Raw genomic sequence first — 115343 nt, forward strand, 5'->3', positions numbered from 1 at the left:
GGCCCATTCCCGGCGGCAATATAGAAATCCCAACCCATAGAGGCCCATCAACCCCTTGTAAGATGATACCACCAAACCGTCGACGCCAAGCAGATTGACATCGGTATGGAGGATGCCAACTGATTGGGAGGCGTCGGCCAAAAGAAAGGCGCCAAGACGCTTGCAAGCCTCCGCTATCGGCTCGATCACAGTCTTAAAGCCTGGCACCATTGTGACAGTCGATACTGTAACGATACGGGTGCGCGAGTCGATTTGATGGATAATAGCGTCGCAAGGGATTGCGCCGTTATTTGTTTCTACAATCCGCAACTCAACTCCGTGCTTGTCCCTGAGTTGCAGCCAAGGGAGGATATTGTTTGCGTGCTCCAACTGGCGGCACAGGACAAGATTGTCTCCCGGCCTCCAAGCAATCGCGTTTCCAATTATGTTAATGCCTTCCGATGCATTCTTCGTAACAGCGATTTCGTCCTTTTCGGCCCCAATAAATTGAGCAAATCTGGAGCGTGTTCGCTCGACAAGCTGCATCATTCCCTCTTCGTCATTCAAGCCGTTTAGTCGATTATCAAGGTGCTGGTCCATGGACGTGCGGGTGGTTCTGGATATGAGCCCCTGATTTGCAACATCCATGTAAATGGCCCTTTGGGTGGCTGGAAATTCCTGCCGGAGGACGTCCAAAGGAAGAAAATGGCTTATCATGCTCGTCATAAGATCCGTGTTACGTGGTAAAGAGCGCAAAACCTACTCGGGACGCCCATTTCTGCAGTTGTGGCAACGACAGTGCCTTAATTGAGAAGCGGTAGAGCTACCTTTCATACCATTCGGCCGAATTTATAAGACAAGAGGTTCACCACCGAGAGGCAAATGCTTTTCGTTGACCGGATCATTTTATGGCTTGATCCTTGTGGAACTCAGGCTAATATCGTGAGAGATAAGCAGTTTTTCTGCGCAAATCTCTCCTTTTTTGCAGTGATCGTGAAATGGACCTGGATCGAGTTGATCGCAAGCTTCTCAACGCAGTGCAGCGCGACAATCGCCTGACGACGGCTGAATTGGGCGAACTTGCGGGCCTTTCTGCGACCGCTTGTCAGCGGCGACTGAAGCGACTGCGTGATGAAGGTGTGATCGAGGCTGACGTTGCCATAGTCTCGCCACAAGCCGTAGGTCGCCCCATGCTCATGCTGGCGTCGATCAGTCTCGAGCGTGAGCGGGTAGATATCATTGATCGGTTTAAGCAGGCGGTTCGGCGCACGCCTGAGATCATGAGTGCGTACTATGTGACGGGTGAAGCCGATTTCGTTCTCTTGATCTCTGTGCAGGACATGGCCGAGTATGAGGCATTTACCCGCCGATTTTTTCATGAGTCTGATATCAAAGCAGTCAAGACAATGGTCGTAATGGATCGAATCAAGGCGTCATTGGCTCTGCCTATTGAAGAATAATGACAGTATGCGCCCGCATTCAGTTGCGCTGGCACCTTGCGGTCTCAAGCGCATCAACCTGATAACTAATCGCGATTCGTCGGGTGGTAATACGATCTAGGGCGGCGGTGAAGTGCGTCTTATCTTTTCGACGTACTGGATCAGATTGATCGCAAAGCTTGGCTGCCGGTGGCAGCATCGTGACTTCGCTTTCGGTCGCTTCACTTGTGGCTTCAATGAACTTGCGCCGGGATGAGTGCAGGGGCGTTGCCCCTGCGGCCGGATGTCTCCGCTGCCGATCAGCGCTGGCACCGCCTGCTTGAGAACTGCATCAGCGTGACGTTGTTGCCGGGGTCCACCACCACGTATTCGCGGCTGTGAGACGTGCCATATCGATCCTCCTTTGACCACTGTCGGTGCGCCGGGAAGCGGATGCGGCATTGCGCCAGGACTCCACCTCACCTTGCGTTGCACGGCCACTTAATCGGAGAACCTGCTTGGGGTTCCCGACATTGCACCTCAAGCGAGAGTCGACTGGCGGGCCGATCGCACTGCACGTTGGGCCCAGATCAGAACAAGACATGCAACGTGGGCACGAAGCGCAGATGCCGGGACAGCCCGACGAAATCATTGTGTGGACGCGGCGCCTTTGGACATGCCCCCGTTCGGCGAGGGTCGAGTATCCCCAGGGGTTGGCATCAGTCGTGCCCGAACGAACAGCCGGGTGACCGCTGGCGAGTCGGGAATCTTCCACTTCGTCAATAGTCTGGGTTGCGCGCGAAACGGCAGAAAAACGCAGCTTTCCTGCTCGAAACAGGCATGATTTATGCAAAGCGCATCCTGGTCGGCCCTACATCTAAAACAGCGCTGACAGCTTCGGCTTTGTTGTGCGGATGGGATCGACACGAGATTGTCACTCGGCTGAAAGCCGTCGAGGCTAGCCGATCGACCTGCTCGCGCTCAAGGGGCTCTCGATCCAAAATCGCTTGGAGGTATGGCAATGGATGTGACAACGCAACTCATTAGACATGTTCTCAACTCCAATCTGGAGACGATACCTGAGAAAGCGATCGAACGTGCGAAGCTCTCAATCCTTGACACTATCGCGTGCGCGATCGGCGGATCGAATGATCCTATCGCCCGCTTCTCTCGCGACTTGGGTGCGTTGTCGGGCGGCAAGCCAGAATGTACGGTTTGGGTTTCGGGAGAGAAGCTCCCCGCCAGCTTGGCGGCGCTGGTCAATGCGACGACGGCCAGAGCCCTTGATTTTGATGAGACATATGAGATCTGTATCAACGGCTGCCACGCAAGCGCGTATGATGTGCCGCCGGCGCTGGCACTGGCCGAACGTGACCTTTCGATTACCGGAAGCGAATTGCTCTGCGCAGTCGCGACCGCTATCGATTTGCACATGCGTCTTGCGCGCAGCGTCACAACCAACGCAATAGACACAGGACGCGACAATATGGTCGCGGTCTGGGGCGCCACCGCGGTTAGTACAAAGTTGCTGCGGCTCGACGAAGAGAAAACGCGCAATGCGTTCGGTATCGCTTACGCCCACGCTGCTGGCGAATTTCAGATGTATGAAGAAGGCGCCCACACTGTAGCGCTGCAGCAGGGATTGCGCGCTCGCTCGGGCCTTGAGGCTGCCCTTTCAGCTATGGTGGGCTTCAATGGCCCACGGGAGCCCTTCTTTGGCAAGTATGGGTTCTACAAGGCCTTCGAACCAGACTACGAGCTAGAGATGCTTATGGATGGCCTCGGTTCCGATTATTTGAACGCTTCCATTAGCTTTAAGCCTTGGCCCTCCTGCAGGGCTACGCATCACGGGATCCATGGACTGCTGCAATTGCGTGAGAGACACAACTTCACGGGTGAGGATATTGTCTCAATCGAACTCGGGTTGAATCAGCGCGCTAGGAGCGTTGTCGCCCAGCCGCACGACCGAAAGTGGAACCCAAAGGATCCTGTCGTAGCGCGATTCAGTCTGCCTTACGCCGTCTCTGTGGCGGCGCAGCGTGGCAGCGTCGCGATTACCGATTTTCGCAAGGAAACGCTTATGGATCCCGCTGTACGGGAGATCATGGCGGCCACGAAGGTCGAAATTGATCCTGAAATCGATCGCACACACGGGCGCGATGGGAATTCGCCGACAACAGTTAAGGTGAATTTAAAGTCTGGAGCACAATATTCCATTCGTATCGACGAGCCGTTCGGGCATCCGGAAAACCCGGCCTTGCTCGCCGACGGCATGCGGAAATTAGAGGCATGTGCCGAAATGTCGATGTTGCCGTTCTCTGAAAAACAGCTCGGGTTGATAAGCGAGTTCGTAAACGAACTTGATAAGCGGGCTTCGTTGGCGCCGCTATTTAAGCTGCTAGTCGGCGGCAACTAGGCCTCCGCGCTCCCGACACCCAAATAGTTTCTGCTCAGCGGTGCCCACCCGGCCCATCTATATGCCATCATAGAGGGACAGGGCGTCTCAACGATGTCCAGATACGGCCGCGGCTCCGATTGGGTGACCGGAATTGGTAAAACAATGAGAATGATCGAATGATCCGACCGGTCCGACCATGCTACAAGCACCGTGTAGACCTTCTCGCCGACAGCGGGGGGCCCGACAGCGGCAATGAGCTGATGTGAGCCACTTGGAAACCGTTGATGTGAGATCAGGCTTGATGCAAAATAGCATTGCTTGGTCGTTGAAAGGTTCAAGATCCCAGCCGTCGAGGATCAGCAACTGCACGCCGGCCGAGCGTGCGTAGCGGCCGTTGGCACTGGCGAAGTCGAGAGTGGCGAACAGGCGCGGGACACGCCGGTACAGCACTGAGCGGCCACTCACGATGGGCCGCAGATGGCCGGATTGTCGTGGCCGTCGACCCGGTCGCCAACGATCAGCTTGAGGAACAGGGCTAGATCCAGGCCGCGCTCGCTGTGATAATCGACATCCCCGCGGATGCTGCGTGCTGGCGCAGCTTTGAGAACGCAGGCGCAATCATAGCCTAGCCATCCGGCGTGCGACAATTATTGAGCCTCGGCATTGGCGGCAAGTTCATCGAACGCCTTTGCCATGCCGGCCAGGCCCCTGGTGTTCAAGCGACCAAGGAGGATGGGATGTGCAAGGATGTCGTTTTTTCTTCTTCAGTGTAACAGCGAGCGTCTTCAGTGGTAATAGCGAGAACCGGATCTCTGAAGAGCCCGAGCTGATGCGCCTGCTGGAAGCAGGCGCCAGGCAGTTTCCTGTCGCCGGTCGGACGCATGGCTCTGGCAGTCAGCAGTACGAGCCTGGAAACAAGATCGGGACGCACGATCGTGACCCGCGCGGCGACGCTTCTGAATTGCCAACCAGCGTGATTTGTTTCCAATCCCAGCGTTTCGAGGAAGCTAGTTGTTTAGTCACGTCACCCACGCCGCCGAGGCGGTTAATATAGTTCCGATCAGCGGGATAGTCAGTGCCACACAACGTGGAGCTGATCAACCGCGATCACCCGAAATCGTCGGACAGCCCGTCCATCCGTCGAACAAATGAACTCTTTCCCTCCGCGCCGAAGCCGGCACCATGTAGAAATACAATTGGCTCACCGGCTCCGCTCGTAATGCGAGGTGCCGAGCGGCGTCAGGTGGGCTGAATTGCGCGCAGCCGATCGCTCACTTTCTGAGTGTACCAGCGTCACGGTGTCACTTTCTGCGGCCACCTTCTATCAGCACAGGCGACTAGCGTTTTCTTGGTGCTTACGCGTACAAGCACGATTGCCGGTAGGAGTAGAAGATTCCTCTCTTTACAATGTTCTTCGAACATGCAACTCGAAAGCCCTCGTTTACCAAGGCGCGGAATACGTGTGGCCCCAGCAGGTTAAGGCAGACCTCATCATTGAAGGCAGGATGAGGCGTTCCTCTACGCTGATCAAAAAGCATAGCCCGGACACGGCAGAGTGATGAGCCGTCGAAAGTATCGCCAGTCCCCCGATGGCCAGCTGCGATGACCTTTCAGAAATGCTTCGGTTCCCTCGCCGGCCGGCTGGGCAGACGACGAATCGGCCACCGTGGCGCTTCGATGACCCGGAAGGTGCCAGAAGGGAAGATAGGTGTTATTGAGCCGCAACGTCCTTCCGGTCTGGGCCGCGGCGGGGTGCGGTCTGCGTTAAGCCGCAGCGATGGAGATCGACACCGACAAGATCGATGATGCGGTCCTGGCACTGCTTTGGCTGACCCTGCACAATGAACGGTGCGCCTGGAAGGGCTTTGACTAGGACGTGACGGATCGACTTCACCGGAAGGGACTGATCGCCGACCCGGTCAACAAGGCAAAATCCTTGGTGTTGACGAACGAGGGTCTTCGGCGCTCGGAGGAACTGTTTCGCGCGCTGTTTACGCGGCCGACGCCATGAGCGCCCGAGCGGGCCGCCAGTTCCAAGGCAGGCCCTCGAGCCGTGTGATCGGCGTGTCGGCGATGCGGGAGAGGACGTCGGCAAGCCAGGCCTGGGGGTCAATATCGTTGAGCTTGGCGGTGTTGATCAGCGTCGCCATGAAGGCAGCCCGATCGGCACCTCGATCGGAGCCCGCGAACAACCAAGCTTTTCTGCCGAGAGCAAACCACGCAGCGCGCGTTCGGCCGCGTTGTTAGTGAGGCAAATCCGGCCATCGCCGAGGAAGGTCGTGAACCCTTCCCAGCGCTTCAGCATATAGTCGATTGGCTCGGCGACCGGAGAGCTGCGCGACAGTTTTGCCCGCTCTGCCCGCATCCAGGCCTCAAGTTCGGTGGCGAGAAGACGGCTTTCCTGCCGGCGTCGTTGCAGACGTTCGTCGGGGACGAGTCCGTTGATGTCGCGCTCGATATCGAACAGGGCGTCGACGCGTTTGACCGCCTCAAGCGCGATCGGCGAGATCGGCGCGGCGTTCTTGCCACGCTTGGCATTCGTTGCGATGTCGGCAAGCACGAAGAACTTGCGGCGCGCATGCGCCCAGCACAGCGCCTGGGTCAGCGGACCGGGATCACGGTCCACCTTGAAGAGCGGATTGTAGCCGCCATAGGCATCGGCCTGCAGAATGCCGGTGAAGCTCCGCAAATGACGCTCGGGATGTTCCTGCCGCCGATCGCGCGAGGCATAGTAGAGGGCCGCCGGCGGCGATGTTCCGCCGAACGGCCGGTCATCCCTGACGTAGGTCCAGATGCGACCGGTATCGGTCTTGCCGCGGGCCAGGATCGGCACGGTCGTGTCATCGGCATGTAGGCGGTCAGCACAAGCACATGGGCCTCGATCAGCGTATGCACCGGCTTGAGCGCCGCGGCACAAGCTCCGACCTGATCGGCCAGTGTGGAAAGGCTGAGGTCGATGCCCTCGGGCATAGCGCTCGCTCTGCCGGTTCAGCGGCTGGTGCTGGGCGAACTTCTCGAACAGGATCATCGCCAAAAGGTTCGGCCCGGCAAAGCCGCGCGGCGTCACATGGAAGGGCGCCGGCGGCTGCGAGATCTTCTCGCATTCGCGGCAAGAGAACTTCTCGCGCACGGTCTGGATCACCTTCCACTGGCGCGGGATCACCTCCAGCGTCTCGGTAACGTCCTCGCCAAGCTTGGCCAGCTTGCCCGAACCGCAACACGGGCAGTTCGCCGGCGCGGCTATGACCACGCGCTCACGGGGCAGATGTTCGGGGAAAGGCTTGCGCGACGGTCGCTTGCGCTCGAACGCCCTGACCGTCGAGGAGCGTGCCGTCAGTTCCGCCGCCAATTCGTCCTGGCTGGCGTCGGCTTCCAGTTCCTCAAGCTGCAACTCCATCTGTTCGAGAAGCCGCGCCTTGCGCTCCGAGCGGCGGCCATGGATCTCGCGCTTCAGCTTCTCGATCTCCAGCCTGAGTCGGGCGATCAGCGCATCCGAGTGCGAGTTCACGGCTTGCGCGCGGGCGGCGACTGCTTGCGCCTCCCGGCAGGCTGCACGCTCGGCGAGCGCGTGCGCACTGGCAAGATCACCAGGAAGCTGATCGGCTGCATCGGTCATGGCGCGATGGAATCATATTCGCTCCCGCCATGCCAGCGGTTTTGCTCATCCCGCCGAGCTTGGACGCCAGGTTTTTTGCGGCATTCGCCAGTCGATGCCTTCGAGCCGATAGCCAAGCTGAGCGGGCGTGATCACCACCGTACCGTCGGCCGCCGAGGGCCAGATGAAGCGGCCGCGCTCGAGCTTCTTCGTAAACAGGCATGCACCCTGGCCGTCGTGCCAGGTCACCTTGATCAGCCCTCCCTGCCGCCCGCGGAAACAGAACAAATGACCGCTGTGCGGATCGCGCTTCAATGTCTCCTGCACCATCAGCGACAGGCCGGGGAAGCCCTTGCGCATATCCGTATAGCCAGTGGCGAGCCACACCTTCACACCGCTCGGGATCGAGATCATCGCCGCTCCAGCACATCCAGGATCCGGCCGAGCGCCTCGCTATCGATATCACTCTCGACCCGCAGGCGGCGGGCGCCGCCAAGCTCGATCGTCACCATGCTGCTCTTCTTGCGCGGTCGGGAGATCGGCGGTGGCTGCGCAGGCGCAGGTGGCGCTGGCAGTGCCTCGACGACCTCCACGGGAACGAGCTGCGGCACGAACGGCGCGGAGATCTGGCAGAGCTCCTTGCGCCACCGGAAAAGCTGGCTCACATGGATGCCAGCCGATCGCGCAATCTCGGAAACACTGGCCCCAAGCTCAAACGTCGCGGCGACCAGCCGCTCCTTCTCCTCGCGAGACCAGCGCCGGCGCCGCTCGACCGACGTGATCACTTCGATCTGATGCTTCGTCACAGGGCTACTCCTAGTGCTTGCACTAGGACTTGCAGCCTTCAGCCTACCTCAGCAAGGCGGCCGTCACCGTGGGGATACGCCGCAACTCCCCTGTCGTCGAGTGAACGAATGTTCTATTACGATCGCTTTTTGGGCGCCACGTCCGTTCGTGCGGGAATTTGAAGGGCTTCTGATTGTCCTTGTTCGCCAAGGGTCTGAAATGGTGAGATCGACCAACTAATTAAGTCGATGGCACGATCAAGTATCGCCTCCGTCTGAGCAAGGCTGGGTGAAGCTGCAACGACATGCCCGATGCGGTCTCGGTAATCGCCTTTCCTGACGATCGGCGTCATTGGCTTAACATAGAATTTGACCTCGGCGACACCTGATACGGCAGCCGCCCGACCGCCTCCATCGATCCAATCGAGGTTGCCATCGCGATCAGGAAGTAGGTAGCGCGCGGCCGCAGTGTGCGAACGCCTTCTGTGCAAATTTGATTCGTCGCCCGTGACAAGCGTAATGTGCTCGGTGATGAGATCGACACCGTAAGCCAGCTGAGCCAGTTGAGATGCGGGGGCGCCGCCAAGCCGCGGATTGATTTCAATGACGACTGGGCCGCGCTTTGTCCAGCGGAATTCAATGTTCGTCGGGCCCCAGCTCAAACCGAGAGCTTGCAAACAGCTCAACGAAATACCGGAGATACGCTGATACTCGTCGTCTGTTATCGGGGCCGGATAAGTAAACTCACGAAAGACGAAATGCGGTGGGGGACCGAACTCAGCGGCGGCAATCTCGAATACCTCATTTCCCATTATGTCAGCGTAATAAAACCGGCCTTTTGCGAATTCTTCGACAAGTATAATCGGCGAAGACCGCCATATATGCTTCCCGCCCAATAGGTAGCTCGTATGTTCGGCTAACTCATCAACGCTGCGGCACAATCGGACACCTATACTGCCGCTGCCCGTGGCAGGTTTGAGAATAACCGGTAGGCCGATTTCCGCGGCAGCGCTCTCTACGTCCGGCGCATTTGCCGCCACGCGATAAGCAGGTATTGGCACGCCGGCCTCCGCAAGGAGCTGACGTTGGACGGATTTGTCACAGCATCGCTCAATCGATGCGGGGTTAGGGCCCGGTAGACCGAAGTGCTGACAGAGCTTGCCAACCATAGCATAAGCCAACTCGTCGTCGCCCGAAAAGCCCGTAATGCCAGCAATCTGATAGGTTGCACCCAGCCGGGAACATTCGTGGATGAGCGCATCGAGATTATCTGTATCGACACGGATTGCCTCAGCACTTTTCGTCGCAAGATAGTCGTACCGAGCTGGATCAGCCGACAGGGCAATCGGATGAAGGCCAAGGCGCTGGGCCGCTTGAACATACAGCAGACCGTTACCCTTATGGCCTTCAACCAGGATGAGCGCTCTTCTTTTCATTGGCGTTGATCTCCGTTGCGTGCTGTGCGGCATATAAGCGTAAAAGGCATCAGCTTCTTATCTGTGCCTGACCCAGGCCTTGGCGAACGTACCATTGTCAGCGATTTGCGGTCGCAAAGATTCGGTAAAGTTTAGTTGAGGGATTTGTTGCAAACGCCTTGATTACCGGCCGTGTGGCATGGAGCCCAGCGACCGGGGTGCGATCTTCAATAGACGCCAGTTTGACCAGTCAATGATCCTGCTTTGCTTGCGCTGGTACCTAGGAATGCGTTTTTCGATGAAGCCGGCCACCGAGTCCGATCATTCCGATTTCATTCCGCCCGGGCGTTCCGATTGAAGTCGGCCATTTCTCGGACTGATCCTGGGTCTGGTTGATGTTTGGATCGGGTTCTGTTTGAGCTCAAGCGTGCGGTGTTTCAGGGGCTATTGGCGAGCGCTGTTTTCGCATGCTCTCTCCGGTCAGATCGATGCGATAGGCGTTGTGAACGAGGCGATCCAGGATGGCATCGGCCGTCCTCGCGGCACGCCTAGTGACCAAGCGAGTAGGCCGGCCAGCTCTTGCCTGTGCCGGGCGGACTGGGTTCATAATGCCCGTTATCAGGGTGACGAAGGAAAGAAGATCGTCCGTTACGCTTTCATCCGCCATCCGCGTGCGGGCGAAGACATTTTCGTAACTGGTCGTCAGCGTTATTGCGGAGAGCTGCTTATGTTGGGCGGCAACCGGATTGCAGCTGGCGCTGATTCCGATCTGGATGACGCAAGAGACCGCCCTAACGATGGCGGTCCGCGAGGCGTCTCGGCTTGCGCTTTCATGCCTGCGCGACCTATGCCGTGAGATCGATGCGTGTGTAGGCTTTCCAAGGCGAGTCACGCCGGTCGGGAGACCATAATGCAGCGCAGCCAATTTCGGACCAACCAGCCAGACCTGTTCTCCGCAGAGACCGCCTCCCGTTGTTCCGGGCGAAGTGCCGGAAAGCGCTCTTCCGTTGATCGAAGCCTTTTTGAGCGAAGCCGCGGCGTGAGCCAGAGGGGCCCGGGGGGCAAATCATGAAGATCACCGCTGAACATCTTGCGCGCGGCGCTTATGCCTATGTTCGGCAGCCCACGGCCGATCAGCTTGCGAGCAATCCCGAGAGCCGGCCGACGCCAGTACGGCCTTGCAGAGCGTGCGCGGACCCTTAGCTGGAAAGACGCCATCTCGAAGGGGAGCAGACACCGGAGCGGCTCGGCTACCGCTCGGGTTGCGGTCATGCCTTCTCGGCCTCGGCGATCTCGGCCATCAACAAACGCCAGCGTTGAAGCCGTGAAGCGCATCGATGCCCTGTTCGATATCGAGCGCGAGATCAACGGCCTGTTGCCAGGCCAACGCCTCGCCGTGCGCAAAGAGCGGAGCGCGCCGCTGGTCACCGAGCTCGAGCGCTGGATGTCGAGACGCGCGACAAGCTCTCGCGCGGACACGATCTGACCAAGGCCTTCAACTACATGCTGCGCCGCTGGTCATCCTTCACCCGGTTCCTCGACGATGGGCGGATCTGCCTATCCAACAATGCAGCCGAGCGAGCCCTGCGCGGCATGAAAGTCCTGGCTGTTTTGCGGTTCCGATCGCGGCCGACAGCGCGCTGCCGTTCTCTACAGCCTGATCGCCAGCGCCAAGTTGAATGACGTCGACCCTCACGCCTGGCTCGCCGATATCCTGGCGCGCATCGCAGCCCACCCAGCACAGCGGATCGACGAGCTCCTCCCTTGGAACTGGCGCCGCGAGGGCCTCGACGCTGCGGCCGCCCAGCGCAATGGCTACCGCGACCGGGACTGGGAGACGCGGGCCGGGACGGTCGAGCTGCGCAAGCTCAGGAAGGGAAGCTACTTCCCGGGTTTCCTCGAACCGCGCCGCATGGCAGAGAAGGCGCTGACCGCCGTCATCCAGGAAGCTTATGTGCAAGGCATCTCGACCCGGTCGGTTGACGACCTGGTCAAGGCCATGGGCATGAGCGGCATCTCCCAGAGCCAGGTCTCGCGGCTGTGCGAGGAGATCGACGGCAAGGTGAAGGCCTTCCTCAAGCGGCCGATCGAGGGCGATTGGCCATACCTGTGTGATCGACGCATTTACCTGAAGGTCCGCCGCGGTGGGCGGATCGTCTCGGTCGCCGTCATCATCGCTGTCGGCGTCAACGCGGACGGCCGGCGCGAGGTGCTGGGCATGGAGGTCGGCACGTCTGAGGCCGAGCCGATCTGGACGGAATTCCTGCGCAAGCTGACACGTCGCGGCCTGCGCGGCGTCAAGCTCGTCGTCTCTGACGCGCACGAAGGCCTCAAGAGCGCCGTCACCAAGGTGCTGTCGGCGACATGGCAGAGGTGCCGCGTGGGGCTGTTGAGGAAGCTGGCTTTTCCACACCCGGTGCGAGGCAAGGACGCCTTGCCGTCAAACTGCGGAATGCCTTCTCAGGGTTCCTCGACGGACGCCAGAGGGCGCATCAGCAGCACCAATCCCAGAAAATGGGCAAACAAAGCGGCCGCCAGCCGCTTGAGGTTTACCGCCGCCGCGGTGAGGTAGGCTTGGATCGTCATATTGGCGAGACCCCGCCGAACCGCTCGGGCAAGACCGTGCCAGTTCTTCGCCTCGCCATGGTAGCCTTCCGAGCGTCACCGGTGACGCTGATAGAGCTGTTTGTCCTCTTCCGACCATCGCTCACGACGCCTGCGCGCCCTCAGCAACGCCGGATAATTATCGCCTACAACGACCGCCTTGTTGACGCGCCCTTTGGACAAGCAAATGGAGGCAAGGTCGCAGCCGGCGCAGTCGCTGGCGCGTGAATAGAAGAAGCGTTACCCGCCGGGGGGCCGCAACGTTTTTCCGCGCAGGCACTTCAGGATGTCGTGCTTGGCATCGTAGCGGAAACGGCGCATCGGGACGGGGCTGCGGATTGGCTCCGCCTTGGCCGGTGTCAAGGCATCGATCGCGCGACACTCGAAAGCCCCGTACACTTTTGCGTAGGCATAGCCGGCATCTGCCATGACTGTGCTGATGGAGAGCCCTGTGGCCTCCATGGTGGCATCGATCCGATCGACGATCATTTGCCCTTCGTTGAGCTCGCCGGTGGTCACGGCGAAATCAAGGACCACACCGCGCAGATCATCAACGATGGCATGTTGTTTGTAGGCGGGCTCCAGCCTGCGATTGCGGGGCTTTTGTCGCCATGTTGGCATCCGGATCAGTGACACAGATCTTCTTGAACTTCCCGGTTTTGCGGCTCTTTCTGAGTGCCGCCTGCGCATCCTCGTTCGCCACGTTGCGCTGGCTTTATGACCGGCGCGATCTCGCCGAGGCCAAGGCTGATCTTGCCGCATGGCTTGCCAAATGGTCGGGCCGCTACCCAGGACTGACGACGTGAGTGGAGCAGACCCTCGAGTGCACGCTGACCTTCTTTCGTCTACTACGCCAGCACCACAAGCACCTCAAGAGCACCAACATGCTCGAACGGCTCAACGAGGAAATTCGCCGGCGCACCTATGTCGTGCGCATCTTGCCAACACCGAAAGCTGCCTGCGACTCGTCAGGGCTCTTGCCATCGAGACCAACGAAAACTGGATGGAGGCCAACCGCTACATCAACATAGACGACCTACGCGAGCACAAGAAGGCTCGCTCTACGCCAAGCCGCATGACCGGCTCCATGGCCGCCCCTTTTTGCAGAACTTGACGCACACAACCAACTCCCGAAGCCTTGGTTTCCACGGCGATTGCCCATCCCCTGGCACTCCGATTCACCGCGATAACGGCCAGTGAATCAGGCTTCGCCTGGCAACGAAACCGGAAACTGAAATCGCAAGGAAACAGCCCACAAACACGTCGTTTCCGGCAAATTCGATACTGGAAATCAGCTGGTTTCTACGTACATGAATCACTTGCGATTCTTCACGACGATTTTCGGCGGACGAGGTTTCTCGGCTGGGCGGTGCCCAGGTCGAATGCATAGAACACACCCTCACTCAACGTCGGGACGGAAAGAGCGGGAGACGCTCTTTACGCTACATTTGAGGCTTCGACGGCTTCGGCCGTACAAACTGCCTCAGCTATTGAGCGTAGAGGAGACGCGGTTGACGACAGAGGCTATTCTGGCTAGCTCAGCTGAGTGGGTGATCCGAACCGACGTCCGCGACCGCAGCCAAATCGCAGCACTCGATACGCCGCGAACACCATACGTGCCTACCCTGCAAGCTGGTGCTGCGGCTGGGAAAAATACTCCTCGCGGGTCATTTCGTAATATCGGCAGAGTTCCCCGCTATGCCAGCGGTCGTCGATATAGCGCAGCCCCAGCTTCGTGGCTGCCCGATGCGCCCGTGCATTGCCGCACCCAATGATGCCGACAACCTTTTCCTTGGTACAGTTTCGTAGGGCGTGCGTGATGGCGAAGCGTGCGGCCTCCGGACCCAAACCTCGTCCTATTCCGTGTTGCGCCAGTAAATAGGCGAGTTCGAGATTATTGGTGTCCTGGTAGTTGCGCAGGTCACAGCGACCGATGAAAATCGGACCATCATCGGCCTTTTCGTACACCATCCAGGCTCCGAAGCCGTTGGTGCGCCACTGGGCCAAAAAAAAATTGAGCCACTTGCGCACATCCTCAATAGTTTGCGGCACATTCCTGAAGTTTGCCTCCTGAACCACCGGATCGTTATGCAGCTTGAACAATTCGGGCTCGTGTTCGGGCCGCATGGAGGTGAGGATCAAACGTTCGGTCTGATATGTGATCATCGGTATTCTCCAATCTGAGCGACTGATGTGGTGCCAGAGACGAAGCTCCTGCGTGCTGGAGTTCTCGAAACAGCCGAGAATTTGTTGGCATCAAGGCAAGCTCCCTTGATTGGCGAGATGCACAGTCTCGCCCCAGGCGACTTGGGGCGATGAACCCGATATGCTGCCTTGTGACATCGCCACTACCCACAATGAACGCACCGCTTCACGCGGGTTGCGTCCACGATTGATAGAACGGGATTCGCGAGCTCCACATTAGCAGGCGCACAGATGTGCGCACCTACCAAGGTTGCGAGGGTTCTGTCGCAAAATCTGAGACGACTTGTGAATAGCCATCTTGGCCTGCCTGCCAGGCGGGGGGATTCGAATTGCTCCGCGATCGACGGGTCAGGGAGTAGGCGTACCTCGGGTCGACGTCCCATCAGGTGGCGTAGCTTGGCCGTTCGACCATGGCTCAGTGATGGCGGCGCGGACAGCGGCGTGGTCACGAACGATGCCGTTGGCGAAAGATGCGACGAGACTTCTCCTGGCGGCCTCGATCCACGGCTCGAGATCATCGGCAAGCTTCTTGCGGATCATGGAATGGAAACCGACGACTAGGTTGCGTGCTTCCACCAGCATGGGCACGCCCGCCTCGACAGCGGCTATCATCACAGTGTCGGCTTTACTCAGATGATCACGTGCAGTGGTCATCAACCGTGCGATCGTTCTGGCTGAGGGCACCTTGTGGAGTTGCTGATCGGATGCCTGCTAGGCGTGTCTTCGTCGCCGTGCCCATTCGCTGACGACGCCCAGGCGTCCCCGAAAGCCCTTTGTCTTCAGCCGCCGCCAAAGCTCGCTCGCATTGTCGCAGCCCGAGACCCAATGCCCGTCCAGAAAGGGGAGCCAGGCCTCGAGTGAACTCTGCCGAACGCGGAAGATATCGGTCCGCTGGCCGCGGATTCACGGCGGGAACTCGAGGGGGACGACGGTAGGCCCACGGGACTACCAGGAAGTCGAACTCCGTCGAGACTTTCTTTGTTCTACGTCCGAGCTCCTCGAAGAGAGGGCGTGGAGGTTACGTGCTGCTGCAGTTTACAGAGCTCGGCTGCCAGGTCTTTCCCCTTCGACGATGTCCAGAACAATATTCGCGGCCGCGGGTGACCGGAAATGGTATAACAGTGAGAATGATCCGACCGGTCCGGCCCTGCTTCAAGCACCTTGTAGACCTTATCGCCGACAGCAGGGCCGGACAGCGGAAATGAGGTGATGTGAGCCACTTCGCGACCGTTGATGAGATCAAAATAGCATAGCCAGCACAGCGCGCTTGTCGGACGCCCGGCCGTTGAAGAGCCTGGAGGACGAAAACCGGAGGTTCAAGAAGTCTGCTGGCGGTATCGGCGCTCGACGCCGCGACGCTGAAGGTCGCCGGATCTCATCGAGCGCGCGCCCAGCCTGAAGGTGGAGCCCGTGTCGGGTCCCGGCCAGTACGTCATCTGCATCACGCACTGCAATACTCGCTCCTTCGACACAACGATTAGGATCGCGTTGCCGGGATGGGCCCCAAGGCTGTCATCCCCTGCAATGGACCCGCAGGACGCTGATCCCTTACGACTTCGAAGCGAACAAAGCGCGCACCTATTCGAACGATACTTCAAGAAACTCAAACACTTGAGACACAAAGCCACACCCTGCGGCTCAACCTCCCGCCCACAATCGTCGCTTATTTGCGCAGGAAGCAAAAATGCGCACATTTCCTGCGTACGCAGACGATAATTCGCGCAAAGCGGCCCACTCTCGCTGGTACGTTTGCCAAAACTGAGGCCGGATAATCGGCGCCAGGGAACAGAAATAGTAAGTGAGGAGCATCCAATGTCGCAGGAACTCGACTATCTCAGCCGCCGCGTTGCTGCAGGCCGGCTGAGCCGACGTGAATTTCTTGGCCGTGCGACGGCGCTGGGGGTGAGCGCCACCTTCGCCAACTCGCTTCTTGCCGGCGCTGCAAAGGCGCAGGCGCCACGAACGGGAGGCATCCTGAAAGCCGGCATCCGGGGTGGTGCAGCGACCGATAGCCTCGACCCGGCGTCCTTCGTCAGTTCGGTCCCCATCGTCTTGGGCAAGTGTTGGGGTGAGTTGCTGTTGGAAATGACACCCGACGGCAGCATCGATTACCGCATTGCCGAGGAAATAGGCTCGTCGAAGGACGCCAAAACCTGGACGATGAAGATCCGCAACGGCATCCAGTTTCACAACGGCAAGGAGGTCACTTCTCAGGACGTCGTCGCCACCCTGGAGCGCCATTCGGACAAGAAGTCGAAATCCGGCGCACTTGGCCTCCTGAAAGGTATTGAATCGCTCAAGGCTGATGGCCGCGACGTCGTGATCACGCTCAATGAGTCCAACGTCGATCTGCCCTACTTGCTAACTGACTACCATCTGATCATCCAGCCCAACGGCGGCAAGGATGATCCTGCCGCCGGCATCGGCGCCGGCCCCTATAAGGTGACAGTCAACGAGCCCGGCGTGCGGCACGGAGGCGAAAAGTTCAAAGACTACTGGCAGCCCGGCGAGATAGGTTTCGCCGACCAAGTCGAAATTATCGTCATCAATGACGCCACGGCGCGTATTGCTGCCCTGCAAAGCAACCATGTTCACATCATCAACAGCCTCGAGCCGAAGGTCATCGACCTGCTCAAACGTATCCCCGGGGTGACAATCCAGAACGTTTCTGGACGCGGCTACCTTTACTTCAACATGTTCTGCGATACCCCGCCATTTGACAACAACGATCTCAGAATGGCATTGAAACTCGCAACGAACCGCGAGGAAATGCTGGATAAAATCCTTCGCGGCTACGGCGCAATAGGTAACGACTTCCCGATCAATGCCGCCTACCAGCTCTTCCCCGAGGACATCGAGCAGCGCGTCTTTGATCCAGACAAGGCCAAGTTCCACTATCAGAAGTCGGGCCATAGCGGGCCGGTCCTACTCAGGACCTCCGAGGATGCCTTCCCCGGAGCTGTCGACGCCGCCCAGCTCTTCCAGCAGAGCTGTGCCAAGGCCGGCATCACCATCGAGGTGAAACGCGAGCCGAGCGACGGATATTGGTCTGAGGTCTGGCTAAAGCAGCCCTTCTCGACCGGCGGCTGGAACGGTCGCTCGACGCAGGACCAGATATACTCAACCGCCTATTTGTCGACCGCGGCATGGAATGACACGCACTTCTTCAACGAGAATTTCGACAAACTTCTGATCGAGGCGCGCGCCGAATTCGACCAGGACAAGCGCAAGAACCTCTATCGTGAGATGGCCATCATCGTTCGGGACCAGGGCGGGACGATCGCGCCGCTGTTCAGCCAAAACATCGACGCGACAGGACCGGGTGTGAATGGGTTCGTGAAGAGCCCTATGCGGGATCTGGGTAATGCCTCCGCATTGGTGCAATGCTGGCTGGAAGCGTGAACGGAGTGCTTATGAACTCACCCGTTCTGAGTTGGTTGCCCAGCGCGTCGCGCTGGGCGTTCTGCTAGCCGTGATCCGAACGTTGAACTCCAAGTTCTGGACAATAGCAGGCCATCTCATGTGCATGCGCATGCATTGGCTTTAGACGCTGTTCGATAGCTGTGAAGGCGCGCCAGCGCTTTCTTCACCTGATCGATTAGGAGGCGTCCCTGCACGTTATCGCGCCCGACCCAATGACCCAGACTCAGTTCGATGGTTGGAAACGGATTGCTCTCGTCCAACGACGAAACACGGGATGGTTCAAGAAGGGCGGCGACCGGAAAGCCTTCAGTCGCTGGCTAATCGCTTGTTGATGGCCAGCTACCTTATCCTAAACGCGCCTGAAGCCGGTTCACCTTCGGCCTCATCCATAGGTTGGGTCACCGGGGCCAAGGAATCGCTGTCTGGCTCATCCAGCATCCCTTGACGATGCAGTGAGAACGGAAATTCGAAAGGATCCACAAATGACACCTGCGGCCAATTATACTGAAGCTGACGTGGCGCGCGACATCGGCTACGTGACTATGCAAGACGGAATGCGCGTCGCGTACATCTCTTACTGCCCCAAGTCAGGCCGCCATCCGACCGTTTTCCTCTATTCTCCCTATGACGCGAGCGCAACTCGTTTCGAAGTTGCGAAGCCGTTTCTAGATGCCGGCTATGCCTTCGTCGGGGCCAACTTCCCTGCGACTGGTTCTTCGGAAGGTATCCTGGAAACATGGTTCGACCGGAAAGAGGGACTCTATGGTGCGGAAGTTGTCGAATGGATTGCTAAACAGCCTTGGAGTAGTGGCAATGTTGGGATGGTTGGCAATTCATCTGCGGCCTCGGTTCAAATGTGGGTCGCGGCAGAACAGCCGCCTCATTTGAGGGCCATCGTAGCGTCCGGCATGTTCGACGCCTATGAGTGGATTTACCAAGGCGGAATGCTACAACTTTACAGCCTAAAATGGGCTTTTACCAGTCAGTTCATCAGTCAGGCCAGCGGAGTGAGTGACCGGATAAAAGCGGGAGATACGGAGTGTTCTGCGATTTGTGGGAGCGACCGGCAGGTCGTCAAAAATTCATTCTACAACGAAATACGAAGACATCCACTAAATGATGAGTGGTGGGATTCGATCTATTTGGCGCGCAAAGAGGTGGCCGGCAAGATCCGAGTACCCACTATGCTTATTGGCGCTTGGCAGGATCGCTATGCCGTAAGGGAAAGCGCTCGCGTAATGACTCAATTAATGCCGAGCGTACAGCACAAGAAGCTTGTCCTGATCGACGGCGATCACGGAGGGACCGGAGCACTTGGGCCACGAGCTCCTCTGCTTGTCGACAATGAGCGGATGAAGTTCCTCGACCGTTGGGTGAAGGGCGCTAAGAATGGAATTGAAAATGAACCTCCAGTAACTGTTTACTGGGAAGCCTGGGAGCCCGAAGGAGATCCCAAGAAGCAGGTTGCGGGTTGGGTTACACACCACAAGGCTTGGCCAGAACCGACCGTCGAGCGTCGCTCCTACTATCTCACGGCCGACGCCAAGATATCGCCTGACAAACCCGGTGCCACCCCTTACGAGGGCGCTCGCGCGTACCTCTACCCGACGGGAGCAGAACTCTATGGAAACAATGAGCAATTCGCGGCTAAGCCATATCAGCAGGGCGTGTTGAACTACAGGACGGACGCGGCCGCCTCGGATATGACGCTACTTGGAAGCCCGCAAGTGACCTTCTACCTCAGCATTGACGATGGGGATGACACAGACCTAGAACTAACATTGAAGGACGTCGGCCCTGACGGCAACGTACTCTTCCTCCAATCGGGCCAACTGCGCGCGTCCCTTCGCGCTATCGATGAACAGCGGACCTCTTCGGACGAAATCGTTCATCTATTCCGTGAACGCGAAAAACTCATGCCGGGTAGAATATATGAGATAAAAATGTCGATCTCGCCGATTGGTCACGTAGTCCGAGAAGGGCATAGCCTTGAGCTAACCATCGGCGCTCCCAACCCTATCATCAAACAATCCATCGGCAGCTTTCCAATTGGTGCCGCATCTATTAACAGGGTCCATCACTCGGAGAAGTATCCCTCAAGCATCGTCTTGCCCATAATACCCGGGGCGAAGGCCCAAGCGCCTGCGCCCGAACGTGGCATACAGCGAGCTAAACCTTGCCGAAAAGAAACTGAATTTGAGCCCGGCGGGCTGCCGACTCGTTGAGCTTAGTGCAGCGGCTGCCAGAAAACTCTCACTTTGGTAACTACATTTCCTGCGAAACCGATAGGGAACGTAAATCGAATCGTGTTCGGCACGGGAGCAGGTGACCCTTGATCTCCAGAAAGCGCAGGTCTGGCCTACGACGTCGTTAGCATCTGACCGGACGACCTTGGGGTTGCTCTACTTACCCGCACTGGCGATCAACGGGGCGAGGCCGGCGAGGCTTGAGGCCTGCTAGCTAATTAGTAAAGCGCCAGAAGAACGATGCCGCCGATGCCGAGACGACTGTGATTGGGGCCTAGCGGCCGGAGATGCGATTCGTCGAGCCGAAATCGGAAGAACAGCAGGCCTGCGGATTCCGACGTGAAGCCGGCCGCCATTCCGATTTGAAGCCGGCCAGTCATTCCGATTTCATTCCGGCCACCATTCCAATCAAAAGTCGGCCAGTTTTCGGCACTGAACATTACCTCCTGGGTCAGCAACTTTGACATCAAATGCCCCGCGATGAACGGGGAGATTTTGATGCCGGCAAAGAGAAGGCTGACCATGAGACAGTTACGACAAATGCTGCGGCTTGCCGGAAGCGGGATGAGCTCCCGCGAGATTGCCGTCGTATTGGGAATAGCGCGCAGTACGGTGCAGGATAATCTGCAGCGCGCGGCCGCGGTTGGATTGAGCTGGCCCTTGCCGGGCGAACTGACCGACGATGCGCTCGAGAACAAACTCTTCACTCGCAACGGCGTCAAACAGGGCACGAGAAGACGCACAGAACCAAACTGGGCCGATCTTGCGGTCGAGCTCAAGAAGCCCGGTGTGACCTTGCTCATCCTGTGGGAGGAGTATCGTGGGTCGCATCCCGACGGTTACGGCTACAGTCGCTTTTGTGAACTTCTACGGGGACTTAAGCAGCGACTGTCACCGACGATGCGCCAGGAACACGCCGCCGGCGACAAGGAGGTCCACTATTCCGGCAAGAAGATCCCGATCGTTGATCGAGACACCGGCGAGATTCGTGAGGCGGAGATCTTTGTGGCGGTCTTGGGAGCGTTCAGCTTCACATATGCCGAAGCAACCTGGACCCACACACTGCCTGATTGGATTGGTTCACACGTCAGGATGTTTCGTTTCTTTGATGGCGTTCCCCGCCTGATCGTCCCCGATTTTGTCCCCGGGAACAAAATCGCAGTTTTGCGTCCAATGCCGTTATGTGGCGAACGGAGTCAAATCCCGCATTTGCGAACATTATCGTTGCACTAGTGGCAACATAATGGAGCGCTCATGACATGGTGATCTCGTTGTTTCCTTAGGAGATTATCATGCTAGAGAAGTACTACATCCGCCCTTCTACTATCGATCGCATTCACGAGTCCTGGATCGCCTCCACCGTCGAACAATACGTCGGCTGGATGGCAGAACGCCGCTATACGGATCGCAGCGTGTCTCGCCGGATTCCCATTGTGGTGAGTTTCGGCGAGTTCGCAAAAGCTCAGGGAGCCCGCGAAGTTAAGAACCTACCTGATCACGTCGAGCCATTCGTGCAAGCGTGGATTGGTGAGCATGCTAGACGACGCTCGGGCCGGCGACGCAAGCAGATCGCCAATGAAGTACGCAATCCCATCCGCCAGATGCTGAAGCTGGCGGTCTCCGGCTACATTGGTCGGGGTCGTCCTCATAAGCCGGATAACCCGTTCGAACGTCAGGCGCCGGGGTTGTTGAAGTACCTGCCGAAGAGAAGGGGCTTCGTCAGAGATCGATATACCAGTACCAATTTAGTTTGCGTCAGTTCGCAACCTATCTTGAGCGCATCGGCATCGACGACCTCGCAAAGCTGTCGCCAATCGTGCTCAGCGGGTTCATTGCCGAATACGCCCCGCCACGAGTTTCTTGGTCGACGGTGCGCAATGCATGCGGGGTGCTACGGGTCTTTCTGCGCTACCTCCATCGTGAGGGGGGTCTGGCCAAGGATCTCAGTTCGCTTGTCGAGTTTCCGCAGTCGTACCGGCACGCTGGTGTTCCGCGATCGATCAGTTGGGAACAGGTCGAGCAAGTGCTGGCAGGTATCGACAGACGGTCCACCTCCGGCAAGCGCGACTACGCAATGATGATGCTGCTCGCAACCTATGGACTGCGGGCTGCGGAGGTCGCCACGCTCACGCTTGATGACATTGACTGGCGCAACGAACGGCTCAAGATTCGGGATCGCAAAGCAGGCAATACCACCACTTATCCGCTCTCGGCGGCGGTGGGGGCTGCGATCATCGAATACCTCAAAAACGGGCGACCTGCCACGACATGCCGTGAGGTATTTATGCGCTGCTGTGCTCCACACGCCCCGATAGGCTCCGCGGCGGTCGTCTGTCGCGCCGCCCATTTCATCCGCAAAGCCGGCATTAGCGTGCCACGCGCCGGCTCCCATGTCCTACGTCACAGCTGTGTGCAGCGACTGCTAAACGCCAATTTTCCGCTGAAGCACATCGGCGACTACGTTGGCCACCGCAGCGCCTCCTCCACCCAGATGTACGGGAAGATCGCTGTCGAACAGCTGCGCGAGGTTGCACTCGGCATGGGGAGGACGTGCTGTGAGCCACGATGGACGTTTCCAGAGTTTTCTCCGCCACGAGATTGAGCAATTCCTCGCCCACAAGCGCTCGTTGCGACGGCGCTATGATGTCGAAGAGAAGACGCTCGCGCTGTTCGATGCCTACTTGTCGAAGAACAACATTGGTAGCCTTGCCGAGATAACCCCGGCACTGGTGGATGAGTTTCTCCTCTCGCGTCCAAGGTTGCGCCCGAGAAGCTATAACCACCTGCGCTGTACGGTAGGGCGACTGTTCTCATATCTCGTCGATCACGAGAAGCTCGCCCAGACACCGTTGAGATCCCCGCCACGGCGCGGAAGATATCAGCGCACGCCATTTATCTTCGACACAGACGCAGCCGCTCGGTTGCTCGCTCTTGCCAAGGCGCTTCCGAGCCATGGCGGTACGATCGAGCGTGGCAACACATATTTCGTACTGTTCGCTGTCCTTTACGGACTGGGATTGCGTGTCGGCGAGGCCTGCCGGCTATGCCTCAAAGACGTCGATCTGGAACGGCGGCTGCTCGTTATCCGGGAGACGAAGTTCTACAAGAGCCGCCTCGTCCCATTTGGGCCGAAGCTCGGAGCACTCCTGGGCCAGCATCTGCATCAACGCCAGACTACGGCCCTCTCAACCAATACTCCGGACGATCAGCCGCTGTTTTGCTTGCGCGGAGGTCGCCCAATCAATCCTGAGACCATCAGCCAGACCTTTCACGCTATGGTCCCGAGCCTAAATCTGCGGATACCACCCGGCATTTCGCCTCCACGCCTGCACGATCTGAGACACTCGTTTGCCATTGGCACACTCACGCGTTGGTAGGCTCGGCCTCGATCCTCAGACGAAGCTTCTTGCGCTCTCGACTTTCATGGGGCACGGCGACATCAGTTCCACTGCGGTGTATCTGACGCCGACCCCGGAGCTTCTCGAACACGCCAACCGACGCTTCAGTGCCTTTGCCGCGGCAACGCTCGCGGAGGATCGGTCATGACCCTCTCCTCGGTACACTGGTCCAGTCATTTTTTGCTGATCATCTCCCGGTTCAAAAGGGGCTGCGGCTCGGTTCGCCGCAGTTATCGTGACACGATCCGCCTGTTCCTTTGCTTCGTGTCCGAGCAGCGTGGCCGCAGAATTACTGCACTGGCCCTTGATGACCTGACGTTCGAACGGAGTCTGGCATTCCTTAAGCACCTGGAACAAGAACGCGGCAACTCGGTACGTACTCGCAATCAACGTCGCGCTGCACTGAACACCTTCTTTGCCTACCTCGCTGTGCGTGCACCCGAGATGCTGGCGGTTTGTCAGCAAGTCGCGGCAATTCCCGTCAAGCGCACATCACTGCCTGATACACACTTCCTGGAGCGGGAGGAGGTAGCGGCCTTGTTTCGTTCGCTGCCTCGGCAAGGGCATCTCGCGCTGCGCGACCACACACTATTGCTCTTCCTTTACAACACGGGCGCCAGGGTACAGGAAGTTGCGGATCTTCGTATCGAGCACCTCGAACTCAAGCCGCCGGCCAAAGTCCACTTGCACGGCAAAGGTGACAAGTTGCGAACGTGCCCGCTTTGGGATGAGACATTGAAGCATATCCAGGCACTCCTGGCCCAGCGCCGCGCAGCGCCAGGCGAGCCAGTCTTTTGCGCTCCGAAGGCTCGTCCTCTAACGAGGTTCGGGATCTATAAGATTGTCCGACGACACGGCGCATCCTTCGATACACACGGGCCGAAATCCAGACGTGTCAGCCCACATCTATTCCGGCACACCGCTGCCTGCCACCTACTGGAATCCGGTGTCGAAGTTAATGTCATACGCAGTTGGCTCGGGCACGTGAGTCTCGACACGACAAACCGTTATGCCGAGCTGACGCTAGGCGCCAAAGCCGAGGCGCTACGCGCCTGCGAAGTGAGTGGTTCAGGTATTTCAACGGTACCCCGACCACGTGTTCCCTGGAAGGACGACAAAACCCTCCTCGACTGGCTCAACTCGCTGTAGCGCATTATGTGTCCTCTCGCCCGCGGCCCACCTTCGAAATACCGGCTCAAACCGTTGCCAGCCACATAACGGCATTGGACACAAAACCCCGACAAGCTGAAGTCGGGCGTCAGCCGCGCCAGCTTCTACGATCCCGAGATCAATCGCAGCTACGGCATGATGGCATCCCATTATGGCGTCGAGCATGCGAAAACAGCGCTCGCCAAGAGCGTCTGAAACAGCGCAAGCTTGACCGGAAACGAAACCCAATCCAAACATCAACGAGACCCAGGATCAGTCCGAAAAATGGCTGGCTTCAAATCGGAACACCCGCCGGAATGAAATCGGAATGACTGGCCGGCTTCAAATCGGAATCGATGGCCGGCTTCATCGGAATACGCAGCAGGCCAGGGCAGTGTTGTTTCGAGCTCGCCAGCGCCTCGTCCATCAGCGTACCGATCTAGTGAATGCATTGCGTGCGATTCTCTACGAATACGGCCACGTCGTCGCGCAAGGCATCCACCACCTCACTCGCATTAAGGACATCGTCGAGGAACCATAGAGCAATCTGCCGGAACTGATCCGCAACGGATGCCAGGACCTTATCGACCAGATTGCATGAAGACGGAGCGGATCGAGGCCGAGAGCGTGCAGCTCAGGAAGCTGGCGACAGAGACCGAAACTGTGCGGCGGCTGCAGACCATGCCGGGAGTTGGCCCCCTGACCGCGCTGGGGACGGTTGAAGCATTCGCACCCGACATGGTCAGCTTCAAACGCGGCCGGGACTTCGCGGCTTGGCTGGGCCTTGTCACACGGCAGCATTCCTCGGGAGGATGCGTAAGCCTTGGCATACAAGCGGAGGGACCGAGCGTCTGCTCAATAGTCAAGTCGCCAACCGCCGAGGAGGAGGACCGTCGCCGCGTCGTGCGCGAACGCAAGGTGTTGATCGATGAGCGAATGCTCGATGTCAATTGCCTCAAGGGGTTGCTTTTCAGCCAAGGGACCTCCGATTAGGAGCCGTTGCTCGCCATTCGGCGAAAGGGGCTTGAGGATTTAAGGACCGACGCGACGACGGCCGGGCACTACCTGTCCATCTGAAAACTCAGATCTGCCGCGAACTCGATAGGCTGGAGTTACCGCTCGAACAGATCAAGGCGGTAGAATCGAGCGAGATGCGCCTTTGACCAAGGAGAGGTCGCCGCTTATGCGGGCCCGCGCCAACGACCAGCATCGTTGCCTATGTGCGCAGAGCCCGGGAAAACGCCGATTTCCTGCATTGATGGGAGAAATATTCCGCAACACGGCCCAATGAGGTGGATACTGTCATCAAAACAAAGGCCGCATGGTCGGCACTAGGGAACAAAGGCAGACGAGCAGCTCATGTCGCAAGAACTTGACTATCTCGGCCGCCGCTTAGTTGCGGCCCGGTTGAGCCGACGCGAATTTCTCGGCAGTGCGACGGCGCTCGGCGTTGGCGCCACCTCGGCGCAATGCTGGCTCGAAGCGTGAACGGAGTGCTTGTGGGCTCGCCGGTTCTGAGGCTGATTGTCCAGCGCATAGCGCAGGGCATTCTCCTCCTCTTCGCCGTCTCGGTGCTGATCTTCGCGGGAACCCAAATCCTTCCAGGCGACGTGGCGCAGTCCATCCTCGGTCAGTCGGCCACGCCCGAGGCGGTCGCCAATCTGCGCCGGGAACTCGGCCTCAACGATCCCGCCATCGTGCGTTACTTCCAGTGGCTCGGCGGGGCTTTGACCGGCGATCTCGGCACCGCGCTCACCACGCGACAGGAGATCACCGCGACGCTGATGCCACGGATGTGGAACACGCTGTTCCTCGCCTTCTGGGCTGCCGTGGTGTCGGTTCCCCTCGCCATCATCCTCGGGCTGCTGGCGGTGCGCCACCGAAATGGCCCTATCGATAAGGCCATTTCGGGTTTCGCGCTGGCTTCAACATCGCTGCCTGAATTCTTCATCGGCTATCTGCTTATCTTATTCCTTGCCGTGAAGCTGCAGTGGTTCCCGTCGATCTCGACCGTCTATGACGGCATGCCCTTCCTGGAGAAGCTGAAGGCGATCGTGCTGCCGGCAACGGCTCTAGTGTTTGTCGTACTCGCTCACATGATGCGCATGACGCGTGCCGCCATCCTGAACGTGATGCAATCAGCCTACATCGAGACGGCTGAGCTTAAGGGCCTTTCCGCCTTCGACATCATCCGCAAGCACGCCCTCCCGAACGCGGTCGCGCCCATCATCAACGTCGTCATGCTCAACCTTGCCTACCTCGTGGTCGGCGTGGTCGTGGTCGAGGTGATCTTCGTCTATCCGGGCATGGGGCAATATCTGGTCGACCATGTCGTCAAGCGCGATGTGCCGGTGGTGCAGGCGGTCGGCCTGGTTTTCGCCGCAGTCTATATCGGCCTGAACATCGTCGCCGATATCGCCTCCATTCTCGCAAATCCACGTTTGGGGCATCCGAAATGACCGCGGTCGCGCTTAGATCTGTCCGCACAATCCCCTTCGGGGCTTTGGTCGGCCTAATCCTGACCGGGCTGTTAGTGATCTCCGCGCTTTTTGCGCCATGGATCTCCCCGTACGGCAATAGCCAGATCGTGGGCGATGTATGGGGGCCGGTGTCGTCGACGCACTGGCTGGGCACCGACAATCTCGGGAGAGACCTGCTCTCGCGCATGATCTATGGAGCCCGTATCACCATCTTCATCGCCGCCATGGCCACCGCCTTGTCCTTCTCGCTCGGCGCCATCCTCGGCTTCACGGCGGCGGTCGTCGGCGGTATGGTCGACATGCTGATGTCGCGGTTTGTCGATCTCTTGATGTCGATACCGACGCTGATCTTCGGTCTGGTTGTGCTGTCAGTGCTGCCCTCGAACAACGTGACGCTCATCCTCGTAATGGGGGTTCTAAGCTCGACGCGCGTTTACCGCCTCTCACGCGCGGTTGCGGTTGACATCAACGCGATGGACTTCGTCGAAGCGGCCAAGTTGCGCGGTGAGAGTCTCGGCTGGATTATCTTCTGCGAGATCCTGCCCAACGCACTGTCGCCGCTGGTGGCGGAACTCGGCCTGCGTTTCATCTTTTCGGTGCTGTTCCTCTCGGCGCTCTCGTTCCTCGGGCTCGGTGTGCAACCGCCGGAGGCCGATTGGGGCGGCATGGTGAAGGAGAATAAGGACGGCATTGTCTTCGGGATACCTGCCGCCCTCATCCCGGCCGCTGCGATCGCGACGCTGTCTATCTCCGTTAACCTGGTAGCCGACTGGGGGCTTACCCGCACCGCCAGTCTCAAGGGAGGACGGGAATGATGGTTAAGGTTCGGACAAAACCGCGGCGCGACGAGGACAACATTCTGCTCGACATCAGGAACCTCAAGGTCGAGGCGACGCTTTATTCGCCGGGCGAGAAGCCGCGCGACGTCACCATCGTGGACGGAGTGTCGCTGCTGTTGAAGCGCGGCAAGGTGCTTGGACTGATCGGTGAATCCGGCGCCGGAAAGTCGACCATCGGCCTTTCCTCAATGGGCTATGGCCGCGGCGGAGTCCGTATCACCGGCGGCGAGGTATTCCTGAACGGCCGCGATATCCTCAAGGGCGGCGTCCGGGATTTACGCAGGGTGCGCGGCAGCGAGGTCTGCTATGTCGCGCAGTCGGCTGCTGCCGCTTTCAACCCTGCGCACCGGCTCATGGACCAAGTGGTGGAAGCAGCGCTTCTGCATGGCGTTGGGACTAAGGCCGAGGCGGAGAAGCGCGCGCTGGCGCTGTTCACGAAACTCCGCTTGCCCGACCCCAAAAGCATCGGCCGCCGCTATCCACACCAGGTCTCTGGCGGCCAATTGCAGCGCGTCATGACTGCGATGGCCCTGTGCTCCCAACCCGACCTGATCGTATTCGACGAGCCGACCACGGCACTCGACGTGACGACGCAGATCGACGTGCTGGCAGCCATCAAGGATGCTATCCGCGACACTGGCGTCGCGGCGCTCTACATCACCCACGATCTCGCGGTTGTCGCCCAGGTCTCCGACGAAATTATGGTGCTGCGGGACGGTAAGACTGTGGAGCACGGCGAAACACGGCAGATCATCGAGGCGCCTCGCATGGACTACACCAAAGCGTTGGTTTCGGTGCGCTCGATCGAGCATGAGGAGAAGGGACCTACGCCGAAGCCGCTGCTCTCTGTCGAGCACGTCACGGCTGCCTACGGCGGCGGTGCCGTGAAGGTTTTGCAGGGCGTCTCGGTTGACGTCCATCCTGGCCAGACGCTGGCCGTCGTCGGGGAGTCGGGGTCCGGAAAATCCACCTTGGCCCGCGTCGTCACGGGGCTGCTGCCGCCGATCGCCGGCAGCATCACCTTCGCCGGCCGCACACTCACGCCCAGGCTTGCCGACCGCTCCAAGGACGATCTGCGTGAATTGCAGATGATCTATCAGATGGCGGACGTCGCGATGAATCCGCGCCAGAAGGTCGGAACCATCATCGGACGGCCGCTCGAATTCTATTTCGGTATGCGCGGACGTGAGCGCGAGGTCCGCGTCAGCGAATTGCTCGACGAGATCGAAATGGGCAAGGGCTTCATCGACCGGTATCCCGCTGAGCTTTCGGGCGGGCAAAAGCAGCGGGTCTGCATCGCCCGCGCCCTAGCGGCAAAGCCGAAGCTAATCATCTGCGACGAAGTAACGAGCGCTCTCGACCCGCTGGTGGCCGACGGCATCCTGAAGCTGTTGCTTCGTCTGCAGAAGATTGAGGACGTGGCTTACCTGTTCATCACGCACGACCTCGCGATCGTGAAGGCGATCGCGGATTCCATCGCGGTCATGTATCGCGGCCAGGTCGTCCGCTACGGCTCGAAGACGCAGGTGCTAACGCCACCGTTCGACGCGTATACCGACCTCCTGCTATCTTCCGTACCTGAAATGGAGGTCGGGTGGCTGGAGCATGCGATTAACGACCGCCGAATGGAGAGCGCGGGGAACTGAGTTAAACGCGCCGCTCCTAGGGAAATGGGCAACGATAGTGTCATGCCTGCCGCCGGCCCCATTGCTTCTCCAGATTCCGAGATTAGTCGGACAGTTTTGAAGCAGACATAGTACCTGTGGGTAAGCAACCTTGGCATGCATTTCCGATTGATTGCGTGTTTCAGAAATTCGCGGACACCCATCCCGCTATTTATTTGTCTCAGTCGAGGGGTGCACTCCACTGCTGTCCGCGATTTAGCGGAACGACTGTCCGTTTTTGCGAAATGCGCAGATTGATCATCAAGGAGATGGGATGCCGAAAAGACGAAGGCCATAAGACAATTACGACAACTGCTTCGGATTAACGCGGACGGATTGAGCGTTCGCGACCTTTGCCACGATGCTGGGCATTGCGGTAGCACGGTGCAGGACAATATCAGCTCGCGAACTGCCGTCGGACTTTCCTGGCCGTTGCCGGCAGACCTGGCGGATGATGTTCTCGAACATCCGCTCTTTTCCCGCCAAGGAGTCAAACAAGGACTACGCCGACGCACACTGGATTGGAGGGCACTCGAGATCGAGCTGACGAAGCCGGGCGTGACACTGTTCGATCCTGTCTGAGATATCGCACTGTCCATTCCAACGGCTACGGCTACAGGCGCTCAAGGCGTGGGCCGCGTAAACAGGGCGCGAAACAGTTCCTCGGAGTGCCGAGGGCCCTCATCCGTTAGCACCAAGGATTTTGCCTTGTTGACCGGGTCGGCGATCAGCCCCTTCGGTGCAGTCGATCCGTCACGTCCCAGTCAAAGCCCGTCCAGGCGCACCGTTCATTGTGCAGCGTCAGCCACGGCAGCGTCAGGACCGCATCACTTGTTGGTGTCGATCTCCATCGCAGCAGTTTAGCACAGCTGCCTGTCGCGACGCGGACCGGATGGACACCAAGAGCCGGCGATGGCGGCGGGTTCACATCCTACCAGACTGGCTTCATTGCGTTATAGGCGAGAGTAACGCCGGTTTCCTGCGGTCATTGACGGAATTCGCTTAAAGGCGACTCCATTTAAGTTGTTACTATCGAGAAACAGAGGCTGCACTACAGCCTAAGGGAAACACCTAAGGAAGGAGGACCAAATGTCGCAGGAACTTGACTATCTCAGCCGCCGCGTCGCTGCGGGCCGGCTGAACCGACGTGAATTTCTAGGCCGCGCGACGGCGCTCGGCGTCTCGGTCACGTTCGCGAATTCGCTCCTCGCTAGCGCCGCGCGCGCGCAAGGGCCGGTCCGCGGCGGGATCATCAAGGGCGGTCTCGCGGGCGGTGAGGCGACCCAAAGCCTAGATCCGGCGACCTTCATGACGTTGCCGTCCAGCTTCGGCAAATGCTGGGGCGAGTATCTGGTGCAGCTGGCGCCCGACGGCGGACTGGAACACCGCCTCGCCGAGGAAATCGGCTCGTCCAAGGACGCCAAGGTCTGGACCTTCAAAATCCGTCAGGACGTGGAATTCCACAACGGCAAGACCTTGACGGCGGAAGACGTTGTGGCGACGTTGGATCGCCATTTCAATAAGGAATCGAAGTCCGGCGCGCTGGGTATCTTAGCCAACATCGAGGGGCTCAAGGCCGATGACCGTGATGTCGTCATCACCTTAAAGCAGCCAGACGCCGAGCTGCCCTACCTGATGACGGACTATCATCTCGTCATCCAGCCGAACGGTGGCAAGGACAGTCCGGCCGAAGGCATTAGCGCAGGGCCCTACAAGGTGACCGTGAATGAGCCGGGCGTCCGCTATGGCGGCGAGCGCTTTGCCAATTTCTGGCAGTCCGACAAGATGGGCTTCGCGGACCAGATCGAGATACTCGCCATCAACGATGCCACCGCCCGCGTTTCCGCGCTGCAAGGCGGCCAGGTGCATATGATCAATAAGATCGTGCCCAAGGTCGTCGATCTTATCAAGCGCGTGCCCAACCTGAAGGTGGAGGTCCTGTCGGGTCCCGAGCACTACTGTTACGTTATGTTCTGCGACACAGCGCCCTTCGACAATAAAGATCTCAGGATGGCGCTCAAGCTCGCAGTGGATCGTCAGGAAATGGTCGACAAGATCCTGCGCGGCTACGGCACGGTCGGCAACGACTTCCCGATCAATGTCACATATCGGCTTTACCCTGAAGACATTGAGCAGCGCGCCTTCGATCCCGAAAAGGCAGCCTTTCACTATAAAAAGTCGGGTCACAGCGGGCCGATCCTGCTCAGGACTTCCGAAGTGGCCTTTCCCGGCGCCGTCGATGCCGCGCAGCTCTATCAGCAGAGCTGCGCAAAGGCCGGCATCACCCTCGAGGTCAAGCGCGAGCCGAGCGATGGCTACTGGTCGGACGTCTGGCTAAAGCAGCCCTTTTGCAACACCTACTGGTCTGGGCGCGCTACGCAGAGCCAAATGTACTCAACCGTCTATTTGTCGACGGCTTCCTGGAACGACTCACATTTTTTTAACGACAGGTTCGACAAGCTTCTCATCGAGGCGCGCGCCGAACTCGACGAGGAGAAGCGCAAGAACCTCTATCGTGAAATGGCCATCATCGTCCGAGACGAGGGAGGGACGATCGTGCCGATGTTCAACCAGTACATCGACGCGATCTCCGACAAGGTTGGCGGCTATGTCGGAGGGGTCGGCCCACTAATGGACGGTAACGCGTTCGCGAAATGCTGGATCGAGGCCTGAACGGAGCGTATGGGCACGCTCGTTTTGGGCTGGTTGCCCAGTGCCTCGCGATTGAAGCGGCGATATAATTGCAGACTCCGACAATACCGAGCGAAGATACCCCGCCAGCAATCGTCGCCTTTGTGCATATAAGATAGAGAAACGCGGAGTTCCTGTGGACTGGGGAGTTTTGTAAAAAGTGACCTGAGACCCTTGTTCCCTCCAGTTCAACGGAGAGAGCAATGCTCTGATGCTCCGATACCATTTTCTGGACCGCCGGAAGGTAGAGTTTCCCGGCTTTCTCACGATGGCGGGCTGGCGGCGCCATCGGGATTGAGCAACGAGATCGGGACCTTGTGTCCGATTGCGCCATGTGGACGCACCTCGTTGTACAACACGACGACAGAACGCCCACGGGATCGCGGAGCACGAGCTTTTTTACCCGTGGCATCCTTGGGCCGGGAGCCTGGCCCATATTCATGAGGTGGTCAGAAGGCTGGTAGAGAGGTTTTCCGTTGCAGCCTCCCTGGTCGGGGATCCGATCGATGGCTGGAGATTCCAGCCTGGATGTTTGATCGGGCGGCTAGTGCCGCCTGGCAGGTTGGCGCCGCTCCCCATGTCGATATTGCTGCGCTACGCGCGTTGGCGGCGCTGCTGCAGGATGTAACACCCGCTTCGGGCACCCCATCGCAAATGCGAGATTCGAGCGCAGCATTGGGCTCTCACGACGCGAATCGGGGAGATGTCCATGCCGCGCCAGCTCACCACGTATCAGTTGGATCTGTTCACCAATCCGCACGATGTCGAGACGCCGCGGACGCCGCTATGGCAGACGCAGCCCGCCGAGACGCGCCGGACGCTGACGAAGCTGATGATCCGCCTGATCCTCGACCACGCCGACGGCGACCTCGCTCGGGAACGGCAGGAGGCGCGCCATGATGTCTGAGAAGATCAGGCCGCACCATCTGGAGCGCAAGGCGATCCTGTATGTTCGGCAATCCTCGGCCCATCAGGTCCTCCACAATCGTGAGAGCAGCGCCCTGCAGTATGCGATGCGCGATCGCCTGACGGCGCTTGGCTGGTCTCGCATCGAGACGGTCGACGAAGACCTCGGTCGCTCGGCGGCCGGCGGCGTCACACGTGCCTGATTCGACCGAATGGTAGCCGAAGTCTGCCTCGGCAAGGTCGGTGCGGTCGCGGCGCGGGAAGTATCGCGCTTCGCCCGCAACAGCCGTGACTGGCAGCAGCTCATCAAGATGTGCCGCGTCGTCGATACCGTGCTGGTCGATCAGGAGACGGTCTATGCGCCGCGTCAGGGTAATGACCGGCTGCTGCTGGGACCGAAGGGCAGCCTCAACGAGTACGAACTCGATCTTCTGCGTCAGCGTTCCCTGTCGGCACGCTACGAGAAGGCCCGGCGCGGCGAGCTCATTGTCACGGCCCCGGTCGGCTTCGTGAAGGTCGGCGACAGGCTTGAGAAGGATCCCGATCGCCGTGTCCAGGACGCCATCATTCTCGTCTTCGACAAGGCGCCCGAACTCGGCAGCGCCCGGCAGGCCCTGCTCTGGTTCCTCGAGCATGGGCTGGATTTGCCAGCCAAGCGCTACAACGGTGACGTGGTCTGGCGTCGGCCAAATTATGCGACCATCCACCGGATGATCGAGAACCCGATCTACGGCGGCGCCTACGCCTATGGTAAGAGTCGTGTCGCGACAGGATATGATGCAGCGGGAGTGATCCGACCCAGGAGCCGCCGCTGTCATCGGGCGATGAATATTCCCTGATTGTGGGCATCGAAAATTCCCTAGTTGGCGCTGCTGCCGCCAGTTCCGGGACGCGTCCCGGAACTGGCGGCTTTCGCTCCGGCGTTGATAGTCCGTCCCGATTTGATCGGAATCGGAGCGGCGCTGGTGGTCCAACTTGGAGAACTTCTGATGATATTGGATCTACACCGTCAGGGCCTGTCCGTGACCGCAATCGCCCGGCGAACGGGCCGCGATCCCAAGACGGTCCGCAAATACATCGAGCGCGGGCTCGAACTTCCCGCCTATGGCCCGCGACAGGCGGGGCGGCCAAACAAGATCATGCCCTTTGTCGACTATCTGCGCGAACGGGTCTCGGCCTTTCCCGATCTGAGCGCCGTGCGCCTGACGCGCGAGATTCGTGAGCGCGGCTATGACGGCGCCTACACCGCCGTGAAGCGCTTCGTGGCCGCAATCCGACCGCAGGAGCAGGTGCGTCCCTTCGAGGTGCGGTTCGAGACTCCGGCCGGATATCAAGCACAGATTGACTTCGCGCGCTTCGTCACCGAGTTCACCGACGCGCCGGGCGTGACGCGCATCGTCTGGCTGTTCTCGCTCGTGCTTGGCCACTCGCGCTACATCTTCGCCCGCTACGTCATCCACCAGGACCTGCAAACGCTGCTGCGCTGTCATATGCAGGCGTTCGACGCCATTGGAGGAGTACCGATCGAGATCCTCTACGACAGGATGAAGACGGCGGTCACCGGCGAAGATAACGAAGGCCACATCATCTACAATCGCTCGCTGCTGGCGCTGGCCAAGCACTTTGGCTTCCAGCCCAGAGCCTGCCGGCCGTATCGCGCCAAAACCAAGGGCAAAGTCGAGCGACCATTCCGCTATATCCGCGAGGACTTCTTCCTGGCCCGCAGCTTCCGCAATCTCGACGACCTGAATGAGCAATTGCAAGATTGGCTCGACACCGTCGCCAATGCTCGCCTGCACGGCACCACGCAACGCATCGTTAGCGAAGCCTTCGCGGCACGTCGCGTCAGCCATGATGGTCTCGTCTCGATCGGCGGCAACTACTATAGCGTTCCCGATCGCACCCGGCGCCTTGTCGAGGTTCACCAGCTTGCCGACTGCATCCGCATCCTGGACGAAGGCAGGCTGGTCGCCAGCCATCCTGTGCTCGAGGGGCGCCGCCAATATCGGATCGATCCTGCTCATCGTCAGGGGTTAGCTCGCCACGCCGCGAGGAAGACCGCCCCGGATATCATCGTCGGCCGCCTCGGCGATCATGTCGCCCGGCGCTCGCTCGACTTCTATCAGGCCGTCGCCGAGCGACTGGCCGTCGCGGGGAGCCGGTCATGACCATGCACGCATCCACGATCGACAGCATCAGGAAGAGCCTGGTCGGGCTGCGCATGCCACGGGCGCTCGAAGCGCTTGACGCGACCCTGCGGCGCATCGAGCAGGGCGAGATCGACGGCATCCAGGCTTCGACGAACTTCTGGTGGAAGAACTAACTCTGCGCGAAAGTCGGCGCATCAAGGCTGCTCTGATGATGGCGCGCCTGACCACCATCAAGACGCTCGCCGGCTTCGACTTTGCTTTCCAACCATCGCTCGATCGGAACCGCATCATGGCGCTGGCCGAACTGAAGTTCATCGAGCGGGCGGAGGTAGTCCATCTTCTCGGCCCGCCCGGCACCGGCAAGAGCCATCTGGCGACCGCGCTCGCCGTCGAAGCCGTCAAGGCCGCAAAGAGCGTCTACTTCTCCACGCTCGCCGACATTATCGCCTCGCTGGCCAAGGCCGAGCGCGAGGGGCAGTTGCGCGAGCGTATCCGCTATCTATGCCGCGCATCCCTGCTGGTCGTCGACGAAATCGGCTATCTCCCGGTCGTGCCCGGCGGCGGCAATCTCTTCTTCCAGCTCGTCAATGCCCGTTACGAGAAGGGTGCCATGATACTCACCTCCAATCGCGGCTTTGCAGAATGGGGCGAAGTTTTTGGTGATCCTGTTGTGGCAACAGCATTGCTCGACAGACTTCTTCACCATGCCGTCGTCGTGCAGATCGAAGGATCGAGCTACCGATTGCGCCAGCACGCTGATCTTGTTCCCGAGCATGTTCGCTCCAAAGCGCTCATCAATCCGCTGCCACCGCCGAAAAAGCGTGGCCGCCCAGCAGGACTGAAATCGACCGATCAAGAGGCCGGCTGATCACCGAAACCTTCACCCGCCAGATAGGGAAAATTGGATGCCCACTTTTGCGGAAACTTCGGTGCCCATTGACAGCCGCAAGGCGCGAGCCGAGTGGCTGGCTCTACCCGGATGTCCATGAGGGTTATGTCAGTTGGGAACGAGCGGAGGCGATCCGCAAAATGGTGAGCGACAACGTGCCCACGGGCCGGCATCACGGAGCGCCCAAGCATGGCGACGCTCTGCTCGCCGGCCTTGTCCGCTGCCGGCGCTGTGGACGCAAGCTGACGGTCCGGTACACCGGAACCAAGCACAACATTCCGCGCTATTCGTGTTGGCGGGGCTTGCTCGACAACGGCGAGCCGCGCTGCATCGCATTCGGAGGATTGCGCGTCGACGACGCCATCGAGGAAGCTCTTCTGCGGGTTGTCGAGCCGGGAGCGATTAGCGCGGCCGTCGAGGCCGCAGCACAAGCGGCCAGTCGCCGCGATCAGGTTCGTGATGCGCTGGTGTGCGATCTCGAGGCGGCACGCTACAGCGATGATCGGGCATTCCGGCAGTACGACGCCATCGATCCGCAGAACCGGCTGGTCGCGGCGGAACTGGAGTTGCGATGGAACCGGGCGCTCACGCGTGTCGGCGAGATAGAGGGCAGGATTGCCGCGCATGATGGCTCGACATTGGAAACCATCACTTCTGTCGCCAATACACGTCGCCGCGCTCGCCGCCGATCTCAAGGCGGTCTGGTCGGCGCCGACGACCGACGCGAGGCTCAAGAAGCGCATCGTGCGCACCGTCATCCACGAGGTGGTCGCCGATATCGATGAAGAAGCGTCAGAGATCGTTCTCCTGATCCATTGGATTGGCGGCGTCCACACCGAACTGCGCCTGCCGAGGCGGCGGCGCGGACAGCGCAACAGCACTTCGGCCGACATCCTGGCCGCCGTCCGGCAACTGGTTCTCATCGCCAATGATGACCTGATTGCCGGCATCCTCAACCGGAACGGCCTGGTGACCGGCCACGGCAATCGCTGGACACGGGAGCGGGTCACTGCGCTCAGGTCGCATCACAAGATTCCGGTATTCCGGCCGGCGCCAGACGGGAATGAGCCATGGCTTAATCTGAACAAGGCGGCGCGTTTGCTCGGCATTGCACCGAAGACGCTCAGGCTCGCCGCCGAAGCAGGCGAGATCGAAGGTGTTCATCCCCTGCCGGATGGCCCGTGGATCTTCAGCCGATCAACGCTCGGCGAACCGGTGGCTCAGAGCATTGTTTGGCGTGCGAGGCAGAACCCACAATACCCCACAGGATCGCACCCTGATCAACAAAACCTATTCGCTTCAACAACATAGACAGATGGGTATGAAACAGGATTGTAGTATCTGCGCCAATCCTCCAACTTTTTGGCCGCGTCGGCAAGCGTCAGGAACCAGTGGGCATTCAGGCACTCCGCCCTGAAGCGGCCGTTGAAAGCTTCGATGTAGGCGTTGTCGGTTGGCTTTCCCAGGCGCGAGAAGTCGAGCGCAACGCCCTTGGTGTAGGCCCACAGATCGAGGTCGCGGGACACGAACTCCGTGCCCTGATCGACCCTGATCGTCTTCGGATAGCCGATCCGAGGACAGACTTGTTCCAGCGTCCTGACCACGTCCTCTGCTCGGTAACTGAAGCGCGGGTCGAGCACTGGCACGTAGCGCGAGAACGTATCGACGACCGCCAGCACGCGGATCTTCTTTCCGGTCGCGAGTTGGTCGTGAACGAAGTCCATCGCCCACACGTCGTTGGGCTCGACGGCCGGCTGGCGATCGTCTCGTAGCTTCGCCTTCACGCGCCTTTTCGGTGTCTTGTTCCGCAGTTGAAGCCCTAAATCCCTGTAAATCCGATAGGTCCGCTTCATGTTGATGTCCCAGCCCTCGCGCGTGAGCATCACGTGCACGCGCCGGTAGCATAACGAACCCGCGTTGCACAGATGTCCTTGATCCGAGCTTCGATGCCGGCTTGATCACGGCGACGGGACTTGTAGTGATAGGTCGATGTGTCGAACTCCAGAACCCGACAGGCGCGCCGGATCGACACGTTCCACTCAGTACAGGTATCCGCCACCAGCTCGCGTTTGCGACCAAGCCTCACAGTTTTCGGCGAATGACGTCCTGCAGCATCTCCTTGTCCAAGGAGAGATCGGCCACCAGCTTCCTGAGCTTGCCATTCTCATCCTCAAGCTGCTTCAGTCGCTTCATCTCCGTCGGCAGCAGCCCGTCATATTTCTTTTTCCAGTTGAAGTAGGTCGCCTGGCTGATCCCCAAGCGGCGGCAGATCTCCGCCACCGGAATGCCGTCCGCTCCCTGCTTCAGAATGAACGCCTTCTGGGCGTCCGAAAACTTCGATGCCTTCATAGCTGTCCGCTCCTCTCCCAACTGGGAAATTACAGCGGAAAACTCCAATTCTGAACGATCCAGTTTTCAGCGATCAGAGCAGTATCGGAGCATGATCGGGACGGACTCTACCAAAAACTAGAGGAGCTTCGGGTCTCAGGTCAGGAGGAAGCGAGTGACCCGTGGAACGGTCCAGGAAAATGCACAGGAGCATCTTGACCAAAACGACCCCAATCAGAGAGGACTCTTAGATACCACTCCCGTCTCGGTGATGGCCGGGGAGTGCCCGATCGCGACGGGCAGATACGGTGGACGCGACAGGATGCCCGTCACAGTTCTTAGCTTTCCAATTCATCTCGGATGGCGCGGAACGCCGCGAATGAATCAAACGGAAGGGGTTTGGGAGCCTGGTATACTTGGTTAGGCCACTGTGCGCGTTTCACCGGTAATTGGCCAGGCTGGTGTGAGAGTTTCACCGCCGCGAAGTCCGCCTCCGGGTCGATATAGATCAGCTGGCCACCATACCCCCATGCAACATAGGCGCCTCTCTCTTGGTCTTCGATCCAGAACGTATTGTGATAAGCACCGTTTGGGAACTCTGACCTCGCATCTACGTAAGAGCTCGCATCATTTCCGAACGACTCGAATAGGACAGGCTTAGGGCGTCGAGTAGCCTCGATCCATTCAGATGGGACGATCTGCGTCCCGTTGAGTCTGCCGCGGCGCAGATGCAGCAGCGCGAAGCGCGCAAAGTCACGAAGTGTGGCCTGGAATCCGCCGGACGACATGGAAAAGCGGGATTTGTCTACGATTTGGCAGGCGTCTTCCTCCGCCCCCATCGGCCCCCATAATTCGCTGCTGTACAGCTCCGGGAGAAACTTGCCGGTTACGCGCTGCATGATGAGCCCCAGCACGTCGATGTTGGGGTCAAAATACGCGAAGCGGGCGCCGTGCGGCGCCTCCTGCTCCGTTATCCGCAGAATGGCTTGCCACACGTCAGCTGGAGCCTCAGGGTGTGCCTCTGGGGGGCCGAAATATCCCGATGCTACGATGTAGTTGAAGTAATCGGTATCTGGCACGTACCACGGGCCCTTGAGCGTCGCGCCCGCAGTCATGTCCAGCAGGTGCTGCACCGTGGCGCCGCGATAGGCCGTCGCCTTAAGTTCCGGCAAATACCGTGTTACCAGATTCTCAGGGTCGACAAGCCCCCGGTGGACAAGGATCCCGAACACCGTCCCCGTGATGGATTTCGAACCCGATCTAGCGATGTGCTTTAAATGCGGTTCCATGCCATTCATGTATGTTTCGAACACGATCTCGCCGCGATGCAGAACCAGAAACCCGTCAGTATAGTCCCTCTCGAGATATTCACGGATTGTGGCGCGCCGGCCGTCTCTAGACGCAATTTCGATGTCACCGATATCCCTGAGCCGCTGTGGAAGCAGCAGGACCGGTCCTGGCCCCCGCCAAACCCTGGCGGTTCGCGTATATTCGCTTACGTGCGAAAATGTCCAGCTGCTATAAGGCCAGAAGGACCATTCATCCGGCGGGATCATAGGCGCACCTAGCATGGGATCGATCTGCCATGACTCGGGGTCGGGCTGCGATGACTTGCCGGCAACGCGGCGGCTGAGATAGTCGGGTTCAGGCGACATCGAAATGCTCCCCCCTTTAGGAGTGGCCCTACGGCCCGCGAATAAATGGACTATCTCGTATATAGCATGGTCGATGGACCGCTTCGCGCGCACTAACTCTCGTCAACGCAGCAAATCGGCGTTTTCTTGCCGCCTGCGCAGTTTGACACGCCTTGCAGGGTGCGTATTCCGACGAAGCCGGCCATCGATTCCGATTTGAAGCCGGCCATTTTTCGGACTGATTCTGGGTCTCGTTGATGTTTGGATTGGGTTTCGTTTCCGGTCAAGCTTGCGCTGTTTCAGACGCTCTTGGCGAGCGCTGTTTTCGCATGCTTTCACCGGTGAGATCGATGTGCGGTTGCCACCACGGGATCGCCAAACACGCTGCCCCATTCGCCCACCGGCGGTTGGAGGTGATCAGGATCGATCCTCGCTCATAACGCCGCGACACTAGTCGGAAGAACAGATGCGCGGCATTGGCTTCGAACGGGAGATAGCCGAGCTCGTCGATGATCAACAGTTCGGCCGCGACAGGGTGGTCAGCTGCTTTTCGAGTGAACCGTCGTCATGGGCCTTGGCCAGCATCGCCACGAGCGTGGCCGCCGTGACGAACTGGACGCTATGGTTCTGCCGGATCGCCTCGCGCCCGAGAGCCACCGCCAGATATGTCTTGCCCGTACCCGGAGGTCCAAGGAACAGGACCCTGTCGCCATGGGCAATCCAGCGGCAGGTCGCCAACTCCCGGGTTTGGCGCTGATCCAGCGACGGCTGCGCGTCGAAGTCGAAGCCATCGAGTTCGCGCACAAACGGGAACTGCGCGATCTTGCCTGCCATGGAGATGCGCCGCTCGTCGCGCCGCGCGATCTCGCAGGTCACCAGGAAGGCCAAAGCCTCGCGCAAGGTCATTTGCGAACGCTCGGCTTCGTCCAGCAGGGTATCGAGCTGATCCCGGATCGCGGTCAGCTTCAGCCGGTCGAGCTGAGCCACCAGCATCTCGTGATCGACCGCCGTCATCACCACCTGCCTCCCACCAGTGCCTCATATTCGGCCAGTGGCTGCAACAGAGCGGAAGGCGCAACGATATCCGCCGGCGCCGATCGTACCGGCGCAGCAGCGCCGACCACGCCGGCAAGATGGGCGCGCTCGACAATCCGTTGACGACGTCCGCGGCACAAGGCATGATCCGCCACCATCTCGCCCGCATGACGCACGATAACGCGACCGCCCAGCACCACGACTTGGACGCTCTCTCCGATCAGCCGCCAGGGGACTGAGTAACTGTTCGTGTCCAGGTCGATTGCCCAGTCTGCCTGGACCTTGCGCACGAGATCCCGCAGCTGCCCAAAAGGCGCCCGTCCGCCCAGAGGGCGAAGCGCGATGGCTTCTTCGGCAAAGCGCTCCGCAGGAGCCACGCCGGTCGTGCCATGCACACGCTGATCGGCAATCTCGCGCGTCCACCGGTCTAGATGCGCCTCGAACGCCGCCCAGTTCTCGAACCGGCGGCCGGCAATCGCATTGCGCTTGACGTAGCCGACCCCGCGTTCGTCCTTCCCCTTCGTACGCGCCCGGTAGGGCGCACAAGCCCGTGGCGTAAATCCCCAGTAGCGGGCAAAGGCGTGCAGCCGCACATTGAACCGCACCTCCCGCGTCGCCGCATCGTGATGTTCGACCAGCGCCTTCGGATTACCGGACTTTTGTGTCCCGAGCGGTTATGTGCCCCGGCGGGCGTAAGTTTCTGCGATTAAACGACCTGATTGTCTCGCCATCCGCCATGCCAAATCTCCAGCTCCTGCCGAATACCTTCTGGCAGAAACCTCAATGTTCACAAACAAGCGAAATCAATGGGGTGTCGGCGGCGCATACGCAGCACTTCGTCCTGCTCATCAGATCGCACTCCAGGAGATGGTGGAAGCGGTGCGGACTGACAAAGAGCGCGTGGGGCGACTGGAGACCGCCATCGCCGAATTCGTACCGAACTGGACACTCGCTTCGGTCGTGCGCGCTCTGCAGGCGGAAGTGGGAATGCCGGTCGGTTTGAGAGCCCTCGCCAGTTGATGGGTTACCTAGGCTTTGTTCCCGGCGAGCGGTCGACCGGGGAGACAGTAAAGAGGCACTAAAGCCGGCAATGGACGCGTCCGAGCATTACTGGTCGAATGTGCCTGGACGTACCGATATCCGCCTCGGATCGGCAAGAGGAAGCTATATCGCTTACAAGAGGTATCATCATCCGTTCGCGAGATCGCTTGGAAGGCGCAGACCCGCCTGACGGCCCGCTATCGAATGTTGAGCGCCCGAGGAAAGAAGTCGACAGTCGTGTGCACGGCGGTCGCGCGGGAACTCGCCGGCTTCATGTGGGCGGTCGCCAAAGAGGCGCGGCAAACCCGTCATAACAGCGACGGGACCAGCAACTCGCGCATTGGCGGAGGCGGGACAACGGCAGGGGAATGTCCGTTCACCGCTTTGTGGCCGGCAGGGCCGACGCCCGCAGTAAGACCGGAACAGCCCCGGACGCATAATCGGGAATGCGGTAGCCAATCCGCGTCAGAGCTTGATCACCGACGTCCTTCAGTTCCGCCTACACCAATGCGCGACCCATCCAATACGTCGTTCTGCGGAACGAGAGATTCGGCGCGTCTACAGCGTTGACAGCGGACATCAGGGCGGGAAGCTGAGGCCGTTCAGCGCTGGTAGTTCGATGGCATGAGGCGTCGATATCGCTGTTTGGCCAGCCATTTGGCGATGCGCTCGAGGATCTGGGTGAGCTACGCGTGCGGATCGACCTGTTTCATCTCGGCGGTCTTGCCGACCGCCGAACTATGCCGAGTGGGCGGGGTTCTGCGAGCCGTTTTTCGTGACGTAGCGGTAGCAGGATCGGCATAGCGTAGGCCCTCTCCGTCGCAAGTGCGCGAAGGGGAGGATACATGAACGCAAGTGACTCGAACGCAGCACACTGTATCGGAAGCTGATACACGGGCCGTATGGCGAATTTACACGCGTTTACGCGGGCAGATTGTCGGAGGAAGGCTCGGTCGGCAATCCGCACTTGCCAAGCTGATGCCACACGAACGCGCAAGGCCGAACGATTTCGACCAAACGACCGGCTTCTGGAATTCCTGAACGCCCTTGAGCGAGAGAACTATGCCGAGTGTCGACGACGGGTTCTCGAAATGCCGGGCGCCGAAGACGGCGCTTTATTCGGACGATCCCGTTAGAGTGAGGGCAGGATACCAACGCCCGCTGTCTTCCGACAGCGAACGATCTGAATTCTAGATCGTGCCCATCTACACACGGGATTTGACGCTTCATTTTCGCAGGAATAGCAGGATGGATGTAGACCCTTCTGGGTGGATTAGGCCATCCTACTGTTATGCCATGAGAGGTGCCACATGCCCATTGTCAATCGCGTGGCGGATATGCATCCGGATATTGTTGGGTGGCGGCGAGATCTCCATCAACATCCCGAGCTCCTTTACGATGTCCAGCGGACCGCGGCTTTTGTTGCTGACCGCCTCCGTGAGTTCGGCTGCGATCAGGTTGTAGAAGGAATAGGGCGGACGGGCGTTGTTGGCGTGGTCAAAGGTCAATTGACAAGCGGCTTGGACACTCCGCCGTCCATTGGACTGAGGGCAGATATGGATGCCTTGCCCATTCCGGAAGCGACCGGCCTCCCATATGCCTCCACGGTACCGGGAAAGATGCACGCTTGCGGTCACGACGGGCATACAGCGATGTTGCTGGGTGCGGCCCGCTACCTCGCTGAAACGCGAAATTTCGCGGGCAATGCCGTTCTGATTTTTCAACCTGCCGAAGAAGAGGAAGCAGGCGCGGCTGCCATGATCAAGGATGGCCTCATGGAGCGCTTCTCTGTATCCGAAGTGTTCGGGATGCACAATTGGCCAGGTATGGCGGTAGGCACATTCGGGATTCGATCAGGTCCCATGATGGCTGCTTACGACAGCTTGGAGATCAACATTGAAGGTCGCGGGGGACACGCGTCCATGCCGCAAGACTGTATAGATCCTGTCCTTGTCGGCGCCCAGCTCATTACAGCGCTGCAGCAAATCGTGGCCCGCAACGTCGATCCTCTCGAAGCGGCAGGGGTTTCGATCACCGAATTTCATGCTGGCACCACGCCTGGCGTAATACCTCAATCAGCAGTTCTGCGGGGGTCGATACGCTCGCTCTCTTCTGAAGTGCATCAGCTTATCAAGACTCGCCTTACTGACATTGTTGCCGCAGCGTCGCAAATGACCGGTGCGAAGCTCGAGTTGGCTTTCACGGGCGGCAGTCCTGTCACGTTCAATCATGCCGAGGAGACCGACTTTGCACGGAGGGTTGCTAGGGAGGTGGCCGGCGAAGCGAACGTTTCGGAAACCCGACCAGTGATGGGAGCAGAAGACTTCGCTTATATGCTCGAAGCCCGTCCAGGCGCCTATATCCTTTGTGGCAACGGTGATAGTGCCGGCTTGCATCATCCGGCTTACGATTTTAATGACGATGCCATCCTGTACGGGACTTCCTACTGGATCAAGCTTGTCGAGGCGAAACTCGCGCCTTGACGCGACCACATCCCGCGCCGAAGCTCCTCCTAATAACATCAGATCGAACGAAATAGATGACAGCCTGTCGATGGCGGGGAGCCGTTTCGATCCCGCTGGGCGGCAATTCAGGTCAGGCGCATTTCCGCTGGTGCCGGTGGCAACATCATCGCCGGGAATTGTTCGGTCGAATGGGAAATGCACCGGCACCGAGGCGGGGTTTTTCAGGAAGGAGGCATATCGGCCATCATCTACGGGCTGGCTCGATCGAGCAGTCCCACAAGCCAAATCAGTTCATCGACATCGACCAACTCAGAGCTGCCTAAAAATGCTTTCGCGCCCGCAGGCGAAACTCGTCTGAAGATGCTTCTTGGCGCGTCATCCGGACCGGCTAATATGTAATTGGCTGTTGCGGACTGGTTTCCGTAGATGCGTTGGGGCGATGGTGGCTTCCTTGTCAGGCGCCAGCTATCTGGAAACGCGATGGCACCGCCTCGGAGTTTATATTGGCGAACTCAATGCCAAGTGACGCATAGTTGGACAGGTAGTGGGTGGACCAGATCTGGCCACAAATGTGTTTGGAACAAATCGAGCGAAACGAAGTGCAGATTATAGATATCGTGCTCGCGCCCGGCAACGGCGCATACTTTTATGACGACCAGGAAGCCATTAGGTCCGGCGCGATCCAGGACGGCTTCATCTACCTTGGCGCACCGACAACGCTTGGATTCAAGTCCATTCGTACTCCAGCATCTTCGCTCAGCATCGGGCTTGTCCTGACCGACGAGACCGTCGTTTGGGGTGATATGATGAACGTCCAGTACTCAGGTGCCGGTGGACGCGATCCCCTGTTCGACACCAATCACACCTCAGATTTGACATCTCGCGTGGTCGCGCCGCGGCTTTTTGATGTCGATGCCGCTCGGTTTCGCGATTCTTGCACGAGCGTTTTTGAACCCGTCGAACATCTGCGCCTACCTCTCGCGATTGAGTATGGCGTCAGCCAGGCTCTTCTTCGCGCGGCCGCCCATCTTCAGCGCAAGACGATGGCGGAGATCATATGCGGGGAGTTTGGTCTGCAGCTGCCGACGCGCAGGGTCCCGATTTACTGCCAGAGCGGTGATGCTCGCGAAATCAACGTCGACAAAATGATCCTGAGGGCGGTGGATGTGCTTCCACACGGCCTGATCAACTCGCGGCAGAAATTCGGCGTCGACGGCGAGACCTTCATGGAGTTCGTAAAGTGGGTTGCAACGCGCACGCGCCAAATCGGCCGCCCGGGGTATCATCCGGTCTTGCATTTCGATGTGTATGGCTGGATCGGCCAGGAAATCGGCCTGGAGCCGCAACGCATCGCCGACTTTATCTGCAAGGTTGCAGATATGGTGCCGGGTTTCACACTGAATATTGAATCCCCGGCAGATTTTGGTTCGACGCAAGCGCAAATCGAGAATTACGCCAAGATCGTATCGATTTTGGACAACCGGGATTCCACTGCTCGCATCGTCGTGGATGAGAGATGCAATACCCTAGAGGATATTCAGCTCTTTGCCGAAGCGAGGGCCGCGCATGTGGTCCAAATTAAGACCCCAGACGTCGGCTCAATCGCCGATACGGCACGCGCAGTTCTCATCTGCAAGGAAAACAAGGTAGGGGCTTATGTCGGGGGGAGCTGTACGGAAACGGATCTCTCCGCCCAGGCGTCAGTCCACGTCTCTGTAGCGACCCAAGCCGACATGATGCTCGCAAAGCCCGGGATGGGTGTCGACGAGGCATTCTCAATTGTTGGGAATGAACAAAACCGGTTGCTAGCGATACTGAACCGTCGTCGGGCTCAAAACGAAAAAAACGGATGAAAAGCAGGGTGTCGCATGCAGAACTCTCTTGAGGGGATCACGGTCGTAGCCGTAGAGCAGGCGGTGGCCGCGCCTTACGCATCGTCACGGCTTGCGGATGCAGGGGCGCGTGTCATCAAGATCGAAAGGCCGGAAGGGGATTTTGCTCGAAACTACGACAAGTTGGTGCGGGGACAGAGCGCTTACTTCGTCTGGCTCAACCGGGGTAAAGAGTCGGTCTGTCTGGACCTGAGATCGGAAGCTGACCGGGCCGTGCTGGATACGCTTATTGCCAGTGCTGACATCTTTATCCAAAATCTGAAGCCGGGCAGCATAGAAAAACTTGGTTTTGGGTCTGCGGATCTCCGTCGGCGTTTTCCACGGCTGATCACCTGCGACATCTCTGGTTTCGGGGACAAGGGGCCGTATTCCCATTTGAAGGCTTATGATCTCATCGTCCAGGCCGAAACAGGTCTATGCGCGATCACTGGAAACCAACAAGGGCCGGCGCGTGTTGGGGTCTCGGTTTGCGACATCTCGGCGGGCATGACGGCGCACAGCGCCATTCTTCAGGCGCTGTACCACCGCGAAGTCACCGGCGAAGGGGCCAGCATCCAGGTGTCACTTTTCGATGCCCTGGCCGATTGGATGAACGTGCCGGTTCTGCAAAACGACTATAGTGGGTATCACACGGTACGCGCCGGCGTAAAGCATCCGTCGCTGGCGCCATATGGGGCGTATCGGTGCGCCGACGGCAAAGAGGTTGTCTTTTCGGTGCAAAATGACCGCGAATGGGTGAATTTCTGCGAGAAGTTCCTTAAGCGAACCGAGCTGACACGCGCACCTGGTTTTTCCGACAACATGGAGCGCCTCGAGAATCGGGTGCAGCTTGACGAGATCATCGCGCTGCGCTTTTCCGAACTGTCCTGTCACGAAGCGATGCAGGAGCTTGAGGCAGCCGGTCTGGCATATGGCCGCCTGAACGAGGTGGCTGATGTTTCTGGGCATCCTCACGTCCGCAGGGTAGCCGTTAGCACACCCGAAGGAACTGTAGAAACGATTGCGCCCGCGGCGATCTTCAACGCGGAGCGTCCCTCGCTGCGCCCGGTTCCAGCTCTTGGCGCTCATACGCAGACTGTCCGGGAAGAGGTTCTGGGGCTTTTGCGCGATCGGACCGCGTTAGCATGAGCGCGCATTGTGTCGGGAGGTGCACGCGCTCGCGATTTACAGAAAGCGTGACGGTTCCTTGCGATCCAGTGCCGGCACTCGGGAAACCGGCTGCTACCGCCCTCGCTAAAATCGGCCGCAGAGGCACTCCGTGATCAAGGACACCGTTTCAGCCGTTGAGAGCCCGACGTCTATGCCCCGGTGGAGATCCTTGCTCTTCGTTCCCGCTCACGTTTCCCGCTTCGTGGGGACGGCTCATGAAAGGGGGCGGACGGCATCATACTCGACCTCGAGGACTCCGTTCCCCAGGATGAGAAGGCTGAGTCACGGCGGCAGCTCCCTGAATCGGTGGCAAAGGTGGGGCGCAGGGGCGCTTCTGTTCTGGTCCGCGTGAATCGTAGTTTGCGGGCGTTGGTGGCGGATCTCGATGCAGCTGTGGTGGCAGGTGTTGATGCCCTTGTCCTTCCGAAGACGGATTCGGCGGAGTGGGTATCAGAGATCGCGAACGCCGTATTGGAACTTGAAAGAGAAAGAAATCTTGTCCAGGGACGCATCCGTTTCCTTGCCCAAATCGAGACACCGGCAGCACTGCAAAAGCTCACGGCCATAGCCTCGGCTCATCCCAGGATGCTCGCATTGGCGCTTGGCCCTGAAGACTTCAGTGCCTCTGTTGGAGGCACGCCGGAGTTCGACCTCCTTTTAACGCCGAACCTTTCCGTTCTGTTTGCCGCCCGTGCGGCCGGCTTGCTCCCTCTGGGCTTTGTTGGAAGCATCGGCGAGGTTACAGATACTGATAAAATTCGTGAGGCCGCGGCGCATGCGCGGCGGCTCGGCTTTGCCGGAGCTTTGGCGATCCATCCTACACAGGTCGCCATATTCAATGAGGCCTTCTCCCCGAGCGCACAGGAAATCAAGTGGGCGCGTGATGTCATCGCTGCCGAGAACGAGGCGGCCGCCCGCGGGCTGTCTGCATTCTCGTTGAATGGCAAGATGGTTGATCCGCCGGTGGTTCGGCGCGCCCACGACACTCTGGCTCTCGCGGGTACCAACTGACCTACCTCCGATCAATGAGACCGCGCATCTTTCCCAGTTTGTGGGGTGGGCAAGTATTACTTGCCGGCTATCTAGTTTCGAGATAATACGAATGGACTGGGGAAAGTGCCTCAGTTGGGTTAAGCTGTGGATATCAGGCAGTTAAAATACTTCGTCGGGGTCGTGGAGGCCGGCAGTTTTACGAAGGCCGCTGCCCTCCTTCACGTTGCTCAAAGCGCTTTAAGCCTGCATGTACGTCAACTGGAGGAAGGGTTCGGAACCCAGCTGCTTGTTCGCGACAGGACCGGTGTCAGCGTGACCGCGTCCGGAAACAGGCTGCTTGAGCGCGCACGGGTCATCCTAAAGGAAATTCAGCTCACTGAAGCGGAACTGACCAACTCGGTGGCTGCTCCTACCGGAGAAGTGACCATTGGCATCCCGTCCGGCGCCGCTCGCGTGCTTAGTGGTCCGCTGCTTGAATCGGTTAGAAGCGAACTTCCGAGGATCTCGCTTAAGATGATCGAGGGCATGACGGGACCGCTGGAAGAGTGGATGGCTGCTGGCCGCTTCAATCTGGCAGTCCTGTATCGCACTGCCGAGAGCGTGGGGAAAATGACGGTGCTGGCCCGCGAAGAGTTTTACCTGGTGGTGCCGCCGGGTGAACCGCCTTTCGAAAATTCGATCCCGCTCGTCGACTTGCACGCATTTCCCCTGGCGGTCCCGATGCGCAATAACAACGTCAGGCGTTCGGTGGCTGATGTCGTTGCGCAACACGGTTGTGTGCTCGACGTGAGATTCGAAGTCGACTCCCTTTCTACGATCATCAACATGGTCATGGAAGGAAAGGCCTATTCTATCCTTACGCCGTCGGCTATTCAGAAAGAGGCTTCTCAAGGCCGCGTCCGGACGGTGAAGATCATTGATCCGGTCATAACCCGGTCCGTTGTCCTTGCCGTTAACCCGAAAGATGAACGCTCTCCAGCCGTCTCCGCCGTCCGCAACCTGATCCCCAGGGTCGTCAGGACATTGATTGAGAGCGGACACTGGTCAGCAACGGCTCCGGACGTAGCCATTCTCCCAACCTAGCTCTTCCAGTGCTATCGCCGCGCTCCTTCGCGATTGCCCGAGCTCTATCTATCTATATTCGAGATGGTTTTGGTCGACATTCCATATTTGACCGGGCGAGACCATCGCGATGAAACTGTGGGAAAGCGAGCCTAGGCCGGATATCGGCTGGTATCGCACTTCATTCAGTCAAGCGGAGCACGCTATGTCCCACGCCACGAGCTATGAGCTCTTTATCAACGGCAAATGGCGAGCCGCTAGTGACAGAGCCACGTTGCCCGTGATTAACCCGGCGACGGAGAAGGTATTTGGCTCGGTGGCCTCAGCGACGGTCTCGGATCTAGATGAGTCCCTCGCTTCGGCAGAGCGCAGCCGCAAGCCTTGGTCCTCACGGCCTGCAAAAGATCGTGGCGAAATCCTCCTAGCAGCCGCCAGGATATTGGCAGAGAAGGTTGGAGCGGCAGCCCGGGACCTGTCGGCGGAACAGGGAAAGACGATCGCCGAAGCGACAGGTGAGTACGCGCGCGCTATTGAAACGTTGGAGTGGAACGGCACCCACGCCGAAGAGCTGTCGGCCCCGATTCCTTTGGGCCCGAACAGGATGATCGTCCCGGAGCCCCTCGGCGTCGTTGCTGCCTTCACGCCTTGGAACTATCCCGCCGTCCTCATCGCCCGCAAGCTTGCGCCTGCACTGGCAGCAGGCTGCCCGGTGATTCTCAAAGGTGCGGAAGAGACGCCGAGCGCCGCCGTTCATATCGTAGAAGCGTTGCGCCAGGCGGGTGTCCCGGACGGCGTAGTCAATCTCGTCTTCGGTGTACCGGTGCATATTTCGCGCCATCTCCTCAGTTCCTCAATCGTGAAGGTCTTGACTTTCACGGGCTCCACTGCAGTCGGAAAACAGCTTGCCACGCTCGCCGCGAATAATTTGCAGCGCTGCGTCCTTGAACTCGGTGGACACTCCCCCGTCGTTGTGTGCGCGGATGCGGACCTCGCACAGGCGGTCCCCGCGATATCGGAATACAAGTTCGAGTGCGCGGGCCAGAGCTGCAACGCGCCAAGCAGGATTCTCGTCGCGCGGTCTCTCTATGAGGAATTCCTATCCCGAATGACGGAAGCCGCCCGCAAGATTAAGATCGGTCCCCCGGACGACCCCGCGACGGAGATGGGCCCTATGGCGAACGCGCGGCGAATTGAGGCCATGCAGCGTCTGGTCCAGGATGCGGTCGATCGCGGCGCCCGCGTTGAAACTGGTGGCACCCGGCTCGACCACCCCGGTTTCTACTGGCCGCCGACCATCCTGACAGGGGTGCCAAAAGATGCCAAAGTGCTTCATGACGAACCGTTCGGACCAATCCTCACCGTGGCGCCGTTCGACACGATGGAGGAGGCGATCGAAGAAGCCAACGCCACTGAGTATGGCTTGGCCGCCTACTTCTTCACTGGCGCCGCCAATTCCAAACGGGCGCTGATCGATGGTCTTTCGGCGGGCGCTGTCAGTGTGAATTACCTGAAAGGGGTTTCGGCAGATGCGCCGTATGGAGGCATTAAACAGAGCGGCTATGGATACGAAGGGGGTGAGCAGGGGGTGCGGAGCTTCCAAAGCCTGAAAATGGTCAATGGCCTCGGCTCCTTTGGATGAGATCCGGTGGGAAATAGATCGCGGATCATCGCCGGCAAGGACATCACAAAGAGCGTCGCCGACGCCCTTCAGTATATTTCGTACTACCATCCTCCAGATTATGTCCGGTCTCTTTCGCAGGCGTATGCGCGCGAACAGAGCCCGTCGGCCAGGAATGCTATGGGGCAGATTTTGCTGAATTCGCGCATGGCAGCATTCGGACGGCGCCCGATCTGCCAGGACACTGGTCTTGTGGTGGTCTTTGCAAAGGTCGGCATGGGCGTCCGCATTAAATCAGCGGCGAGTTTCGCTGAGCTCGTGAATAGGGGGGTCCGCCAGGCATATCTCGACCCCGACAATCCCCTCCGACCATCGATCGTCTCGGATCCACTTGCCGGGCGGGTGAACACGCGTGACAACACGCCGGCAGTCGTCCACGTCGACCTCGTGCCTGGTAACCAGATTGAAATCACCATCGCTGCGAAAGGGGGGGGTCCGAAAATAAGGCGCGTTTCACCACCCTTAACCCAAACGCGTCCGTGGCGGACTGGGTGGTCGACACCGTTTCGACCCTTGGCAGCGGATGGTGCCCGCCTGGCCTCATATCGGTCGGGATCGGAGGCAGCGCTGAAAAGGCTATGCTGCTGGCCAAGGAGGCCATGAACGAACCCATCGACATGTCGGAACTGATCGCCAGGGGGCCATCTAGCGCGGAGGAGGGACTGCGGATTGAGCTTTATGAGCGAATTAATGGGCTAGGCATCGGCGCTCAGGGCCTAGGTGGCCTGACAACAGTGGCGGACGTCAAGGTTGCAACCTATCCTACCCACGTCGCGTCCAAACCGGTCGCGCTCATTCCGCAATGCGCGGCCAACCGGCACCTGACGTTTACATTGGACGGCACAGGGCCGGTCCAACTCCAACCGCCCGACCTTTCGCAATGGCCACAGATCGGAAATGAAGACTTGCACACTGCCGATGTCCGGCGGGTGAACCTCGACGCGCTCACACGGGAAGAGACTGCATCATGGCGCAGCGGGGAAACCCTCCTTCTGTCCGGAAAGATGCTGACGGGCCGTGACGCCGCCCACAAGCGAATGGACGATTTGATCGACGCCGGCGAACCGCTTCCCGTCGATCTGCGAAAACGCGTGATCTACTACGTCGGACCCGTACGCGCGGTGAGGGACGAGGTCGTCGGGCCGGCTGGCCCAACAACCTCCAGCCGGATGGACAATTTTGTTGAAAAAATGCTCGCCGCGACGGGGCTATTTGCGATGGTCGGCAAAGCGGAGAGGAGCCCGGCGGCCATCGAGTCAATTGTCCGGCACAAGACGCCCTATCTCATCGCAGTCGGTGGTGCTGCGTACCTTATTTCAAAATCGATCAAGTCGGCGCGGATTGTGGCCTTTGAAGACCTAGGCATGGAAGCCATCTATGAATTCGAGGTGCAGGACATGCCAGTCATCATGGCTGTCGATGTTGAAGGAAACTCTATTCATAATTCCGGGCCAATCGAGTGGCGTAAGCGCATGGCCGCCGATACGATCGCCCGCAACATCGGCGTTTGATTATTCCCGTTAGGCCAATTAGTCCTGTGTCGGCTACGCAGAGACTATCAAAGGGCAGTGAGAAGCGTTGTCTTTGTATCGGGCAAGCTGTGCGCATGGGCTTATGCCTACACCAGCATCGCCTGCGACGAAGGCAACGCTGGGCTGGCACGACCGGACCATGGATGCAATTGGCGGCAGACCCTAGGCAGACTAAACGTAAAGCCATACTCAGCCCGGCAATCCCATGAAGTCGAAACTCAACACAGTTCGCCTGGACGCTTGGGACCTTCGGATCCTCGCGGAGCTTCAGACAGACGGTCGGATATCGAAGAGCGAACTGGCGAAGCGCGTTCACCTCTCCGCGTCGGCTTGCTCGGAGCGGCTCCGCATACTCGAAACAGCAGGGATTATCGAAGGCTATTGCGCGCGGCTGAGTCCATCCCTCACCGGGGGCGTGATTTTCGTGATGGTGGAGGTCGTGCTGGATCGTCACCGCCTCGAAGACCAAAGACACTTTGAGACGGCAATTCAAGGCATCTCCGAAATTTTGGACTGCTGGGCGATCGGGGGCCGGGTAGATTACCTGATGCGCGTTGCAGCTCCTTCTATGGCTGCCTACCAGGAATTCATGGAGGGTTTGCTACAGGTTGGACTCGGGATCGATCAATATTACAGCCTCATAGTGACGAAATCCGTAAAATCCAATTCGCCCATTCCCTTGTCCGCGCCAAGACAACGCTGAGTTGTCCGTGTTTTCCACGGAGATTGACGCAACTTCCGTGATTTCATCGGCCGCGGACGTACATTGCCGTGGAACGTGAAGTGTGTCCGTCGGTATAGTAGCTCTCGACGAGCGGGGACTGCGTGTTCTCCGCCGGGCAATAAACGGGAGAGCGACAATGAGCCTGACCAATCTGGGAACCAAGCAAGTCCAAGAAAAGGATCGGACCTTCGTCTTTCATCCGTCCACGCACTTGGCAAAACACAGCCGCGGCGAGACACCAAACCGGATCATGGCCGGAGCGGAAGGTGTCTACATTTGGGATACTGAAGGCCGAAAGAGCCTCGACGGTTTTGGTGGGCTCTACTGCGTCAACATGGGATATGGATGCACAGAGATCGCTGACGCCATAGCCAAGCAAGCGCACGAGCTACCGTTCGCTCATGTCTATGCCAGCCAAGGCACGGAGCCCGTTGCCCGCTTAGCGGAGGCCGTGGTCGAATATTTCGGGCAGAACATGCAAAGAGTTTATTTTGGCCTTTCCGGTTCCGACGCTAACGAGACCAATATCAAGCTCGTCTGGTATTATAACAACGTTCTCGGGCGCCCCGAAAAGAAGAAGATCATCTCGCGACATCGCGGTTATCACGGTTCCGGCCTGGTCACTGGAAGTTTGACCGGTCTTCCGTTCTTCCATAAGTTTTTCGACCTGCCTTTGAACCTAGTGCGCCACACAACGACCCCACATTACTATCGCCAGGCGCATGAGGGCGAAACCGAAGAAGCCTTCTCAAAACGCTGCGCCGACGAACTTGAAGCCCTTGTTCTTGCTGAGGGCCCGGAAACTGTTGCAGCCTTTATCGGAGAACCGGCACTTGGGACCGGTGGCATTGTTCCGCCCCCAAAGGGATACTGGACGGCCATTCAACAGGTGCTGGATAAGTACGATATCCTGCTGATCGCCGATGAAGTCGTTTGCGGCTTCGCGCGAACCGGCGAGAAATTCGGCTCGCACCTCTATGGAATGCGCCCGGATTTCGTCACCATCGCCAAGGGGGTAAGTTCCGCCTACCTCCCAATCTCCGGGTCAATTATTGGCGACCGCGTCTGGTCGGTTCTTGAAGAAGGAACGGAGAAGCACGGCCCTCTCGGCCATGGCTGGACATATTCCGGGCATACGCTTTGCGCGGCGGCCGCACTTGCCAATATCCAAGTCCTCAAGGAAAGAAACATCCTGGAACATGTCCAGGATGTCGGGCCGTATTGGCTTTCCCGCATGAAGGCGGAACTGGAGGGACATCCCATTGTCGGCGAAGTTCGCGGCGTTGGAATCCTGTCCGGCGTGGAACTGATGCGGGATCCCAAAGCCCGCGCACCGTTCGAGCCCGAGCTGCAGGTTGGCGTGCGGGCTGCCGCTGCTCTGCTTGAGAACGGTGTCATCGGCCGGGCCATGCCGCACAGCGATACCCTCGGCTTTGCCCCGCCACTGATCATCACCCGGAACGAAGTCGACATCATCGTTGACGCGACGGCGAAGTCAGTTGACACGACGTACTGCGCCTTGAAGGCAGAAGGCGCCGTATAATCTTTGTGAGCGCCAACTACTTGTATTGCCGCTGTTGTCCAGTTCTCCCATTTGACGGCGGGCGTTGGGCGGCGAACCCTGCCGGTGCACCTCCCCGCCGGCAGGGCGTATTTGTGAGACGTTGCAGGTTCCATCGCTTCGCGCCAGTGAATGTATTTTGAAGAGAACAATATCATCCATAAGAAACGCTTGTGATGCCGAGCACCTGGACTTGCTGCCGCCTGCAAGCAAGTTGCCGAAGACCCAACGAACATTCTGACAAGGGCAGACATGCAATCTGTCTTCGAAAGATTTTTGGAACAGCTTTCGGAAGGCGTCGATGAGGTCGATTTCCACAACGCCTTGGCCTATGTGAGCTCACAACTCGACCTGCTTGCTTTCGCCTATCTCTCGCTGCCGCCGCGGCCAGGTGGCAAGCCCACGCTGATCTCCAACTATCCGGCGCCCTGGACTGCGCGCTATCTTGAGCACCAGTACCAGAGCATCGATCCCGTCATCGTGCGTGCCCGCTTCGGCGGATGCTCGTTTCGATGGGGCCCTGCACTGGGTGTTGAGCCATCGGTAGCTGAGCAGAGGGTCTTTGACGAAGCGGCGCAATTCGGCATCTGCTGTGGTTTGACGATTCCCATCATCGATCTCCGAGGCAATTTTGCTGCAATGACCTTTGCCGCGGACAAGCGCGATGCTGCATTTACCCGCGCCGCGGAACGCTATGAAGACGATCTCCCTTACGTTGCGACCTGTTTTCACATGTTCGTTCGACGAAAACTGTCGGCTGATCGGATCGTTGACGGTGTGCGTTTGACGGCACGCGAATACGAGTGCGCGCAATGGGCAGCATGTGGCAAGACGGCCTGGGAGATCGGCTGCATTCTTGGGATCACGCGCCGCACGGCCGCGTTTCATCTCGATAACGCTCGCAGGAAACTCGGAGTAAGGACCAGAGCCAATTGGTTGCGCGTCTCACCAATTCGAAATCCTCGCCTCACTGACATTCTCACCCTGTGCAACTGCACAGGCTGCGCAAGCGTCGAGCTTCGCCTCCACTGCCGGGGAAAGTTTCCCCAACGAGGAGGCCTTGATGATCCAACTGATTGCACCAGACAGCTACGAGGACTTTGCCGACGACCTGCATTCCATGCATCGCCTGCGTTACCAAGTGTTCAAAGTGAGGCTCGACTGGCAGGTGAAAGGAAATGGCGGCTATGAGATCGATTCATTTGACGCGTTCAGACCGCACTACCTGTTGCTGCGGGGTTTCGAGGGCCGGCTGGACGGTTGCGTGCGCCTTTTGCCCACGACGGGCGCGACGATGCTTCGCGACACTTTTCCCATGCTGTTGGAAGGAAAGACGGCGCCTGAGCATCCGAACGTATGGGAAAGCAGCCGCTTCGCGCTCGATATTGGTTCGTCGGCACCGAAGGGAGCGGGTGGCATTGCAATCGCCACCTACGAACTCTTCGCCGGCATGATCGAGTTAGGTCTCTCGCGCCAGCTCAGTCATATCGTAACGGTCACCGACTTGCGCATGGAGCGCATCCTTCGTCGCGCCGGCTGGCCGCTTGAGCGGATTGGAGAGCCGCACACGATTGGCGTCACCCGCGCGCTAACCGGTTATTTAGAAGTGTCGGATAAGATGCTTCAGGCGGTGCGGCAAAACGGTGGCATTGGCGGTCCGGTGCTGTGGGCGCCGGTGCTTCGCCGGGTAGCATGATCACGCGGCGGGGAGCACAGTCATGCCCATATCTGTCGCGCCAGATGCCGATCAGGAGTGGCAGGATCGCTGCTCCTATGACTGCACTGCTCAATTGACGTCGAATGGCTGGGCCTGGGAGTTCTTGCGTCGCAATCCGGCATTCCGGCGTGATCTGGCCGCTGCCCTCCAGCAGGCCAATACACTGTCTCGCGGAGCCCCTATCGACGTCATCGCTTCGGCCGGCGATCTTTCGCGCTGCGGTGTTTTGTTTCGCCCAGTCTTACGCACGCACTGCGGTCGTGTTCTGGTGTCCGCCAGTGCGCTAATGTATAGCCGGTCGTCGCGAAACAGCCGTCTGTATCGCCAACCGCGTCGCCGTTCGACCTGACGGCATGGTCATGCCGAGCAACAGTCCTACTGGGACCCCATGAGCATCAGCACGTCCATCTTCGCAAGGCGGAGCATACCCTCCAGCTCGCAGTTTCCGGAGCGGATATCCTGCGGCCCCCTTGCCTGCGTGCTGAGCTGGCCCGCGCATTCGCTTGTGGGCGCTCGAATGCCTCAATGCCCTTTGTCTCGATGGAGAAATGTCCGGCCGCTTGGTTCCGCCTGAAAGAGTCTTATTTCTTCGCGCCCTCGACGGGGCTCGAGCATCCCACCGCGAGATTGCTGAAGCGCTGATCGGCGAAGGGCGCGTCGGGGCCAATGGAAGGATCCTGGCGATCATTAGCGCGATCGAAATCCGCCGCGCTGGCGTTCGTGGCCGCGCGCTGATGAATGGCGGGTACCGGGACTTCCTCGTCTAAAATGGCGTCGCGACTCGCTTTGCAGTTCAGCCTTCGAACAGTTGCCTGCAACCGGTTGTCACCATCCAATTAGCGCGGTCGATATGGCTGCGGACTGCCTTGCGGGCGCGGACTGGTTCAAGGATCGGGTCGATGCCGAGAATGAGATTGGCCATTTCTTCGACGCTGAGATTGTCGGCGCAGGCGTCGAGGATGCACAGGTAAATGGTGCGATGTTGCCTGTCGTAGCTCGTGATGCTGTCTGACCAGGGGACTTCGTCGCACAGAGTTGAGCTTCGGGTCTCATCTGTTCCCGTTGATCGATTCATGGCTGCTGCGAACCTCGCCAGTTAAGCGCTAACCCAAGCAATATATCCCAAAATGGGATAATCCGAAACCGAGATTAGTCGCTGAGCCGGTCTTTCCTTGACCGGTTCCCCTAATGCCCAGATCTCTTCGCTCTCCCCGCCACCAGCGGTTTCTGGCCCAGCTAATATCGCTACGCAAGGCAAAAGGCCTGACCCAGGAGCAGGTGACCGAAAAGCTTGGCCGTACGCAATCCTTCGTGGCCAAGTACGAGGGCGGAGAGCGGCGTCTCGATGTCATTGAGTTTCTCGATGTAACTGCGGTGTTTGACGCTGACCCGTGCGAGATTCTGTCCAGCCTCGTCATAGTAGGCGCCTGCGCGCCTTAAGACGCGCCGAGTGCTCATGAACCGAGCCCTTTTCTTCGGCAGGCTCAGGCGGTCTCGGCCATCCCGCTCGTCCCTGACGTGGGGCAGCCTTTCTGAAACACGGGGCGCCGACGGACCTTACTTCGTGCTGGAGCATCCGCAGTCGCCGGGCGCCCTTTGGCGAATGGCCCAGTCCGAGTGGCATGATCCTCGCGATCACATGCGCGACCGCATCCGCCGTCTCTTGTAACAGCGCGACCGCGTGGCCGCTCCGGGTCCTCTTCGTTCCGGTCTTTCGAATGTGGTCCGCCTTCTACGGCGGCCTTTCCGGTCGCTTTCGCCCACCCCGCGTCCGGGGGGAGGGCGCGATTGGCGAACGGAGGACCAGACAATGCGTCCAAACAACAAGTGTTCCGGCAGCCGAGAGGCTGGCGGTCAGGCGCTTGCCTCATCAGCAGGTCAAACCGCGTCATTGCCGAACTGGAGCGCGGCACCGTTCCCGTGGGGGGCAAGCCCATGCGAAGAATGTCGCTTGGCGGCCAACCGCAGGCTCTGTCTGAACGCCCATCTTGCGTCTAGATCGTTAGCATATGCAAACTGAATTTGACGTAGGCTGCGCGGCCATCAATCCTCACGAACACCCCGCAGATAGGCGTCCCAATTTTGTAAAAGGGCTTGAACGCCTACGCCGCAAATGCGGTAGCAGCATGCAAGACTGAAATTTTGAGCCAGCTTATGATAGAACCTGAATTGCCTGCACCTCTCGACAACGTTCAGGCACTTCGAGGTGATGCGGTCGATCGAGCACACTCGAACTCACGGACGGCAGTACCTCGAAGGCCTCGCTTCCGATCCGCGCGAACTCCGGCCGGGATGAGGGTTTCGCCGGACCGGCCGACCACGTTTGAGCGCAGAGACAAGGCTGCCAACACGATGGGCTCACATTAATTGACATGAACAGCGGCACCTCCCGCTTCGAAGAGGCGCTGTTCACATCGGCGGTCGTGGTGCTGCATCGCGGGCGGATTGTCTGTAAGCGTTGAGCCGCACCTGACACATACGTCCTGATCCGTCACGAAGTCTTACGCCGGCGCGATACGATGCGGACGTGAAGAGAGCTAGTCTTAGCCGTCCGCAGGAATGAGCAGACCGTTATTCCGTTATTTGCAGAGGCCGTGTTGGCGGATTTACGAATCTTCTGGTACTCCGCGACGCATGGTCCGACGTTTGCAGCCTGACGTTGTGTTATGTCTTTGCTGTTTAGAGGACGACGTGCCTTCTACCGTCGCGGGAAAAGTGCTGAATTCGGGGCGGTAAATTGAGTCTTTGGTATCTGGATTATAATGGGGATGCTTGGGAAGGCATTTGCAACGTTCTCCTCGGCACGAAATACGGGACGGATTATCAGCCCATCGGCGACAAGGGTGGCGATCTAGGATTGGACGGGCTCAATCTACGAGCCGGTACGGCATACCAGGCGTACGGGCAGGAGCCTGAAAACAAGGATCCAGTATCCGGCGTTCGCAAAAAGATCGGAACTGACCTCAAGAAGCTGCAACTGAACGAAAGCGAAATAGCCGCGATCATTGGTAGTAAGAAGCTTCGGAGCTGGGCCCTGCTCCTTAACAAGGAAATTCCCCACAACGACCTGCATCGATACGCAAAGCAAAAAGAGACAGAGGTCAAATCCTGGGGCCTTTCCATCATAGATCCGGACTTTCAAGTATCCATTCAGACACCATCGTTTCTTGAGACGGAATGGCTGGAGTATCAAAAACGGCGCGACGACAGGATAGAAGTCACGGTTGAGGATCAGCCCGTCCCCGCGCTCGTCGTCTTGCGACAAAATGAAAATTTTAAGCTCGTCTATGAAAAGTTCCGTGTCATTACGGACAATGATGAGGAGGCTGAGCAACTTGCCTATTTCGAATTGAAAAACTTTCTGGAAAATTCGATTCAGCTCAGCGAAATCCAACGCCGAGAACCTGACTTCTTCAGCCAAATTGAGGAAATTCGTTCAGACATCGAAAATGATGCCGAGCAGGGCAGCATCGCGGTCGGCTCCTGGAACTCATTCTCCCACGTTAAAGCGACGATCGAGGCCCGTCTCAACGCTGTCGTAGGCAGCCGTCTCGGCACCAAGACGCTGAGCAGGATCAGGAAGTATACGATTGCAGACTGGCTGGTTCGCTGCCCTTTGAGGTTTAAGAGGAAAAGGTCGCTGCAGTGAACCCTGCCGAAAAGATCGAAATCGAGTTCACCCAGCGACCCGTCGATGTGCCCGCCGACCTAAGGCTCTATCGGCGGCTAGCCATGGTCTGCATCTCCGTGTCGGAATGCTGCCGCGCCGGCTCCGCATCGTTCAAGCAGCTTCATTTTATCAATTCGCTATTCATAAACGAGGATTTCCGAGGTCCGTACATGGAGTTCAGATCGGTCAGATTTTCGCCAAGGATCCTTGCGCCGTCTGCCGACCCCTACCTGAACCGATGTGTGAACTATGCCATGGGAGCGGGTCTCCTCGATCAGAAGGACGTTCAGCGTGGCTTTAGGGTGGAACTGACCGATAAGGGAACGGACTTTGTGAAAAGCCTCAGGAGCCAACAACTGGCGCTGGACGTATTTGCACTGGCCAGGGAAGTAGGCAGGATCTCTGAGAACGAAGTTCAGACCGTCATGAGGGAGGGCATCTAAATGCATCTCAGATATAGTCGAGTACGCCTCGAGGCGAAGCTTTTCAACGGTAAGCTCGCCTCATGCGAGGTCGAACTTCGTCCCGGCGCAAACCTCATCCTGACGGACAGCAACACACAAGGCAAAAGCACGCTCGTCAACGCTCTCGCGGTCGGGCTGGGATTAGACGATCTCGTGAAAGGCAATGTTGCCGCTCTGGTAAAGGACACATTGAGGGGCGCACAAGGGGATCAAAGGATTGTCGAAGCGGCAATTCTCCTCGAGATTGCCAACGCTTCTAATGAACTCTTGACCATCCGTCGATCCGTCAAACCGGAATTGTCACGCGGGATGCTGGTTCGGCGCGGGCCGCTCAGCCAATGGAGCGAGGCCGGATTGGAGGAATATTATTTGGGGTCAGGATCTTACACGGACACTAGAGGTTTCCACCGTTTGCTCTCCGAGTTCATCGGCTTCCCGGAGGTTCAAGTTATCTCTCAAGACGATGGCGTGATGCGGCTTTACCTGGAATACATATTCTCCGCGATTTTCATCGAACAAAAGCGCGGATGGGCGGATATCATGGCGAACATGCCTTATTATCGGGTCCGTGATCCCAAGAAATCCACCATCGCCGAACTTCTGGGACTCGACTACATCAGGAACAATCTGCAACGGAATGCCCTTAGGCTGGACGAGCAACGGCTGAAGGCGCGCTACGACACCGGAATCGCCATTCTTAGACGTCACGTAAACGGCAGACAGTTTTCAATTAGGGGTATTCCCTCGGACATCGGCGTAGGTTCATTCAGCCCGCAGATATTCAGAGTGACGGAGGGAGAAAGACAGCAATCCCTGGCAGATTTGCTGTCAGCCGCTGAGGCAGATCTCGCCAGCAAAATCGCACTAGCCGATCTTACGCCTCCAGATCCTAGCCTGCAAAGTCGGATAGACGAGATCTCAAAAAGGATCACAGCGCTGGTCACCAGGAAGAGCGAGCTCGACAACGCGATAGCGGCCATTCGCGGCAACGTTCGTCGTTATCAGCAGCGTCTGGAGGTGCTCGCACGGGACCTGCAAAAGAACAAGGAGGAGCTGAAAATCCGCCGGTTGTTCAATCGGGACGAATGGGCGATCACAAGTGCGTGCCCGGTTTGCGAGCAGTCGATCGATGGCACGCTACTGTCGCAGATGCGCAGCTTTCCGACCATGTCAATCGATGAAAATGTCGAATACATTACCGACCAACGAAACCTCTTGCAGGACATCATTAGCGTCGAGATCGCCAGGCGTGAGCGTCACCAGGTCGAATCAGAGCAGCTTGGAAAAGAAATCAGTATTGCTCTGACCCAGCAGTCGGAAATCCAAAAAAGCCTGGCTGGTGCAATTCCATCGGAACTAATGGCGCGTGCCCGCGACATCGCGCGAATAGAGAACGCGATAGGAAGCTATCGCGATCTGCTCGACCAGACTAGCAGCGAGCTTGCCGCTCTTCTGAACATTTGGAACGAGTATCTTGACGTTGCTGGAAAGCTTTCGAAACTGAGGAGTGACCTGAGCGCTAACGACCAAAGCCTTTTACGGCAATTCCAAAGAACGTTCAGAGATTATCTCGGGCGCCTAGGTTTCAATTCTTTCGAGATCGGCTCCATGGTGATCGATGAGGGCTCTTTCATGCCGAGAGTCATCGTAAACGATCGTGACCGGCGGGTTCGGGCCGATTTCGGGACCTCGGCTAGTGACTGGATCCGCATCATAACGGCCTTCGTGCTCGCCCTTCACGCCAGCCGTGATAACTCCCAGAAAAGCAACCATCCGAATCTGACTGTTTTCGACGAGCCTGCCCAGCAGAACATCGACCGACAAGATTACCTCAAGTTCTTCGATATCGTCGCAGACGTTTGCAGGAAGGGGGGCAGGTTATCGTTGCCGCGACTGACAAGGATCACGCGGTTCGGGCGAGGGCACAAGGCCTTCACATGCACGTCATCGATTTCGGTTCAGAGTATATTCTGCGATAGAGCTTCATCGCCTCCTCGTGCCTTTTGCTAACGGCCCACAGTGCGCCAAGTATCATTCTGCGCAGTATCCGCATCACGACGATTGCTGGTGTGGCGCTTCATCGACGAGGGGCTGCGGGCTACATCACTCCGAAACCGCAGTCGTTCAGCCGTTCATGGGGAGCCCGGGAGCGGCTGCCATATTCTCGACGATACCGCGTATCTGTGCCGCAGTAGGGTTCGGCTCGGCTTGTGAGCAAAAGCCTACCGCCCCCGAGATGCAAGGGCTAGCCTAACCCGTGTCGTTCATCCAAGGGCTCGGCATCACCGCCTAGGTCATTGGCGGCAAGCATTTCGGTGCAGGCGACGTTGGGGCCTTGCGGCGCGTGTGGGTCGCTGACTTGAGGTGATGTGAGCCCGGCGGCCCACCTCGTCGAGGTTAGTCACCGAAATAACGCGCTGACCGGTGGCGAGCGGACTGACCGAAGACGTATCCACATTCTGACTTCGCCGAAAGAATGATACGGGCCATCCCCGAGGTCGGCCGGATCGTTGCGCTCGACCCAGGCGTGAAAGATATCATCGCGAAACGAGGCTTTGGAGTCGAACCTCAGATCCACGACATTACGCCGACGACTCAACAGGGGTGTGAATAGATCGAGATGTAGTTCGCTGTTGGCCGGTGATGAACCTCGTTGTAGATGCTGCATCGTGAGATCGGAAGCTGTAAGTCCCAAGGAACTCGCCTGGTTCGATCGGGCCGATCCTATCGCCGTTCGGGCCGGATGATAGGTTGCCTGCCGTTCGTACCCAAGATCGCTCTCGTTCCCCAAGGCGTCTTTGATGCGCTCGCCGATCGGTTCCCATTCGAGTACGTGGTCCCGGCCTTGGAATGCGTGAACCGGGTTGGTTGGAGCGAAACGTAAGTCAACTAACGAACCCACGCATATTGGTAGGTATGACGAGGTTGAGAAATAGCTATGTTCTCTCACGGAGAACAAGTTGTGGAATGAGCCATTGAACCTCGTCCCCTAGAAGCGCTTTGCCGATCCCACCGATGCGCTCCTTAGTGGGGATGCCGGTTATCAGAGGACGCGAAGTGGCGAAAGTATACTTGGATTTGGTCGAGGCCTCAATGGCACCTCCGTGAGGAGGAGGTTTGCGGCGACAACAGTGGGCCTCGTAGCTGAGCGCTCGGTCAACACGCCGCCGACTTTCGTTGAAGTAATTGCTGGTGAATCGCGTCCGGAAGCTCAACGACTGCCCATCAGCTCCAAACTCAGGATTAAGAAGGTACACACGATGGTCGATAGGGTTTTTGATCGCAGTAACGCTCTCTATGTGAAGACAGTTCCCGGAAAAGGGCGTGGTTTATTCGCCAATATTAATTTTAAGATTGGAGATTTAATTGAGCGAGCTCCAACGTGGGAATTTGACGATCGACAAGCAAATGTCATAGATCTCACAGGAGTACTTCAATATTACTTCGTTCGGGGCGACAAAATCAAAAAACTGGTCCTTTGGCGCGCTATGTTGTTTTTGGACTCGCGTCGTTGGTAAATCATTCTGTGAATCCTAATTCAGAAACGGTTTGGGCTGATGAAGAATCCGGCGCATGGGCCAGCCTTGTAGCAATTCGAGACATAAAGGCGGACGAGGAAATAACACAAACATACACGAACATCTCTGATTATCCGAAGACTATTAAGTTCGTTGAATGATGTGCGACAGCCAGAACGAAGAGGTCATATTTGGCAAAACCCGGAAAAACATCCTTAAGTTACTTGTAAAAAAACACGAAGGATCAATGTGGAGAATAGCATGTCAGACATTTTTGCCTATGACGAGAGTAGGGCTTCCACATATGAAAAATTTACCAGCTTATTAGGGAAAGTTGCGGAGGCAGACGAAACTGCTGCCCTCCTCGAGCAACTTTCCAGAGGAGGAGGGGCTCTTGAGCTCGGTATTGGCAATGGGCGCGTAGCGGTGCCGTTGAGCGAGCGGGGAGTCAGGGTCGAAGGCATCGACAATTCAGACAGCATGTTAAAACTTCTCGCCAAACGTACTGATGTGATCAAAGCCTGGAAGGGGGACATTTCCGATTTCAGCTCAGAACAACGCTACGATCTGGTCTATTGTGTTTATGGCACATTCACCCTGCTCTCCACGCGCGAAGAGCAAATAGCCTGCCTTCGATCGGCTGCGGAGGTGCTAACAGAGAAGGGGGTTGTGGTAATAGAAGTTCGTGTTCCACCCTTGGACGGTTTTGTCGGCGGCCAGAAAACTACTACGATGTACGTTGATCATGAGAATACCTTTGTCAATGCGGTACTCCATGACCCAGTAAACCAGAACTTGACTTCAACCATCCTCTGGTTTTCTGGTACATCCGTCAGACGTTTACCACAACGCGTTCGGTACGTTTATCACCAGGAGCTCGATACAATGGCCGAATGCGTTGGGCTGGAGCTGGCGGAGCGTTGGGGAGATTGGGCGAGGGGCGCGTTCACCAATGAATCCAAAGGTCACATCTCAGTTTACCGGCGAACCAGCTTGTAGTTGGTCTCTGAGGGTTCGTCTTAGTGAGAGCCTCGGCGGTTTGGCCGATGCCAATCTTTGGGCCGCCCTTGGCCGGACGCTGCCTGGGGCCATACCTCAACGTTGGGCCGGTACTTGTGCCGACTCACGTTTCAAAAATGGCGCTGGCCGCGCGGGAAAGACTGCCCTAGTCTAAGTCCCCGCCATGCCCAGCGGCACACCTATAACGGTTCGATTGATCCGTCCAGACCTGGCCAAGACCGAGTGACGCCCACCCATGCTGGGCACCACGTGACCAACGGCAGGTCCACAAACTGCCACGGGTCCGTGTTTCGGTAATTCCCGGACACCCTTTTCGCTAAATCCCGGACAGTGATTTCAGTAATTCGCGGACAGCGATTCCACTAAATCCCGGACAGTTTTCGGAAGCGGATTTAGCGGTCGGTTCTTGGCTGCGCCGTTCTGGCAGTTTGGCCTCTCACGATGATGTTGAGAGGGGCCATGCCGAGACGGAAGCAAGCGAGACGAACGAGCGTGAGGGACATCCAAGCGATCTTGCGCCTGACCCATGAGCAGGGTCTTTCGGTGCGTGAAGTGTCGGAACGGCTGAAGATCAGCAAGACGACAGTATCGACCTATTTGCTACGGGCGCGGGAGGCCGGGCTGTCATGCTGGCCTCTGCCGCCGGGCCACGACGACGCGACACTTGAGCGGCTGCTGTTTGGCCGTGCCGGTCGTCGGCCGCAAGACCTGAGCGAACCGGACTTTGCGCTGATCGCCAGGGAGCTGAAGCGCAAGGGGGTGACGCTGACGCTGTTGTGGCAGGAGTATCGCGCCGCCCATCCCGACGGCTACGGCTACACCTGGTTCTGCGAGCACTTCGCCGCTTTCGAGCGCCGGACGAGCGCGACATTCCGCAATCGGCATGCGGCGGGCGCGGTGATGCAGACGGACTATGCCGGGCAGACGGTGCCGGTGATCGATCCGGCGACTGGCGTCATTTACCCGGCGCAGATTTTTGTCGCGGTGCTGGGCGCCTCCAACCTGACCTTCGCCTTTGCCAGCTCCAGCCAGAAGCTGCCGGACTGGATCGAGGGCCAGGTGCGAGCGCTCGCCTTCTTCGGCGGCGTCACCAGAGCGATCGTGTGCGACAACCTGAAGGCCGGTGTCGTCAAGGCGCTGTGGTTCGAGCCGACGCTGAACGCGACCTTTGCCGCGAGAGCACTACGACACCACCATCCTGCCGACCCGCAGCCGCAAGCCGCGCGACAAGGGCAAGGTCGAAGGCGCGGTGCTGATTGTCGAGCGCTGGATTCTGGCGCGGCTGAGGAACCGATCCTTCTTCTCGATCGCCGAGCTCAACGCGGCGATCGCCGAACTGCTCGAGGAGCTGAACAACCGGCCGATGCGCCATGTCGGCCAAAGCCGCCGCGAACTGTTCGGGGAGATCGAGCGGCTGCCTTGAAGCCGCTGCCGGCGGCACCGTTCGAATACGCCGAGTGGAAGTCGGCGAAGGTCCATCCTGACTACCATGTCGAGGTCGAAAAGACCTTTTACTCGGTGCCGCACCGGCTGATCGGGCGCACCGTCGAGGTGCGGCTCACGCATCGAGTGGTCGAGATCTTCCACGATCACCAGCGTGTCGCCAGCCATGTCCGTCGCTCACAGCGTTCCGGCCATGTCACCGTCAACGAACACATGCCCAAGGCGCACCAGCGCTACGCCAACACCACGCCGGCCAGCCTGATCAGCAGGGCGGCCAGGATCGGCCCCAACGCCGCCATCCTGGTCGAGCGCATGATGCGCGACCGGGCCGCATCCGGAACAGGGATATCGCTCGGCCATGGGCATCCTGTCGCTGGCGCCGCGCTATGGGCCGGAGCGTCTCGATGCCGCCTGCGAGCGGGCGCTGCTGATCAACGCGATCGCCTACTCCTCCGTCACCGCCATCCTCAAAGCCGGCCTCGACCGGGCCAGCTCCGCAGAACCGGCAAAGCCGACATCCCAGACGCCAACATCCGCGGCTCCACCTATTACCAGTGAAGGAAAAAGAAAGAATGCTGACGAACCCTACCCTCGACCAGATGCAGGCCCTCGGTCTGGCCGGCATGGCTGCCGCCTGGCGCGAACTGGCCGAACGCAACAACGCCAACGAGCTCAGCCGTGACGAGTGGCTCGGCCTGATGCTCGACCGCGAGGTCGCCATGCGGGCCGACAAGCGCGTCCGGAACCGGCTCGCCTCAGCCAGGCTGCGCTTTCCCGAAGCCTGCATCGAGGACATCGACTTTGCCGCGCCGCGCGGACTCGACCGGCGCAGCACCATGGCGCTCGCCCAGGGCGAATGGCTGAAAACTCATGAGAACCTGATCGTCACCGGCCAGACCGGAACCGGCAAGTCGTGGCTGGCCTGCGCCTTCGGACGGCAAGCGGCACGGCTCGATCATTCCGTGCTCTATGTGCGCGTGCCGCGTCTGTTCGAGGATTTGGCGCTCGCTCGTCTCGATGGCCGCTTCCCACGCCTCATCGACAAACTCACCCGCGCGCAACTGCTCATCCTCGATGACTTCGGAACTCACAGCCTCACCGACCAACAGCGCTTCCATCTGTTCGAAATCGTCGAGGAACGCTATCGCGGCAAATCCACCCTGATCACCGCCCAGGTCCCGGTGGCCAGATGGCATGACCTGATCGCAGACCCCACCGTCGCCGACGCCATTCTCGACCGGATCGTGCACAACGCCCACCGCATCGTGCTCCAGGGCGACAGCATGCGAAAGCAAAAGGCCGCGCCCCTCTTGACCGGCGCCGAAAACGGCGAAATCAATCATCCAGGAACGCAACAAGGCACCCAAGGACCGACGCCGCCAGACTGTCCCGACATTAGCGAAACCACTGTCCGGGGATTAGCGGAACCCCTGTCCGGGAATTAGCGGAACCCCTGTCCGGCTTTTGCGAAATACGCAGCCACGGGCACGCGGGCCAATTTTCATTCTGCTGTCTCAGTTGCCTCCTTTGTGTCACACTGCCGCGATGCTGCTCAAAGCTCATCCCTCTCAAAAGCCCTTATCCGGCGGCCTCATGTCGACCCGACGACGACCGAGCTCTCGGTAGCGAATACCTCTTGCAACTTGGCGTCCGTTCGGCGAGTAGAAGAGTTTGATAACAGTTCTTCTTGCATTGAACGGGGAGGCCAGCATTTCGATCTGCCCGGACATTACGCCCATCCCCTGCGTTCGCGCGCACCGAGCTGAATCCAGTCAAACCGCGTGGCGATCCGAACCAATTGACTCGTGAATCGCGGCTTCGACGTCCAGAAGGCTATATCTTAGGTGCGGGCTGGGAGCTTCGGTACTCGGATACGTTGCTAGATGCCGGCTCGAATTCGTAAGTCAAGCCCGCATCCGCTCGCCCTTCGGGTCATACATCGGTTCGAGGGAGACTTCCGCGGCATAGCACTCGCCGGCGATCTCAATCTCATATGAAGAGGAGAGCAAAGCTGCCCCACTTTCGTCTTTGCACGGTACATAGCCAAGGCCGAGGGATCCACCGAGCGTGTGCCCGTAGTCTCCGGAAGTGATTGTTCCGGCGAACCGACCGTCTCGGAAAACGACTTCGTTCTTATGAAGTAGAGGGGCAGGATCTTTAAGGCGGAACTGAACCAACCGACGGTCGAGTCCCGCCTCAAGTTTTCTCAGCACCGCATCGCGGCCAATATATCTAGGCTTTGCCGTCTTGACAGCGAAGCCCAGCCCCGCTTCGAGCACGTGATCCCCGCTGCCAACATCATCGGGAAGGTGCCGACATGCCTTCTCCATGCGGCACGAGCCGAGGGCATGGAGTCCACACAGCTTGAGTCCGACATCGGCGCCCGTCGCCTCGATTACTTCGAAGACATGAGCGGCTTGGTCAGTCGGAATGTAGATCTCCCAGCCCAGCTCGCCGACACAGGCCACTCTATGGGCCCGCGCCAGGCCCATCCCGATCTCAATCTCCTGCCAAGTGCCGTAAGGGTTGTTGTCGTTGGAGAAGTCATTCGGACTCACTCTGCCGAGCAGTTCGCGCGAATTCGGTCCCATCACTGACAGGATGCTTTCAGACGCCGACACATCGGCGATAACGACGAACTCGTCGCCTAGATGCCGCCTAAGCCAACAGAGATTGGGTTGTAATGTGAGGGCTGACACGACCAGCAGGAAAGCAGTCTCCGTGAGACGACTCACGGTCAGATCGCTCTCGATCCCGCCTCGCTCGTTCAGCATTTGCGTATAGACGATCCGGCCAACCGGCACGTCGACATCATTGGAGCAAAGTCGCTGGAGGAAGGTGGTAGCGTCTCGGCCCTCCACTCGGATTTTTCCGAATGAGGTTAAGTCGAAGATACCAACGCGTTCGCGTATCGCCAGGTGCTCTTCGCGCTGATTATCGAACCAGTTTTGGCGATACCAGGAGTATCGGTATTCACGCTCCTGGCCCTCCCTGGCAAACCAGTTGGCTCGCTCCCAGCCCACCATCTCACCGAACACCGCCCCGCGTGCCTTGAGATGTTCATGAATTGGCGAGCGTCGAATGCCGCGTGCTGTGGTCATCTGACGAGCGGGGAAGTGGTCGCCAAACGAGAGTCCCACTACTTCCGAAACCCGCTCTCTCAAGTACGAACGGTTTTTCTGTAAGGGTTCCATCCGACGGATGTCCACGCCCGACAAGTCGAAGGGCGGCTCATCGTCATTCATCCACTGCGCCAGCGCTAAGCCCGCACCCCTGAGGCAGCTATTCCTGTACTGTTGTAACCACATGCGACCCAATAGCCCCTAACATCAGGAGCTTCACCCAGGTGATATTGATCGTCCGGAGTGAAGCTTTCCGGGCCGTTGAAGAAAGTACGAATACCGGCTTTTGCCAGCATCGGAACCCGCTTCAGAGCCTTCTCCACAATAGGTTCGAAATGCGCAAAGTCCTCGGACAACTGATCGAAGCAGAAGCTTTCCGGAATGCCGCCCATCCCCCACGGCTTCGCCTTCGGTTCGACCGCCCCAAAAAGAATTTTCCCTGCATCTTCCTTGTAGTACGTATATTCGTCAAGAACCCGTAGGACCGGTAGTCGATCTAGCCCATCTATTGGCTCTGTAACCATGTAGAAATGTTCGCACGCATGCAATGGAACCGCGACGTCGCTTCTGGCGCCGAATTCCCGTGCCCACATCCCCGCGCAGTTTACGACCTTATCTGTTTCAATTACCCCTCGCTCGCCATCCTTCTCCCATGTCACGCCCGACACCCGTCCGTTCCTCGCCTGAACACTGGCTACCTTCACTCCCTCAAAGATTGCGGCGCCACGCTGGCGTGCGCCTTTGGCTAGCGCCATCGCGACGTTGCCTGGATCACATTGTCCATCATTAGGGAAATGAAGCGCAGCAGTGACATCAGACACATTGATATGAGGGTACATTCCCTCGAGTTCTCGCACAGAGATCGTTCGCGCCCCGACGCCGAAGGCGGCTGCGAGAGAGAGTTGCCTGAATAGCTCGTGCTTGCGCTCCTGTGTAAGTGCGATAGACAATGAGCCGACGCGGCGAAGTCCGGTTGCAATCCCCGTCTCTTCCTCCAAACTCGAGTAGAGTTGCATTGAGTACTTGGTTAATTTCGTCATGTCGCTAGACTCGCGAAGCTCGCTGAGTAATCCGGCGGCGTGCCAGGTCGTGCCGCACGTAAGTTGCTTACGCTCGAGCAGGATCACGTCCGTCCAGCCCAGCTTCGCTAAGTGATATGCGACGGAGCACCCCGACACGCCGCCTCCGATTATGACAGCTCGCGCTTTTGAAGGCAGTGGTTTCATTTCGGATACCTCAACCCGGAAAAATGTGGTGCGACTTTCATTGTAAGCTCCTGTCCAGTGTCTTTTCGGCCTCCTCGCCAGAGCCAGCGGAGCGCGCCCTCCAGAAGTTCCGGGTGGAATGGTGAGCCTAGCGAGACGACGAGGTCACCTCAGATCGCTATCCCTTGTCGCCCTCGCGAAGAGTTCCCGGCCAGAGCCGCATGGCGGGCTGGCGGGCGATGCTGTTCATCCTCGAGCTTTGCGGTCTACTAGGTGTGGCGCCAGTCTAGCCCGGAGACCGCGGCCGTTTGGTGCCAGGACCAAGATACTCTTGGCCGTGCATGTATCGGATGTCGGCGTGGAGCTGGGACTCGCCCCTGCCTCTGGTCGTGAATGATAGCGCTGGCGCGAAGCCCGCCCGCCCGCACCGCTGGAACGGTAGACGGGGCCCCGCTCGGCAAGCCCACTTCTCCCACCGCTCCTTGCGTCGGTTCGACCAAATGTTGCGACGCCTGTAAGCTGTGGTGATCTGCCGCCCTTCGCCCGTGGCAACGTCGAAGCGCCAGATCAGGTCTAGTCAACACGCAGCTATCGCGAAGACCAAGCGTGTCCCGTTGGACGTCCAGGACATCGAGGCGATCACGCCGGGGCGGAAAGCTTGTGTTCTCCTCCGTGCCGCTGGTGATCGCGGATGAAGGCCAGGTTCCCCCCTTGTCGATGCTGATGATGGCGCGCGCTTGGTCGGGCGCGAGCGCCATCGCAACTACGTTCTTTCCGTTCCAACTCCGTTCGTGTTCGAGTACTTTCCTGTGCTGTCTAGCTATAGCCAAGGTCGGGATATTTGAGGTGGCGGCGTTATTTGATGCCGAATGGAGAGCAAACGCACATTCTTGCGTCGGCTCGGGAACGCTTAGTGTCGCAGGCGCGAACGCATTTTCGGCGAGCTTGATCAATAGGATGAGTCCATGCGGGGGCAGTGCTTGGCAGATCGGCAGCACGTGTCATGCCAACTGAGAAAATCATTTCAGAACAACGATTCATTCTGACAGGGCTTGTGTCTCATCTCCGACATCGTCAGAGATCCGACGACAGTTCAACTGCAATCGCCTGATCGGTCTCCTGTGCGAGCTCGCAGGAACACCCTGCAAACTCAAGCAGTAAAACTCACACCGAGCTTGATTGGCGCGCAGCATTTTCGCTCCAGTGACGCTCCATCGTACCCGGCTCTAAATGGCAATCCCTTGACTAACGATCTGAACGACGAAAATCGGCTGCACGTGTGCCCGACGCTAGAGCAAACTGCCGGCGACCGGCTTGCAATTCACCCTCCACGCTATCGCGTCTCCAGGAAAGTCTGGAACGGTACGCAAGAGTCGACAATGCTGTGAAACGATGCCTCTTACCCGCTCACACCGCACTCGCTGCGCGGTGTTGGCGGTCCGGTCGCTGTTTGCGTCCATATTCTGCCCTCGACAGTTTTTAATGGCACACGGTTTACGAAACGGCGCCATTTACTACGAGTGCTTTCGCGCGCTGGTGCTCCGGACATTTGGCCCGGTCTGCTGCTATGGTCGCGGCATTGCTCCGTGCGTTGCCGTTCATACACCGTCGGAGATTGAGCGGAGAGGTGCTGGACGACCCGCTCCGCTAGGCCCCTCTATTGGTCACCGTTGGCGCGCTGTTCCACCGAGACGACTGGACGCTGTTGTCGGGACACTGCAGCCGCCCTCATAGTCCACGATGACGAGGCAACTCGGGTGGTTGGTCTTTGCTTAAGAAGCCGCATGTCTACGGACCTAGTTCTGCAATATCGGAAACTGCGAATTAATGGTGATTTTTGCAGTAATGCTGCTTATACGGTGCTTTTACGTCGCGACTCGTCGCTCCTGCAAAATTATCTATGCCATAAGCCATCAACACGGAGTCACGGATGAGAGGCACAGGAACCACTGCGCCACAGGCCTCAAACGGCCGGACCTTCTGCAAAGATCAGGGGAACGCGCTTGGTACCCTACGGCGGAAACACTCGCGGTGACGGATCCTGCGGCCGACGAGGAGCTGGCTCAGGTTTCTCCCGTGTCTTCGCCGCGGACTGAACGCCTCCACGAAAAGACGTGCTGGGCCATGAAGATCGAAGTTGTCAGTACCACACCGAGCAGGGAAATTTTCAGATCCGGTTGGGCGCTACCATGCCGATTCCGACGGCGTGGGCCTTATATGCAAGCACTTCACTTATGCGAATGTCTAAGCCCACTGCCGCCGGCTGGCGCAGTTTGCGGCAATGCTCTCGCAAGAGCGTCTTGGACCTCCTCTGCCCCGTCACCCTTCAAATGACACGTTGCCGGAGAGTCAAGGCAAGGAGCTGAAAAGGGCAGAATGCAGACTGTCTTCGAGAGATTCTTGGAAAGGCTTTCAGAAAGCGTCGATGAGGCTGATCTTCGCGGCGCCCTGGCCGATGTCGCCTCTGGACTCGATCTTCGCACTTTTGCCTATCTCTCCTTACCGCCGCGGTCGGATGGCAAACCCACGCTGATCTCGAATTATCCGGCGCCGTGGACAGCACATTATCTTGAGAACGGATATGAGAGTATTGACCCGGTCATTGTGCGCGCACGCAGTGGCGGATGCCCGTTTCGATGGGGATCCGATCTGAGCGGCGAGGAGGCTGCAGGGGCTCAGGTTTTCGAAGAAGCGGCGCAGTTTGGCATCTGCTGCGGCATGACGACCCCGATTATCGACCGCCGAGGCAATTTTGCTGCGATAACCTTTGCCGCAGACAAGCCCGACACCGCATTTTTCCGCGCCACAGAACGCCACGTAGAAGGTCTCCCGTATATCGCGACCTGTTTTCATATGTTCGTTCGCTGCAAACTGTCCGCCGATCGAATGATCGACGGTGTTTTGCTGACGCCGCGCGAATACGAGTGCCTGCAGTGGGCACAAAAAGGCAAGTCCGATTGGGAGATCGGCTGCATCCTGGGGATCACGCAGCGCACGGCCGCCTTTCATCTGGGCAACGCTCGGCGGAAGCTTGGGGTGACGAACACCAAGCAGGCAATTGGGCGCCTGCCCCGTTAGGCTTTTTTCGGTTCACTGACGGGTTACCTTCACGTGCGCGCCGGCGTTGAAGCGTAGCCCCTGCCCGCTTGTTTCCGCCGAAAACGGCGGCCCCGATGAATGTCGTTCTTTGGGAGTCTCGAGGGATCGCTCGCCGGACCTTCACATCGCGAGACCGTTGAAGTGCTGATCGGGGAAGGCGCGTCCGAGCCGACTGGACGGATCCTGGCTATCACCTCCGCGACCGCATTCGGCGCGCGTCTCGGGCCCTGCGCTCAGGAATGGTGACTGTCGTGAGTTCCTTGCGTGGAATCGTGACAGTACCAGCCGTGCGTCAGCCGCCGAACAGTTCCTTGTAGCCGGTCGTTACCATCCAGTTCGCCCGGTCGATATGGCTGCGAACAGCCTTGCGGGCGCGCACCGGTTCAAGGACGGGGTCGATGCCGAGAATGAGTTCGGCCATTTCCTCCACGCTGGCATTGTCGGCGCAGGCGTCGAGGATGCGCAGGTAAATGGTGGAATGCTGCCGATCGTAGCCCGTGATGCTGTCTGACCACGGGACTTCGTCGCGCAGTGTTGAGCTTTGAGTCCCATCTGTTCCCGTTGATCGATTCATGTCTGCCGCGAACCTCGCATGTTGATCGCTTGATTCAAGACAGCATATCCCAAAATGGGATAATCCGGAACCGGGATTAGTGGCTGAGCCGGTCTTTACCTGACCGGTTCGCCTACATGCCCAAATCGCTTCGATCTGTCCGCCACCAGCGGTTTCTGGCCCAGTTGATATCGCTGCGCAAGGCCAAAGGCATGACCCAGGCGCAGGTAGCCGAGAAGCTTGGCCGGCCGCAATCCTTCGTGGCCAAGTATGAGGGTGGAGAGCGGCGTCTCGATATCATCGAGTTTCTCGACGTAACTGCAGTGCTTGACACCGACCCCTGCGAGATTCTGTTGAGCCTGCAGTCATAGCTGGCGCCGGCGCGCCTCGCGGAGCGCACCGCCTGCCATCGGACCAGCCCGCTTTTCTTCGGCAAGTTCATGCGTCTTAGCCATCTGGCGCGGGTCGTCAGACCCGCTAAGCTCCTGTTCGGCCTTTCCTGGAGGCGCAGGGCAGGCGGCACTCCCTTCTAGGCCCGCCGCGGCGTCCCGCTTCCGAGGAAAGCCACGATCGGCGAGCGGAGGCGACACGATGCATGCAACAAAGAAGCGCACCGTAATCGCAGAGAGGCAGGCATTGGGCGGGCTCGGGCGACAGGCTCTATCAGGAGGTCCCCGCCGCATTATCACCGAGCTGGAGCCCGGCTCCGGCCGTATGGCCTGGGCAAGCGGAGAACGGGCATGGGCTGCCGAGGAATGCTTCCAGGGTGCCAGCCAACGGTACTGCAGTAGAGGACCTGCACATCGCAGCATGGCCGAATAAGGCATCCGCTCGGCGTCGAGGGAACTCTGCTTCCTTGCGCAGGCGCATAAGCTCAGACTCAGAGCGACCGATGCCGGCAAAGTGGCCGGCCGCGGCATTCCCCCCAATAGAAAGCTTTCTGAATCGAAAGCGCCTCTAAGCACTCCCATCTCAGGCGCTAGTCGGGGCCGCCTTGACCACGGTATGCGTCTGTTCCGCTGAAAGAGGGCGGCCGCGCTCTCGACAACGGCTTCTTATTGGGGCGACCGTAAAAAGGGCGCACAAGGCGCCCTTCATTTCGACTTGGCTCTGAGTAAGCCGTTTTCGCATCAATTGTCAGAAACGGTAGGTGACACCTGCGCCTATCAGCCAGGGATCAAGCTCCGCCTTCCCGGTCAGGTTCTTGCCGGCCACGGTGACGTCGAAGTCTGGCTTCAGGAAAAGCTTCTTCACGTCGAAGTTGACGCCCCAGTGCTCGTCCACCATGTAGTCGAACCCGACCTGCAGTGCGGTGCCGAACGTGTTCTTGACCTTCAGATCATCGGCGCTGCCGACCTCCTGATGATAAAAGATCGTATAGTTCACGCCGCCACCGACATAAGGCTTGAAGGCGCCGAAATCGGTGAAATGGTACTGCAACGTCAGCGTGGGCGGCAGCAGCCAAACCTTGCCTATATTCCTCAGCGCGCCGATCGAGCCCTGGCCAGTGATGTTGGCATAGGTGGTGCCGAGGATGAGCTCGGCGGCGACGTTGTCCGTGAAGAAATACGAAATATCGAGTTCCGGCGTCACCGTGTTCGAATAGGAAAGACCGGAGCCGGGCACCGCGTTAACGTAGCCCGAATCCTCAGTGATGACCCCCAATGCGCGCAGGCGGATTTGCCACGGGCTCGGCCATTCAACCGAGGCAGCCTCCTGCGGGTCGTATGGGATCTCCGGAAGGTCTGCCGCGACAGCTTGCTGCCCTACCAGCAACAGGATGACGGCCGCTGTGACTCCCCGCAACACGTTCATTCGCTTTGTTGCCATAATGTTGTTTCCTTGCTCGTTAGACTTCACTGTGAATAGTCCTGCTGTGTTGATTGGTATCTACAGAGCACTGGGGCGCATTCTTCGCAAATTGTGCGGGCTTTGTTTGCAACACTCTCGCAGATTATTCGACCTGTACTCACTTCTTCGAAGTTCGCCCCGAACTGCCGGTCGTCAATGAACGCTATCGGCGTGCCAGCCGATCGCGCTGCCAAGGAAATTGCCGCCCAAGGCAATGAATGCGGCCCGCTCAGGATTGTCCTTGCCGTAGCTGTGCCCGCCTGCCGCAGGTCCGTAGAAGCAAGCGGGATAGGTACCGTATCAACCAGCCCGAATTGTCCCCAAGGGGCGCAGGCGAATCTGCCAAGGGTTTGGCGTTAGATTGGTGTCGTAGAGGGGCAGGGGGTAGGCGGAGGGGGAGGCGGAGAGACGCACGGGTCTGGTGGATAGTTCGTCGCGATAGCCTGCTGTGCCAGCACAATCAGGGCGACAGCCGCTGCTACTCCCCGTGCCACGTTCATTCGCTTTGTTGCCATAATATTTCTCCTTGCTCTTCAGAAACGGTAGACTGCTATAGTTCTGCAGTATTGATTGAGGTCGACAGCGTGCGGGCGCGCATTTGCGCAACCGTGCTCGCATTATTTGCACCTTTGCCGCGGCCTCGACCTGTACTCACTCATCCGAAGTTCGCCCCTCTCGAGCTCCCGGTCTCTTATGAAAGCTATCGGCGTGCCAGCCGATCGCGCTGCGAAGGAAATTGATGCCAAAACTAGTGAATGCAGCGCGCTCCCGATTGTCTTTGCCGCATCCGTGGCCGCCCGCGCCGGGCTCGTAGAAGTAGGCGGGATAGCCAAGGGCTTGAAGTTTTGCGGCCATCTTGCGCGCATGGCCCGGGTGGACGCGGTCGTCGCGCTTCATTGTGGCGAGCAGGATGGGCGGATAGGGCTGTCCGGGCGTGGCAGTGTGATAGGCGGAGATTTCCCTCAGGAAAGCCCAATCGTCAGCCTTGTCCGGATCGCCATATTCGTCGATCCAGCTCGCGCCTGCCAGGAGCTTGGTGTAGCGGCGCATATCGACGAGCGGAACTGCGCAGAACAGCGCGCCGAAATGCTCAGGATAGCGTGTAAGCATGTTGGCAATAAGCAGGCCGCCATTTGAACGGCCCTCGGCGGCAATCCGCCTCGGCAGCGTAACGCCCCTTCGCACAAGGTCAGCGGCAACGGCGGCGAAATCGTCATGGGCGAGACGCTTGCCCTGCCTCCGCCCTGCATCGTGCCAGCGCGTGCCGAACTCGCCGCCCCCGCGGATGTTCGCCACCACACACGTGCCGCCGCGCTCGAGCCACAGCTTGCCGAGGGAGGAGTTGTAGTAGGGCAGGAGCGATATGCCGAACCCGCCATAGGCGGAAAGGTGAACCGGGGCATCTCCGTTCCCGTTCGCCGGCCCGACCTGCGTGTAGGGGATCATCTCACCATCAATCGAGGCTGCCTCGTGCCGCGTGACCACCAGTCCGCATGCGTCGAAATACTCCGGGCTGCGCTTCAGGATCACTGGAGCACCGAGAGGCGGCGCATCATTGAGATCGAGTAGGAGCAGTTGCGACGGTGTGATCGGGTCCTGAGCCGAAACGAGGACCTCTCCATTGGTCTCGTGATCTTCCGCATCGAGGGACCAGAGGTGGACAGTCCCTCGCGCGGGCACCGTGTCCAGGGCTCGGCGAGTCCATTCCTGCCGACCCGGGGTGAACACTTCGAAACGCGGGGCGAGGTTCGCGAGGTAGGCGACAATGAGCTTCCCGTCATTCCAGAAGAATGACTGCAGACAGCGCCTCTCGTCCGGTTCAAACAGGGTGCTAAAACGGCGTTCGCCAGCGATGAAAGAGGAAAGTGAGATGCCGATCAGCGCGTCGGTGGCATGGGTCGTCCCTCCCACTGTCCAGGGCTTGCGCGGCTTTACCGCCAGCCAATCGCCGAAGACATTCCACCTGGCGTCCCGAGGAAGGTTGATCTCAAGCTTCGGCCCACTGCGGTCGCCGATTCGTCCTATCGCCTGGAACAAGCCCAGACCCTCGAGGAACCAAAGGCGCTCGCTCTCGGCGATGCGGTCCAGATGACCCGACACGCCAAGGGATTCGGAACCGGTCTCAAAGATTACCGGCGCGGTGAGGGGATCCGCGTCACGCTTCCACAGTCGTACGGTGCGGGCGTAACCGGAGCGGGTGGCCATGCCCTCACCAAGCGCACTGAAGAGCAGAAGCGTGTCAGGGTCGAGCCAATTTATGCCGCCCTTGGCCTCCGGGAGATTGAAACCTTCGGCGGCAAAGCTCTGAGAGCTCAGGTCGAATTCGCGATGCACGACCGCGTCGCTGCCGCCGCGCGACAGGCGCAAAACGGCTCTTTCGAGCGTCTCCGGCTCGATCGACGCGCCGCCCCAGACCCAATCTTCTCCGTCGCTAGCGGCGAGGGCGTCCAGATCGATCAGCAGCTCCCATTGGGGATCCGCCTTCATGTAGGCGGCAAGGGTCGTCCGGCGCCACAGCCCGCGCGGATTTCCGGCATCTTGCCAGAAATTGTAAAGGTATTGACCGTGGCGCGTGACCAGGGGAATCCTGTCGAAACGGTCGAACATCACTGTGAGCGCCGCCCGGTCGCGCTCGAACTGCTTTCCCGCGAAGAGCTTCAGGGTCTTTGCCGACTGGCTGGCGGTCCACGCGAGTGCCGGTTCGCCTTCTACATCTTCAAGCCAAAGATGGGGGTCATCGTCGGGCGCATTCAGCGTTGGGCGGAAATCGAATTCGCTCATGTCCGAAAGACCTGAGGAATGAAAGCGCAATGGCTTGCGTCTGCTCGGGAATGCTCAGTGTTTGCGGCGGCGCCTGTATGTCCGAAAAACGTAATCATGGATGAGTTCTTCCCAGTCGATGCGGCGTCGCAGTGCTTTTGCGCATAGGACCGCAACCGTCGTGCCAACTGGCAAGACCCTTACGGAACAATGCGATGGCCCTGGCAGCGCTGTGTCAGAAGTCAGACATCGTCGAGAACGCGACAACGAGCGTACCCGTAATCACCAGATCAACCTCCGGCGCGATCGGTGACACCGTGCAGAACTCAAGCAGTGAGGCTCACAAAGAACTGGGGGTGGATGGTCGGCGCTAGAGGCGCGCATTCGCATTCGTAGAGGTCTATCGCGACGGGGCCAATTATGGCCGGGGTCCCCATCCTCAGCAGAATCTGTAGTACGAGAGCCCACTACGCGTCCTCAATCCAGCATCGAAGTTGAGGCATATCGATAATGCCGTCCCATCATGTCTCGGTCGAAGACCAGATGCTGCACCGAACACCAAATCTCATCAACCGTTCTGCCAACGGCTTGCCGCGACGCATAGGTCTCAAACACGTTCCAAGTTCTTCGAGGCTTAGCACGGCACCGAAAATACGGCTTGGTCGTAGCACTATTAATTCGACATAATGTCTAGTACGCATCATCGAAAACAAGTAAGCTATCAGCTTTTACAGCTGTTTCTGGGTAAACCTCTAAATATCGCATCAATGTGCTATCGTAAATTCGGTATCCAACGTAGAAAAATCCAATCTTAATGTTCTTACGAAGCGAACGTGTGTTCGCTGGTCGAACGAATGAAGTTACCTTCTCAAGTTCTAAATGCTCGAAAGCAAATTGGACAGCCGCCCTTCCGGCCTCAACTGCGATTCCCTTCCCCGAAGACGCAAGGTTGAGGCAGGTTATTATTTCAACGTTATTCGGATCTTGGGGTAGATACAGCCCGCTGCGCGCTAATCCACAATAGCCCACGAATTTTTTTGCTTGACCTTCATTTTTGACGAACAGCATCCATAGGCCGAAACGATTGTGCTGCCAATGAATGATGAACTGAAACAGTGCAGCTTTCGACTGCTCTAAGGTCGGAGAGACGCTATCCTTGGCGTTAACCACAAACGGATCGCTCCAAAGTCCATGTAAAAGAAGCTCGTCGCTATGCGACGGCGGCCTTAGGAATAGGTGTGGCGTTTCTATGATGTGCATGAGAAGATACCTTATTTCTGAGCCGGCACTTATAGTTGTGGCGGCACCAATGAGATATTTCCGAATAGTTCTTGGATAAAGTCTAATTAATCTATGCAATAATTTGTTTCCGAATGCTAAAGATTAAAATCCGCTGTGACGCATAGCCATTGCGCGCTGATGAGGTTGTTTACCCAAGGAGGAGGCATGCCTTGCTCCCAAATGGAGAATGACACCCTTGGTGCAGGCTCACCTCCAATCGGTGGGCGAATGGGGCAGCGTGTTTGGCGATTCCGTGGTGGCTATCGCGATCCTTGATCGCCTGCTGTCATCCGACAGTGATCATCATCCGCGGTGACAGTTACCGGCTTCGAAAGAAGCGTAGTGCTGGCCTGTTGCAGAAGGTCGGAACGATGGTCAACACCAACGAAACCGCAAACAATGAGGATGAGTCAAATCCACACTCGCTTGACACTTTACCCGAACCAAGGGCAGGGGACAACTCTGCCTCGGATACCGGCGGCATCCAGGGGCAAGCGAAGCCAGCCGGGCTCCATTTCCGTACCGCTCGACTAAAGCCCGGCGTGAGCACCGCCCAAAGAAGCGATTGCGCGCCTGGCCGGTTTTGCGGTCCTGTGAGGAGTCCCCTTAACCTGTACAACTGTACAGGCTGCCATAGCGTGAAACTTGGCCTCCAATGGCGGGAAATTCCCCAGGAGACCTCCCGATGACTGAGCTTATAGCGCCGGCGCTACGACAACTTGCCCACAGCCAGCGTGCAATCCACCGCGACGCCCACTGCGCCTTCAAGGAAAGTCTGGGACGGGATGCACGACCGGATTACGGACATGAAATCAATTGCGTTGGCGTGCACAGGCCGCGGTGGCTGTCGCTACGCGGGTTTGACGGCCTGGAAGCTTTTGCGCGCGCCTTCTACCCTCGACAGTGCCAATGGCACACGCTTTTACGAAATTGCGTCATCGTGGTCTTGCGGCTCCGGCGCCGGTGCTTTGCCAGGTGGCATGATGTTTCTACGTCCGTGGGGGCGGGCAGGGGAGCACATTGATGCCTACAGTTCTCGTGACTGTCGCGGACGAGGCTGATTGGCGGGACGAAAGATCATACGATTACAGCGCCGGTCTGACGCCGCGCCAGTGGGCCTGGGAGTTCTTACGACGCAATCCAGCATTCCAGCGTGATGTGACCGCTGCAAGCCAGCAGGCCAATACTTTGTCCAGCCGACCCTTTCTCGACGTGGTCGCGTCGGCCGGCGACCTGTCACGCTGGGGTGTTCTGTTTCGCCAAGTCATATGGGCGCAATTCCCTTGTGTTCTGGTGTCCGCTCTGTTGCGTCCATGTGCTGCCGGTCATTGCAGAACAACTGTCTGCATCGTCGGGGACATCGCCGTTCGAGCTCTCGGCATTGCCATGTCGTGCGACGGTCCTGCTGGCGCCCGACAAGGGCCAGCATGTTCTTCTTCGCAACGCGGAGCATACCCTCCAGCTCGCCGTCTCTGGCGCGGATATCTTGCACCCTGTCTACCTCCGTACCGAGGCGATCTGGCCCGCGACGCTTTCGAAGCATCGCCTGAGGGCGCTCGAGTGTCTCAATGCTCTAAGTCTGGGCGAGCAACTGCCCGCGCGCTTGTTTCCGCCGGAAAAACGCAGTGCCCGTTTGACCTTCGTTCTTCGTGCGCTCGACGGCGCACTTGCCGGAGCGTCACATCGCGAGCTCGCCGAAGCGCTCATTGGTCAACGGCGCGTCCATGCCGACTGGAGGGACCCGCGAGATCATCTGCGCGACCGCATTCGCCGCGCCGTCTCTCGTGGCCGCGCCCTCATGAATGGAGGGTACAGAGATTTCCTTCTTTAAAAGTGACAGTCGGCCCTGCGTCAACCGGCGAACAGTTCGGAGCTAGTACTTGGTTGCACCAGCTCGCCAGCTCGGCACGCCTGCGAAGCGCTTGCAGGCGAGCTCTGGTTCAGGCGTCGGTCGATGCCGAGAGGCACGTTCGTATTGTCCGATAGCCGGCAATGTCGACTATGCAACGTGTCGAAGCTGAGACTCGGGTGTTTTGAATGCCTTTTGCCTTGGCACGCTAAATGCACGCTATTCAGCAAAACGTGCGGACTGAGTGGTCCCACCTCTGCGATAAACTCTGACTTACGCCACCTCCCAAGGCGTGCCCGGCCCGGCAGCGAGCTCAGTCTCCTGCCGGGCATGCCTTTTCAGACGTACTTGCGTTCAGAACTTCAAATTAGGCGGCGCAATGTCCGGCTGAAGAGGATTGGGGCGCGGATGGACAACCTAAGAGGCGCCCGAGAGACTTAGGGCACCGGGCGAGCGCGATCTCATGGGCTGCTGCGGCGCGGCAATCAAAGTGAGAGCGCAGCGTCAATCAGGATGAGAATGCCGGCGGCTTGAGACGCAGGGAGGTCGTAGCCCGACCGGAGTTTCAAGCCGCCGGCGGCGTTCCTTTCGGAGCGTGTCTGGTGTTCGCGGCCGACCGGGTATGCCGGTGGTTTTTCCGTTTGGAGGAATCACTTTGTGCCCGGCCGCCACGTAACCGATCACCAGATGAGGCTTTTCATGAAGTTCCGGCAGACCCATACGACGGCCGTCGCGGCGGCGAAGGCGTCGATCAGCACGGCCACGGCCTATCGCATCGAGAAGGATTCGAGGCTGCCCTAGCAGAGGAAGGTTCCGCGACAACGGCGCCGCCCCGATCCGCTCGCCGACATTTTTGAGGCCGAGATCGTTCCGCTGCCGCGGACCACGCCCGGCATCCGACCGGTCGCCATCTTCGAGGAGATGCTGCGGCGTCATCCCGAGCTGGGCAACGCCATTCGCCGCACGATCGAGCGTCGCGTCCGATCCTGGCGCGCTGTCCATGGCGAGGAACAGGAAGTCATCTTCCGGCAAGCGCACGAACCCGGCCGCCTCGGCCTGTCGGATTTCACCGATATGGGCAGCGCTGGCGTCACCATCGCCGGACAGCCGCTCGATCACCGTCTCTACCATTTCCGACTCGCCTATTCCGGCTTCGAGCATGCCCATGTCGTGCTCGGCGGCGAGAGCTTCGTTGCGCTCGCTGAAGGCCTGCAGAACGCACTCTGGTTGCTCGGCGGGGTACCGCGCGAGCACCGCAGCGACAGCCTGTCGGCGGCGTTCCGCAACCTGGACAAGGATGCCCGCGCGGACCTGACGCATCGCTACGAGGAACTGTGCGGCCATTACGGCATGACGGCGACCCGCAACAATGCCGGCATCGCGCACGAGAACGGCTCCATCGAAGGTTCTCACGGCCATCTCAAGCGGGCGATCAACGATGCATTGCTGATGAGGGATCGAGCGATTTCGACGATCTGGCCGTCTATCGCTGCTTCGTCGACGAGATCGTCAGCCGCGTCAACGCCCGCAATTCCAAGCGCATCGACATCGAGCGCACCGAACTCCAGGAACTGCCTGTCCGGCGCACGTCCGACTATGATGAGGTCTCTGTGCGGGTCACGTCGGCGGGCGGCTTTACGCTGCGCAAGGTGTTCTACACCGTGCCTTCACGCCTGATCGGCCACCGGCTCAGGGTTTGCCTGTTCGATGATCGGCTGGATATCTTCATCGGCGGCACGCAGCTCATGACCCTGCCGCGCGGGCGGGCCTCGCCGTCGGCAAGCACGACCAGGTCGTCAATTACCGGCACGTCATCCATTCGCTGCGCCGCAAGCCGATGGCGCTGTTGAACTGGTCTACCGCGACCAGCTCTTTCCGCGCGAGGCCTATCGGCGAACCTTCGACATGCTCATGGATCGGCTGCCGGAGCGGCAGGCCTGCCGCATCATGGTGGATCTTCTCGCCATTGCGCACGAGCGCGGCTGCGAGAGGGAACTGGCCGATCAGCTGGACGCATCGCTGCAGGCGCGCCGATTGCCCGACATGGCGGCCTTGCGGGAACGGTTCGCGCCCGATCCGTCCCGGCTGCCGAATGTCGTCGTGCGCCTTGCTCCGCTCAACGCCTATGAAGCCCTGATCGGGGCCAGCCTGACGGGAGACGCGGCATGAAGACCAACAACGCCGTCGATGCCGCAAGGCTGAGCCTGCTCCTCAACGAGCTGCGCCTGCCGGCCATCAAGGTTATGTGGCCCCAGTTCGCCGAACAGACCGACAAGGAAGGTTGGCCCGCCGCCCGCTTTCTCGCCGCGATCACCGAGCACGAACTGGCCGAACGCGATCGACGCCGCATTGAGCGGCATCTCGCCGAAGCCCGCCTGCTGCCGGGAAAGACCCTCGATGCTTTCGAGTTCGAGGCGGTGCCGATGATCTCAAAGGAGCAGGTGATGGCGATCACCGCCGGCGACAGCTGGCTCGAGAAGGGAGCGAACCGGCTTCTGTTCGGCCCGCCCGGTGGCGGAAAGAACTCGGCCTCGAAGCCGCCATCAACCGACTCGACCGCTTCCACCTGCTGATCCTCGACGACCTATGTCACCAAGGACCAGGCCGAGACCAGCGTGCTGTTCGAGCTCATCAGCGCCCGTTACGAGCGGCGCTCCATGCTCATCACCGCCAACCAGCCCTTCGGCGAATGGGGAAAGGTCTTCCCGGACCCCGCCATGACGCTCGCCGCGGTCGACCGCCTTGTCCACCACGCGACAATCTTCGAGCTGAATGTCGAGAGCTATCGACGCCGCGAGGCGATCGAGCGAAAGCGAGGGCCAGGCCGGCCGGCGTCATATGCGACACCCGCTAACGTCGCTCCTGATTGACGCTCCGCAACAACCAAACCGACAAAACCTCTTGCGCGCGACAATCAATGCCGCGATCATCACCATCGCCGCGACACAAGATTCTCATCCAGATTGTCGCGCACCTCTCTCCCAGATTGTCGCACTATAGGCTGCCTCTCCATCTGCCGAAAGACGGCCACGACACGGGGATGGCGACGCAATGACCTCACGTTCGGCCCTGTGGGCCCAAAGAGCATTTATGACCTGCGTTCTCCGTCGCACGAGAGATCGCGTGTCCGGACGATCATCGAACAGGCCTGCTGCTTCTCGGTCTTCGGTACTACAAACCGCATCGGAGGTCCGGTGGCAGCCTAGACAATAGCTGCGGCGTCTGCCGTGTCATTCTTCTGATGTTTGGTGAACGGCTTCACACCACCGGATGGCGCAGCACGGTGAACTTCACGGCCGAGCTCCGCGATCTCGCGTCCCCAATAATGCGCCGTCGCGCACGCCTTCACGCAACGATGCACCTCCGCAACCCCTGCGCGACCGTAGAACGGGGAGTTCGCACCTGTCAGCAGCCAATTGCAGGTCTTGTGCGCAGACGGCGCGAAAACGCCGATTTCCTGCGACGATGTTCCGGTTATTCGCGCAGCCCGGTCCATCTGGGGCTGCTATATGTCACCATGCGGGCATTGAGCCGTCTGAGGATTGGCCTACCAGGACGGAGACTGGGGAATAGAATCACTTAAAGCAGCCAGATTACTGAGGCGCGAACGTCCAGGGAACTGCCGGTGATCGACAGAAGTGTTCGGCGGGTAGCTTGGCATTGGTTCTTACGAGAGGTTGTAAGGCGTACTAGTCCGGTCTCCATGCAGGGCATCAATGATCAAACAGCATGCGAAGACGGACATCGCAATAAGCATACTGGGGTCTACCGTCCCGCGCCTATCAAAAAAAGAACTGCTGATGACTACGCGGTGCGGCCGAGCCAAAGCAAGCTGCCTTTGGTGAACGATGTCTCAGGCGAAACAATGGACAAACGAAAACATGGATGGATCGAATGCTCGTGCGCTACATTTGCACACCATTGACTCGTTAGTTGCCGATTTAATCGCAGGCACGCCAGTTCTCATTGAGGGCGCGCGCACCTTTTCTCTGCCTGATGCTGCAACGCGTAGCGCCTTGGGATGGTACCAAAATCGTGGCCCTGCGGCTTGGACTGCTGATGTCCGCTCTCCGCATGCGGAAGAACTCGTAGAGGCGATTTCCCAACCGCCACCTGCTGTGAAGGCCTTGCCCTCGCGGCCCGCGAACGCGAACAACAGGCGGCTTCGGCTTAAGAGGGTGGAGGCCCACCGGTTCGCCGGCCTGCATAAGTTTGGGACACCGGATGCGGCCCCGGAGAATTATGTCCACGAGTTCTCGTGCCCAATCACGCTCTTCGAAGGGCGGAACGGATCCGGCAAGACCTCGCTGCTCAATGCCGTCATCTGGACGCTCACAGGTCAGATGCTTCGGCCCCAGCGCGAACCTGAAAGCCCGGAGGACTTCGATTGCTGGATAGGTAATGCGGAGGACGAACGAACAACGCACAAATTGTCGTCACTGACACCCATGCCATTCTTGGATCAGTACCGACCCGACAAGGACTGGGTTCCAGCTGATACATGGGTTGAACTGACCTTCGTTGAAGATGGCGGCGTGAAGCTTCCCCCCATCCGCCGCAGCATGACGCGCTCGCTTCAGGGCAAGCTGAAGGAGTTGCCGCCCGATCTAACCCCGCTCGGGGTCGATCCCATCGCACTTCGAATCGGCACCGTCATGCCGGGGTTACTCCCGCTCATTCAGTTGGGATCTGAGTCGGAACTCGGACGCGCAGTGTCCGAGCTTACAGGGTTGTCAGCGCTCGTGGACCTTGCTGCACATTCGCGTCGCGCGAAAACCAAGATCGACAAAGATCTCGTCAAGGCCAAGCGCGGCGAACGCGATAGGGCGGACGCCGACTACAACATTGCCAAAGGCGACCTCGAAAAGATCTTGCGGACGCATGCTATGCTGGAGCCGCCGACGCTAGTGCCAATCCCGTCGGACGACAAGGCCATTGAGGAAAAGCTTAAGACCATCAAGACGAACTTCGATGACGCAAAGGCATGCGCGTTTGAGTCCGCGAAAGAGATCCTTGGCGGGCGTTTTGACCCCGCCGATGCAAAACTGCGTTCGGACCTCGAAGAGAATATCAGTCGGGCGCTCGAGCGTGTCAGCCAGCCTCAAACGTTGAAGTCGATCGCACGGCTCGCCGACCTCCGCAAACTGACGCCGGACGAGCTTGGCGACGCCGAAAACAGGCTAACTGCCATTCTGACGGAAGCACGCACCCTGCAGGAGCTGGCGCAAAATCCATCGAGCGCAGCGCGCACACGCTTGTATGCACGGATCAAGGCCTGGATGGCCGATCATCCGGACCCAGCACGCGACCAAAACCGGTGCGTCGTCTGTGGTGGCGATCATTCCCATGCTGTTGACCCTGTTACGGGCCAACCGGTCAAACAGCACCTAGCCGGGTCTGCCTCCGACGCTGACCTCTTGTCGCAAACCCTAGCCCATTGGGCGGCAAATGCCCATGGCGTTCTATTGCGCTCGTTACCGGAGGCGCTTCGCACTGAGTTGGTCGTCGACTTGCCGGCGCATCCGTGCGACCTTCTGCGAAAAGCGCTGGTTGACGAGGCTTTTTCGTTCGCACCGTTCGCAGGCATTCTTGGCGAATTGAAATCTCCAACGGCCTTAAGCCTCGATGCCGTATTCCAGAACCGCGCGGAGTTGGATGATCCCCTTGCCATCGCGTTGCCATCAGGCTGTAGCGACCTTCAACTAGCCTTGGAGCGCCTTGACCGAGCAATCCGCTTTGCCCATTGGCGCCAGAACAACGATGCCTTGGCAAAGCAGGTCCTCACCCGTGTGCTCGGGCGCAAGCCCAAGGAAGGGGAGCATACAGAGAAACTGACCCTTACGGGGAAGCTGTTGGAACTCCAAAGCATCGTCAAAGCAGCCGAGCCGATCTCGGACGCGCTGAGCCAGTGTGCGCGGCTTTCAAAGCATTTGGCGACGCGCCGGGCGGCTGAAGCCCGGCTTGACAATTACGCGACGGCAAGCGCGGCGCTCGGTCGACTCGCTGATTTGGGGACGCTGGCTGACCAGCAAGTCGACCAGCTTCGCAAGATTCTTCGAACGGATGCCGCCGCTTGGCGTGATATCATCTATCTCGGCGCATTTCGCGATACGGCTCACCAACTCGTCGACACCGGCATGGGCCGCAAAGGGGAATTGGACCTTGTCGTCCAGACAGGAGGCGTCGCGGCCCCGGCCCAACATGTCACGAACGCGTCTGCCCTGCGAGCGAATTTGGTCGCGTTCTTTTTCGCCTTCTGGCAGCACGTGCTGAAGGAGCGCGGTGGCTTGACTACCCTGGTGCTTGACGATCCTCAGGAGCTGCTTGACGACGAAAACCGGGAGCGGCTGGCGGCCGCGCTCGGAAAATTGGCGAGTGGTGGCGCGCAGGTGATCGTTACGTCCTATGATCCTCGCTTCTGCGGCCGGGTCGCCAAAATCCAGCTTCCGGGCGGAGTTGAGCATCTTGCCGTGCACCCCGCGACGCGGTTGCAGCCCCGTGTCAGGACGATCGTGCCCCATTCCGTCCTGCTTGAGCGGAAGAAGCGCTTCGATGCCGACCCAAATGAAGAAGAGCCCGCACGCGAGTTCGCCGATGGATGTCGCGTGTTCCTCGAGGCGCAGCTTGGTGACCTGTTCGACGATCCGGCCCATTCATCCTGGGCCAAGGCCACACCGAATCCCACGCTGGCCGATTTCGTGCAGCGAATGCGCCCCTTGGTACGGGCCGGGTCGGCCGGGATGTTCGGCGCAGACATTTTCAGGCGGTTCGCTGAACACCCTGCGCTGGGTGACAACTCCCCGGTGGTGGCCTTGATGAACAAGGCCCACCACGGGCGTCGCCAAGACATCACGGCTGGTGAGGTCGCGCAATACGCTGGCCAATTGGTTGATCTGATCAAACTTGCGGAGGACATTCGTGAAGAATGCTATCGCTGGCGCCGGCGGGACTTACCAGCAGCGAAGCAGAAGCTTGCGGCGCCGCCAGCTATCGACTTCACTTCGCTCGCTGCACCGCGGGTCGTCATCTGTCCCGATTTGGCGGCCTTTACTAGGCATCGCGCGGCTGCGGAAACCCAGGACGAGCCGGAAATTCTCGAGCCCTGCGTTCTTGAGAGCTGCGTTGCATACTATCTCAGGCGAGCCAACTTTGGGTTCGCGGCACCCGCTGGCAGCCTCGCTATCGTCAAATCCATACCCACGTTAAGCGCGGACCGGCGGCTGGTGATCGCTCGGCACGGCAAGGACGTTTACGCGCGCCGGTTAGTTCGCAACGCAAATGGTGGCGGATTAATCGCCCTCACCGCCGAGACGCCGGACCCGCGCATCCGCAATCCAAAAAGCGTCTTTCTTCCCGAGGATGAAACGGCAATTCACCAAGTTGTCGGGATCATTTTCGACCACACGGTTAGGGTCGATCATGGCCCGGAAGAGGCCGTGGCAGTCGACGCCAACAGGGAGTTGCAGCGGATCGCAATCGCCTTCCGCGTGGTCGATGAAAGTGCCGTGCCGCTCGCTCTTGATAAGCAAGTTGTCCTCGGAGGAGACCACATCCAGCTCGACACCCTCGGGCATCACCAGGATGCGCTCGTCGCCCTTTGCCTTGATGACGGATCCAGCATTTTCAAGCGGGTGGGCACGGCGCTTCCGGGCGATCTTTCCCATTTCAGGCTGTTCGAGAGCATAGGCGGGATGGGATCGTCACAGGTCCTTTCCGTGGGAAAGGCTGCAAATGGGGTTCCGACGGTCATTGGCGCCCGGAAAATCGTCGGTGTGCTTTACAACGTCTAGCCGCAATCGACATCTGATCCCACGATTGTACGTTCAATGACGCAGGTCGTGTCGCGTCAAAGCAGACCTTGACTCGACCGACGGGTCGAGGATTGCGGGCGGGTTGCGTCCGCCGCCGAGCTTGATGGTGGCAATCAAACTTCTCCCGCCGGGGCAGCTTGCGGAGCCGCGCGTCAATCCTTACCGAGGAGCGATCCTTACAATTCACACCAACGAAGATCGCTCGCTGGGTTACCCGGTCTGCGAACCGCGCAAGCAGACGCTCAGATGCCGCCCATGCAGAGATATTTCATTTCGAGGTAGTCTTCGAGCCCATGGCGGGAACCCTCTCGCCCGATGCCGGACTGCTTCATGCCGCCAAAGGGCGCCGCTTCCGAAGACATACGCCCCGTGTTGATGCCAATCATGCCATATTCCAATGCCTCGGCCACGCGCCAGACACGCCTCAGGTTCGAGGCACGGAAATAGGCGGCGAGCCCGTAGATCGTGTCGTTTGCCTCACGCACAACCTGATCCGCATCGTGGAAGCGGATGATCGGCGCCAGCGGCCCGAAAGTCTCCTCTTGCGCAACCGCCATGATGCTGGAGATTTCTGTGAGGACTGTCGGATCGAAGAAGGTGCCGTCCTTGCCGATACGTTCCGCGCCGCATCGAATTGTCCCACCTTTGGCAAGGGCATCTGCGATGTGCGACTCGATCTTGGCCAGAGCATGCGTGTCGATGAGTGGTCCGACGTCCACTCCCGGAGCGAAGCCGTCGCCAACCGATAAGTGCCGCACTTTCTCCACGAATTTCTGGACGAACTCATCGTGAACGCTCGATTGGACGTAAAGACGGTTCGCTGAAACGCAAGTCTGGCCGGCGTTGCGGAACTTCGCCTGGATCGCGCCGTCAACCGCAGCGTCGATATCGGCGTCCTCGAAAACGATGAAAGGCGCATTGCCGCCGAACTCGAGGCTGACCTTCTTGACCTGGTCCGAGCACTGGCGCATGAGCAGCCGGCCGACTTCGGTCGAACCTGTAAAGCTGACCTTTCGGACCTTAGGATTAGAGCAGAGTTCGCGTCTAATGGCGTCACCTTCGGACGCATAGATCAAATTGACGACGCCGTCGGGAAAGCCGGCTTGGTGGGCGAGGGCGAACATTGCGCCTGCCACGAGCGGCGTCTGTTCAGCAGGCTTGAGCACGATTGTGCAGCCCGCCGCCAGGGCCGGCGAGATCTTGCGCGCCACCATCGACGCCGGGAAATTCCATGGCGTAATTGTCCCGACGACACCGATTGGCTGCTTGATCACCATCATGCGACGGTCCGTCGACGGTGCGGGGATCGTCTCCCCATAAATTCGATTGGCTTCTTCGGCGTACCATTGCAGATACGCGGCCGCATGCGAAACCTCCGACTTGGCTTCGGTAAACGGCTTGCCCATCTCTGCAGTGAGTATGGCGGCAAGATCACCGGCATGGTCAACAACCAGCTGATGCCATCGCCACAGAACGTCGCTGCGTTCTCGGGCGGTCAGCGCCGCCCATCGAGGCTGCGCTACATATGCCTTGTCGATCGCAGCGCGTGTCTCCTCCACGCCCATGTCGGGAAGTTCTGCCAGCACTTCGCCGCTCGACGGGTTGAGGACCTCGAATGTCCGCTCGCTAACCTGCGTGCCGAATGCCGGCGGGCGATCGATGACGCCAAACAGGTCCGGGGATTTCAGGTGGCGGATCATCGGTAGGCACAGGGGCAATACCGGATTCCTCTTAAACGCAGCGAATATGTATGTCGGCAGGGCGTCGGTGTGTATTCCGCACCCGCGGATTCCTTATAGGGCCTCGGCCATACGGCTGGAAGGCCGTCTCACTCAACTTGAAAGGGAATTTTTGAACTCTTTGGCTTGCGGTTCTCACAAGGCGCAAACTGAACAATGGACATCGGCTTCCCAGCCGAAGGTAGTGCATTCAGTCGGGCTGTGCGGCACGATCAGCGCCCTCTGCAAAGGGGGAGACTGGCATGAAGCGCCCCGATCTGGTGAATCGGGCGACTGAACCGGCGAATGCGTCTCAAGCCGCACTCCGCACCAGCTCTGCCCCGTTGAGGGCGTTTGGCGTGACCTGTGCATCCCCCGCAAAAAGCCCGATTGTGTAACCCATGTGCCCGGAATGAACTGTCACCCATCTCTCGGGAAGGGCATTATAAATAACAAGTTAGCTGACCGCTGTTTGAGGCGCAATCACGCGCTTTTTGCGCGGAAGTGCTACGGAAGCACAAGAGATCGTACCAAATTCTATACACCATCTGTGGAAAAGTGTTGCTGGAGTCTGACCCGGGATGAAGGCCCCGATGGGAGCATGTTCTCTTGATGGATAGGATGCCTTGCTTTGTAAGAATCAATGCAGATATCTATTCCGAAATACTGGCGTGAAAGATGAAGAAAATGGCTAGCCGGAAGAAGCGCGGGGCAACGAAAAGGCCGCTCGATGAAGAAGTTCTGCTTCGGCATATGCAAAGCATAGGAGACGGCGAATTCGAGAATCTTATAGGCGAAGCGCTGTCAGAAATCTGTGGGAGACGCTTCTTTTGTTCGCGAAGCGGAAGCCAGTACGGTGGTGACGGAAGTGCACGAGGCCCGTTTGAAACCGTTTTCGAAGCCAAGCTCTATCGAGACACTACTTCTTTAAATCAGCGCAATGTACTCGGTGGCTTCGTTGAAGCGACCCATCGTGAGCCGAAACCTGATCTCTGGGTGCTCGCTGCTAGTCGCCCTGTCCCAGAGCAACTTGAACGAGCACTCCGCCGCGAGGCGGAAGAAAAAGCAATCGGCCTTCTCACGCTCGACGCTCCGCCCACGGGCGGCTCAGACCTCGTCCAACTGATCGCTATGGCGCCAAAAGCCGCTGCCCTACGGCTTCCGGCAGAAGCCCAAGCCGCGATCGACCGCCTTAGACAGGAGGCAAATTTTTCTGGGCGGGCTCTTGAGCTTCGCCAAAAACTCTCGGGACCCGATTTCACGCTTGCGACGTTGCGTGAGGCAGTCGATGCCTGGTGGCGAGAGACAATGTCGGAACCGCAGAAACTGGTCCTTCGCCTGAGGGCTAGACCCGCCCCTGGACGGTTGGGTGACCCGTGGGCCGAATTCGTTCGCCGTGATGTGGTCGGTGCTAACAGCGCAAGCATCAAAGCTGCGGCGACAAAGGGAAATCCCTGCTTTTTTGTCGGCGACGAAGGAGTTGGCAAGACTCTCTCCGCCCTTCATTGGCTTTTGGAGAATGCCTCTGAGACCCTCTTGCTTCCGGTTACCAAAGCGGTTTCCGTTTCGAAAGACCCCATAACACTCATGAGTTGCGCGCTCAGCATGATGTTGGGTCGCTCCCCGGCGGAATGGGTCAAGAAGGCCGAGATGTTGCTCAGGTATGACGATATCCAAGCCCCTATCGTGACACTTTTCCTGGACGGTCTCAACGAACGACGAAAGAGCGATTGGACCGAGTTGCTGACGCGACTGCAAGACGAACCCTATCGCCAACGCGTTCGTGTTCTTGCTACGTGTCGTCCCTATGCGTTCGAGCACGATTTCAATGAGTTTGTTGGACTAAGCCAGAAACCCCAAGTTATCCGTATAGGCCTCTTCACAGACCCGGAACTCGACCGAGGTCTTAAGAACCACAAAATTCGCCGATCCTCTTTGTCCGATGAAATGACGGAATTGCTACGCCGTCCGCGACTTTTCGACCTAGCACTCCGATACCGTGAAGAGCTTGAAAAAGTGGGCGAGTTCACGCCAGCTCGCCTGTATTGGGAGGACTGGAAAGACCGCCTGGCACGAAACCGTGACATCCTTGCGGAACCCGATTTCAAGGAAGCACTCCGGCAAGTTGCAAAGGCAATCGATAAGGCATCGCCGAATCCTTCGCGAATAGCGACGGCTGACCTACATCACGCCGTCCGGAACGCAAACCCTTTTGCGGACAATCCAGAGCGCGTCTTGCAAACCCTTACGGAACTGGTTGACGGCGGGCTTGCCGAACGGTCCGGGGAAGATACCCGTCTGACATTGTCATTCGCGGCATTTGCACTTGGCTGGGATCTCTGGCGCCGAGCGCTAGAACTGCCTGCGGATTGGACGATTGGACAGATTGTCAGTGAAGTTCGAAGCTGGATAGAGCCGTGGGGCGGGGCCTCATTCGATTGTGAAGTGCTTCGTGTTGCCAGTTGGGCCGCCGCATTGGCGGACGGTAGGAGAGCAGCCCAAGCCGCGATATTCGCCCTTTGGCTCGATAGGCCTAACCTTTCCGACGAACACGAAGACGACATGCTTGCTATTTCACGGCGCATAAACACAGCTCTTGTGGATGTCGCCGAGTACGTCTGGTTCGCAGGCGACGCAGAGGCGTCCGAACGCCTTGCTTATATTATTAGACCCCTCACTGGTGCGAGCGAATTGAGGGTAGCACTGATTGAACGTGCTCGTCATTGGGCCGGCTTGGTCGGTCTAATGGAGTGGCCATTCTTGGGGCAAACAGACGACCGGTCTGCTTTGCGTGAAAAGCGACTTGAGCGACTGCGCAAACGCCTCGGCAATCGCTTGGTTTTGAATGAACCGTTCAAAGAGGCCGATGAAACTCTTACTATAGCAGATGGCGAAGAGCCTGATGGATCGCACGCCTTTGGCTACGCCGTCAGCGTTCTTGCTTTTCACAGACGTGATGACCTGATGCCTTTGATAAGGGCTTGGTCCATAGCCGGGTCTGTTCGGTACGGAGACCATGACGATAAATATATCGCAGCGCTGCTGCGCGGTGCCGAACCCTCCGAGATCACCCTAGTCGATCAAGCGTTGTCACAAGCGCAATCTTTCACCTTGGGCAATGACATTCTGATGGCGCATGCCGCAGGTTCACTTGGACGGGCAATTGGGACGCCTCAGGCCATGACCGTCGTTGCACACGCCTTTGACAAATCTGGGCTTAGAGACGAACGACAAGAGTTAATCAAAACGATTTCAGTATGGGAAAGACCTGCAACCGTCGAGGAAGCCATTCAGAAGGTCGCCGACGAAACCGAAAAACCTCATGTTCGCTTGTCATCTGCGCGGGACTGGCTACTCCATCCTGAGATGAGACTACCGGAAAGGCTTGTTCGCGAGGCCACGGATTTTGCAAGAAATCTCGAGGTTACGGCAATCTATCAATCAAGGGGCCACACTTCCGAATCCCTTGCATTGGAGCATTGGATGCCCGTTTTGGCCCGAGCAGCGCGCGATGATAGAGCAGCCATTACGCGCCGACTTTCGGGTCACGTCGCGGCCGGCCAAGTGTCGGCGGAAACAGCCTTGTTTGGTATCATCATGGAAATGTCGGTACTCGATGCAGCCGACCTTGTGCCGCTTGTGTCGATACCTGGGGACGATACGGATAGCGCGAATCTGCGAATGGCGGCCGAATTTTTGTTGGCAAAGGACGGCGACGAGCAGATTAGCCTGCTCCTGAACTTGGAACCGTCGCAAGTTATCTATCGTGATTTGGCGCTGACGTTCAGCCTGCCGAGTCCCACTGGGCTCGATGGATTAGCGAAAGCTATTCATGGCGGCCTCGAACGAAATCGGTTGCGAAGTGCGCTCTTTTTGGTGGCTGCCACGGGTGTGGATTTGACCAATAGCCTGCGCACTGCATTGCTAGAGCGCCTGAGACAACCATCTCCGCATTGCCGAGCACCCGAACTGGAGATTTTAGCTAGATCCGATGCGCCTTCGGCCGCTGCCGAGTTGATAGCCTTGGATTGGACTGTGGGGAATGCCCGAGACGATGATGAAGCCTTCTGGGGAAGTTTAGTTCTCGCAAAGGCGTCAGTTTCCCTCAATGAGGTGGTTCGGCGTCTTCATCCTCGCCATCTTGTGCGCGCCGTCGAGAATACAAAGGATGGGCCAACGGTGATCAGTGCCATTTTGATCGCCAAACTGCGGTCAGTCTTGGACGCAGAAAAGCGACCATCGCCCGCGACGTCCATTTCCAATTTAGCAATTGACGACACTCAACTGGAAACTCGAAGTGTCACGTTTCAGCACGGTCTCGATAAATCGGCTCTTACGCCAGCCGAACGATTTCGATTGGGCTTCGATGCCGATGCGCGCCAAAAAATCATTGACCAAGCAATTGAGGCTGTTCAGCGTTCGGATCAATCGACCCTTGCAAGCGGCAGGCGGCGTCCCGACTGGACCATTCCGAGCGCTGGCCTTGAAACGCTCTGGACCGCAGAGCCGACCGCCTTTGAGGCTATTTCGGATTTCCTCTCAGTTCAGTCTGCTGACAATCTGAATCAACTCGCTGTCCATGAACCTGGTCTCCTATACCCCACGGTCTCCGTTGGACTCAGATGCGATCCAATTCGTTTTGCCTCGATTTGGCGTAACCTCCTGTCTACGAGACATCATACTGTATATCGAACGAACCTCGGCTCGGACTGGCTTCTCACCATGCCTTTCGCGTGCACGAGCCCCGAGGGGTGGGCACTTCAGATTGAAGCGTTCGACTCCTGTGAAAACGACCGCGAGCTACTCGATTGCACCTTGCACGCAGAGGCTCCAGACCTCCAGCAGCGGTTGATCGGTTGGACTATTTCGGAGGCCCAATCACCCTCCATCTGGAGACGGGGCGGGCTATGATTGTTCGGGGCTATCTGGGCCTTTCGTCGCCGCGCGTCGAAGACCTAGAGCGCCTGGACATACAGGCGTCTTGGCTCGGAAATGTCTGGCGCTATGCCGAAGGATGGAGGGAGCGCCGCCGCTCAATTATTCATTGGCTGGAGCAGTTCAGGTCAGCCAAAAATGGCATAGCCGCGTCAGCGGATTTCGAACTCCTCAAGAGCAGTGCTGACCGTCGCGTCTGGCGGATGCTTGATGGATGTAAACTGAACCATCATTCTCAGATCATGTTCGAGCGACAGCGCTCTGAACTTAAGCGAGCGATAGAGAAACGCGAAAAGGATATGGGGGAGAAATTCCTCGACCAAAAGCTTGTCGACAGCCTCTGGCCTCGCAATACGAAGCTGAATTGAGGCATCCGAACGCGGTTCAGATGAACCAAACGAACTCCGTTCGCGTGTTTCGCAAGATGTGTGCGGGCGCAATACGCTTTTTCCGCACCTTCTTGGCAAGGGGGTCGCTGCGCACCCCGTTGCATCCCGCGAGCCTCAAGGCCTTCGCGAAAGATCCAGAATGACCACGTCGATGACCCGGCGTAGATCGACCGGCATCTGTTCAACAATAGCGTCCTTTAGCTGTGCCGTCGTCGTTATGGATAAGTCTTTACGCCCCGCGATCTTCCCACCGGCCCCAAACCATAGAACGAGATAGATGCCTTGATCCGCCGCATCGGGGTGCACGCTATAGCGGTCGTGAAGCTGCGCCGAGGCGGCTGAAAAGAGCTTTGAATGCCACTGCCCTTTGACCTCGATGACGAGCAGCCGCCGTCGACCGTCAATCATCACTGATGCTGTGATGTCGCATCGGTTCGCATGCGCCATGTGATGTTCGACTGTGACGGAGAGGTTCAAGGCCGACATCCTCACCTGTAGCCGGTCCACGATCCGATCGCGCGAACTATTTTCATCGAGGTGCTCGCCGCCCGGATAGAACATGTTGAGCGGGTCGGTCTCGGCGCCCTGAACCCATCGCTGGTATTCCGCCAGTTCTTCAACCAACAATGCACGCAAATCCTCCACGGTGGCGATCTTGCTATGGTCGAGAAAATTGACGATGTCCTTTGCAGAGGGCGTTCGAAAATCCTGTAGCGCCTGTTTCCGGTGCGCCGCAGCCTTCATGCTGCGGGCATCCCTGTGGAAATCAGCAAAGCGATCATCGGACAAAAGCTTGTCCAGGACCGGGAGGCTCTGATCAGGAGAATCGCGTCCTATTAGGTGAATCACATCGCTCAGAAAGCGATAGGCCGTTTCGCCGGGCGGGTCGCCCGTACCCCACGAGCTGGGTAGAAAGACCTTGGGCCATACATCGACGTATGCGTCTAAGATTGCAAATACCTTCTTGGCCGAGAGCACAGGCCACCCCACCGCGTCATCCCGATAAAAACGGCCCGCTCGATGCTGCAAACGGGTTATCGTCTGCGGATCGGCCTTTAGCGCTTCCCAAACAGCTCCCGGCGGATCTTCTAGGAAGAATAGTGCCCGCAGGAACCAGAATTTTTGGTCGGACTTTTCGTCGTCGGTCGTAGCTTCACGCCCGGTCCACGCCGCACATTGTCGTTCGATTAAGTGCCGCAGTCTTGAGCGATCAGCATGCTCGGCACAGATGTCAAAGAGCGTATCTCTGGCCCCCTTGGGCATTTCCGGAAACCGCTCCAGCCATTCCAACGCCAGTGTTTTTTGAAGAGGTTTGAATGCCTGTTTGTGACGAAGCCAGCCCACATCCGTAGGTGGGTCGCCCGGTTGGGTTAGCTGGGGTTCGATAAATTCTCGCGCATAGGCTTCGACATCCGAAAGATCCCCAAACAGCAGTCGATCGATCTCGGTTTCCAAAGCCTTGCCTTCTCCTTCCCCATATCCACCATACCCCCCCAAATCAGTCTTCACGGCGGCAAGGACTTTACGATCGATCCGCTCAAGAGTTCCTGACCCGCGAAAATATGCGAGACCTGCGGCATGCAGGACCCGCGTGACCGCTTTCCGTTGTTGAGAAAGAGCAGATAGAGTCGGAACATGTTCGTCGAGCAAGGGGAAGCTGTTCAGAAGCGCTCTGTCAGCGCTGCGAACGTCATCGAATATCTCGCCCATCTTTTCGGGTTGGAGAAGGTAGTAGTCGGCAATCAGTCGGAGTGCACCCCAGTGCGCACCGGCCTCGATTCTTGGCAAATTTTCTCGAAAAAAGGCCAGCTTCGCTAGTTTGGTTTCATCTTCCTTGCGTTGCCATCTACGGTTTGATCTCGGCCAGCGATACCGATCCTTGTCTATCAATGAACGGGTTTCACGCTCACGCTTGGACCAGATTCTGAGCAGCTCTGATCGTTCGCGTCCCTGCCTGCGCATCAAGGCGCGGAAATCGTCTGGACCTTTCTTTTCCGAATAAATGTTATGCATGGAATAAAACCCGCCCCACAATGCGGCATTGCCCGTTTCAAAGGCATGGTCGAGCAGGGCACGATAATCATGTAGGTTCATGTGCAACCCCGAATGACACTGGCTCATCGAGAGGCGCATCCGAACGTCCCATACGTCCTTGTCGTCGGCACAACCTGCGAAAGCGAGCCGATGTATCGCCTGCCGTAATTCGTCGTTCTCGGTCAGTGCCTGCACTGCGATGCTCTGATCTGACGATTTGGTGCGATCAAACGTCAGAGATTTCGTCCATCCCCAAATTTCGTCTGACGCATGTGTTTTGGTCGACAGCTTGAAATATTGGTCAAGCAGTGAGCCTGCGATCTTGCTGACCTCGATACGACAATTGCATCGATGTTCGCGTGTTGCACCGCATGTGCAGGTGAGACCGCGGGTAAGCTCGTCGAGAAGCCATTCTGTGTCGGGCAGGTCGAACGTGCCGATAAACTGCCTCACGTAAAAACGAAGCTCCGGCGCCGCTTGATCGCGTGGTTTCCTGACCTTCCCTGTTGCGGCAATTCTTTGGAGCAAGGCGAGTACCTGCTCCCTTCCGATCACCTTCATACCCAATTCGGTGATGATATCAGTCGCGATACCCAACGATGCTGTATCGCCCATCGCAATCAGGGTTGTGACATCCGGCCCGCGATCGCGGTCCGGCAATTCTGTGAGAAGGTGCTGCGCACGAATACGAGATGACAACTCGTTGTCAGCGTCCAGCATGATGCAGCAAAGCTCTTCTCCGAGGTGCGGGATAGCATCGGGTGCTTGAAGAAGTTCGAGAAGAAGATCGCGCAACTCGGGCGCGACTTTGTCGCCAATCAGCTGCTCTTTCAGTTCATCGACCATATCGACGCTGAAGAGGCCGGCCACGCTAAATCGCCGCCAGGAGTCGCTGCGGCGGAAATACGGATCGATTTTTGAGAGCTCGCGCAGTCGTGTCATGAGAAGATGCTTGGAGGACGACGTAAGTTGCGACGGGTCGCCGTTGGCCAGCACCGCATAAGGGTCGACGTCGATACAGGCCCGTTGGATATGCTGACTTCCTACAGCCGCCATCCATCCGAGCATGCCCCGAAGCTCGTCGCGCACTACGCTGTTGGGCGCGATTACCGCGAGACACCGGCCAAGGGAAAGCGGATCGGCAGCATCGTCAATGCGTGTCGCAAGATAGCGTGCGGCACAATATTCCGAAACGATGCGATGCACCGGCTCGTGCCTCGCGGGTGTGGCTGATGGTTTGAAGAGCCGCGTGTCGAGCGTGGATTGCAACAATGACAGGTCAGCGGTGCTGACCGCCCGCAGATACGGGAAATCCATGTCGCCTGGCTGCTCTACAGAAGATAAGCCTGTCGATCCCGATAACAGCAGTTTTGCAAAGAGCTCTTCTCCGACGTGGATAATTGCATTAGAGGGCGGCCGTCCGCGCTGTTTTGGCGACGCGCTTCGCTCCGAGGTCAGCCTCTCGACCGCGTCAACGAAAATCCTGCTTTTTGTCACGAACTTCCGACCGCTCTGCACATACGCGTCGGAGAAGAGCTTGAGAAATTGCGGATTACCTGAAAGCGGCACGAGCTCGAAGCGAGCAGCTTCATTGAGGAACGCTGTGAAATCCTCTCCCGGAAGATAGGCTTCAAAAAGCAGCTTCTGTTCTGCTTCGGAAAACGGCAAAAGCCGTACCACGGCCGGCTCAGAGCCGAAGCACTGTTGCAAAAGCCGGGTTCGTGCCGGGTCCCATTCACTGGAGCGACAGGCCAGCACGACGGTACCCGCCTGCGACTCCTTTGCCTTGACGATAATCTGATCAATTGCAGATTGATCTATACGGGCCACTTCATCGAGAGCATCGATGACCAATGACGGAACCTCGGCTATCACCGATCGGTGACGGAAGCTGGTTGCTGTGCAGAATTCACCACCTAAATGGGCGGCCATGCTCGTCAGAAGATCGCTCTTGCCAGCACCTGGTTCTGCTAGCACAACAATGAGTGCCTCTTCGGCGAGCAAAGCCGCCTCTGAAATGATCCGGTCCCCGTGATAGAGCGATCGTGGAATATAATTCGAGTCCATTCATGCAGCATAAGCGCCGCCAATGTCTCACCCAAGCTGCATTTTAAGTGGTGGAACGCACGTAACTGGCGTGTGCCTGGATTCGTTCACTAGCTCCCGTCAACTCCATCGTGCTGACGCGTGGCGCCGGTCGGACAACCCGATTAATCCGCTGAGTCTCGCGTATTGAGCAAAGTGCTTGTTTGCAAATATCTAAATTTGCGGCGATCATCGCCGCACTTTGGAAAGACTGTAAATTCACTTTAAAAGTGATAGATTATAAGAGCCACGAAATACGGCGATGAGCGCCGCATCGTAAGTTTTTTTTAAACCTATGCCAACGAACACCGACCGGAGACAATTGCTGCAAAACCTGGTGCCTGAGGGGCTACCGGTGACGAAGCGTTGGCTGTCCGAGCAGAATCCGGACTTCGATCGCCACGCGCTCGATAATCTAGTCAAAAGCAGGCAGCTCACGCCGCTCGCATTCGGTGTCTATATACGCCCCGGTACACATCTTACCTGGCAAGGCGTCGTCGCCGCTCTGCAGACCATATTCCGCACCGACCTAAAACGGGTTAACCGCTCACACGCCCACCGGCCGATCTGAAGGGACGAACAGCCTCGCACGAACATAGGCGCTGATCGTCTGGCCGTTGGCAGCCGCCGCGAGTTGCGCGCGTTCTTCGCCCGTAAGGCGAAAGGATTGGCGCAGGCGCGTTCGACCGCCGCCTTGCAGACTTTTCATTGTTGGTCATGGGATTTGGGTGCGGCTCCCAGCGTCCTCGAAACTGTTGATTCACGCCACGGTTCGAGGTCGCTGCTGGAACGAAATTCTCCTTCCGGACGATAATCGTCCAAGCGATTCTGGCCGTTTTGTTCGCCATTTCTGTGGCGACCACGTTGGTTGGTTTGCGTTCCAAAAGCTGCGCTAGCCAAGCCGATGTGCCGGCGGGACGCGACCGCGCCAAATGCAGGCTCGATCGATTTCCGATCAAAAGGCGTCTCAAGTTTCCTCGCTGGCTAATTAAGCCCAGACGATCCTTCTCACCGCTCGAATGTTGTCGTGGAACGAGGCTAAGCCATGCAGCAAACTGACGCCCTGATCAGCGTGGCGTGGCCATCGAGCCCCTTGCGCAGGTCGGTGTGACCCAATGCTAGATGCACTTTCACGCCGGCCGGAACGATGATTATGAAGCCTTCTCCTTACCAGTGGGCTGCCGCTTCACCGCAGCCGCAGTCGCCCCCACCGGTGCAATACGCGCCGTCCATCAGCCAGTTCGATCGCCGCCATGGCGGCCGGCGGCTGCAACGCCGCGAGCGCGAGCGGCTCATTCGCCGCGCCGTCGGCAAGCACCATCGTTGCCAGTTGTGGCACCTTGCAGGGGCCGTCAGGCCGAACTCGACACGCCAGCGAAATACTATGCTTGTGGCGACGCCCGGCTTCTCCGTCTCCTGCACGATCGCTCGCTTCTGCTCGTCGCTGAAGCGGCGCCGGTTCGATCGCCCATCCACCGCGTCCGGCATCAAGCGGTATTTGCGTCGCGCGCAATTAGCAGCGCTGCTTAATTGGGCTCGGGCACTCGGATGAAGCAGGGATCGCCACTCGGTTTCGTCGCCGGATTTTTTCCAGGCGTTTGCGCCAGATCCGCAAAGCATGCGGCGACAGACCAAGTGCAGTGGCATACTCCGCAGCCCCCGAGGATTTCGGCCAACAGGTCCAGCGCCTCTGCCTCGCCGGGTGAGGCTGTACGATAGGACGGCACCACCCATTGCGTGGAAAAGCGCGACACTGAAATGCGCACGTCGGTCAGCGTCACCGCGCGCTTGGCGTTCTGCTGCGGCTCGAACGGGCGGATGCCGGTTAGACCAGGAGCCGCCGGCACCGTTCCATACGTCTTCTCGGCCAGCCCCTTGACCGTCTCCGGCTCGACATCGCTGGCGACCAGCACGGCGCTGTTGGGCGTGTAATATTTGTCATAGAAGGCCCTGTTCCAGTCCAGCTTCTCCATCTCCTGGATCCAGCCGATGACAGGCATTCAGTAGGGCTGGTTCTGCCAGAGCGTGGCGTGGACAGAAAGATCACCGGCCGCGTGGCTAACGCTGGGCCGTAACACCGCGCTTCGGCCCAATCGACCGCGTGGCCACCAGCCATCGTGAGTTCGCGTACAGCACTGCCAAGGTCCTTGTCGTCTGACGAGCAGTAGTTGCATCAGGGGTGCCGAGCTCCAGTTCGAGGGCAGGATCCTTTTCTGAAGGTGACGCTACGCTGAACCCCGCGTGACGCAAATGTCCTGAGGCTTTCAGGCTGCTGTCAGCTTCGGGTGTCAGAAGCCGGCCGTTGCTGCCCTGCCTTCCACCGTTACTTGGAGCCCCCCATGCTTAATCCAAAAGCCGGCCCTATCGCCCTTTCAGTCCTAGCCCTGCTTTTTTCCGGGCTGGCGACGCGATATGGTCCAGTTATCAAAGACTATGTGCGCCAGCATGAAAACCATAGCCGGCTCGTCGCGCATTGGCGGAAGCTCATTCCAGAGCGGCGCGACGCACTCTTAAACGACGCCGCTGCGCCAACTGCTGGCAACCCGAATGGCGACGTCCCTCTCGTCTTATTTTTGGACTACAACTGCCCGCGGTGCCGGGCGGAAGACCGTACAATCCAGCAAGCCCTCAAGCATGATCCCATGCTGAAGGTTGTCTACAAACATTGTCCGGGCAAGAGACCGGGTTCCAAATTTGCCGCACTGGCGGCGCTCGCCTCCAGCAAACAGGGAAAATATGAGGCGTTCCATCACGCCCTTATGGCTGCTCGCGGCCAGCTCAGCCAATTCGACATCTTGACTATCGCACGACACGTTGGCCTCGACGTTGAGCAGCTCAAGCGGGACATGGAAGACCGCGCCATCGAAAGCGTCCTCGAGCGCAATTGCGCGCTCGCCAGGGAGCTGTACATCAACGTCACGCCGGCGTTGGTTCTCGGCGACGAAGTGATTTCAGGTGTGCTCGAGATTCACACGCTGGAACGCTTCATCGCCAAGGAGCGGGAACAAGCTAAGCGTCGTGCCGGATCACCAACTTCGGCATTTTGACAGCGTGGCGGCCGGTGCAATCCCGTTCTCTGGCCACGAGTGCCGCCTCTCGCGCCGGGCCAAATCTCTTATATGGCCCGGCAACGCGGTAGTGGGCGGACCACGCCGTTCTATGCAGCGCACCAGACAAAGGGCAATGACCAAAGCCGTCCCGGACATCGCATCGGAGTTCAACGTCTTTGCACCAATACCCAGCAATGGTCGCCGCGACAAACAACGCCTGCGAACGGGCGCTGTGAGCCGCCGTCGTTCAACGAAAGATCACCAACGGATATCCCGAGGAGGCCCCATGAATCGCTGCACATCAGCATTTGCAATTCTTGCTTTCGGCACGTTCTGCACATCGTCGACCATCGCCATGGCGGCGCATTCGACCACCTATTCAGCGCCCGACAAGAGCGTCGTGTTTCTTGGTGGCGTTGGCTACACCTGGCTAAAGGGCAACGAGCTTTTCTACGACGAAGTGGGCAATCGTATCAGCAAATTGATCTGGGAAACCGGCGCGCCGGTTCTGACCACCGGGCTAAAGGCCGAGGTCTGGAAGAACTGGACCATCTCAGCCAACGGCGTATTGCCGGACAGGATTGGTCGGATCAGTCAATCCACCCCGACACCCGCCTTGACCGCTACATCAACCTTGACATGGCAGCAGGCCCAGACTTCGTGATCAACGATGCCACGGTTATCAACCTTCATGGCGGCTTCAAATACACCAACATGAAGTGGAAGGCCTATGGCGGTTCGTACATATATAGTGGGGACGGCTTCGGCTTTCGCGAGGATCGCGGCAAGTTCCCGGACGGCGAACCGGTCATCGATTACGAACAGCGCTAATTCGGCCTGTTCCTTGGCGCGGAAGCGACCACGACGCTCGGGAACTTGACGCTCTCGGGTCTGCTCCGCAGCGGCTTCACCGTTGATGCAAGCGCTGTTGACCATCACTGGCTGCGCGAGGAGGGGCGCGGCCTGCGATTTGAGGACGACTTCTTCACGGTGCCGTTTATCTCGGCCGGCGCCAAGATCGATTATCAGATGACCGACCGCGCCAGCGTCTTCCTGGCCGGCAATGTCGACAAATATTTTCGCAACAAAGGCTACAAAACGGCCTACAGCATCGCGACCGGCGAACAAGGAACCCACAAGGATAGCGCTGGCATGGACTTCTATGCCTTGACCCTGTCGGCCGGCTTCAAGCTGACGTTTTAAGCGCAGTCGTTTCTGACGCTGAGCACGTAAGACCATGCGTGCATTAAGGTCGCACAATGCCTCTGCGCGCAATCCATTTCAATCGCGGCTATCCAAGCGGCGCCGACGTCGGCCAGGATCTCAGGATTGTCCGGGCGGTCCGCCAGGCCTGGTATGGCCGGCGTGGAGGTGTTGTCCGCCGGTCATCCCGTCGATTTTAAGGTCCCGACGGCCGTCTGGCACCGGTGCGCGAGCCGCCAGAAAAGCGTGGCCTTCCGCGCGATCCCGAAGCCACAAACCGTGAGAACCCGTGCGACACCGCCGCATCACGTCGTGTCGTGCATCGAGGCTCGGGATAACCCAATGCACATGCTACCATGATGCATGTTCCATATGGGGCCTCCGAACTCACCGCCTATCAGGTTCTGGGTCAGCTAACACGACTAAGGCGGCCGGCCAGAAACCCTGAACTTGAGGATGCCACTAGTTGGACGGATGATGCTGTTTCGCAACGGCGCAAGCTGCTGGATGAGGTGTCTCAGCGGATCAATGAGATCGGCTTGCCGATCCACCATCCTTGGTGGGGGTTGGCCTGGATGTCGTTCTTCCAACGACCATTGAGAGGCTCGTCCCAGGCATCGCGTCGCCAAAGGATTGTTAAGGCATCAAGACGGCTTGTTGGTTGTGAGCGGAATCAGCGAGTGAGGGGTTAGGTAGGCTAGGCCGTGTGGACAGTTACCGCAACCATAGGACAATAGCCGCGAGAGTGACAACGGCGCGGTAATTGCGGGCGGTTTTCTCGATGCGGGTTGCGAACCTGGCGGAACTGCTTGAGTTGGAGAAGCAAGCACTCGACGAGGTGACGCGGGGCATAGAGGTGCTTGTCGAGCGGATATTTGAGCGAGCGCGATGGGTTGTTGGGTATGACAGCGACCGAATTCTTGGCGGCGATGGCTTGGCGTAAATAGGAGGCGTCATAGGCGGTGTCGGCCAGGACCACGTCGGCGGACAGTCCTTCGATCAAGCTGGGGCTTGCGGCGCGTCGCCCTTTTGCCCTGCAGTAAGCGTGAAACGCACAGGCACCCCAATCCGCGAACGGCCATGTGTAACTGGGTACTCAAGCCGCCGCGGGAGCGACCAAGGGCTTTGTCTTCAGACCCCCTTTTTGGCCCCAAGCATGTTGGTGGGCTCGGACGATGGTGGAATCGATGATTAGATATTCGAAGTCCGGATCATCGGACGTCGCCTCGAAGATGCGCCACCAGATACCCTTGCTGCTCCATTGGCTGAAGCGGCGGAATACGCTGTTCCAATCGCCGAATACATTGGGAAGATCGCGCCAGGGGGGAGCCCGTTCGCACAATCCATAGGACCGCCTGGACGAACATCCGATTATCGCGGCCCGTCGAGCCCTTCTGATCAGGACGCCCGATGATCAGCGGCGACATCCTATCCCACGCCGCGTCACTCAATAATCAACCGATCCATTACACCCAAGGCTGCCTCCAAAAGCAGTCTTGAATCACGCTGCGGTCAAAAAGGAAATCTGGAGGCTTCTGTGAGGTCCGCATGCTCAACGCAGCACACCCGCTAGTCTTCGGACCTCATTGCAAGCCGGATTGAACGAAGCCGCGGGACGGTCCGGCGGTATGGGGATTGTGGCCTGGAGGAGCGGCCGGGATCGTCGGCGCCAGGCTGGTGAAGGGCATTCACGATGCGGCGACAGCGAAGGATGGTACGGTGGAAGACGGAACCGGGATGGCGCGAGCCGTCGGATAGGCTGCAGTGCTTTCTATCGCCGGGCTGGCTGTTTGCGGCTTTGTGCGGCGGGCCAAGGGTGGGTGCCGGCGCGGATGGCGACGGATACCGACCCGGGTGATGTGGACGCACCCGGCGTGATCATGAGGTGTCGTTCCGGAAGGGGCGCGGCGGTGCCTGGCCGCACCGCCAGATGGCGAGCGTGATCATTGGCTCTCTGCAGCAGGGGCAGCGATGCGCCGCCGCAAGGCGCTCGGCGGCGACAGCGGCGCTTTCGGGATCCGGTTTGAGCTCGTTCTGCTGCGATCCGGCCAGCAGCCTGTGGCACAGGTCGAGCTTGGCGGCGCGACTACCGTGGCAAGGAAGCCGTAGTGGCGGATGCGATGGAAACCGTCGGGCAGCGTGTTCAGGAGAAAGTGACGGATGAACTCGTGCGCGTCGAGCGTCATGATCTTCGTCTTGCCGCGCTGGCGGTAGTCCCGCCAGCGGAACGCGACCCGATCGTCGGCCGTTCTGATCAGTCGGGAATTGGCGATGGCGACGCGATGGGTGTAGCGGCCGAGATAGCCAGCACCTGCTTCGGCCCGCCGAAGGGCGGCTTGGCGTAGACGACCCATTGATAGCGACGAACCTCGGCGAGCAAGCAGACGAAGGCATCAGGCTTTGCCAGGTAGGCGAAATCGCCGAAGAAGCCCAGCCGACCCTCATCATAGGCCGCTCGGAGTTCCTCCAGAAAGAGACGGCGGAACAGGCGCGACAGCACACGCACGGGCAGGAAGAACCCCGGCCGGCAGGCGACCCATCGCCCTCCATCGAGTGAGATGCCGCCGGGACGATGCAATGGAGGTGGGGATGATAGGTGAGGATCTGGCCCCAGCTGTGCAGCACCGCGATGAGACCGATCCCGGCGCCGAGATGTCTGGGATCTGCGGCGATGGTGCGCAGCGTCTCGGCGACCGCCTTGAACAGGATCGTGTAGACCGCCGCCTTGTTCTGGAAGGCGATCGCGGCGATCTCGGCGGGCAGCGTGAACACCACGTGGAAGTAGGGAACCGGCATAAGCTCGTCCTGCCTGTGATTTTTCATGGAATGAGGACCCCGTTTGAGGGGTGATTTTTGTCGAAACGGGACCCCTTAACGTGGGGTCATCAAGATGCCTCCGGTTTGATCGGAGGCATTTGTGTTTGGATGTTGGTTGTGGAGACGATTGCAAAGATACGCCGGCTGTCGCTGGTCCAGGGGAAGTCGATCAAGGCGATTTGCCGGGAGTTGAAGATCTCCCGGAAGGTGGTGCGCAAGGTGCTGCGATCGGACGAGACAGAGTTCCGCTACGAGCGCAAGCATCAGCCCTATCCCAGCATGGGAGCCTGGCGAGAGAAGCTGGATCTGCTGCTGTCGGCGAATGCGTCGAAGCCTCAGCGTGAGCGGCTGACGCTGATCCGCATCTTCGAGGAGCTTCGCGGCCTCGGCTATGACGGCAGCTACAGTTCGGTGTGGCGGCATGCGCAGGACTGGGATGAGCAACACGGCAGCGCCGCGGCCGAGGCCTACATTCCGCTGAGCTTCGCACCGGGTGAGGCCTACCAATTTGACTGGAGCCACGAGGTTGTCCTGCTGAACGGCGTGACGGTGACCGTGAAGGTTGCGCACATGCGGCTCTGTCACAGTCGCATGTTCTTCGTTCGGGCCTATCCCGCGAGACGCAGGAGATGGTGTTTGACGCCCATGATCGGGCGTTCGCCTTCTTCCGCGGAGCGTGCACGCGCGGCATCTATGATAATATGAAGACGGCGGTGGACGCGATCTTCATCGGCAGGGATCGCCGCTACAACCGCCGCTTTGCGCAGATGTGCGGGCATTACCTTGTCGAGCCGGAGGCATGCACGCCGGCGTCGGGTTGGGAGAAGGGCGAAGTCGAGAACCAGGTGGGACTGGTGCGCGAACGCTTCTTCACGCCGAGGCTACGCTTCAGGAGGATCTGAACGGCTGGCTGGCCGACAAATGCGTCGCCTATGCCAAGGCGCATCGGCATCCCGAGCAGGGCGATCGCACGGTCTGGGAGGTGTTTGAGGAGGAGCGGGCCAGCTTCATCCCCTATGCCGGGCGCTTCGACGACTTCCACTGCGTTCCCGCCTCGGTGTCGAAGACCTGCACGGTGCGCTTCGACAACAACAAATACTCGGTGCTGTCGAGCACCGTCGGCCGGCCGGTCGAGATCCATGCCTATGCCGATCGGATCGTCATCCGCCAGGATGGTGCGGTGGTCGGCGAACATGCCCGCTGCTTCGGCCGCAACGAGGTGATCTACGATCCATGGCACTACGTGCCGGTGCTGGCCCGCAAGCCTGGCGGACTACGCAACGGCGCACCATTCCGTGGCTGGGTTCTACCGGCGGCCATGGAGAAGGTGCGTCGCAAGCTCAAGGCTGCCGATGACGGCGACCGGCAGATGGTGTCGATCCTCACTTGCGTGCTGAGTGACGGATTGAACGCGGTCGAGGCGGCCTGTCAGGAAGCCCTCGATCATGGTGTCTCATCGGCGGCGGTGATCCTCAACAGCCTGGCCCGCAGCCGCGATCCGGAGCCGGGCACGATCCTTTCCATTCCACAGGCGCTGAAGCTGGCTCACGAGCCGATCGCCGACTGCGCCCGCTATGACAGTCTCAGGAGGACAAACAGCCATGGAACGCACCGAAGTGCTGGAACTGATGGGAGTGCTGAAGCTCTACGGGATGCGATCGGCCTATGACGAGATCATGGGCGTCGCCATCAAGCGGCAGCACGAGCCGCCGAGGATCGTCGGCGATCTGCTGCAGGCCGAGATATCGGAGAAGCAGGCGCGCTCCATCAAATACCAGCTCACCGTCGCCAAGCTGCCGCTGGCGAAAGACATCGACGACTTCGACTTCACCGGGACGCCAGTCAACGAGAGTCTGATCCGTGATCTCGCCGGCGGCGCCTTCGTTGCCGATCAGCGCAATGTCGTCCTGGTCGGCGGCACCGGCACGGGCAAGTCGCATCTGGCGATCGCCATTGCCCGGGCACTGATCCGCAACGGTGCACGCGGGCGCTTCTTCAATGTCGTCGACCTGGTCAACAGGCTCGAGACCGAGACCCGTGCCGGCCGACAGGGACGTATCGCCGACCATCTCACTCGGCTCGACTTCGTCGTGTTCGATGAACTCGGCTATCTTCCCTTCGCCCAGGCCGGCGGGCAGTTGCTCTCCCATCTCGTCTCCAAGCTCTACGAGCGCACCAGCGTCATCATCACCACCAACCTCGCCTTCGGCGAATGGCCGAGCGTCTTCGGTGATGCCAAGATGACCACCGTGCTGCTCGATCGCCTGACGCACCACTGCGAAATCGTCGAGACCGGAAACGACTCCTGGCGCTTCAAAAGCCGATCCCAAAGCTGAAGTCGAAAAGCCAATCAGCCGCGCCCGATCAGGCTGTGCAACCCCGACCAGCTTCGCCTGATCGGGCGCTCACCGGCGTGCCCTTCACCGCCCCAAACCGGGGTCCCTTTTACGCGAAAATGCGGGGTCCGGATTCCACGGTCATTGACAGCCGCTCGCGAGCGCGCCCTCGATAGCGCTGTAGCGAGCGAGCGGCTTTGCGGTGGTCATCGACAGTTCGCCGGTAAGGTCGGGTTGCTGACACCAACCTGATTCGAAGGAACCATCGATGACCGACGACATGATGAACCTGCGCGCGCTCGTGCAGAAGACTCCGGACTCCGATCTCTTGCGCGAGCTGATTGGTTTTGCCGCCGAGCGGCTGATGGAGCTGGAGGTTGGGGCCGTCACCGGCGCCGCCTATGGCGAGAAGAGCCCGTGGCCACGGCCCAGCGCAACGGCTATCGCGAGCGCGACTGGGAGACGACGCGCGCCGGCACCGTCGAGCTGCGCATCCCCAAGCTCAGGAAGGGCTCCTCTTTCCCCGGTTTCCTCGAACCACGCCGCATGGCCGAGAAGGCGCTGACCGCCGTCATCCAGGAGGCCTACGTCCAGGGTATCTCGACCCGCTCGGTCGACGCTGGTCAAGGCCATGGGCATGAGCGGCATCTCCAAAAGCCAGGTCAGCCGGCTGTGCGAAGAGATAGACGGCAAGGTCAAAGCGTTCCTTGAAAGACCCATCGAGGGCGACACCACTCCCTGGGACACGATCTGGGAATCCTAGATCTAAGTTGTCAGCGCAAGTGTAAACGCCTTAAGCTTCGGCGAGGCCGCGGTATGCTTGTCCCACGCCAGTGGATTGGTATGTGGTGTGCCCCGCGAAAGCTGACTTCCTCTGGCGAGCCGGCCCACCGCGGGTTTGGTTACCACCACTGTTTGACATTCTCGTTGCCCAGCAGCGTACAATACTTCCTACGCCCAACCTGGTCGCTGCAGCAAACCAGTGTCATCGAGGGATTCGAATAACCGCCTCAAAACCATCCTTGCGACCTGGGGCAGGCGAGGCAAGTTCAAGGCTGCCACCCACCTGCTTGATAAGATGATTAGCGATGGGTAGACCATGGCCTGGGACCGTTGCCCGAGTCGCAAGACACTTAAATCGCTCTGTTATCTCGTCAAGGTCTGGGAGCGGCGCCACCGGTCCTGCGTTTACAATGGCGATGGTTCCATCAGCTCGGACGGAAACTGTTGTCGGGATATCGGGCAGTCCATGTGTGAGTGCGTTGTCGAGTAGGTATCGAAGCGCGACGGAAACCAGACCGACGATGCGTCCTTTGCATACCCAAGTGGGGCAGCCGTCGACGTCAAGGGTTAGCCGTCCGGCAAACCACGGCTTTTTCAAGAGGTCATCAACGATTTCCCGAACCCGTTGGACAAGATCGACGGCGTGGTTATCGGTGCAGTTCCGCGATTCGGCCACGACCCTATACCCCAAGCCACGCACTGTCGCTATTCGGTCCCGGCCGATCTTCTTGCGGAGGCGGCTAACATAAACCTCCACAGTATTGCTCTCAGTTTCGGAACCTAAGGAAAGGAGTTCTTCCTCGATGTTCCGCTTCAAAACTACCGCTCCGGGTCGGCATAGAAGGCGGTCGAGAATAGTCCATTCGCGTGCAGTCAGGGAGACCGGCTGCCCGTCGCGCTCGACGCGCCGCTCGGCCGAGTTTATGGACAGCGTCCCGACAGAATATGGCTCCGGGAACTTCCCATGACTACGCGCCACGGCACGAATTCGCGCGGAAAGTTCGCCGGAATGGAACGGCTTGACCAAATAGTCGGCGGCACCGGCGTCGAGCCCCTCGATGCGGTCCTCGACCTGATAGCGAGCTGCCACGATGATGACCGGCGTCGAATCAGGCTGCTTCTTCATCTCCCGCAGGTAGTCCATGCCGTTACCGTCTGGCAGGTAAAGATCGAGCAGAACAAGCTCGTAGGAGACCACACGTGCGTTATCCCGCGCTTCGGACAGGTCCTTGGCCCAGTCGACCGCGTGGCCATCACCCATCAAATGTTCGCGTACAGCGCTGCCAAGGTCCTTGTTGTCTTCAATGAGCAATATACGCATGCCGAGCTCCAATAGTAGGGCAGGATTCGTGCCTTATTGACGAAACCTGACGATAGGCTGAACGCCCGTGGCGCAAATGTCCGGCGGCTTTCAGGCTGCTGTCAGCTATGGGTGTCAGAAGGCCGTTATGGGAACAACCGCAAGTTATGAACGCCATTCTCATCTCGGCACTTTTTCATCTGACCACCATCGGCGCTGCATAGGCCGGCGGCAAATCCGACGTTGGGATCGCCGATTGGCAACCCCGCCAAGCGGTACTGACCAAGCTTGAAGCGCCCCGAAGGCAAATTGGGTCACGACGCAAGACGGCTGGCCGATGCCCTCGAGTCGAAGGGACGTAAATCCGAAGCCCACTTCGACCGGAAAACTTCGCGCGTGTGAGTGGCGCCGGCGAGGAAAGGTAAGGGCAAAGCGGTGCGCCACCACCATAGTCTGGAAGCCCTGTGTCAGGATGTCCTCGAGGCCGGCCCGTGGTGTTATCCTTTGTGGATGAAGTTATGATCCGCATGAGCGGACTGCCATGCCGCTGCGGCCCTCATCATCGAAATCCTGTCTTATTCAGCGCCCGCGATGCCAAGGATGCACTGTCATATCCTGAGTGCATGATCTTCAAGTCCTGAGTGCATGATCTTCAAGCGCAAATCGCGCTATCTGGCCACAATCCGTTGGGAGCATCGAAGGTGGCCTCGCTAACCTAGACAGCACTCGTGGCCATCACCGGCTGGCAGCATCCAAAGGGGTCGAGGAGGGCCTTGACCGATTGCCGATCTCATGCCGGCTCAGATCGAGCGTTTTATCCGCGGCGGCTCCCCTTTCCGCCGGAGGAGTTCTGCCGTGGCGTGAGCCCTAAGAAGGCGGCGAATTCGCGCGGACCCTGAGAAGGCAGAGATATCTTGGAGCGCGAGGCAGTAATGGGGCCCGATGCCGGGAACGGTTATCAGACGGCGTGCCATTTCATCATTCTTGGCGAGGGCCAGAATAGCCTGATCGGTTTGTCTGATCTCGGCATCGAGTTCGGTCAGGCACCAACGGCAACAGTGCCGAACGCACGGTCGCCGGGATCATGTCGTTGCCCTCGATGACGAGGGTAGCCAAGGCGCGCGCGTTGTTCGGTCCCTGGGCGGCGATGATCCCGATTTCGGCCAGATGGCCGCGAAGGGCATTGAGCAGTTGGGTGCGTTGGGCCACCAGAAGTTCGCGTACCTTGTGATGCATGAGCGCCGCCTGGTTCCCGACCGATCGCACCGGCACAAAACGCATCGAAGGGCGCGTCACCGCCTCGCAGATGGCTGCTGCATCAGCGGCATCGTTCTTCTGGCGACGCACGTAAGCCTTCACATAGGCTGGCGGCATCAGCCGCACGTCATGGCCGAACTTCATGAGTTCGCGAGCCCAGTGATGGGCCGAGGCACACGCTTCCAAGCCAATGAGGCAGCATGGCAAGGATTCGAAGAATGTCAGAACATCCTTCCGCCGCAGCGCCCGGGTCGTGACGACGCGGCCTGCGGCATCGATCGCGTGAACCTGGAAGACATGCTTCGCCAGATCGAGGCCAATAGTGGCAACAGCGCTGAGTTCGGTGGTAATATTGTTCATGGATGGTGCTCCTTCAGATGAGTGCTCGACAGCAGCCATCTTGGTACGCCTCTCACGAGGATGATGCCGTTACGGGCGCCGTCCCCCATGGTGGGAGCGGGCCTCGGTGGCCGATCTACCGACTGGTCCGAAGGAACCGCGATCGACGGTGCTCTCGATCGAGGAGGCGGTCATTGTCGCTTTCCGCCGCTACACGCTGCTGCCGCTCGACGACTGCCTCTATGCAATGCAGCCGACAATCCCGCATCTGACGCGCTCGTCACTGCATCGTTGTCTGCAGCGTCATAAGAGAGCCTGAGGGCGGTGGCCAAACGCTATGGGATAAACCAGAAGACCGTCGCCAAATGCAGCAGGAAGTCTCTGGAGACGGCAGTGGTGGCCTTCT

Annotated in this window: 70 protein-coding genes and 31 pseudogenes (2 of these 101 running past the window's edge); 64 read left to right on the forward strand and 37 right to left on the reverse strand. The window is 58.8% G+C overall.

Annotation, left to right across the window (positions count from 1 at the left end; translation table 11 throughout):
• On the reverse strand, positions 1–696 hold the 5' portion of the coding sequence (locus EJ073_RS22835) for an aminotransferase class V-fold PLP-dependent enzyme (RefSeq protein ID WP_245455323.1). Its footprint begins 489 nt before the window's first position; the window shows 696 of its 1185 coding nt (coding positions 1–696); it begins with the start codon at positions 694–696; its stop codon lies off the left edge, out of view.
• 281 nt (positions 697–977) lie between these two features.
• Between EJ073_RS22835 and EJ073_RS22840 the strand changes: the two genes are divergently transcribed.
• Positions 978–1439 carry an Lrp/AsnC family transcriptional regulator gene (locus EJ073_RS22840; RefSeq protein ID WP_126057703.1) on the forward strand — a complete coding sequence of 154 codons (462 nt, stop codon included), beginning with the start codon at positions 978–980 and terminating at the stop codon, positions 1437–1439.
• Positions 1440–2418: 979 nt separating this feature from the next.
• A complete protein-coding gene (locus tag EJ073_RS22845) occupies positions 2419–3813 on the forward strand; it encodes an MmgE/PrpD family protein (RefSeq protein ID WP_126057704.1) in 1395 nt (464 codons plus the stop codon).
• A 297-nt stretch (positions 3814–4110) separates the two neighbouring features.
• Here EJ073_RS22845 and EJ073_RS32980 read toward each other — a convergent pair.
• Positions 4111–4442 (reverse strand): annotated as a pseudogene (locus EJ073_RS32980) (ATP-binding protein); the annotation flags it as partial.
• 1130 nt (positions 4443–5572) lie between these two features.
• Between EJ073_RS32980 and EJ073_RS22855 the strand changes: the two are divergent.
• Positions 5573–5806: pseudogene (locus EJ073_RS22855) on the forward strand (DUF6429 family protein).
• On the opposite strand, the gene EJ073_RS32420 reads toward EJ073_RS22855, so the two are convergent.
• The 6 genes and pseudogenes from EJ073_RS32420 to EJ073_RS31880 all read right to left on the reverse strand — a co-directional run.
• A complete protein-coding gene (locus EJ073_RS32420) occupies positions 5787–5945 on the reverse strand; it encodes a transposase domain-containing protein (RefSeq protein WP_245455324.1) in 159 nt (52 codons plus the stop codon). The pseudogene EJ073_RS22855 and the gene EJ073_RS32420 overlap by 20 nt on opposite strands.
• Positions 5933–7411: an IS66 family transposase gene (locus EJ073_RS22860; RefSeq protein WP_245455325.1), complete on the reverse strand. Its 1479-nt coding sequence runs from the start codon at positions 7409–7411 to the stop codon at positions 5933–5935. Before EJ073_RS22860 ends, EJ073_RS32420 begins: the two co-directional genes overlap by 13 nt.
• Before the next feature lie 45 nt (positions 7412–7456).
• The gene (gene tnpB / locus EJ073_RS22865; protein WP_126057690.1) at positions 7457–7804 is read right to left on the reverse strand and encodes an IS66 family insertion sequence element accessory protein TnpB; all 348 of its coding nucleotides are present in this window, start codon (positions 7802–7804) and stop codon (positions 7457–7459) included.
• A complete protein-coding gene (locus EJ073_RS22870; protein WP_190233800.1) occupies positions 7801–8196 on the reverse strand; it encodes a transposase in 396 nt (131 codons plus the stop codon). The genes tnpB and EJ073_RS22870 overlap by 4 nt, the downstream gene beginning before the upstream one ends.
• A 116-nt stretch (positions 8197–8312) precedes the next feature.
• Positions 8313–9611, reverse strand: a complete 1299-nt coding sequence (locus EJ073_RS22875) for an acetyl-CoA carboxylase biotin carboxylase subunit family protein (protein WP_126057705.1) — start codon at positions 9609–9611, stop codon at positions 8313–8315.
• 400 nt (positions 9612–10011) lie between these two features.
• Positions 10012–10122: pseudogene (locus tag EJ073_RS31880) on the reverse strand (ATP-binding protein); the annotation flags it as partial.
• A gap of 792 nt (positions 10123–10914) precedes the next feature.
• Between EJ073_RS31880 and EJ073_RS32425 the strand changes: the two are divergent.
• Positions 10915–11076 carry a transposase gene (locus tag EJ073_RS32425; protein ID WP_190233802.1) on the forward strand — a complete coding sequence of 54 codons (162 nt, stop codon included), beginning with the start codon at positions 10915–10917 and terminating at the stop codon, positions 11074–11076.
• Positions 11077–11247: 171 nt separating this feature from the next.
• Positions 11248–11985 (forward strand): annotated as a pseudogene (locus EJ073_RS22895) (IS256 family transposase); the annotation flags it as partial.
• A gap of 65 nt (positions 11986–12050) precedes the next feature.
• Here the strand turns inward: EJ073_RS22895 and EJ073_RS22900 are convergent.
• A pseudogene (locus EJ073_RS22900) lies at positions 12051–12894 on the reverse strand (transposase); the annotation flags it as partial.
• Between the two features lie 4 nt (positions 12895–12898).
• On the opposite strand from EJ073_RS22900, the pseudogene EJ073_RS22905 reads away from it, so the two are divergent.
• Positions 12899–13273 (forward strand): annotated as a pseudogene (locus EJ073_RS22905) (transposase); the annotation flags it as partial.
• A gap of 541 nt (positions 13274–13814) precedes the next feature.
• Here EJ073_RS22905 and EJ073_RS22910 read toward each other — a convergent pair.
• The 3 genes and pseudogenes from EJ073_RS22910 to EJ073_RS32985 all read right to left on the reverse strand — a co-directional run.
• A complete protein-coding gene (locus EJ073_RS22910) occupies positions 13815–14360 on the reverse strand; it encodes a GNAT family N-acetyltransferase (protein WP_126057706.1) in 546 nt (181 codons plus the stop codon).
• Positions 14361–14747: 387 nt separating this feature from the next.
• Positions 14748–15053 carry a transposase gene (locus EJ073_RS22915; protein WP_126057707.1) on the reverse strand — a complete coding sequence of 102 codons (306 nt, stop codon included), beginning with the start codon at positions 15051–15053 and terminating at the stop codon, positions 14748–14750.
• Positions 15054–15437: 384 nt separating this feature from the next.
• A pseudogene (locus EJ073_RS32985) lies at positions 15438–15601 on the reverse strand (aspartate aminotransferase family protein); the annotation flags it as partial.
• Positions 15602–16211: 610 nt separating this feature from the next.
• On the opposite strand from EJ073_RS32985, the gene EJ073_RS22920 reads away from it, so the two are divergent.
• Together EJ073_RS22920 and EJ073_RS22925 are read left to right on the forward strand one after the other, a co-directional pair.
• Positions 16212–17801 (forward strand): ABC transporter substrate-binding protein, encoded by a 1590-nt coding sequence (locus EJ073_RS22920; protein WP_126057708.1) that lies wholly within the window; start codon positions 16212–16214, stop codon positions 17799–17801.
• Between the two features lie 503 nt (positions 17802–18304).
• On the forward strand, positions 18305–20047 hold the full coding sequence (locus tag EJ073_RS22925) for a CocE/NonD family hydrolase (RefSeq protein ID WP_126057709.1): 1743 nt from the start codon (positions 18305–18307) through the stop codon (positions 20045–20047).
• A 239-nt stretch (positions 20048–20286) separates the two neighbouring features.
• Here EJ073_RS22925 and EJ073_RS22930 read toward each other — a convergent pair whose 3' ends face one another.
• A complete protein-coding gene (locus EJ073_RS22930; RefSeq protein WP_126057710.1) occupies positions 20287–20592 on the reverse strand; it encodes a hypothetical protein in 306 nt (101 codons plus the stop codon).
• 16 nt (positions 20593–20608) lie between these two features.
• Between EJ073_RS22930 and EJ073_RS22935 the strand changes: the two genes are divergently transcribed.
• From EJ073_RS22935 to EJ073_RS22950, 4 genes are all read left to right on the forward strand, one after another.
• Positions 20609–21301, forward strand: coding sequence for a hypothetical protein (locus EJ073_RS22935; protein ID WP_210211260.1), 693 nt, complete (start codon positions 20609–20611; stop codon positions 21299–21301).
• Between the two features lie 517 nt (positions 21302–21818).
• Positions 21819–22670: a site-specific integrase gene (locus EJ073_RS22940; protein ID WP_210211261.1), complete on the forward strand. Its 852-nt coding sequence runs from the start codon at positions 21819–21821 to the stop codon at positions 22668–22670.
• Entirely contained in the window at positions 22624–23445 is an 822-nt protein-coding gene (locus EJ073_RS22945; RefSeq protein ID WP_245455326.1) for a site-specific integrase, read from the forward strand. Before EJ073_RS22940 ends, EJ073_RS22945 begins: the two co-directional genes overlap by 47 nt.
• 165 nt (positions 23446–23610) lie before the next feature.
• Positions 23611–24615: a tyrosine-type recombinase/integrase gene (locus tag EJ073_RS22950; RefSeq protein ID WP_245455327.1), complete on the forward strand. Its 1005-nt coding sequence runs from the start codon at positions 23611–23613 to the stop codon at positions 24613–24615.
• A 295-nt stretch (positions 24616–24910) separates the two neighbouring features.
• Here EJ073_RS22950 and EJ073_RS32800 read toward each other — a convergent pair whose 3' ends face one another.
• Positions 24911–25042, reverse strand: a complete 132-nt coding sequence (locus tag EJ073_RS32800; RefSeq protein ID WP_281033013.1) for a hypothetical protein — start codon at positions 25040–25042, stop codon at positions 24911–24913.
• A gap of 254 nt (positions 25043–25296) precedes the next feature.
• On the opposite strand from EJ073_RS32800, the pseudogene EJ073_RS32430 reads away from it, so the two are divergent.
• From EJ073_RS32430 to EJ073_RS22975, 6 genes and pseudogenes are all read left to right on the forward strand, one after another.
• Positions 25297–25389 (forward strand): annotated as a pseudogene (locus EJ073_RS32430) (hypothetical protein); the annotation flags it as partial.
• Positions 25390–25458: 69 nt separating this feature from the next.
• Positions 25459–25786: pseudogene (locus EJ073_RS32435) on the forward strand (IS110 family transposase); the annotation flags it as partial.
• A gap of 188 nt (positions 25787–25974) precedes the next feature.
• A complete protein-coding gene (locus tag EJ073_RS22960; RefSeq protein ID WP_126057712.1) occupies positions 25975–26103 on the forward strand; it encodes a twin-arginine translocation signal domain-containing protein in 129 nt (42 codons plus the stop codon).
• 11 nt (positions 26104–26114) lie between these two features.
• Positions 26115–27074 (forward strand): ABC transporter permease, encoded by a 960-nt coding sequence (locus EJ073_RS22965; RefSeq protein ID WP_126059311.1) that lies wholly within the window; start codon positions 26115–26117, stop codon positions 27072–27074.
• Entirely contained in the window at positions 27071–27910 is an 840-nt protein-coding gene (locus EJ073_RS22970) for an ABC transporter permease (RefSeq protein WP_126057713.1), read from the forward strand. The genes EJ073_RS22965 and EJ073_RS22970 overlap by 4 nt, the downstream gene beginning before the upstream one ends.
• A complete protein-coding gene (locus EJ073_RS22975; protein ID WP_126059312.1) occupies positions 27910–29580 on the forward strand; it encodes an ABC transporter ATP-binding protein in 1671 nt (556 codons plus the stop codon). Before EJ073_RS22970 ends, EJ073_RS22975 begins: the two co-directional genes overlap by 1 nt.
• 321 nt (positions 29581–29901) lie before the next feature.
• On the opposite strand, the gene EJ073_RS31705 is transcribed toward EJ073_RS22975, so the two are convergent.
• On the reverse strand, positions 29902–30066 hold the full coding sequence (locus EJ073_RS31705; RefSeq protein ID WP_190233804.1) for a hypothetical protein: 165 nt from the start codon (positions 30064–30066) through the stop codon (positions 29902–29904).
• A 155-nt stretch (positions 30067–30221) separates the two neighbouring features.
• Positions 30222–30454 (reverse strand): annotated as a pseudogene (locus tag EJ073_RS22980) (DUF6429 family protein).
• Between the two features lie 233 nt (positions 30455–30687).
• Between EJ073_RS22980 and EJ073_RS22985 the strand changes: the two are divergent.
• From EJ073_RS22985 to EJ073_RS32450, 8 genes and pseudogenes are all read left to right on the forward strand, one after another.
• Positions 30688–32271 (forward strand): ABC transporter substrate-binding protein, encoded by a 1584-nt coding sequence (locus tag EJ073_RS22985; protein WP_126057714.1) that lies wholly within the window; start codon positions 30688–30690, stop codon positions 32269–32271.
• Between the two features lie 727 nt (positions 32272–32998).
• The gene (locus tag EJ073_RS22990) at positions 32999–33196 is read left to right on the forward strand and encodes a hypothetical protein (RefSeq protein ID WP_126057715.1); all 198 of its coding nucleotides are present in this window, start codon (positions 32999–33001) and stop codon (positions 33194–33196) included.
• Complete coding sequence (locus EJ073_RS32440) at positions 33186–33398, forward strand: hypothetical protein (RefSeq protein ID WP_245455328.1); 213 nt, start codon at positions 33186–33188, stop codon at positions 33396–33398. The genes EJ073_RS22990 and EJ073_RS32440 overlap by 11 nt, the downstream gene beginning before the upstream one ends.
• Before the next feature lie 9 nt (positions 33399–33407).
• Positions 33408–34034 carry a recombinase family protein gene (locus tag EJ073_RS22995; protein ID WP_245455329.1) on the forward strand — a complete coding sequence of 209 codons (627 nt, stop codon included), beginning with the start codon at positions 33408–33410 and terminating at the stop codon, positions 34032–34034.
• Between the two features lie 126 nt (positions 34035–34160).
• Entirely contained in the window at positions 34161–35363 is a 1203-nt protein-coding gene (istA, locus tag EJ073_RS23000) for an IS21 family transposase (protein ID WP_126059313.1), read from the forward strand.
• Positions 35360–36213 (forward strand): annotated as a pseudogene (istB, locus tag EJ073_RS23005) (IS21-like element helper ATPase IstB). The gene istA (EJ073_RS23000) and the pseudogene istB (EJ073_RS23005) overlap by 4 nt, the downstream one beginning before the upstream one ends.
• A 161-nt stretch (positions 36214–36374) precedes the next feature.
• Entirely contained in the window at positions 36375–37019 is a 645-nt protein-coding gene (locus tag EJ073_RS32445; protein ID WP_245455330.1) for a zinc ribbon domain-containing protein, read from the forward strand.
• Complete coding sequence (locus EJ073_RS32450) at positions 36979–37545, forward strand: recombinase (protein ID WP_245455331.1); 567 nt, start codon at positions 36979–36981, stop codon at positions 37543–37545. Before EJ073_RS32445 ends, EJ073_RS32450 begins: the two co-directional genes overlap by 41 nt.
• A 20-nt stretch (positions 37546–37565) precedes the next feature.
• On the opposite strand, the pseudogene EJ073_RS23015 reads toward EJ073_RS32450, so the two are convergent.
• The 4 genes and pseudogenes from EJ073_RS23015 to EJ073_RS23030 all read right to left on the reverse strand — a co-directional run.
• Positions 37566–38583, reverse strand: a pseudogene (locus EJ073_RS23015) (IS3 family transposase); the annotation flags it as partial.
• A gap of 317 nt (positions 38584–38900) precedes the next feature.
• On the reverse strand, positions 38901–40217 hold the full coding sequence (locus tag EJ073_RS23020; RefSeq protein WP_126057716.1) for a serine hydrolase: 1317 nt from the start codon (positions 40215–40217) through the stop codon (positions 38901–38903).
• Positions 40218–40549: 332 nt separating this feature from the next.
• Positions 40550–41210, reverse strand: a pseudogene (istB, locus tag EJ073_RS23025) (IS21-like element helper ATPase IstB); the annotation flags it as partial.
• Positions 41210–41875: pseudogene (locus tag EJ073_RS23030) on the reverse strand (IS21 family transposase); the annotation flags it as partial. The pseudogenes EJ073_RS23030 and istB (EJ073_RS23025), both read right to left, overlap by 1 nt.
• 196 nt (positions 41876–42071) lie before the next feature.
• Between EJ073_RS23030 and EJ073_RS23040 the strand changes: the two are divergent.
• From EJ073_RS23040 to EJ073_RS23100, 13 genes and pseudogenes are all read left to right on the forward strand, one after another.
• Positions 42072–42572: pseudogene (locus EJ073_RS23040) on the forward strand (transposase); the annotation flags it as partial.
• Positions 42573–43582: 1010 nt separating this feature from the next.
• Positions 43583–44755 (forward strand): M20 aminoacylase family protein, encoded by a 1173-nt coding sequence (locus EJ073_RS23045; RefSeq protein ID WP_126057717.1) that lies wholly within the window; start codon positions 43583–43585, stop codon positions 44753–44755.
• A 581-nt stretch (positions 44756–45336) separates the two neighbouring features.
• Positions 45337–46590 (forward strand): methylaspartate ammonia-lyase, encoded by a 1254-nt coding sequence (locus EJ073_RS23050; protein ID WP_126059314.1) that lies wholly within the window; start codon positions 45337–45339, stop codon positions 46588–46590.
• Positions 46591–46605: 15 nt separating this feature from the next.
• Positions 46606–47757 (forward strand): CaiB/BaiF CoA-transferase family protein, encoded by a 1152-nt coding sequence (locus EJ073_RS23055; protein ID WP_126057718.1) that lies wholly within the window; start codon positions 46606–46608, stop codon positions 47755–47757.
• Between the two features lie 258 nt (positions 47758–48015).
• The gene (locus EJ073_RS23060; protein WP_245455765.1) at positions 48016–48789 is read left to right on the forward strand and encodes a CoA ester lyase; all 774 of its coding nucleotides are present in this window, start codon (positions 48016–48018) and stop codon (positions 48787–48789) included.
• 126 nt (positions 48790–48915) lie between these two features.
• Positions 48916–49854, forward strand: coding sequence for a LysR family transcriptional regulator (locus EJ073_RS23065; protein WP_126057719.1), 939 nt, complete (start codon positions 48916–48918; stop codon positions 49852–49854).
• Positions 49855–50038: 184 nt separating this feature from the next.
• On the forward strand, positions 50039–51472 hold the full coding sequence (locus tag EJ073_RS23070) for an NAD-dependent succinate-semialdehyde dehydrogenase (protein WP_126059315.1): 1434 nt from the start codon (positions 50039–50041) through the stop codon (positions 51470–51472).
• A gap of 6 nt (positions 51473–51478) precedes the next feature.
• Positions 51479–53022, forward strand: a pseudogene (locus EJ073_RS23075) (fumarate hydratase).
• Positions 53023–53248: 226 nt separating this feature from the next.
• Complete coding sequence (locus EJ073_RS23080; RefSeq protein ID WP_126057720.1) at positions 53249–53746, forward strand: Lrp/AsnC family transcriptional regulator; 498 nt, start codon at positions 53249–53251, stop codon at positions 53744–53746.
• Between the two features lie 157 nt (positions 53747–53903).
• Entirely contained in the window at positions 53904–55310 is a 1407-nt protein-coding gene (locus tag EJ073_RS23085) for an aminotransferase (RefSeq protein WP_126057721.1), read from the forward strand.
• A 270-nt stretch (positions 55311–55580) separates the two neighbouring features.
• Positions 55581–56519 carry a LuxR family transcriptional regulator gene (locus tag EJ073_RS23090; RefSeq protein ID WP_348627215.1) on the forward strand — a complete coding sequence of 313 codons (939 nt, stop codon included), beginning with the start codon at positions 55581–55583 and terminating at the stop codon, positions 56517–56519.
• Positions 56449–57024, forward strand: a complete 576-nt coding sequence (locus EJ073_RS23095) for an acyl-homoserine-lactone synthase (RefSeq protein ID WP_348627273.1) — start codon at positions 56449–56451, stop codon at positions 57022–57024. The genes EJ073_RS23090 and EJ073_RS23095 overlap by 71 nt, the downstream gene beginning before the upstream one ends.
• A 524-nt stretch (positions 57025–57548) precedes the next feature.
• On the forward strand, positions 57549–57812 hold the full coding sequence (locus EJ073_RS23100) for a DUF2285 domain-containing protein (RefSeq protein ID WP_126057723.1): 264 nt from the start codon (positions 57549–57551) through the stop codon (positions 57810–57812).
• Positions 57813–57838: 26 nt separating this feature from the next.
• Here EJ073_RS23100 and EJ073_RS23105 read toward each other — a convergent pair whose 3' ends face one another.
• Positions 57839–58120: a hypothetical protein gene (locus EJ073_RS23105; protein WP_126057724.1), complete on the reverse strand. Its 282-nt coding sequence runs from the start codon at positions 58118–58120 to the stop codon at positions 57839–57841.
• 113 nt (positions 58121–58233) lie between these two features.
• On the opposite strand from EJ073_RS23105, the gene EJ073_RS23110 reads away from it, so the two are divergent.
• The 8 genes and pseudogenes from EJ073_RS23110 to istB (EJ073_RS23150) form a co-directional block, all read left to right on the forward strand.
• The gene (locus EJ073_RS23110) at positions 58234–58485 is read left to right on the forward strand and encodes a helix-turn-helix transcriptional regulator (RefSeq protein WP_126057725.1); all 252 of its coding nucleotides are present in this window, start codon (positions 58234–58236) and stop codon (positions 58483–58485) included.
• Between the two features lie 1297 nt (positions 58486–59782).
• Positions 59783–60694 carry a hypothetical protein gene (locus EJ073_RS23115; protein WP_126057726.1) on the forward strand — a complete coding sequence of 304 codons (912 nt, stop codon included), beginning with the start codon at positions 59783–59785 and terminating at the stop codon, positions 60692–60694.
• The gene (locus tag EJ073_RS23120) at positions 60691–61158 is read left to right on the forward strand and encodes a hypothetical protein (protein WP_091597927.1); all 468 of its coding nucleotides are present in this window, start codon (positions 60691–60693) and stop codon (positions 61156–61158) included. The genes EJ073_RS23115 and EJ073_RS23120 overlap by 4 nt, the downstream gene beginning before the upstream one ends.
• Positions 61159–63189: a hypothetical protein gene (locus EJ073_RS23125; protein ID WP_126057727.1), complete on the forward strand. Its 2031-nt coding sequence runs from the start codon at positions 61159–61161 to the stop codon at positions 63187–63189.
• Positions 63190–64310: 1121 nt separating this feature from the next.
• Entirely contained in the window at positions 64311–64697 is a 387-nt protein-coding gene (locus EJ073_RS23130) for a hypothetical protein (protein WP_126057728.1), read from the forward strand.
• 261 nt (positions 64698–64958) lie between these two features.
• Positions 64959–65696: a class I SAM-dependent methyltransferase gene (locus EJ073_RS23140; RefSeq protein ID WP_126057729.1), complete on the forward strand. Its 738-nt coding sequence runs from the start codon at positions 64959–64961 to the stop codon at positions 65694–65696.
• Between the two features lie 480 nt (positions 65697–66176).
• Positions 66177–67718: pseudogene (gene istA, locus EJ073_RS23145) on the forward strand (IS21 family transposase).
• 14 nt (positions 67719–67732) lie between these two features.
• A pseudogene (gene istB / locus EJ073_RS23150) lies at positions 67733–68506 on the forward strand (IS21-like element helper ATPase IstB); the annotation flags it as partial.
• 558 nt (positions 68507–69064) lie between these two features.
• On the opposite strand, the pseudogene EJ073_RS23155 reads toward istB (EJ073_RS23150), so the two are convergent.
• Positions 69065–71508: pseudogene (locus EJ073_RS23155) on the reverse strand (FAD-dependent oxidoreductase).
• A gap of 2355 nt (positions 71509–73863) precedes the next feature.
• Between EJ073_RS23155 and EJ073_RS23160 the strand changes: the two are divergent.
• The gene (locus EJ073_RS23160) at positions 73864–74565 is read left to right on the forward strand and encodes a LuxR family transcriptional regulator (RefSeq protein ID WP_126057730.1); all 702 of its coding nucleotides are present in this window, start codon (positions 73864–73866) and stop codon (positions 74563–74565) included.
• Positions 74566–74878: 313 nt separating this feature from the next.
• On the opposite strand, the gene EJ073_RS23165 is transcribed toward EJ073_RS23160, so the two are convergent.
• A complete protein-coding gene (locus tag EJ073_RS23165; protein ID WP_126057731.1) occupies positions 74879–75160 on the reverse strand; it encodes a DUF2285 domain-containing protein in 282 nt (93 codons plus the stop codon).
• Between the two features lie 116 nt (positions 75161–75276).
• Here EJ073_RS23165 and EJ073_RS23170 point away from each other — a divergent pair, with 116 nt between their 5' ends.
• Positions 75277–75510 (forward strand): helix-turn-helix transcriptional regulator, encoded by a 234-nt coding sequence (locus tag EJ073_RS23170; protein ID WP_126057732.1) that lies wholly within the window; start codon positions 75277–75279, stop codon positions 75508–75510.
• A 766-nt stretch (positions 75511–76276) separates the two neighbouring features.
• On the opposite strand, the gene EJ073_RS23175 is transcribed toward EJ073_RS23170, so the two are convergent.
• From EJ073_RS23175 to EJ073_RS23185, 3 genes are all read right to left on the reverse strand, one after another.
• Positions 76277–76969, reverse strand: coding sequence for an OmpW family protein (locus tag EJ073_RS23175; RefSeq protein WP_126059318.1), 693 nt, complete (start codon positions 76967–76969; stop codon positions 76277–76279).
• Positions 76970–77641: 672 nt separating this feature from the next.
• Entirely contained in the window at positions 77642–79771 is a 2130-nt protein-coding gene (locus EJ073_RS23180; protein ID WP_126057733.1) for a prolyl oligopeptidase family serine peptidase, read from the reverse strand.
• Between the two features lie 669 nt (positions 79772–80440).
• Positions 80441–81010 (reverse strand): GNAT family protein, encoded by a 570-nt coding sequence (locus tag EJ073_RS23185; protein ID WP_126057734.1) that lies wholly within the window; start codon positions 81008–81010, stop codon positions 80441–80443.
• Between the two features lie 235 nt (positions 81011–81245).
• Between EJ073_RS23185 and EJ073_RS32990 the strand changes: the two are divergent.
• The 4 genes and pseudogenes from EJ073_RS32990 to EJ073_RS23205 form a co-directional block, all read left to right on the forward strand.
• A pseudogene (locus EJ073_RS32990) lies at positions 81246–81423 on the forward strand (ATP-binding protein); the annotation flags it as partial.
• A gap of 923 nt (positions 81424–82346) precedes the next feature.
• On the forward strand, positions 82347–82862 hold the full coding sequence (locus EJ073_RS23195; RefSeq protein WP_190233806.1) for a DUF2285 domain-containing protein: 516 nt from the start codon (positions 82347–82349) through the stop codon (positions 82860–82862).
• A gap of 705 nt (positions 82863–83567) precedes the next feature.
• Positions 83568–85049 (forward strand): annotated as a pseudogene (gene istA, locus EJ073_RS23200) (IS21 family transposase).
• A pseudogene (locus EJ073_RS23205) lies at positions 85046–85750 on the forward strand (ATP-binding protein). The pseudogenes istA (EJ073_RS23200) and EJ073_RS23205 overlap by 4 nt, the downstream one beginning before the upstream one ends.
• Before the next feature lie 210 nt (positions 85751–85960).
• On the opposite strand, the pseudogene EJ073_RS32460 reads toward EJ073_RS23205, so the two are convergent.
• Positions 85961–86249: pseudogene (locus EJ073_RS32460) on the reverse strand (IS110 family transposase); the annotation flags it as partial.
• A gap of 512 nt (positions 86250–86761) precedes the next feature.
• Between EJ073_RS32460 and EJ073_RS23215 the strand changes: the two are divergent.
• On the forward strand, positions 86762–90670 hold the full coding sequence (locus EJ073_RS23215) for an AAA family ATPase (protein WP_190233807.1): 3909 nt from the start codon (positions 86762–86764) through the stop codon (positions 90668–90670).
• Positions 90671–90933: 263 nt separating this feature from the next.
• On the opposite strand, the gene EJ073_RS23220 is transcribed toward EJ073_RS23215, so the two are convergent.
• On the reverse strand, positions 90934–92391 hold the full coding sequence (locus EJ073_RS23220) for an NAD-dependent succinate-semialdehyde dehydrogenase (RefSeq protein ID WP_245455332.1): 1458 nt from the start codon (positions 92389–92391) through the stop codon (positions 90934–90936).
• 696 nt (positions 92392–93087) lie between these two features.
• Between EJ073_RS23220 and EJ073_RS23225 the strand changes: the two genes are divergently transcribed.
• Entirely contained in the window at positions 93088–97320 is a 4233-nt protein-coding gene (locus tag EJ073_RS23225; RefSeq protein ID WP_126057740.1) for a hypothetical protein, read from the forward strand.
• The gene (locus tag EJ073_RS23230; RefSeq protein WP_126057741.1) at positions 97317–97712 is read left to right on the forward strand and encodes a hypothetical protein; all 396 of its coding nucleotides are present in this window, start codon (positions 97317–97319) and stop codon (positions 97710–97712) included. The genes EJ073_RS23225 and EJ073_RS23230 overlap by 4 nt, the downstream gene beginning before the upstream one ends.
• A 135-nt stretch (positions 97713–97847) precedes the next feature.
• On the opposite strand, the gene EJ073_RS23235 is transcribed toward EJ073_RS23230, so the two are convergent.
• Entirely contained in the window at positions 97848–101834 is a 3987-nt protein-coding gene (locus tag EJ073_RS23235; protein WP_126057742.1) for a hypothetical protein, read from the reverse strand.
• Positions 101835–102174: 340 nt separating this feature from the next.
• Between EJ073_RS23235 and EJ073_RS23240 the strand changes: the two genes are divergently transcribed.
• Positions 102175–102423, forward strand: coding sequence for an AbiEi antitoxin N-terminal domain-containing protein (locus tag EJ073_RS23240; protein WP_190233808.1), 249 nt, complete (start codon positions 102175–102177; stop codon positions 102421–102423).
• A 615-nt stretch (positions 102424–103038) separates the two neighbouring features.
• Here EJ073_RS23240 and EJ073_RS32810 read toward each other — a convergent pair.
• Both EJ073_RS32810 and EJ073_RS32465 read right to left on the reverse strand, forming a co-directional pair.
• Complete coding sequence (locus EJ073_RS32810) at positions 103039–103173, reverse strand: hypothetical protein (protein ID WP_281033015.1); 135 nt, start codon at positions 103171–103173, stop codon at positions 103039–103041.
• 334 nt (positions 103174–103507) lie between these two features.
• A pseudogene (locus tag EJ073_RS32465) lies at positions 103508–103888 on the reverse strand (insulinase family protein); the annotation flags it as partial.
• A gap of 303 nt (positions 103889–104191) precedes the next feature.
• Here EJ073_RS32465 and EJ073_RS23260 point away from each other — a divergent pair.
• The 3 genes and pseudogenes from EJ073_RS23260 (at position 104192) to EJ073_RS32475 (ending at position 106105) form a co-directional block, all read left to right on the forward strand.
• A complete protein-coding gene (locus tag EJ073_RS23260) occupies positions 104192–104899 on the forward strand; it encodes a DsbA family protein (RefSeq protein ID WP_126057744.1) in 708 nt (235 codons plus the stop codon).
• 136 nt (positions 104900–105035) lie between these two features.
• Positions 105036–105566 (forward strand): hypothetical protein, encoded by a 531-nt coding sequence (locus tag EJ073_RS32470; RefSeq protein WP_245455800.1) that lies wholly within the window; start codon positions 105036–105038, stop codon positions 105564–105566.
• Positions 105530–106105 (forward strand): annotated as a pseudogene (locus tag EJ073_RS32475) (omptin family outer membrane protease). The gene EJ073_RS32470 and the pseudogene EJ073_RS32475 overlap by 37 nt, the downstream one beginning before the upstream one ends.
• A 714-nt stretch (positions 106106–106819) precedes the next feature.
• On the opposite strand, the pseudogene EJ073_RS23270 reads toward EJ073_RS32475, so the two are convergent.
• A pseudogene (locus EJ073_RS23270) lies at positions 106820–107581 on the reverse strand (IS5 family transposase).
• A 402-nt stretch (positions 107582–107983) separates the two neighbouring features.
• Positions 107984–108916 (reverse strand): annotated as a pseudogene (locus EJ073_RS23275) (transposase); the annotation flags it as partial.
• A gap of 114 nt (positions 108917–109030) precedes the next feature.
• Between EJ073_RS23275 and istA (EJ073_RS23280) the strand changes: the two are divergent.
• Positions 109031–110591 (forward strand): annotated as a pseudogene (gene istA, locus EJ073_RS23280) (IS21 family transposase).
• Positions 110524–111258 carry an IS21-like element helper ATPase IstB gene (istB, locus tag EJ073_RS23285; protein ID WP_126057745.1) on the forward strand — a complete coding sequence of 245 codons (735 nt, stop codon included), beginning with the start codon at positions 110524–110526 and terminating at the stop codon, positions 111256–111258. The pseudogene istA (EJ073_RS23280) and the gene istB (EJ073_RS23285) overlap by 68 nt, the downstream one beginning before the upstream one ends.
• A gap of 141 nt (positions 111259–111399) precedes the next feature.
• Here the strand turns inward: istB (EJ073_RS23285) and EJ073_RS31710 are convergent, their stop codons facing one another.
• Positions 111400–111540, reverse strand: coding sequence for a hypothetical protein (locus EJ073_RS31710; protein WP_190233871.1), 141 nt, complete (start codon positions 111538–111540; stop codon positions 111400–111402).
• On the opposite strand from EJ073_RS31710, the pseudogene EJ073_RS23290 reads away from it, so the two are divergent.
• Positions 111527–111988: pseudogene (locus tag EJ073_RS23290) on the forward strand (transposase); the annotation flags it as partial. The gene EJ073_RS31710 and the pseudogene EJ073_RS23290 overlap by 14 nt on opposite strands.
• 255 nt (positions 111989–112243) lie before the next feature.
• On the opposite strand, the gene EJ073_RS32995 reads toward EJ073_RS23290, so the two are convergent.
• The gene (locus tag EJ073_RS32995) at positions 112244–113362 is read right to left on the reverse strand and encodes a response regulator (RefSeq protein ID WP_126057746.1); all 1119 of its coding nucleotides are present in this window, start codon (positions 113360–113362) and stop codon (positions 112244–112246) included.
• Between the two features lie 957 nt (positions 113363–114319).
• Entirely contained in the window at positions 114320–114958 is a 639-nt protein-coding gene (locus EJ073_RS23300) for an IS110 family transposase (protein ID WP_245455333.1), read from the reverse strand.
• A 124-nt stretch (positions 114959–115082) separates the two neighbouring features.
• Here EJ073_RS23300 and EJ073_RS23305 point away from each other — a divergent pair.
• A pseudogene (locus EJ073_RS23305) lies at positions 115083–115244 on the forward strand (IS481 family transposase); the annotation flags it as partial.
• A 64-nt stretch (positions 115245–115308) separates the two neighbouring features.
• Here EJ073_RS23305 and EJ073_RS23310 read toward each other — a convergent pair.
• Positions 115309–115343 (reverse strand): annotated as a pseudogene (locus tag EJ073_RS23310) (IS481 family transposase) (its annotated part continues 175 nt past the right edge of the window); the annotation flags it as partial.

The sequence above is a fragment of the Mesorhizobium sp. M4B.F.Ca.ET.058.02.1.1 genome (assembly GCF_003952505.1).
Lineage (GTDB): Bacteria > Pseudomonadota > Alphaproteobacteria > Rhizobiales > Rhizobiaceae > Mesorhizobium.

What these genes read in the sequence shown, in the direction of transcription:
- EJ073_RS22840 (WP_126057703.1), top strand. Translation starts at nt 978, where the DNA reads ATGGACCTGGATCGAGTTGATCGCAAGCTTCTCAACGCAGTGCAGCGC.
- EJ073_RS22845 (WP_126057704.1), top strand. Translation starts at nt 2,419, where the DNA reads ATGGATGTGACAACGCAACTCATTAGACATGTTCTCAACTCCAATCTG.
- EJ073_RS32420 (WP_245455324.1), bottom strand. Translation starts at nt 5,945, where the DNA reads ATGGCGACGCTGATCAACACCGCCAAGCTCAACGATATTGACCCCCAG.
- EJ073_RS22860 (WP_245455325.1), bottom strand. Translation starts at nt 7,411, where the DNA reads ATGACCGATGCAGCCGATCAGCTTCCTGGTGATCTTGCCAGTGCGCAC.
- tnpB (WP_126057690.1), bottom strand. Translation starts at nt 7,804, where the DNA reads ATGATCTCGATCCCGAGCGGTGTGAAGGTGTGGCTCGCCACTGGCTAT.
- EJ073_RS22875 (WP_126057705.1), bottom strand. Translation starts at nt 9,611, where the DNA reads ATGAAAAGAAGAGCGCTCATCCTGGTTGAAGGCCATAAGGGTAACGGT.
- EJ073_RS22910 (WP_126057706.1), bottom strand. Translation starts at nt 14,360, where the DNA reads ATGATCACATATCAGACCGAACGTTTGATCCTCACCTCCATGCGGCCC.
- EJ073_RS22915 (WP_126057707.1), bottom strand. Translation starts at nt 15,053, where the DNA reads ATGACCACTGCACGTGATCATCTGAGTAAAGCCGACACTGTGATGATA.
- EJ073_RS22920 (WP_126057708.1), top strand. Translation starts at nt 16,212, where the DNA reads ATGTCGCAGGAACTCGACTATCTCAGCCGCCGCGTTGCTGCAGGCCGG.
- EJ073_RS22925 (WP_126057709.1), top strand. Translation starts at nt 18,305, where the DNA reads ATGACACCTGCGGCCAATTATACTGAAGCTGACGTGGCGCGCGACATC.
- EJ073_RS22930 (WP_126057710.1), bottom strand. Translation starts at nt 20,592, where the DNA reads ATGGTCAGCCTTCTCTTTGCCGGCATCAAAATCTCCCCGTTCATCGCG.
- EJ073_RS22935 (WP_210211260.1), top strand. Translation starts at nt 20,609, where the DNA reads ATGCTGCGGCTTGCCGGAAGCGGGATGAGCTCCCGCGAGATTGCCGTC.
- EJ073_RS22950 (WP_245455327.1), top strand. Translation starts at nt 23,611, where the DNA reads ATGACCCTCTCCTCGGTACACTGGTCCAGTCATTTTTTGCTGATCATC.
- EJ073_RS32800 (WP_281033013.1), bottom strand. Translation starts at nt 25,042, where the DNA reads ATGGACGAGGCGCTGGCGAGCTCGAAACAACACTGCCCTGGCCTGCTG.
- EJ073_RS22960 (WP_126057712.1), top strand. Translation starts at nt 25,975, where the DNA reads ATGTCGCAAGAACTTGACTATCTCGGCCGCCGCTTAGTTGCGGCCCGG.
- EJ073_RS22970 (WP_126057713.1), top strand. Translation starts at nt 27,071, where the DNA reads ATGACCGCGGTCGCGCTTAGATCTGTCCGCACAATCCCCTTCGGGGCT.
- EJ073_RS22975 (WP_126059312.1), top strand. Translation starts at nt 27,910, where the DNA reads ATGGTTAAGGTTCGGACAAAACCGCGGCGCGACGAGGACAACATTCTG.
- EJ073_RS31705 (WP_190233804.1), bottom strand. Translation starts at nt 30,066, where the DNA reads ATGTTCGAGAACATCATCCGCCAGGTCTGCCGGCAACGGCCAGGAAAG.
- EJ073_RS22985 (WP_126057714.1), top strand. Translation starts at nt 30,688, where the DNA reads ATGTCGCAGGAACTTGACTATCTCAGCCGCCGCGTCGCTGCGGGCCGG.
- EJ073_RS22990 (WP_126057715.1), top strand. Translation starts at nt 32,999, where the DNA reads ATGCCGCGCCAGCTCACCACGTATCAGTTGGATCTGTTCACCAATCCG.
- EJ073_RS32440 (WP_245455328.1), top strand. Translation starts at nt 33,186, where the DNA reads ATGATGTCTGAGAAGATCAGGCCGCACCATCTGGAGCGCAAGGCGATC.
- EJ073_RS22995 (WP_245455329.1), top strand. Translation starts at nt 33,408, where the DNA reads ATGGTAGCCGAAGTCTGCCTCGGCAAGGTCGGTGCGGTCGCGGCGCGG.
- EJ073_RS32445 (WP_245455330.1), top strand. Translation starts at nt 36,375, where the DNA reads ATGGTGAGCGACAACGTGCCCACGGGCCGGCATCACGGAGCGCCCAAG.
- EJ073_RS23020 (WP_126057716.1), bottom strand. Translation starts at nt 40,217, where the DNA reads ATGTCGCCTGAACCCGACTATCTCAGCCGCCGCGTTGCCGGCAAGTCA.
- EJ073_RS23045 (WP_126057717.1), top strand. Translation starts at nt 43,583, where the DNA reads ATGCCCATTGTCAATCGCGTGGCGGATATGCATCCGGATATTGTTGGG.
- EJ073_RS23055 (WP_126057718.1), top strand. Translation starts at nt 46,606, where the DNA reads ATGCAGAACTCTCTTGAGGGGATCACGGTCGTAGCCGTAGAGCAGGCG.
- EJ073_RS23070 (WP_126059315.1), top strand. Translation starts at nt 50,039, where the DNA reads ATGTCCCACGCCACGAGCTATGAGCTCTTTATCAACGGCAAATGGCGA.
- EJ073_RS23080 (WP_126057720.1), top strand. Translation starts at nt 53,249, where the DNA reads ATGAAGTCGAAACTCAACACAGTTCGCCTGGACGCTTGGGACCTTCGG.
- EJ073_RS23085 (WP_126057721.1), top strand. Translation starts at nt 53,904, where the DNA reads ATGAGCCTGACCAATCTGGGAACCAAGCAAGTCCAAGAAAAGGATCGG.
- EJ073_RS23090 (WP_348627215.1), top strand. Translation starts at nt 55,581, where the DNA reads ATGCAATCTGTCTTCGAAAGATTTTTGGAACAGCTTTCGGAAGGCGTC.
- EJ073_RS23095 (WP_348627273.1), top strand. Translation starts at nt 56,449, where the DNA reads ATGCATCGCCTGCGTTACCAAGTGTTCAAAGTGAGGCTCGACTGGCAG.
- EJ073_RS23105 (WP_126057724.1), bottom strand. Translation starts at nt 58,120, where the DNA reads ATGAATCGATCAACGGGAACAGATGAGACCCGAAGCTCAACTCTGTGC.
- EJ073_RS23110 (WP_126057725.1), top strand. Translation starts at nt 58,234, where the DNA reads ATGCCCAGATCTCTTCGCTCTCCCCGCCACCAGCGGTTTCTGGCCCAG.
- EJ073_RS23125 (WP_126057727.1), top strand. Translation starts at nt 61,159, where the DNA reads ATGCATCTCAGATATAGTCGAGTACGCCTCGAGGCGAAGCTTTTCAAC.
- EJ073_RS23140 (WP_126057729.1), top strand. Translation starts at nt 64,959, where the DNA reads ATGTCAGACATTTTTGCCTATGACGAGAGTAGGGCTTCCACATATGAA.
- EJ073_RS23160 (WP_126057730.1), top strand. Translation starts at nt 73,864, where the DNA reads ATGCAGACTGTCTTCGAGAGATTCTTGGAAAGGCTTTCAGAAAGCGTC.
- EJ073_RS23165 (WP_126057731.1), bottom strand. Translation starts at nt 75,160, where the DNA reads ATGAATCGATCAACGGGAACAGATGGGACTCAAAGCTCAACACTGCGC.
- EJ073_RS23170 (WP_126057732.1), top strand. Translation starts at nt 75,277, where the DNA reads ATGCCCAAATCGCTTCGATCTGTCCGCCACCAGCGGTTTCTGGCCCAG.
- EJ073_RS23175 (WP_126059318.1), bottom strand. Translation starts at nt 76,969, where the DNA reads ATGGCAACAAAGCGAATGAACGTGTTGCGGGGAGTCACAGCGGCCGTC.
- EJ073_RS23180 (WP_126057733.1), bottom strand. Translation starts at nt 79,771, where the DNA reads ATGAGCGAATTCGATTTCCGCCCAACGCTGAATGCGCCCGACGATGAC.
- EJ073_RS23185 (WP_126057734.1), bottom strand. Translation starts at nt 81,010, where the DNA reads ATGCACATCATAGAAACGCCACACCTATTCCTAAGGCCGCCGTCGCAT.
- EJ073_RS23215 (WP_190233807.1), top strand. Translation starts at nt 86,762, where the DNA reads ATGGATGGATCGAATGCTCGTGCGCTACATTTGCACACCATTGACTCG.
- EJ073_RS23220 (WP_245455332.1), bottom strand. Translation starts at nt 92,391, where the DNA reads ATGATCCGCCACCTGAAATCCCCGGACCTGTTTGGCGTCATCGATCGC.
- EJ073_RS23225 (WP_126057740.1), top strand. Translation starts at nt 93,088, where the DNA reads ATGAAGAAAATGGCTAGCCGGAAGAAGCGCGGGGCAACGAAAAGGCCG.
- EJ073_RS23230 (WP_126057741.1), top strand. Translation starts at nt 97,317, where the DNA reads ATGATTGTTCGGGGCTATCTGGGCCTTTCGTCGCCGCGCGTCGAAGAC.
- EJ073_RS23235 (WP_126057742.1), bottom strand. Translation starts at nt 101,834, where the DNA reads ATGGACTCGAATTATATTCCACGATCGCTCTATCACGGGGACCGGATC.
- EJ073_RS32810 (WP_281033015.1), bottom strand. Translation starts at nt 103,173, where the DNA reads ATGGTGCTTGCCGACGGCGCGGCGAATGAGCCGCTCGCGCTCGCGGCG.
- EJ073_RS23260 (WP_126057744.1), top strand. Translation starts at nt 104,192, where the DNA reads ATGCTTAATCCAAAAGCCGGCCCTATCGCCCTTTCAGTCCTAGCCCTG.
- EJ073_RS32470 (WP_245455800.1), top strand. Translation starts at nt 105,036, where the DNA reads ATGACCAAAGCCGTCCCGGACATCGCATCGGAGTTCAACGTCTTTGCA.
- istB (WP_126057745.1), top strand. Translation starts at nt 110,524, where the DNA reads ATGGAACGCACCGAAGTGCTGGAACTGATGGGAGTGCTGAAGCTCTAC.
- EJ073_RS31710 (WP_190233871.1), bottom strand. Translation starts at nt 111,540, where the DNA reads ATGTCGTCGGTCATCGATGGTTCCTTCGAATCAGGTTGGTGTCAGCAA.
- EJ073_RS32995 (WP_126057746.1), bottom strand. Translation starts at nt 113,362, where the DNA reads ATGCGTATATTGCTCATTGAAGACAACAAGGACCTTGGCAGCGCTGTA.
- EJ073_RS23300 (WP_245455333.1), bottom strand. Translation starts at nt 114,958, where the DNA reads ATGAACAATATTACCACCGAACTCAGCGCTGTTGCCACTATTGGCCTC.